The organism is Pseudomonas sp. GW823-FHT04A03, from assembly GCF_058796615.1.
In genome coordinates this window covers 1-114,212 of record NZ_JBXAIV010000004.1, presented here as the reverse complement: position 1 = coordinate 114,212, position 114,212 = coordinate 1, and the positions used below count along the sequence as shown (strand labels likewise).

General features: G+C 62.2%; 95 protein-coding genes and 1 pseudogene (1 of these 96 running past the window's edge). 33 read left to right on the top strand and 63 right to left on the bottom strand.

Annotated elements, in window-relative coordinates; translation table 11 throughout:
- The 13 genes from urtA to cbiE all read right to left on the bottom strand — a co-directional run.
- Positions 1-792, bottom strand: the 5' portion of a protein-coding gene (urtA, locus tag AC1Q9F_RS13185) for an urea ABC transporter substrate-binding protein (RefSeq protein WP_007950596.1). Its footprint begins 474 nt before the window's first position; only the first 792 of its 1,266 coding nucleotides appear in the window; the start codon lies at positions 790-792; its stop codon lies off the left edge, out of view.
- Between the two features lie 204 nt (positions 793-996).
- Entirely contained in the window at positions 997-2,007 is a 1,011-nt protein-coding gene (locus AC1Q9F_RS13180; RefSeq protein WP_085609224.1) for a FecCD family ABC transporter permease, read from the bottom strand.
- On the bottom strand, positions 2,004-2,951 hold the full coding sequence (locus AC1Q9F_RS13175; RefSeq protein ID WP_492620144.1) for an ABC transporter substrate-binding protein: 948 nt from the start codon (positions 2,949-2,951) through the stop codon (positions 2,004-2,006). Before AC1Q9F_RS13175 ends, AC1Q9F_RS13180 begins: the two co-directional genes overlap by 4 nt.
- On the bottom strand, positions 2,948-3,736 hold the full coding sequence (locus tag AC1Q9F_RS13170) for an ABC transporter ATP-binding protein (RefSeq protein ID WP_492620145.1): 789 nt from the start codon (positions 3,734-3,736) through the stop codon (positions 2,948-2,950). Before AC1Q9F_RS13170 ends, AC1Q9F_RS13175 begins: the two co-directional genes overlap by 4 nt.
- Before the next feature lie 114 nt (positions 3,737-3,850).
- Positions 3,851-5,977, bottom strand: a complete 2,127-nt coding sequence (locus tag AC1Q9F_RS13165) for a TonB-dependent receptor (protein WP_492620146.1) — start codon at positions 5,975-5,977, stop codon at positions 3,851-3,853.
- A 162-nt stretch (positions 5,978-6,139) separates the two neighbouring features.
- Positions 6,140-7,519 carry a PepSY-associated TM helix domain-containing protein gene (locus AC1Q9F_RS13160; protein ID WP_085609228.1) on the bottom strand — a complete coding sequence of 460 codons (1,380 nt, stop codon included), beginning with the start codon at positions 7,517-7,519 and terminating at the stop codon, positions 6,140-6,142.
- A gap of 79 nt (positions 7,520-7,598) precedes the next feature.
- Entirely contained in the window at positions 7,599-9,719 is a 2,121-nt protein-coding gene (locus AC1Q9F_RS13155) for a TonB-dependent copper receptor (RefSeq protein WP_492620147.1), read from the bottom strand.
- 84 nt (positions 9,720-9,803) lie between these two features.
- On the bottom strand, positions 9,804-10,250 hold the full coding sequence (locus AC1Q9F_RS13150; protein WP_492620148.1) for a DUF2946 domain-containing protein: 447 nt from the start codon (positions 10,248-10,250) through the stop codon (positions 9,804-9,806).
- A gap of 21 nt (positions 10,251-10,271) precedes the next feature.
- Positions 10,272-10,751 (bottom strand): copper chaperone PCu(A)C, encoded by a 480-nt coding sequence (locus AC1Q9F_RS13145; protein ID WP_492620149.1) that lies wholly within the window; start codon positions 10,749-10,751, stop codon positions 10,272-10,274.
- Between the two features lie 48 nt (positions 10,752-10,799).
- Positions 10,800-11,201: a DUF2946 domain-containing protein gene (locus AC1Q9F_RS13140; RefSeq protein ID WP_249482517.1), complete on the bottom strand. Its 402-nt coding sequence runs from the start codon at positions 11,199-11,201 to the stop codon at positions 10,800-10,802.
- Between the two features lie 187 nt (positions 11,202-11,388).
- A complete protein-coding gene (locus AC1Q9F_RS13135) occupies positions 11,389-12,108 on the bottom strand; it encodes a cobalt-precorrin-6A reductase (protein WP_492620150.1) in 720 nt (239 codons plus the stop codon).
- The gene (locus AC1Q9F_RS13130; protein ID WP_492620151.1) at positions 12,105-13,202 is read right to left on the bottom strand and encodes a cobalt-precorrin-5B (C(1))-methyltransferase; all 1,098 of its coding nucleotides are present in this window, start codon (positions 13,200-13,202) and stop codon (positions 12,105-12,107) included. The genes AC1Q9F_RS13135 and AC1Q9F_RS13130 overlap by 4 nt, the downstream gene beginning before the upstream one ends.
- A complete protein-coding gene (gene cbiE, locus AC1Q9F_RS13125) occupies positions 13,195-14,406 on the bottom strand; it encodes a precorrin-6y C5,15-methyltransferase (decarboxylating) subunit CbiE (protein ID WP_492620152.1) in 1,212 nt (403 codons plus the stop codon). Before cbiE ends, AC1Q9F_RS13130 begins: the two co-directional genes overlap by 8 nt.
- 144 nt (positions 14,407-14,550) lie before the next feature.
- Here cbiE and cobG point away from each other — a divergent pair, with 144 nt between their 5' ends.
- From cobG to AC1Q9F_RS13100, 5 genes are all read left to right on the top strand, one after another.
- On the top strand, positions 14,551-15,849 hold the full coding sequence (cobG, locus tag AC1Q9F_RS13120) for a precorrin-3B synthase (RefSeq protein ID WP_492620153.1): 1,299 nt from the start codon (positions 14,551-14,553) through the stop codon (positions 15,847-15,849).
- A complete protein-coding gene (locus tag AC1Q9F_RS13115) occupies positions 15,842-16,468 on the top strand; it encodes a precorrin-8X methylmutase (protein ID WP_011332253.1) in 627 nt (208 codons plus the stop codon). The genes cobG and AC1Q9F_RS13115 overlap by 8 nt, the downstream gene beginning before the upstream one ends.
- A complete protein-coding gene (locus tag AC1Q9F_RS13110) occupies positions 16,465-17,199 on the top strand; it encodes a precorrin-2 C(20)-methyltransferase (protein WP_492620154.1) in 735 nt (244 codons plus the stop codon). Before AC1Q9F_RS13115 ends, AC1Q9F_RS13110 begins: the two co-directional genes overlap by 4 nt.
- Positions 17,199-18,902: a precorrin-3B C(17)-methyltransferase gene (gene cobJ / locus AC1Q9F_RS13105; protein ID WP_492620155.1), complete on the top strand. Its 1,704-nt coding sequence runs from the start codon at positions 17,199-17,201 to the stop codon at positions 18,900-18,902. The genes AC1Q9F_RS13110 and cobJ overlap by 1 nt, the downstream gene beginning before the upstream one ends.
- 326 nt (positions 18,903-19,228) lie before the next feature.
- Complete coding sequence (locus AC1Q9F_RS13100; protein ID WP_492620156.1) at positions 19,229-26,368, top strand: TcdA/TcdB pore-forming domain-containing protein; 7,140 nt, start codon at positions 19,229-19,231, stop codon at positions 26,366-26,368.
- 66 nt (positions 26,369-26,434) lie between these two features.
- Here AC1Q9F_RS13100 and AC1Q9F_RS13095 read toward each other — a convergent pair whose 3' ends face one another.
- The 14 genes from AC1Q9F_RS13095 to gcbA form a co-directional block, all read right to left on the bottom strand.
- A complete protein-coding gene (locus AC1Q9F_RS13095; RefSeq protein WP_096819748.1) occupies positions 26,435-27,031 on the bottom strand; it encodes a MarC family protein in 597 nt (198 codons plus the stop codon).
- Between the two features lie 63 nt (positions 27,032-27,094).
- A complete protein-coding gene (locus AC1Q9F_RS13090; RefSeq protein WP_492620157.1) occupies positions 27,095-29,872 on the bottom strand; it encodes a hybrid sensor histidine kinase/response regulator in 2,778 nt (925 codons plus the stop codon).
- Between the two features lie 102 nt (positions 29,873-29,974).
- Positions 29,975-31,267, bottom strand: a complete 1,293-nt coding sequence (gene purD, locus AC1Q9F_RS13085; protein WP_007951030.1) for a phosphoribosylamine--glycine ligase — start codon at positions 31,265-31,267, stop codon at positions 29,975-29,977.
- 155 nt (positions 31,268-31,422) lie between these two features.
- Positions 31,423-33,030, bottom strand: a complete 1,608-nt coding sequence (gene purH, locus AC1Q9F_RS13080) for a bifunctional phosphoribosylaminoimidazolecarboxamide formyltransferase/IMP cyclohydrolase (RefSeq protein ID WP_039772035.1) — start codon at positions 33,028-33,030, stop codon at positions 31,423-31,425.
- Between the two features lie 82 nt (positions 33,031-33,112).
- Positions 33,113-33,433, bottom strand: coding sequence for a DNA-binding transcriptional regulator Fis (fis, locus tag AC1Q9F_RS13075; RefSeq protein WP_002555375.1), 321 nt, complete (start codon positions 33,431-33,433; stop codon positions 33,113-33,115).
- Positions 33,430-34,440, bottom strand: coding sequence for a tRNA dihydrouridine synthase DusB (gene dusB, locus AC1Q9F_RS13070; RefSeq protein WP_085611009.1), 1,011 nt, complete (start codon positions 34,438-34,440; stop codon positions 33,430-33,432). Before dusB ends, fis begins: the two co-directional genes overlap by 4 nt.
- Before the next feature lie 185 nt (positions 34,441-34,625).
- Complete coding sequence (locus AC1Q9F_RS13065) at positions 34,626-35,897, bottom strand: DUF3426 domain-containing protein (protein ID WP_492620158.1); 1,272 nt, start codon at positions 35,895-35,897, stop codon at positions 34,626-34,628.
- A gap of 30 nt (positions 35,898-35,927) precedes the next feature.
- Complete coding sequence (prmA, locus tag AC1Q9F_RS13060) at positions 35,928-36,806, bottom strand: 50S ribosomal protein L11 methyltransferase (protein WP_492620159.1); 879 nt, start codon at positions 36,804-36,806, stop codon at positions 35,928-35,930.
- Positions 36,807-36,972: 166 nt separating this feature from the next.
- Positions 36,973-38,331, bottom strand: coding sequence for an acetyl-CoA carboxylase biotin carboxylase subunit (accC, locus tag AC1Q9F_RS13055; protein ID WP_007951024.1), 1,359 nt, complete (start codon positions 38,329-38,331; stop codon positions 36,973-36,975).
- Positions 38,332-38,348: 17 nt separating this feature from the next.
- Positions 38,349-38,816 carry an acetyl-CoA carboxylase biotin carboxyl carrier protein gene (gene accB, locus AC1Q9F_RS13050; RefSeq protein ID WP_007951023.1) on the bottom strand — a complete coding sequence of 156 codons (468 nt, stop codon included), beginning with the start codon at positions 38,814-38,816 and terminating at the stop codon, positions 38,349-38,351.
- 24 nt (positions 38,817-38,840) lie between these two features.
- The gene (aroQ, locus tag AC1Q9F_RS13045; protein ID WP_007951022.1) at positions 38,841-39,296 is read right to left on the bottom strand and encodes a type II 3-dehydroquinate dehydratase; all 456 of its coding nucleotides are present in this window, start codon (positions 39,294-39,296) and stop codon (positions 38,841-38,843) included.
- A gap of 132 nt (positions 39,297-39,428) precedes the next feature.
- Positions 39,429-41,186, bottom strand: a complete 1,758-nt coding sequence (locus tag AC1Q9F_RS13040; protein ID WP_492620160.1) for a protein-disulfide reductase DsbD — start codon at positions 41,184-41,186, stop codon at positions 39,429-39,431.
- A gap of 58 nt (positions 41,187-41,244) precedes the next feature.
- A complete protein-coding gene (locus AC1Q9F_RS13035) occupies positions 41,245-42,288 on the bottom strand; it encodes a methyl-accepting chemotaxis protein (RefSeq protein WP_371857702.1) in 1,044 nt (347 codons plus the stop codon).
- Between the two features lie 953 nt (positions 42,289-43,241).
- A complete protein-coding gene (gene gcbA / locus AC1Q9F_RS13030; RefSeq protein ID WP_492620161.1) occupies positions 43,242-44,912 on the bottom strand; it encodes a diguanylate cyclase GcbA in 1,671 nt (556 codons plus the stop codon).
- Positions 44,913-45,340: 428 nt separating this feature from the next.
- On the opposite strand from gcbA, the gene AC1Q9F_RS13025 reads away from it, so the two are divergent.
- From AC1Q9F_RS13025 to AC1Q9F_RS13000, 6 genes are all read left to right on the top strand, one after another.
- Entirely contained in the window at positions 45,341-46,408 is a 1,068-nt protein-coding gene (locus tag AC1Q9F_RS13025; RefSeq protein WP_492620162.1) for a DUF2333 family protein, read from the top strand.
- 3 nt (positions 46,409-46,411) lie between these two features.
- Positions 46,412-46,969 (top strand): NUDIX hydrolase, encoded by a 558-nt coding sequence (locus tag AC1Q9F_RS13020; RefSeq protein ID WP_492620163.1) that lies wholly within the window; start codon positions 46,412-46,414, stop codon positions 46,967-46,969.
- A gap of 186 nt (positions 46,970-47,155) precedes the next feature.
- Positions 47,156-47,527 carry a translation initiation factor Sui1 gene (locus AC1Q9F_RS13015; protein ID WP_007951016.1) on the top strand — a complete coding sequence of 124 codons (372 nt, stop codon included), beginning with the start codon at positions 47,156-47,158 and terminating at the stop codon, positions 47,525-47,527.
- Positions 47,528-47,745: 218 nt separating this feature from the next.
- On the top strand, positions 47,746-49,659 hold the full coding sequence (gene speA, locus AC1Q9F_RS13010; protein ID WP_011332271.1) for an arginine decarboxylase: 1,914 nt from the start codon (positions 47,746-47,748) through the stop codon (positions 49,657-49,659).
- Between the two features lie 232 nt (positions 49,660-49,891).
- Complete coding sequence (locus AC1Q9F_RS13005; protein WP_492620164.1) at positions 49,892-51,241, top strand: type VI secretion system Vgr family protein; 1,350 nt, start codon at positions 49,892-49,894, stop codon at positions 51,239-51,241.
- Positions 51,238-52,032: a DUF4123 domain-containing protein gene (locus AC1Q9F_RS13000; RefSeq protein WP_492620165.1), complete on the top strand. Its 795-nt coding sequence runs from the start codon at positions 51,238-51,240 to the stop codon at positions 52,030-52,032. Before AC1Q9F_RS13005 ends, AC1Q9F_RS13000 begins: the two co-directional genes overlap by 4 nt.
- A gap of 9 nt (positions 52,033-52,041) precedes the next feature.
- On the opposite strand, the gene AC1Q9F_RS12995 is transcribed toward AC1Q9F_RS13000, so the two are convergent.
- Complete coding sequence (locus AC1Q9F_RS12995; protein ID WP_492620166.1) at positions 52,042-53,391, bottom strand: MATE family efflux transporter; 1,350 nt, start codon at positions 53,389-53,391, stop codon at positions 52,042-52,044.
- 37 nt (positions 53,392-53,428) lie between these two features.
- Positions 53,429-53,722 (bottom strand): hypothetical protein, encoded by a 294-nt coding sequence (locus tag AC1Q9F_RS12990; protein WP_007951010.1) that lies wholly within the window; start codon positions 53,720-53,722, stop codon positions 53,429-53,431.
- Positions 53,723-53,865: 143 nt separating this feature from the next.
- Between AC1Q9F_RS12990 and AC1Q9F_RS12985 the strand changes: the two genes are divergently transcribed.
- The 5 genes from AC1Q9F_RS12985 (at position 53,866) to AC1Q9F_RS12965 (ending at position 58,304) form a co-directional block, all read left to right on the top strand.
- Positions 53,866-54,168, top strand: a complete 303-nt coding sequence (locus AC1Q9F_RS12985) for a MazG-like family protein (protein ID WP_007951009.1) — start codon at positions 53,866-53,868, stop codon at positions 54,166-54,168.
- Positions 54,168-54,917, top strand: a complete 750-nt coding sequence (locus AC1Q9F_RS12980; RefSeq protein ID WP_262159174.1) for a methyltransferase — start codon at positions 54,168-54,170, stop codon at positions 54,915-54,917. Before AC1Q9F_RS12985 ends, AC1Q9F_RS12980 begins: the two co-directional genes overlap by 1 nt.
- A gap of 12 nt (positions 54,918-54,929) precedes the next feature.
- Complete coding sequence (locus AC1Q9F_RS12975) at positions 54,930-55,544, top strand: DUF4136 domain-containing protein (RefSeq protein ID WP_085748621.1); 615 nt, start codon at positions 54,930-54,932, stop codon at positions 55,542-55,544.
- A gap of 54 nt (positions 55,545-55,598) precedes the next feature.
- A complete protein-coding gene (locus tag AC1Q9F_RS12970) occupies positions 55,599-56,156 on the top strand; it encodes a DUF4136 domain-containing protein (RefSeq protein WP_207984912.1) in 558 nt (185 codons plus the stop codon).
- 150 nt (positions 56,157-56,306) lie between these two features.
- Positions 56,307-58,304: a pilus assembly protein TadG-related protein gene (locus tag AC1Q9F_RS12965; protein ID WP_492620167.1), complete on the top strand. Its 1,998-nt coding sequence runs from the start codon at positions 56,307-56,309 to the stop codon at positions 58,302-58,304.
- Here AC1Q9F_RS12965 and AC1Q9F_RS12960 read toward each other — a convergent pair.
- A complete protein-coding gene (locus tag AC1Q9F_RS12960; protein ID WP_492620168.1) occupies positions 58,301-61,048 on the bottom strand; it encodes a sensor histidine kinase in 2,748 nt (915 codons plus the stop codon). The genes AC1Q9F_RS12965 and AC1Q9F_RS12960 overlap by 4 nt on opposite strands.
- Positions 61,045-61,491 carry a TadE/TadG family type IV pilus assembly protein gene (locus AC1Q9F_RS12955; protein WP_492620169.1) on the bottom strand — a complete coding sequence of 149 codons (447 nt, stop codon included), beginning with the start codon at positions 61,489-61,491 and terminating at the stop codon, positions 61,045-61,047. Before AC1Q9F_RS12955 ends, AC1Q9F_RS12960 begins: the two co-directional genes overlap by 4 nt.
- A gap of 75 nt (positions 61,492-61,566) precedes the next feature.
- Between AC1Q9F_RS12955 and AC1Q9F_RS12950 the strand changes: the two genes are divergently transcribed.
- Together AC1Q9F_RS12950 and AC1Q9F_RS12945 are read left to right on the top strand one after the other, a co-directional pair.
- On the top strand, positions 61,567-62,037 hold the full coding sequence (locus AC1Q9F_RS12950; RefSeq protein WP_207984916.1) for a prepilin peptidase: 471 nt from the start codon (positions 61,567-61,569) through the stop codon (positions 62,035-62,037).
- Between the two features lie 125 nt (positions 62,038-62,162).
- On the top strand, positions 62,163-62,939 hold the full coding sequence (locus AC1Q9F_RS12945; protein WP_279382184.1) for a response regulator transcription factor: 777 nt from the start codon (positions 62,163-62,165) through the stop codon (positions 62,937-62,939).
- Positions 62,940-63,007: 68 nt separating this feature from the next.
- Here the strand turns inward: AC1Q9F_RS12945 and AC1Q9F_RS12940 are convergent, their stop codons facing one another.
- From AC1Q9F_RS12940 to cpaB, 8 genes are read right to left on the bottom strand one after another with little or no spacing between them, the layout of a single operon-like run.
- Complete coding sequence (locus AC1Q9F_RS12940; RefSeq protein WP_207984918.1) at positions 63,008-63,280, bottom strand: DUF3613 domain-containing protein; 273 nt, start codon at positions 63,278-63,280, stop codon at positions 63,008-63,010.
- A gap of 16 nt (positions 63,281-63,296) precedes the next feature.
- Positions 63,297-64,019, bottom strand: coding sequence for a tetratricopeptide repeat protein (locus AC1Q9F_RS12935; protein ID WP_492620170.1), 723 nt, complete (start codon positions 64,017-64,019; stop codon positions 63,297-63,299).
- 34 nt (positions 64,020-64,053) lie between these two features.
- The gene (locus AC1Q9F_RS12930; protein WP_492620171.1) at positions 64,054-64,938 is read right to left on the bottom strand and encodes a type II secretion system F family protein; all 885 of its coding nucleotides are present in this window, start codon (positions 64,936-64,938) and stop codon (positions 64,054-64,056) included.
- A 1-nt stretch (position 64,939) separates the two neighbouring features.
- The gene (locus AC1Q9F_RS12925; protein WP_492620172.1) at positions 64,940-65,824 is read right to left on the bottom strand and encodes a type II secretion system F family protein; all 885 of its coding nucleotides are present in this window, start codon (positions 65,822-65,824) and stop codon (positions 64,940-64,942) included.
- An 18-nt stretch (positions 65,825-65,842) separates the two neighbouring features.
- Positions 65,843-67,111, bottom strand: a complete 1,269-nt coding sequence (locus tag AC1Q9F_RS12920) for a TadA family conjugal transfer-associated ATPase (protein WP_007958456.1) — start codon at positions 67,109-67,111, stop codon at positions 65,843-65,845.
- Positions 67,108-68,298, bottom strand: a complete 1,191-nt coding sequence (locus tag AC1Q9F_RS12915; protein ID WP_492620173.1) for a CpaE/TadZ family protein — start codon at positions 68,296-68,298, stop codon at positions 67,108-67,110. The genes AC1Q9F_RS12920 and AC1Q9F_RS12915 overlap by 4 nt, the downstream gene beginning before the upstream one ends.
- Positions 68,295-69,518, bottom strand: coding sequence for a type II and III secretion system protein family protein (locus AC1Q9F_RS12910; protein WP_179692789.1), 1,224 nt, complete (start codon positions 69,516-69,518; stop codon positions 68,295-68,297). Before AC1Q9F_RS12910 ends, AC1Q9F_RS12915 begins: the two co-directional genes overlap by 4 nt.
- Positions 69,519-69,538: 20 nt before the next feature.
- Positions 69,539-70,480, bottom strand: coding sequence for a Flp pilus assembly protein CpaB (gene cpaB, locus AC1Q9F_RS12905; RefSeq protein WP_492620174.1), 942 nt, complete (start codon positions 70,478-70,480; stop codon positions 69,539-69,541).
- A 330-nt stretch (positions 70,481-70,810) separates the two neighbouring features.
- Between cpaB and AC1Q9F_RS12900 the strand changes: the two genes are divergently transcribed.
- The 3 genes from AC1Q9F_RS12900 to AC1Q9F_RS12890 all read left to right on the top strand — a co-directional run bounded on the left by AC1Q9F_RS12900 (position 70,811) and on the right by AC1Q9F_RS12890 (position 74,122).
- Complete coding sequence (locus tag AC1Q9F_RS12900) at positions 70,811-71,029, top strand: Flp family type IVb pilin (RefSeq protein ID WP_431768092.1); 219 nt, start codon at positions 70,811-70,813, stop codon at positions 71,027-71,029.
- Between the two features lie 77 nt (positions 71,030-71,106).
- A complete protein-coding gene (locus AC1Q9F_RS12895; protein ID WP_179692787.1) occupies positions 71,107-71,514 on the top strand; it encodes a response regulator in 408 nt (135 codons plus the stop codon).
- Positions 71,515-71,713: 199 nt separating this feature from the next.
- Complete coding sequence (locus AC1Q9F_RS12890) at positions 71,714-74,122, top strand: autotransporter family protein (RefSeq protein WP_492620175.1); 2,409 nt, start codon at positions 71,714-71,716, stop codon at positions 74,120-74,122.
- 17 nt (positions 74,123-74,139) lie between these two features.
- Here the strand turns inward: AC1Q9F_RS12890 and AC1Q9F_RS12885 are convergent, their stop codons facing one another.
- The 4 genes from AC1Q9F_RS12885 to AC1Q9F_RS12870 all read right to left on the bottom strand — a co-directional run bounded on the left by AC1Q9F_RS12885 (position 74,140) and on the right by AC1Q9F_RS12870 (position 80,222).
- Positions 74,140-75,810 carry a ShlB/FhaC/HecB family hemolysin secretion/activation protein gene (locus tag AC1Q9F_RS12885; protein ID WP_492620176.1) on the bottom strand — a complete coding sequence of 557 codons (1,671 nt, stop codon included), beginning with the start codon at positions 75,808-75,810 and terminating at the stop codon, positions 74,140-74,142.
- 134 nt (positions 75,811-75,944) lie between these two features.
- The gene (locus AC1Q9F_RS12880; RefSeq protein ID WP_492620177.1) at positions 75,945-77,684 is read right to left on the bottom strand and encodes a collagen-like triple helix repeat-containing protein; all 1,740 of its coding nucleotides are present in this window, start codon (positions 77,682-77,684) and stop codon (positions 75,945-75,947) included.
- Between the two features lie 328 nt (positions 77,685-78,012).
- Entirely contained in the window at positions 78,013-78,867 is an 855-nt protein-coding gene (locus AC1Q9F_RS12875; protein WP_492620178.1) for a MaoC family dehydratase, read from the bottom strand.
- A 2-nt stretch (positions 78,868-78,869) separates the two neighbouring features.
- The gene (locus AC1Q9F_RS12870; RefSeq protein ID WP_492620179.1) at positions 78,870-80,222 is read right to left on the bottom strand and encodes a 3-oxoacyl-ACP reductase; all 1,353 of its coding nucleotides are present in this window, start codon (positions 80,220-80,222) and stop codon (positions 78,870-78,872) included.
- Positions 80,223-80,399: 177 nt separating this feature from the next.
- Here AC1Q9F_RS12870 and AC1Q9F_RS12865 point away from each other — a divergent pair, with 177 nt between their 5' ends.
- On the top strand, positions 80,400-81,677 hold the full coding sequence (locus tag AC1Q9F_RS12865) for an acetyl-CoA C-acetyltransferase (protein WP_064379268.1): 1,278 nt from the start codon (positions 80,400-80,402) through the stop codon (positions 81,675-81,677).
- A 49-nt stretch (positions 81,678-81,726) separates the two neighbouring features.
- Here the strand turns inward: AC1Q9F_RS12865 and AC1Q9F_RS12860 are convergent, their stop codons facing one another.
- Positions 81,727-82,455 (bottom strand): methyl-accepting chemotaxis protein, encoded by a 729-nt coding sequence (locus AC1Q9F_RS12860; protein ID WP_492634782.1) that lies wholly within the window; start codon positions 82,453-82,455, stop codon positions 81,727-81,729.
- Between the two features lie 129 nt (positions 82,456-82,584).
- A pseudogene (locus AC1Q9F_RS12855) lies at positions 82,585-83,517 on the bottom strand (cache domain-containing protein); the annotation flags it as partial.
- A gap of 599 nt (positions 83,518-84,116) precedes the next feature.
- Between AC1Q9F_RS12855 and AC1Q9F_RS12850 the strand changes: the two are divergent.
- Positions 84,117-85,013 carry a PA4780 family RIO1-like protein kinase gene (locus tag AC1Q9F_RS12850; protein ID WP_011332300.1) on the top strand — a complete coding sequence of 299 codons (897 nt, stop codon included), beginning with the start codon at positions 84,117-84,119 and terminating at the stop codon, positions 85,011-85,013.
- A gap of 56 nt (positions 85,014-85,069) precedes the next feature.
- The gene (locus AC1Q9F_RS12845; RefSeq protein ID WP_492620180.1) at positions 85,070-86,287 is read left to right on the top strand and encodes an MFS transporter; all 1,218 of its coding nucleotides are present in this window, start codon (positions 85,070-85,072) and stop codon (positions 86,285-86,287) included.
- Here AC1Q9F_RS12845 and cueR read toward each other — a convergent pair.
- The 3 genes from cueR to AC1Q9F_RS12830 form a co-directional block, all read right to left on the bottom strand.
- Positions 86,241-86,654, bottom strand: coding sequence for a Cu(I)-responsive transcriptional regulator (gene cueR, locus AC1Q9F_RS12840; RefSeq protein ID WP_007958485.1), 414 nt, complete (start codon positions 86,652-86,654; stop codon positions 86,241-86,243). The two genes, AC1Q9F_RS12845 and cueR, sit on opposite strands and share 47 nt — an antisense overlap.
- The gene (locus AC1Q9F_RS12835) at positions 86,651-89,047 is read right to left on the bottom strand and encodes a heavy metal translocating P-type ATPase (protein WP_492620181.1); all 2,397 of its coding nucleotides are present in this window, start codon (positions 89,045-89,047) and stop codon (positions 86,651-86,653) included. Before AC1Q9F_RS12835 ends, cueR begins: the two co-directional genes overlap by 4 nt.
- Before the next feature lie 77 nt (positions 89,048-89,124).
- A complete protein-coding gene (locus AC1Q9F_RS12830; RefSeq protein ID WP_085609268.1) occupies positions 89,125-89,508 on the bottom strand; it encodes a hypothetical protein in 384 nt (127 codons plus the stop codon).
- Between the two features lie 148 nt (positions 89,509-89,656).
- Here AC1Q9F_RS12830 and AC1Q9F_RS12825 point away from each other — a divergent pair, with 148 nt between their 5' ends.
- Together AC1Q9F_RS12825 and AC1Q9F_RS12820 are read left to right on the top strand one after the other, a co-directional pair.
- On the top strand, positions 89,657-89,854 hold the full coding sequence (locus AC1Q9F_RS12825) for a heavy-metal-associated domain-containing protein (RefSeq protein WP_492620182.1): 198 nt from the start codon (positions 89,657-89,659) through the stop codon (positions 89,852-89,854).
- 117 nt (positions 89,855-89,971) lie between these two features.
- The gene (locus AC1Q9F_RS12820; RefSeq protein ID WP_492620183.1) at positions 89,972-91,174 is read left to right on the top strand and encodes a multidrug effflux MFS transporter; all 1,203 of its coding nucleotides are present in this window, start codon (positions 89,972-89,974) and stop codon (positions 91,172-91,174) included.
- 10 nt (positions 91,175-91,184) lie between these two features.
- Here the strand turns inward: AC1Q9F_RS12820 and AC1Q9F_RS12815 are convergent, their stop codons facing one another.
- From AC1Q9F_RS12815 to AC1Q9F_RS12805, 3 genes are all read right to left on the bottom strand, one after another.
- A complete protein-coding gene (locus AC1Q9F_RS12815; protein WP_170929593.1) occupies positions 91,185-91,358 on the bottom strand; it encodes a hypothetical protein in 174 nt (57 codons plus the stop codon).
- Between the two features lie 166 nt (positions 91,359-91,524).
- Positions 91,525-92,538: a zinc-binding alcohol dehydrogenase family protein gene (locus AC1Q9F_RS12810; protein ID WP_492620184.1), complete on the bottom strand. Its 1,014-nt coding sequence runs from the start codon at positions 92,536-92,538 to the stop codon at positions 91,525-91,527.
- Positions 92,539-92,569: 31 nt separating this feature from the next.
- On the bottom strand, positions 92,570-92,863 hold the full coding sequence (locus tag AC1Q9F_RS12805) for a putative quinol monooxygenase (RefSeq protein ID WP_492620185.1): 294 nt from the start codon (positions 92,861-92,863) through the stop codon (positions 92,570-92,572).
- A 117-nt stretch (positions 92,864-92,980) separates the two neighbouring features.
- Between AC1Q9F_RS12805 and vimR the strand changes: the two genes are divergently transcribed.
- The 3 genes from vimR (at position 92,981) to AC1Q9F_RS12790 (ending at position 96,459) form a co-directional block, all read left to right on the top strand.
- Positions 92,981-93,910 carry a transcription regulator VimR gene (gene vimR, locus AC1Q9F_RS12800; protein ID WP_492620186.1) on the top strand — a complete coding sequence of 310 codons (930 nt, stop codon included), beginning with the start codon at positions 92,981-92,983 and terminating at the stop codon, positions 93,908-93,910.
- A 305-nt stretch (positions 93,911-94,215) separates the two neighbouring features.
- Entirely contained in the window at positions 94,216-94,950 is a 735-nt protein-coding gene (locus tag AC1Q9F_RS12795; RefSeq protein ID WP_007958496.1) for an ArsR/SmtB family transcription factor, read from the top strand.
- A gap of 126 nt (positions 94,951-95,076) precedes the next feature.
- Positions 95,077-96,459 (top strand): MFS transporter, encoded by a 1,383-nt coding sequence (locus AC1Q9F_RS12790; RefSeq protein ID WP_492620187.1) that lies wholly within the window; start codon positions 95,077-95,079, stop codon positions 96,457-96,459.
- Between the two features lie 121 nt (positions 96,460-96,580).
- Here AC1Q9F_RS12790 and AC1Q9F_RS12785 read toward each other — a convergent pair whose 3' ends face one another.
- From AC1Q9F_RS12785 to AC1Q9F_RS12775, 3 genes are all read right to left on the bottom strand, one after another.
- A complete protein-coding gene (locus tag AC1Q9F_RS12785) occupies positions 96,581-97,534 on the bottom strand; it encodes an adenosine deaminase (RefSeq protein ID WP_007958502.1) in 954 nt (317 codons plus the stop codon).
- Positions 97,535-97,614: 80 nt separating this feature from the next.
- Positions 97,615-98,580 carry a 2-oxoglutarate and iron-dependent oxygenase domain-containing protein gene (locus AC1Q9F_RS12780; RefSeq protein ID WP_492620188.1) on the bottom strand — a complete coding sequence of 322 codons (966 nt, stop codon included), beginning with the start codon at positions 98,578-98,580 and terminating at the stop codon, positions 97,615-97,617.
- A gap of 153 nt (positions 98,581-98,733) precedes the next feature.
- Entirely contained in the window at positions 98,734-99,807 is a 1,074-nt protein-coding gene (locus AC1Q9F_RS12775; protein ID WP_262161739.1) for a BMP family ABC transporter substrate-binding protein, read from the bottom strand.
- A 287-nt stretch (positions 99,808-100,094) separates the two neighbouring features.
- On the opposite strand from AC1Q9F_RS12775, the gene AC1Q9F_RS12770 reads away from it, so the two are divergent.
- Positions 100,095-101,186, top strand: coding sequence for a calcium:cation antiporter (locus tag AC1Q9F_RS12770; protein ID WP_492620189.1), 1,092 nt, complete (start codon positions 100,095-100,097; stop codon positions 101,184-101,186).
- 151 nt (positions 101,187-101,337) lie between these two features.
- On the opposite strand, the gene AC1Q9F_RS12765 is transcribed toward AC1Q9F_RS12770, so the two are convergent.
- The 3 genes from AC1Q9F_RS12765 to AC1Q9F_RS12755 all read right to left on the bottom strand — a co-directional run bounded on the left by AC1Q9F_RS12765 (position 101,338) and on the right by AC1Q9F_RS12755 (position 103,953).
- Complete coding sequence (locus AC1Q9F_RS12765) at positions 101,338-102,696, bottom strand: 8-oxoguanine deaminase (protein ID WP_492620190.1); 1,359 nt, start codon at positions 102,694-102,696, stop codon at positions 101,338-101,340.
- A 183-nt stretch (positions 102,697-102,879) separates the two neighbouring features.
- Complete coding sequence (locus tag AC1Q9F_RS12760) at positions 102,880-103,566, bottom strand: SDR family oxidoreductase (protein WP_492620202.1); 687 nt, start codon at positions 103,564-103,566, stop codon at positions 102,880-102,882.
- A 36-nt stretch (positions 103,567-103,602) separates the two neighbouring features.
- On the bottom strand, positions 103,603-103,953 hold the full coding sequence (locus AC1Q9F_RS12755; RefSeq protein WP_492620191.1) for a MerR family DNA-binding transcriptional regulator: 351 nt from the start codon (positions 103,951-103,953) through the stop codon (positions 103,603-103,605).
- Positions 103,954-104,036: 83 nt separating this feature from the next.
- Here AC1Q9F_RS12755 and AC1Q9F_RS12750 point away from each other — a divergent pair, with 83 nt between their 5' ends.
- The gene (locus tag AC1Q9F_RS12750) at positions 104,037-104,453 is read left to right on the top strand and encodes a hypothetical protein (protein WP_492620192.1); all 417 of its coding nucleotides are present in this window, start codon (positions 104,037-104,039) and stop codon (positions 104,451-104,453) included.
- Here AC1Q9F_RS12750 and AC1Q9F_RS12745 read toward each other — a convergent pair.
- The 6 genes from AC1Q9F_RS12745 to AC1Q9F_RS12720 all read right to left on the bottom strand — a co-directional run bounded on the left by AC1Q9F_RS12745 (position 104,450) and on the right by AC1Q9F_RS12720 (position 110,839).
- Positions 104,450-105,376, bottom strand: coding sequence for an ABC transporter permease (locus AC1Q9F_RS12745; protein ID WP_085609257.1), 927 nt, complete (start codon positions 105,374-105,376; stop codon positions 104,450-104,452). The two genes, AC1Q9F_RS12750 and AC1Q9F_RS12745, sit on opposite strands and share 4 nt — an antisense overlap.
- Complete coding sequence (locus AC1Q9F_RS12740; protein WP_492620193.1) at positions 105,376-106,482, bottom strand: ABC transporter permease; 1,107 nt, start codon at positions 106,480-106,482, stop codon at positions 105,376-105,378. The genes AC1Q9F_RS12745 and AC1Q9F_RS12740 overlap by 1 nt, the downstream gene beginning before the upstream one ends.
- A 12-nt stretch (positions 106,483-106,494) precedes the next feature.
- Positions 106,495-108,045, bottom strand: a complete 1,551-nt coding sequence (locus tag AC1Q9F_RS12735; RefSeq protein WP_492620194.1) for an ABC transporter ATP-binding protein — start codon at positions 108,043-108,045, stop codon at positions 106,495-106,497.
- A 537-nt stretch (positions 108,046-108,582) separates the two neighbouring features.
- Positions 108,583-109,164: an IMPACT family protein gene (locus tag AC1Q9F_RS12730; protein ID WP_492620195.1), complete on the bottom strand. Its 582-nt coding sequence runs from the start codon at positions 109,162-109,164 to the stop codon at positions 108,583-108,585.
- An 8-nt stretch (positions 109,165-109,172) separates the two neighbouring features.
- On the bottom strand, positions 109,173-109,823 hold the full coding sequence (locus tag AC1Q9F_RS12725; protein WP_011332324.1) for a TetR/AcrR family transcriptional regulator: 651 nt from the start codon (positions 109,821-109,823) through the stop codon (positions 109,173-109,175).
- Positions 109,824-109,918: 95 nt separating this feature from the next.
- Positions 109,919-110,839, bottom strand: a complete 921-nt coding sequence (locus AC1Q9F_RS12720) for a LysR family transcriptional regulator (protein ID WP_492620196.1) — start codon at positions 110,837-110,839, stop codon at positions 109,919-109,921.
- A gap of 139 nt (positions 110,840-110,978) precedes the next feature.
- On the opposite strand from AC1Q9F_RS12720, the gene aptA reads away from it, so the two are divergent.
- Positions 110,979-112,328 carry an omega-aminotransferase AptA gene (aptA, locus tag AC1Q9F_RS12715; RefSeq protein ID WP_007958518.1) on the top strand — a complete coding sequence of 450 codons (1,350 nt, stop codon included), beginning with the start codon at positions 110,979-110,981 and terminating at the stop codon, positions 112,326-112,328.
- Between the two features lie 76 nt (positions 112,329-112,404).
- A complete protein-coding gene (locus tag AC1Q9F_RS12710; protein WP_127796839.1) occupies positions 112,405-113,898 on the top strand; it encodes a CoA-acylating methylmalonate-semialdehyde dehydrogenase in 1,494 nt (497 codons plus the stop codon).
- The last annotated feature ends 314 nt before the right edge of the window (positions 113,899-114,212 follow it).

The window sequence follows — 114,212 nt, the reverse complement described above, 5'->3', positions numbered from 1 at the left end:
ACCCACCGAGAACGCCACCACCGGGACATCGGTAGCCTTCAGGCCCTGGTTGGCCAGCTCTTTGTAGAACGGCACGTTGGAGTCGCCATTCACGGTCGAGATCACAGCGGTCTTGCCGCCGGCCGAGAACTTTTTGATGTTGGCGACGATGGTTTGATAGTCGCTATGACCGAACGGGGTGTAGACCTCTTCGATGTCTTTATCCGCGACGCCTTTGGAGTGCAGGAACGAACGCAGGATCTTGTTGGTGGTGCGCGGGTACACATAGTCGGTGCCGAGCAGGAAGTAACGCTTGGCGCTGCCGCCTTCTTCGCTCATCAGGTACTCAACCGCCGGGATCGCTTGCTGGTTTGGTGCGGCGCCGGTGTAGAACACGTTCGGCGACATCTCTTCACCTTCGTATTGCACCGGGTAGAACAGCAGGCCGTTGAGTTCTTCGAACACCGGCAGCACCGATTTGCGTGACACCGAGGTCCAGCAACCGAACACCACCGCGACCTTGTCCTGGGTCAGCAACTGCCGGCCCTTTTCCGCGAACAGCGGCCAGTTCGACGCCGGGTCGACCACCACCGGTTCGAGCATCTTGCCGTTCACCCCGCCCTTGGCGTTGATCTCGTCGATGGTCATCAACGCCATGTCCTTGAGCGACGTTTCGGAGATCGCCATGGTGCCGGACAACGAATGCAGAATCCCGACCTTGATGGTCTCGGCGGCCTGTACGGTCCAGGTCATGCCCATCGCGGCAATGGATGCCGTGAGTGTGAAAGCCTTGATCAAACTGCGACGCTTCATTGTGCGATCTCCATGAACGTTAAAGTTTTTTAGGTTGGCAGATGCGAACGACTGAAGGGTGTTTTGCAAGGGCTGTGCCCGGTCGGGTTCGGGCAGGGAAATGTCGGTTTAGAGCGGTTGCGCGCCGCGTCGGCGCACCACGAGGGGACGTGTTGCATGCAAAGGTGCAGCGGGGTGCGCCAGATTGGGGCGCACCCGGAGGATTCAGCGGCGGCGCATCAGGCCGATGAAGAACAGGCCGCCGAGGGCTGCGGTGGCGACGCCGATGGGCAGGTCTTCAGGGGCGATCAGTGTGCGTGCGGCGACATCCACCCAGACAAGGAAAACGCTGCCGAGCAACACGCACACCGGCAGCAAGCGCCGATGCTCGGCACCGATCAGGCGCCGGGCAATGTGCGGCACCATCAGCCCGACAAACCCGATGGAGCCGCTGATCGACACCAGCACCCCGGTCATCAGCGAGGCGATTACAAATACCCGCAGACGCACCGCCCGGGCATTCAGGCCGAGGGTGACGGCAGTCTGTTCGCCGGCCATCAAGGCGTTCAGCGGACGGGCCATGCCGATCAGCAGAATCAGTCCGAGCAACACGCTGAGCGCCGGCACCGCCAACAACTCCCAACGCGCCAGACCGAGGCCGCCGAGCATCCAGAACATCACCGCCGAACTGGCCCGGTGATCGCCCATGAACAGCAGCAGATTAGCGATCGCCATCATCACGAACGACACTGCCACGCCACACAGCAGCAGGCGATCACTGTCCAGCCGACCCTGGCGGTTGGCGATGCCCAGCACCAGAAACATGCTCAGCAATGCGCCGATGAACGCGGCAATCGGCAAGGTCAGCAGGCCGACGATTTCACCAACATGCAGCACCACGATCACTGCGCCGAGGGTCGCGCCGGAGGTGACGCCGAGCAGGTGCGGGTCGGCCAGAGGGTTGCGCGTCACCGCTTGCAGCACCGCACCGATCAACGCCAGTCCGGCCCCGACCAGCGCGCCGAGCAACATGCGCGGCACACGGATCAGCCAGACGATGTGTTCCTGGCCGGCGCTCCAGTCCGGCACGCCGAGGCCGAACAGTTTGTGCAGCAGAATCCGCCACACCACGTCCACCGGCACCCGCGCCGGGCCGAAACCGAGCGACACCACGCACGACACCAGCAGCACCGCGCCGAGGGCAATCAGCAGCCAGCCGTAACGACGATTGATCATTCGCCGTGGAAACCTTTGGCCAGGGTTTCAACCGCCAGCACGTTGTCGATCCCCGGCGTGGCCTGCACGTAAGGGATGACGATGAAGCGCTGGTTCTTGATCGCGTCCACCGATTGCAGCGCCTTGTTCTTCAGCAGGAATTCAATCTTCTGCTCGGCGGTGATTTCGCTGTAGTCGACGATCACGATCACCTGCGGATTGCGCTCGACCACGGTCTCCCAGTTGACCCGGGTCCAACTCGCTTCGACGTCATCGAGAACGTTGCGCCCGCCGGCGGCGTCGATCAGCGCTTGCGGCATGCCGAGGCGGCCGGAGGTCATGGCGCGGTCTTCGCCGCTGTCGTACAGGAACACCCGTGGTTTCTCGGCGGGCAGGTCTTTGCGGACTTCGGCGACCTGACTTTGCATGTCGGCGATCAGCGCGTTGGCGCGATCCTGCACGTCGAAGATCTTTCCGAGGTTGCGCAGGTCGTTGTAAGTGTCGTCCAGCGTGGCGGCCGGGCGCTTCATCACGAAGGCGCAGGATTCGGTCAGCTCATAGACGTTGATGCCCAGAGGTTGCAGGGTCTGCGGCGTGAGATCGCCACCGACGCGCATGCCGTAGTCCCAGCCGGCGAAGAAGAAATCGACGTTGGCGTTGAGCAGGGTTTCCACCGACGGGTACTTGGCCGCCAGTTCCGGCAGACCGTCGAGCAGGCTCTGCATTTCAGGCGTTACCGACTTCCAGCCACTGACGCCGCTGTAGCCGGCCATCTTCGACTTGAGGCCGAGGGCGAGCATCATCTGGGTCATGTTGATGTCGTGACTGACCGCGTGCTTCGGCGCTTCCTTGAAGGTGACTTCACGGTTGCAGCTCTGGATCGTCAGCGGGTACTTGGTGGCCTCGGCGAAGGCTTGGGTGGTGCCCAGCAACAGAGCGAGGCAAAGCAGGGAGCGCACAGTCATGGTCGGGTTATCCAGGTGATTCGCGGGTAGCCGTGGAGGGGGTGTGGATCGATCAATGCTTCGACGCCGAACACGTCGCGCAGCAGTTCAACAGTGAGCACTTGTTGCGGCGTGCCGCTGGCGACGATGCGACCGTGGTTGATCACATACAAACGGTCGCAGAACGCGGCGGCCAGGTTCAGGTCGTGGATGCTGGCCAGCGTGCCGATCTGCAAACGCTTGACCAGTTGCAGCAGTTCCAGCTGATAGCGCGGGTCGAGGTGGTTGGTCGGCTCGTCGAGGATCAGCAGTTGCGGTTGCTGGGTCAGGGCGCGGGCGAGGATCACTCGCTGTTTTTCACCGCCGGACAGGGTAGCGAACGCGTGGTCTTCGAAGCCGTCGAGGCCCACGGATTTGAGGGCCTGGGTGGCGAGATTGCGGTCTTCCAGCGTGTCGCCATCGAACAGGCCTTTGTGCGGCGTGCGGCCCATGGCGACCACTTCTTCGACGGTCAGGCCGAAGGCGTCGGGAAATTCCTGCAGCACCACGGCGATGCGTTGTGCGCACCAGCGTGAGGATTGCTTCCAGACGTTGTGGTGCTCGAGTCTGACCTCACCGTGTTCCGGCTGGCTGAAACGGTAGGCGCAGCGCAACAGGCTGGTCTTGCCGCTGCCATTGGGCCCGATCAGCCCGACGAACTCACCGGCGGCCACTTGCAACGAGGCGTCACGCAGCTGGAACTGGTGATGGCAGTGGCCGTGGCCCAAAGGGGACCATTTCAGGTTGGTGAGGGTCAGTGAAGTCATGCATCTCTCTTGAAAACTATGGTGCGGCGGATACCGCTTTCGCGAGCAAGCTCGCTCCCACAGGATCTGCACAATCCCTGTGGGAGCGAGCTTGCTCGCGAATGGGGCCTTGAATCAAAAGGTGTAGTCAGCGGTGACAAAGAACGAACGAGGCTCACCCAGAATCCACTGCTGGCCCTCATTGTATTGGCTTTGCGCGTACGTCCGGTCAAACAGATTGTTCACCTGCAACCCCAGCGTGGTGTTGCGCAGGGCTTGCCACGACAGCGTTGCATCGACCACGGTGTAACTCGGCAGCTCGTTGCGGTTGGCCATGTCGGCGTAGCGCGCATCGACGTAACGCACACCAGCGCCGGCCTTCAGGTCATCGGTCAGCGCCTTGCTCAGCCACAGATTGGCGGTGCGCCGCGGCACGTCCACCGGGCGATTGCCATTGCGTGACACCGGCACGCCGCCGACCACTTCTTCGAAATCGTCGTACTTGGCTTTGACGATCGCCGCGTTGGCTTGCAGTTGCCAGGCGTGTGGCAGTTGCAGATCGAGGCTGGCTTCCAGCCCGTTCGACGATTGCTGGCCGACCTGCTGCTTGAGCGTCGGGTTGCCCGGATCGTCGGTCAGCAACTTCTTCTTCACGATGCGATACGCCGCCAGCGTGAACTCGCCACGCTGATCCCAGAACAGTTGCTTCATGCCGATCTCGGTTTGCCGGGCGGTCGACAGGTCATATTGCTGCTGGCTCGGGCTCAGGGAAATCAGACCGCCGATGCCATCGGTGCTGGTGGCGACCTGGCCGTAGAACGAGGTGTCCTGCGTCAGCGCGAACACCAGCCCGGCCTTCCAGTTGTTGCCGGTCAGGGTCTTGTCGCTCTGGCTACCGTCGACCAGGTTGTTGCGATCCACATGTACGTAGTCGCGGCGCACACCGGTCACCAGCGACCAGCGCTCGCTCAGTTGCGTGCGGTTTTCGGCGAACACCGACATCTGTCTGGTGGTGCTGTCGAACTGATCGCGATACGGGTTGGCGCTCTCGAAATAACCGGTTTGTGGGTGATACAGATCCAGCGGCTGGCCGTTCGGCAATACGTCGTTGAATGGCGAGTTGCTGTCGAGCTGGAAGCGGATGCGGTTGTAATCGACGCCGGTTACGGTCTGGCTGTCGAGGCCGAACAGCGAGTGCTTGAAGGTAAAAGTCTGACGGTCGCCGACCTGTTCCTGTTTGTGCCCAATACCGAAGTAGCCGCTGCGGCTGAGTTGTTGGCTGTCGGCGTCGAAGTTGTAGTTCTCGGCGTTCTGCCAGCGGCGTTGGGCCTTGAGGTAGTACAGCTCGTTGCTGGCGCTGACCGCGTCGTTGATCTGCCAGTCCGTGGTCAGGCGCGTCCACTGATCGTTGTAGTGCTGCTTGTCGTCGCGCACGTTGTAGTTCTTGTTGCGCAGGCTGTCTTTCAACTGGCCGTTGATCAGTGGCGTGCCGAAATAGTTCTGCGGGCGCTGATCGCCGTAATCGTGGGCGAGTGTGAAGGTCAGATCGTCGGTGGGCTGCCAGCGCAGGGCGGCGCTGATGAAGTCGCTGGATGAATCGCCGCGATCGACCCAGCCGTTGCTGCGCAGACGGTTGAGGTTGAGGCGATAGCTCAGGGTGTCGGTCAGCGAACCGCCGCTGTCGAACGCCTGCTGCTGGCGGTCGAACGAGCCGTAACCGACCCGCACGTGGTTTTCGATTTCGCCTTCGAACGGCTTCTTCGGGATCACGTTGACCACCGCGCCGGTCGCGCCTTCGCCGTACAGCACCGAGGCCGGGCCGCGCAGCACGTCGACGCGCTCCACCGACCAGGTGTCGACCGGAAACGTCACGGTGCCCATGCCGGTGTACATGCGGTTGCCGTCATACAACTGCATCACCGAACTCTGCCCGGTAAAACCCCGGGCCTGTAATGAAGTGCCGCCATCGCCCGGCGTGCCGGTGCGGCTGATGCCGGTGCTGCGCGACACCGCGTCCTGCACGCTGCGATCGCCACGTGCGCGGACTTGCTCGCCGCTCAGGCTTTCGACGCTGGCCGGGGTTTCCATGGCCGTGAGGTTCAGACGCGAGCCGGCGCTGGTCGGCGTGGTCAGGCTGACGGTCGGGTCGTCATTGGCCGGGGCGGTGATGGTGCCGGTGGGCAGCGTCAGCGGGGCGTTGTCGGCGTGGGCGCTGTTGTTCAGGGCGAACAGACAGAGGCTGGACAAGAGGTACTTGTTCATCGGGGCGGTGAATCACTTCTTCAAAAGAAAAGCCCGCAGGCTCATGACGGTGCATGGCTGCGGGCAGAGCAGCAAATTTGCGTTATACAGTAACACTAAAAAATGCCGGAGTTTAAGCCCCGGCAGTTTAAAGATCTGTCTAGCTCGCGCATCTCGCCTGTTTCATGATGAAGTTGAGGCAGATTCAGCTTGTCGGCCCAGACGCGACAACAGCAGTCGATCCAGCAACCACACCACCACCAGCGAAGCCCCCACCAGCGGAAACACCACCGCCAGCACCAGCATGATCGCCACCCCGGTTTTCCACTTCGGCAGATCGTGACGCAGAGGCGGCACGCCGAACTTGCCCTGTGGTCGGCGCTTCCACCAGATCACCACGCCGCTGACGGCGCTGAGCAGGATCATCAGGCAGATCAACAACACAATGATCTGGTTGAAGGTGCCGAACATCTTGCCTTCGTGGAGCATCACGCCGATTTCGGTAGCCCGGGCAACAGCGCCGTATTGCTCGAAGCGCACATCGGCCAAAACTTTGCCGGTGTACTGATCGACGTGCAGGGTCGCGTCGTTACGTGGGTCGTCGGCGAATACGGCGATGGTGAACACGCCGGTCGCAGTAGTCGGCAGGGTGATGCTGTAGCCCGGCTCGACCTTGCGCTCAACGGCAATGTTCTGCACGTCCTGCAGGCGGATGGTCGGTGCAGCGGGGCCGTGTTGCATGCCGCCGTGGGCCATGTGTTCGGCGTGGTCGCCGGACATCGGCATTGGGGTGTTTTCCATCGCCCACGGTACGGTCTGGCGCGCGGCGTTGTTGAGGCTGCCGGCCTCGACGTCGGAGGTCGGCACGTTGTCCCACATCGCCGCCGGGAACACGTTCCACACCTGGGCATATTGCTTGCCCCAGAAGCCGGTCCAGGTCATGCCGCTGAGCAGCATCACCAGCAGCAATGCGGCGCCCCAGAAGCCGGTGACCGCATGCAAGTCACGCCACAGCACGCGGCCGCGACTGCTCAGGCGTGGCCACAGAATCCCCGCTGCCTGACCTCGCGGCCACCACAGGAAAACCCCGGACACCACCAGCACCACGCCCCAGCCGGCGGCCATTTCGATCAATCGGTCACCGACGGTGCCGATCATCAGTTCGCCGTGAATCGCCCGGGCGATGGCTTGCAGGTTCTGCTTGGCATCCTGCTCGCCGAGGATGTCGCCGTGGTAGGGATCGACGAACACGTTCAGCTCATGGCCGGCATTGGCCACGACAAACTGCGCGCTGCGCTCGGCATTCACCGGTGGCAGGTACTGAGTAACCTGGCCCTGTGGATAAGCGCTTTTGACCTTTTGCAGCAAGTCATCGGCCGGCACGGTGTGATGCCCGGCGGGGACGTTCAGCAGGCTGCTGTACATCAGCGAATCGAGCTGCGGCTTGAACAGGTAAATGATGCCGGTCAGGGCCAGCATCACCATGAATGGCGCGACGAACAATCCGGCATAAAAATGCCAACGCCAGGCCAGGTTGTAGAAATTCGGTTTGGGCTGTTTCATCACGTGTGCTCCGCTTGGCTTGGATCTTCTAGTTGTCTGTTGCCGCCCGCTCCCTGAAGGGAGCGAGCGCCCTTCAGGGTTAGAAACTCATGTCCACCTTGGTCCAGAGCGTGCGCCCCGGTTCATTGATCGCTTGCGGGTCGTTCGCCGGGTAGCCGAACCCGGCGTTGCCCGCCAGGTTCAGGTGTTCGGCGTAAGCCTTGCCGAACAGGTTGTCGACGCCGGTACTGACCTTCCAGTTTTTGTTGATCCGGTAGGCACCGTTGAGCGAGAACACGCCGAAGCCTGAACTCTTGTCGTAATCCTTGCCGACCACGTTGCCCTTGTTCTGGTCGATACGGTTTTGCGCGGCGACCACTCTCCACAGTGCGCCGGCGCTCCAGTTGTCTTCGGTATAGGTCAGGCCGAAGCGCGCATCCAGCGGCGGCATCTGCGGCAGAGCCTTGCCGTCGCTGCTGTTCTTGCCCCAGGCGTAGGCCAGGGTCGCATCGGCTTTCCAGTTGTCGGTGAGTTTGTAAGCGGCACCGAGTTCACCGCCCATGATCCGCGCGTCGATGTTCTCGGCGCGGGAAGTGCTCATGCCCATCATCCCCGGGGTGTAATCGAACAGGATGTAATCGCGCACCACGCCGATGTAGCCCGAGGCCCAGGCTTCGAGGTCGGCGTCCTTGTAGTTCACGCCGAAGTCGAGCTGAGTGGTTTTTTCCGGTTTGATCGAATCGAACGCATTGACCGAACCCGCCGGGCCGGACTTGGGCGAAAACAGCTCCCAGTAATCCGGAAAGCGCTGAGCGTGGCCGAGGCCGGCGTAGAGCGTGGTCGGGCTGTCGGCCAGATCATGCTCGTAACGGACGAAGCCGCTCGGCAGGGTGTCGGCACGGGTATCGCCGGCAGTCGGGTTTGGCCGGGACATCATTCCCGAGCCGGTGGTCTGGCGGAAATCCCTGGCCGAGGCGCGGTCGACCCGGGCACCGGTGATCAGCCGGTCGCGGTCGGCGGCGTACCAGGTCATTTCGCTGAACACCCCATAGTTATGGAAGTCGGCGTCCTTGGTGAACGGCTGATCCTTGTAGGTATCGATACCCATGCCGCTGCGCTGACGGTGTTCGTTGGTCTGCGCATCGAGGCCGGTGATCAGCTGGATATCGGCCCAGCGCCAGGTCGCCTTGATCCGCGCGCCGAGGGTGCGACGGTCGACGTTGGACGCCATGGGACCTGCCATCATCCCGGTGCCGGATGGCGTGCGCAGGGTGTAGTTGTCCATCACGTGGTCGGCGTAGTTGTAGTAGACCTGCGCTTCGAGCTTCTCTAGCACATCGGTGATGTTGGATTTCTCGACGCGCAGACCGAGGCTTTCGCGCAGGAATTGCGAGCCGTCCATGCCGCGTCCGGCGTAGCGTGCTTCGCCGTCGCCCTTGCCGGCGGTGAGTTCGATCAGCGTGTCGGCGTCCGGGGTCCAGCCCAGCGCCACGTCGCCGTTCCACTTGTCATAGCGCGAGGCAACGATGTCGTTGTTGCCGTCGCGGTAGTCGTCGGAGTGCGCGGTGTTGCCGATCACCCGCACGTAGCCCAGCGAGCCGCCGGCCGCCGCATCGACGACCTTGTCGAAGCGTCCGTGGGAGCCGGCCAGCACGCTGGCGTTTACCCGGGTGCCGAGCTCGCCGAAGCTTTCCGGCTCGCGGTCGAACAGGATCGTGCCGGCCGACGCGCCCGGTCCGTAGAGCACGGTTTGCGGGCCTTTGATCACGGTGAGTTTGTCGTAGGTCTCGGGCGAGATGTACGAGGTCGGCGCGTCCATCCGGCCGGGGCAGGCGCCGAGCATCATGCTGCCGTTGGTGAGGATGTTCAGGCGCGAACCGAACATGCCACGCAGCACCGGATCACCGTTGGTGCCGCCGTTGCGCACCAGGGCGAAGCCGGGAATGGTCTTCAAATAGTCGCCGCCGTCGCTGGCCGGCACCGGTTGGCGCGGGTCTTTCGGGTTGGTGACGATGGTCAGCGGCGAGCTCGGGGCGATGGCGGTGATCACCGTCGGGCTCAGTTCGTCAGTGTGGCCGGCGTGTTCGTCGGCGTGGACCAGCGGGGACAGCAGGACGCCGCAAAGGACGGCGGTAGCGTGCCTGAAACGAACGCGGGATTCGTTCAGGGCAAAGGACGCCGGGGCAGAAGCCGGGCGTGGGACAGCAGAAAACCTGGACATGACAATTTCCATCAAACAGTCGTAAACGACACGGCCGGCAGCCTGAGGCTGTCTTCTCAACCGTGTGCAATCAGAGGTGGGTGTTTACGCTGCGACGGGCGGGGCGCGGGTGCGGGCGCCGGGGAAGAAAGTCTGCCGGGCATGGCCCAGACGCGGGGAAGGTGGGGTGAAGGTGTTGACGAGCGGAATGCTGAAAGTGGCGAAGCTGCCGCCGCCGGTCAGCGCCGGGCAATTGAACAGCAGGCTGCAATAACCGCATTTTTCCCACAGCACATGGTGCGAGGATTGCGGCGGGCAGTGTTCGGTGGTGGGCTGCGCGGTGTGCCCGGAGTGATCCATCCCCGCCATGTCCATCGACATATCCATGCTCATCGGCATGGAGGTCGAGGCGTGCTGATCCATCGGCATCGACTGGGAAATCAGCGGGCCGATGAAGATCATCAACATGGCGAACAGGGCGATCCAGCTGCCGCGGGTCAGGTGTTCAGTCTGACGGCGTTGCAGGGAGGGCCTGGCGCTCAGGGGGCGCATGGGCGGAGTCTGCCGGAACGGTTACTGGGCGTGCGCGTGGGCTTGCGTGGCTTCCGGCGGCTTCTTCTGCACGGCGACTTCGACGGTCACGTCACCGGCCTTTTCGAAGTGCAGGGTCAGCGGGAAGCGCTTGCCGTCGGTCAGCAGACTGCGGTCAGTCGGATTCATCAGCATCACGTGATAGGCCATCGGCGCAAAGGTCACGTTTCCGCCAGCCGGGATGGCCACGTTCGGCACCTGTTGCATCTTCATCAGATCGCCCTGCATCACGTGCTCGTGCAGTTCCGCTGTCGGGGCGATGGGCGAGTCGACGCTGAGCAGGCGGTCAGCCGTCTTGCCACCGTTTTGAATGATGAAATACGCGGCAACGGTCGGCGCGTTCGGTGGCAGTTCCTGCGACCACGGGTGGGCGATTTCCAGCTCGCCGGCCTTGTATTCGTGGGCATGGGCGAAGCACGCAGGCAGCAACAGCGCAGCGATGACGATGAATTTGTTCAACATGGCAGTTCTCCAGAACGATTTGAAACGCAGGTCAAATGCGGGAACAAATCAAACCAGAGGAGAGGCGCGGGGATTGAGGCTCGGCCATTGCTGGCGAGGTGTCGGAGTCTGCAGCACGGCGGGCGCCACGCTGCGATTGCTTTCGTATCGGGCGAAATACAGCTGCGGCGAATGCCCCGGCAACGCCACCACCGGCGCCGATCCGGAACAGCACCAGCAATGCTGCATGGTCGAATGATTGTCACCGCTCTGCGGCGCTTTCTGATCGAGGCTGCCGATGTCGATCGCCACCATCTTCGTCCCGCTGCCGGTGCAGAAACTGCTCCACAGCAACTGCTCGGCCGGCGTTTGCGCCGCCTGCGCCATCGCTCCCGTCAACGGCATGGCGAGCATGTTGAACAGCACTGCAAAGCAGGCGATCCAGGCAAATGCGAGCCGGTGTCGGTTCATGGGACAGATCCGTAGGGTGGGCGATCAGGCGCGGCTATTTAGCCTGATCAGGGCCGATAAGTAAAAAAGCGTCGTGCGGTTTGGTGTCGCAGCGCTCTTTCAAGAGAGTGTAGCGGCTCGAATTTGCATTGCATGGGACTTGCATCAACAACTGAAGCTATCGCGAGAGGAAAAAGCTCCGTCCCGATCAAGGTTTTTCAAGAGCCGAGATGACGTCATCAACCGTCCAAAACTCCCGATCAACCCCCGCCAACTCCGGTCGATTCAACACCATCACCGGCACCCCAAGCTCCCGTGCCACTTCCAGTTTCGGCTCGGTTGCGGTGCTGCCGCTGTTCTTGCTGATCAGCACGTCGATCTGCCGGCGTTCGAACAGGGCCCGCTCATCTTCCAGCAGAAACGGCCCACGGGCGCCGATGACTTCGCAGCGTTCGTTGCCGGGGTAGACGTCGAGGGCGCGCAGGGTCCAGAACTGGTGCGCAGGGATTTCGTCGAGATGTTGCAGCGGTTCGCGGCCAAGGGTGAACAGGGGGCGGCGGAAGGGTTCGAGGGCGTTGATCAGTTCGGCCCAGTCGGCGACTTCGCGCCAGTCATCGCCCGGCTGTGGTTGCCACGCGGGGCGGCGCAGGGCCCAGCAGCGGATGCCGGTGAGTTGCGCAGCGGTGGCGGCGTTCTGGCTGATCTGTGCGGCGTAGGGATGGGTCGCGTCGAGCAGCAGATCGATGCCTTCGTCGCGAATGAACTGCGCCAGACCTTCGGCGCCACCGTAGCCGCCGACGCGCACCTGACACGTAAGATCGGTCGGCACCCGGCCGACGCCGGCCAGGCTGTAAATGTGTTCCGGTCCCAAAGTGCGCGCGATGGCCAGCGCTTCAGTCACGCCGCCGAGCAACAAGATCCGCTTCATACAAAGGCTCCCGCATGACCAACGATGCCGCCCTGACGATCAATCGCAAACACTTCGACCTGCACCTGAGCCGGCACCACGCTACGGGCGAATTCCAGAGCATGGCGGCAAACCTCATCACCGAGGGCAACACCCGCCGCACTGGCCATCGCCAACGCCTGCTGACTGGTGTTCGCTCCGCGAATGGCTTGCTGCAAGGTGTCGTCGGCGCCAATCGCCGTCGCCCATTCGGCCAGTTGCGGCAGGTCGATGCTCGAATGGCGCGAGTGCAGGTCCATGTGCCCGGCCGCCAGTTTGCTGATCTTGCCGAAGCCGCCGCACAGGCTGAGTTTATCCACAGGCACTTTGCGCAGATGCTTGAGCACGGCGCCGACGAAGTCGCCCATTTCGATCAGGGCGATTTCCGGCAGGTCGTAGACCCGGCGCATGGTGTCTTCGCTGGCGTTACCGGTGCAGGCGGCGATGTGCAGGTAGCCGTTGGTTTTCGCCACGTCGATGCCTTGATGGATCGAAGCGATATAGGCCGCGCAGGAAAACGGCCGGACGATGCCGCTGGTGCCGAGGATCGACAGCCCGCCGAGAATGCCCAGACGCGGGTTCATGGTTTTCAGCGCCAGGGCTTCGCCACCCTCGACATTGACCGTCACCTCGAAGCCGCCACGATAGCCGGTTTCTTCGGCGAGCAGCGTCAGGTGATCGCTGATCATCTTGCGCGGCACCGGATTGATCGCCGGCTCGCCGACGCCCAGCACCAGCCCTGGGCGAGTGACGGTGCCGACACCTTTACCGGCAATGAAGCGGATACCCGGCTCGGCCATCAGGTGCACGCGGGAGTAGAGCAGGGCGCCGTGAGTCACGTCCGGATCATCGCCCGCATCTTTGATCGTCCCGGCTTCAGCGCCGTCATCAGTCAGTCGGCAGAACTCCAGGCGCATCTGCACCTGCTTGCCCTTGGGCAAGACGATCTGCACGGCGTCCGCCACCACTCCGCCGAGCAGCAGGCGCGCGGCGGCAAGGCTGGTTGCCGTGGCGCAGCTGCCGGTGGTCAGGCCGCTGCGCAGGGGCGCGGGTTGTTCGGCGGTTTCGTCACGCATCGAGGGGTTTGACCAGATCGAGCAGAGTGATCGGCAGGGCCTGGCGCCAAGTGTCGAACTCGCCCAGCGGCTGGGCTTGAGCGATGTGGATGCGGGTCAGCTCACCGCCGTGGCGTTCGCGCCAGCTCATCAAGGTCATTTCGCTTTGCAGGGTCACGGCGTTGGCGACCAGTCGGCCGCCGGGTTTGAGTTGTTCCCAGCAGGTGTCGAGCACGCCTTCGCGGGTCACGCCGCCGCCGATGAAAATCGCATCCGGACGCTCCAGCCCGGCGAGCGCCTGCGGGGCACTGCCGCGAACCAGTTGCAGACCGGGAACGCCCAAGGCGTCGCGGTTGTGTTCGATCAACTGTTGCCGACCGTCATCGGCTTCGATAGCCAGTGCGCGACAGCTCGGGTGCGCGCGCATCCACTCGATGCCGATCGAGCCGCTGCCGGCGCCGACGTCCCACAGCAATTCGCCCGGTGTCGGGGCGAGGCGGGCGAGGGTGATCGCGCGCACGTCGCGCTTGGTCAGCTGGCCGTCATGCTGGAAGGCCGAGTCCGGCAGGCCGGCGAGACGCGACAGGCGCGGTGTCTGCGGATCGGCCAGGCACTCGATGGCGATCACGTTGAGGTCGGCAATGAGCGGGTCATTCCAGTCGTTGGCGATGCCGTCGATCCGGCGTTCAGCGTCGCCGCCCAGATGTTCCAGAACACTCAGGCGACTGGCGCCGAATCCACGCTCGCGCAGCAATGCCGCAACGGCGGCCGGGCTTTGTCCGTCATTGCTCAGCAACAACAGGCGCACGCCGCTAAACAGTTGTGCGTTGAGGGCCGCAAGCGGGCGAGCCATCAGCGACAACACACTGACATCCTGCAGCGGCCAGCCCAGTCGGGCCGCCGCCAGCGAGCACGAAGACGGCGCCGGCAAAACCAGCATCTCGGCCCCCGGCACCTGCCGCGCCAGACTCGCGCCAACGCCGTAGAACATCGGATCACCGCTGGCCAGCACGCACACGGCTTCACCGCGACGCTCGAGCACCGGAGCCAGGGAAAACGGGCTCGGCCACAGCTGGCGTTCGCCACGGATGCACACCGGCAACAGATCCAGCTGACGCTGACCGCCGATGATCCGTGAAGCGCCCATCAAGGCGCGCCGGGCATTCTTGCCCAGGCCCTTGAAGCCGTCTTCACCGATTCCTACTACTGTCAGCCAGGGTGACATCTGTAGCCCCTCAAAAAAGTGTCCGCAAACGCGCCGTTCCGACGGGCAGACTTTTCATGCCGTCGGACAAAGCAGGCATAATACCGCGCCTTCGCCCGCGAAGCGCCTTTCCCACAGAGCTGCCAGCCCTTGAACGAACGTCCGATGTCCAATGCCATACGCCCCTCGGCCTGTCCGGGGTTGCTGCGTATCGTCCAGGCGCTGGATGGCGGGATCTGCCGGATCAAGCTCGATGGCGGTTCGATCACGGCTGATCAGGCCGATGCGGTGGCCAACGCCGCCGAGCGGTTTGCCGGCGGGGCGATCGAGGCGACCAACCGGGGCAATCTGCAGATTCGCGGGATCGGCGAGCAGTCCGCCGCGCTGATCGACAGCCTGCTGGCTGCCGGTCTCGGGCCGCAAACCGCAGCGGGCGACGATGTGCGCAACCTGATGCTCAGCCCGGCCGCCGGCATCGACCCGCAGATGCGTTTCGATACTCGGCCACTGGCCGGGCAGATCCTCGAAACCCTGCAAAGCCATCCGCGCTTCCACGAGCTGAGCGCCAAGTTCGCCGTGCAATTGGATGGCGGTGAAGCGCTGACGATGCTCGAACATCCTCATGACCTGTGGTTGTCGGCATTCGAAGATCGCGGCGATACGCTGTTGGCATTCGGCCTGGCGGGTTGCCCGACGGATCGACCGCTGGCTGCCGTGGCGCTTGCGGGCGGACATGCGCTGGTGGTGGCGGTGCTGGAGTTGTTCCTCGAACTGGCCCGTCCGGAGCAGGCGCGGATGCGCCATCTGCTGGATGAATACCCGGCGCCGGTGTTTCTGGAAAAACTCGCTCAGCGAATCAACCTGAAAGCCGCCGCTGATTGGCAGCGCGAAGCCGGACCGCAAGGTTTGCACCTCGGCATCCACCCTCAGCAATCGTCCGGTCAGGTCTATGTCGGTGCCGCACCGACGCTCGGCCGCCTCGATCCGGACATGCTGCGTGGCGCCGCACAACTGGCCAGAACCTTCGGCGATGGCAGCCTGCGCTTCACCCCTTGGCAGAGTCTGTTGCTGCCCAATGTGCGTGAAACCGATGCGGTTCAATTGCTCGACGAATTGGGCAAGCTGAACTTGCTGACCCGCATCGAAGATCCTTTGGCGCACCTGATCGCCTGCACCGGCGCCAACGGTTGCGGCAAAGGCCTGGCCGACACGAAACACGATGCCCGCCTGCTGGCTACGCTGTTGCCACATGCCGTTGATGTGCACCTGTCCGGCTGCCCGCGTTCCTGCGCCGCCGCACATCGGGCTGCGGTGACTTTGCTGGCGGTCGGCCCCGGTCACTACGATCTCTATTTTCGCGATGCAGCGCTGCCGGGTTTCGGTGCGCTGCACGCTCACAACCTTACTATCGAAGCGGCCGCGACCCTGCTCGCCGCCCGCTCACGGAGCCCCCTTGATGCTTGATTACATCCGCGACGGTCAGGAGATCTATCGCAACTCCTTCGCGATCATTCGCAGCGAGGCCAACCTCGCGCGCATCCCGGCCGACCTGGAAAAACTCGCCGTGCGGGTGATCCATGCCTGCGGCATGGTCGAGGCCATCGACGGGCTGCAATTCTCCGAAGGCGCCGGCAAGGCCGGGCGCGATGCGCTGGCCGCCGGCGCGCCGATCCTGTGCGATGCGCGGATGGTTTCCGAGGGCGTGACCCGTGCGCGCCTGCCGGCCAACAACCAAGTGATCTGTACCCTGCGCGATGACAGCGTGCCGGAGCTGGCGCGCGAACTGGGCAACACTCGTTCGGCAGCGGCTCTGGAACTGTGGCGTCCGCATCTGGAAGGCAGCGTGGTGGTGATCGGCAACGCGCCGACCGCGCTGTTCTATCTGCTGGAAATGCTCGACGCCGGCGCCCCGAAACCGGCGCTGATCCTCGGCTTCCCGGTGGGCTTCGTCGGCGCTGCCGAATCCAAGGCCGAGTTGGCCGCCAACAGCCGTGGTGTGCCGTTCGTGATCATGCAGGGCCGCCTCGGCGGCAGCGCCATGGCCGCCGCTGCGGTCAATGCCCTCGCCACGGAGATCGAATGATGCAGGCTAAAGGACGTTTGATTGGCCTGGGCGTCGGCCCCGGTGATCCGGAACTGATTACCGTCAAGGCCCTGCGCCTGCTGCGCGAGTCGCCAGTGGTGGCGTATTTCGTGGCCAAGGGCAAGAAGGGCAACGCGTTCGGCATCATCGAAGCGCACCTGCAGGGCGCGCAGAACCTGCTGCCGCTGGTGTACCCGGTGACCACCGAAGTGTTGCCGGCGCCGCTGTCCTACGAACAGGTGATCAGCGATTTCTACGATGACGCGGCAGAGGAAGTGGCCGCGCATCTGGATGCCGGCCGCGACGTGGCGGTGATCTGCGAGGGTGATCCGTTCTTCTACGGCTCCTACATGTACCTGCATGATCGCCTCGCCAGCCGTTACGAAGCCGAAGTGGTCCCGGGCGTCTGCTCGATGCTCGGCGGCGCTTCGGTGCTGGGCGCGCCGCTGGTGTATCGCAATCAGAGCCTGTCGGTGCTGTCCGGTGTGCTGCCTCATGATGAACTCAAGCGCCGTCTGGCCGATGCCGACGCGGCGGTGATCATGAAGCTGGGGCGCAACTTCCCGAAAGTGCGCGACGTGTTGGCAGAGCTGGGTCTGGCCGAACGTGCGCTGTACGTCGAGCGCGCGACCATGGCCAACCAGAAGATCGTGCCGCTGGATGAGGTCGAGCCGATGTCATCGCCGTACTTCTCGCTGATCATTGTTCCCGGCGAACGGTGGCAAGGCTGATGACCCATTCCACACCGGCCATCGTCATTCTCGGCCAGGGCGCGCTGGCCACGGCCCGTCGCCTTCAGCAGGTCTATCCGGCCGCGCAGATACACGGCCTCTCCGGACGTGTCGAAGGGGCTGATCTGACTTACAGCGACTTTGGCGCGACCCTGCGCGAGCTGTATCAACAGGACACGCCGATCATTGCCTTGTGCGCGGCCGGCATTGTCATTCGCACGCTGGCGCCGCTGTTGCTGGAGAAAGGCGTCGAGCCCCCGGTGCTCGCCGTGGCTGAAGACGGCAGCGCCGTGGTGCCGCTGCTCGGCGGCCTCGGCGGGGTGAACGTCATGGCCCGCGAGATCGCAGCAGCACTTGAAGTCGCAGCGGCGATCACCACCAGCGGCGAGTTGCGCTTCGGCACCTGCCTGCTCAACCCGCCCGGCGGTTATGCCCTCGGCGATCTCGAACAGGGCAAGCGCTTCGTGTCCGATCTGCTCGCCGGCCACAGCGTGCGCATCGACGGCGCTGCGCCGTGGCTTGAGCAAGCGCAACTGCCAGAAGATCCACAGGCACAGCGCTCGATTCATGTGGGCAGCGATGCCCGCGCGGCGAGCGCCAGTGAGTTGCTGATTTATCCGCGTAGCGTGGCGGCGGCGGTCGGTGCCGATGTGGCCGACTTGCCGGATGCGATTCGCGATGCGTTGCAGCAGGCCGGTGTGGCGATTCAATCGCTGGCCTGTCTGGTGGCGGCTGACGTTCAGATGGCCAGCCCGGCATTGCGGGAAGCCGCTCTTGAACTGGCAGTGCCGCTTCGCTTTGTCGCGCCAGCGGGTGACATCGGTGAGCTGGCTCGCGATGCAGTCCCCGGTGCCCGGATCATCACAACATCCCACGACATTTCCATCGCCGTGGCCGAACAGCCGCTGGATGTTTCGCAGATCGGTCGTCCGCGCGGACGTCTGGCCGTCATCGGCCTCGGTCCGGGCGCGGCAGAACTGATGGTGCCGGCGGTGAAAGCCGAACTGGCCCGGGCCACTGACGTGCTGGGTTACGAAACCTATGTGCGCATGGCCGGCCCGTTCCGCGACGATCAGGTGCAGCATTGCACCGACAACCGCGAAGAAATGCAGCGTGCCCGTCACGCCTTCCGGTTGGCCGCTGAGGGTCGTTCGGTGATCGTGGTTTCGTCCGGCGATCCGGGCGTGTTCGCCATGGCGGCGGCAGTACTCGAAGCGTTGCACGAGTCGACGGATCCGGCGTGGCACAGCGTCGATCTGGCAATCCTGCCGGGTGTGTCTGCCTCGCTCGCCACCGCCGCTCAGGCCGGTGCACCGCTGGGCCACGACTTCTGCGTGATGTCGCTGTCGGACAACCTCAAGCCGTGGTCGATCATCGAAAAACGTCTGGATCTGGCCGCCGAGGCGGATCTGGCATTGGCCTTCTACAACCCGATCTCCCGCGCCCGTCCGTGGCAACTGGGGCGAGCGCTGGAAATCGTCGCGCAGCACCGCACATCGCAAACGCCGGTGGTGCTGGGCCGAGATATCGGCCGGCCGGGTCAGACTTTGCGTGTGACGACGTTGGGTGCGCTGACCCCGGATCAGGTCGACATGCGCACGATGGTGCTGATCGGTTCTTCCACCACCTGCACTTTCCCTCGCACGCAAGGTGGGGAGTGGGTGTATACGCCGCGTTGGTATGGAGAAAAACCGATCAGTTGATCACGATGTAATTCCCATTTTTGCAACCACTTATTAATCAAGGCCGCGAACGGAAGTTTGCGGCCTTTTTTACTTGTAAGTTCTACGGATTGTATTTGATTGAGGTAAGAAAAGTTGAGTTGATGTTCTCGGATGTTTCGATTGAAATTGTTTGAATGGCTTCGCTTTTGTCTTTGTGAATGCGTTGTACTAGTTTGCTTGGAAGTTTTTATCTCTCGATTTTTCCACTGTTTCGGTTTGCCGGGAAAGCGTTGCTTTTTCGGCTGGGTGCATCTGTGCGCACATTGTTGTGCGTATGTCATCGAGTGTTTCAAGGAAGGTGATTTATGCAAGATATGAAGACAAAAGCGGTTGATGGGAAACATTTTAATTTTGTCAATCTGTTTAAGTTGGCGGAACTGGAGCAGGCACTCCTGCCTTACAAAAATACTCGTCAATATGACGCGGTTATCCGTTATTACTTTGCCTGCATCGGTTTGCTCGACTCCCCCCGGTTGCAGCACCCGCTGGCGCTGTTCAGGCAGGCACTGGGGGAGTTGGAGCAACGTCGTGTACGCCGCAATGTGGAGCAGAGTCCTGCGTCGAGCCCCGATAAAGAGGCGGCGCCCGGTCTGGCGAAAATCCTTGGAAGAGTGGATGACTTCGACGCGCGACTGCAATACGGCGTCGAGCTGATGAAAGTATCCGCGACGCAGGTGCCGAAGATACTGCACTTCGTCTGGCTCGGAGGTGGCATCGGAGATATACGACGTGATTACATCAATATATGGAAGCAGGTGCTGGCTGGACACGATTACACAATCAATCTCTGGTACGACAGCGATGCGTTACTGGCCCATCAAACCAATCGTTTGATTGTCGAAGCCGCCAAAGCGGATGCAATGTTGCAGGGGGGAGCCGACAGTGCGTCCGAGAGGGTATTGGGCGAATCGTATGTGGCCCGCGCCATTGTTCTGAAACAGCAGATGTACGACTACATCAATAATGCAACCACGCGAGGCGAATCGGCCGATGACGCGAGAATTCAGTTACTGGCTCGTGCTTACGGGGAAAGTCCGGGGGATCTACGAGAGCTGAAAAACCGAAATCGTGAAAGCGTAATCTCCATGCTTGATGGTGCCCTGCGAGTGCGCGACCTGGCGAGCACGGAAACACCTTTGCAGTTGCGAGATATCTACGAACGCGAAATGCGTCTGCGTGGCAACTTCGCCGCAGCGTCGGACATCGTCAGAGTGGAAGCGTTGTATCCGGAAGGCGGTAGTTATTCCGATGTCGATAACTTGCCGCCGTTACGGCAAGAGATTGGTGGTGTCGACATCAACGGCTTCGACAGCGGCGCGCGACTGGGCGTGTTGCAGTTGCTGCTGAATCAAAATCCCCACTGGATGCCTGGCCGTGAAGCGCTGCGCAGTCGATATACCGATCACACAGTACGAATTCCTGAACAGCATCGTTCAGCATTGCAAGCGTTCGCCGATAGCCAGCCAAGCCTCACGCAAGTGTTCCAGCCTCCCCAGGATCTTCTCGCCCGGCCTTACTCCCTGAGGGCCGTGGCAGAAGGCTCCACGATCAGTAATGCCTTCATGTTGGCCCATCCCGGTTCGACGGTCATAGCGTCCGTGCTTGATCGGTTCCGGTTCAATTACCGGTTGGTGGAAGACACCGCCCGGCTGGCTACCCTTAGAGGTGTCAGACTTGAAGACTCAGAGGCGATGTCTTCACTGGCGAACGAGGTTCTGGAAAAAGCCTATGGACCCCTCATTGACCTGCCAGGGGAGGAGTCGATTTTCGCTGCCTATCTTGCAGACGCTGCCGCCAATTACTACAACGACGGCATTCGCCCGCAAGGTGAGGGAACGATCTATCTGACCGGCCCGGTTGGCATCAAGGACGGAACGAGTGATTTCGAAAAGGCTCGGTTAACGTCTCGCGGCGCAGAAGCCTCCCGTGCGGAGATGGCAATAAATCCCCTGGCAACAGTCAATCGCACAACCGAAGAAGAACAGGACCACTCCTGGAAAGACAACGAAACCGACTTTGGCAAGTGGGTGGAAACCGAGAAACGGAACTGGCATGACGGCCAATACAAAACCCGCTACGCCGGCAACATCGATGAACTGCTAAAGCACTCGACCGTCGAGTTCGAACTCGGCTGGCCATTGATCGAGGGGCGTCATGTTCTGAATATCGAGCTGTTGCAGCGTATGGCCGATCATCTTGGGGAACCGTTTACCAAGGCGATGATGAATGGCTACGACGGACCGGTCGTGTTCGCCGAAAGGTTGCCACTGAGCTTCGATGATCGTCAGGCCATCCGCAATCAGGACCCTCGCCTGCGATCACCGGCATTCCCGAAAAATCCGGTCGCCCAGAGCATCGCGCTGGATGAACTGCTGATCGGGCTGGGCACCGGTTCCTGGCAACTCGCGCAGCTTACCCCGTTGCAGCGTTTGAAGATCGGAGCATTGCTGGGCACAGATTCACTGGATGCCCAGAGCTTTGCCGCCCAGAACGGGGCGCTGGAGAATCTGATCAACAGCGTCAGTGAGCGCGGGACGTCCGGGCGTTACGCGGTGATTGAGCAGCATCTCTACCAGCGCCGGGCGCCTGAGTTCATGGCAGGCATGTCCAGTGTGGCTGATGAATTGCCCGCGCATCCGGCCACCGCACTTAGCCTGAAAAAGAACGCCTTGGCCAACACTGCGACCCTGTTTGACTGGGGGCGTCAGGTGGCACAGATCCAGCGGCTCGCCACTCAGGAACACCGCGAACAGGTTCAGGAGCGGCTGGAACAGGTGCTCAGTCAGTTCGAGGCCGGCACTGTCAAAATGGTGCCTCAGGATTTGTTGATGCACGGGCCGGGTGACACGGCGGCCGGCCGCTGTTTTCCGCTGGCGCTGGCAATGGGGGCCGCCCTCACACAGGGTGAGGGAGCGACCCGGCAATTGCGCGAGCGATTCTTTCTGGCGGTGCTTGAGCCGGAGCACCCGGATTCGAAGGTGTTTCTAGCTGCGCTGGAGGAGATGCGCGGCGTGAACGCAGCCGATGTGGGCACGGCGCTGGGGCGGGGCGATCTGGACAGGATGGTCGCGACCCTCGAGGAATCTGTGGGGCCGCGAACCCTGATGCTCAACTCGGATAACCACTCGATGCTGGTGGCTCGGACTGTACACGGGAGTACGGTCGTTTATCACTTCTACGATCCGAACTTCGGCCTGTTCCAGTTCGACAGCCCGGTAACCTTCAGAATGGCCCTTGGGCAATTTTTCAAGCAGCCACGGATCGCCCGTCATTACGCCGTGTACGGCAAACCTGGCCGGCCACAGTTCGATCTGATCGATGTGCATGGGGAAAAAGTCGCTGATCTGAACCTGTCGAACGGCAGCAAGGTAAGTCAATTGCTCAGGGACGACCCGCTGCCGGACAGACCGTTCAGGTCGGTTCGCCAGAGGATGAACAGTGCCCACGGACGAACGCTGATGGAGAACTCGCGGCTGGGCAGTGCACTGTTGTCTTCAGACAATGACTGGTGGGGCGAGGAGATTGCCGACATGACCGCGCGGTTGCAGGAGGGCCATGACTCGGTGACGCCTCTTGTGCCGTTGTTCGACTCGCTGCAAGTGACGCCCGAGGGCAGTTATCGGGTGGGCATGATCGATCCACAGACCGGCGAGTTGGTCGCCACGGTCGTCAGCCGGGATGATCGCCTGCTGCGAATCAAAAACTACCTGACTGAGCTGTTCTCGAGCCTGGGGCGCAAGCGTCCGGTCGGTGATGCTGTGGATCCGGCCGAGGCCGCGGCGGTGCATACGCTCAATGCCGGTTTCGCGGTGCAGGCCTTGATGAATGCGTTGCGTGGGCGTGAAGGCGAAGACCGCACACTGACAACGGCGGTGCAGTGGCATGCCTACGTCAATTACGCACAACTGGTGCATGGCAATGTGGTCGATGTGGCGGGACTGATCGGTCTGGTGCAGGCCGCGCTGCGCGATGAAAAACTGATCGCCCGCACCACTGCGAAGGTGGTCGGCGAAGCGCTCGAGCCGTTGACCGGCAGATCCCTCGGCACTGTGGCCGGGCATTTGGGCAACGAAGGCGTCGGCGCGGTATTGGGTCTGGCCAATGTCGGTTTCGATATCTATCAGTTGGCGACAGCACGTAATGATGTGGAGATCGCCACCTACGCCACTCAGCTGACCTTCGATGCCAGCAGTCTGGCCCTCACCGGGGCGGGACTTGGCGCAGCGTTTGCCGGTGCGGGTACGGCAGCAGCGGTGCTGGGAGGCGCCGGGGTGATTCTGGGTGGCCTTGCGGTTGGCGTAACTGCGCTGGCGCAGAGCTTTGCCACCATCGCTGAAGAAGCGAAGGCGGTCGGGCTGTTTTTTGCGGAACTGGAGCAGGCGCATCACGGGGATGGATTTCACTACAGCGGCGAGCAAGGTGCCTGGTTGCCACGACCGTCGCTGATCATCAACGGTCTTGACCTGAGCACCGGCAAACTGCTGCTCGACAGCTCCCGTCTTTACCCGCTGCACGATCATTTCGGCGTGCCGGAGTTCGAGGTCGATTATCCGCGAGCGATCCACCTCAGCAAAGAACTGGGCTATCCAGCCGAGATGAAGTTCTCACCCTCCGCCGAGCAGGCCATTGTCCTGCCGTGCACGCCGCTTACCTGCTATCGCTACGAGTACCAGATCCTGCCGTTCGCATCACAGCGCCACGACAAGGGTTTCGACATCGCCCGGCGTCTGGAGAAGAAAAAAGCGGACGGTCAGTGGCTGTTCCTGTTTTCGTTCTACTCGTTCCCCAGCCATTACATTGTCCATCGGATGTACCCCGATTATCGCCCGACCGAGATCCGCGTCACGCTGGATGCGCAGGCGCGCAAACTGGTTGTGCCGGTGATCCCCGAGCCTTGGCGCGAGCAGATCAGCTATCGGATTCAGGGTGGTGGAGGTACATGCACACTCGTGCTCAACCGCGGTGTCAATGTCGGACTGACGTCGGTGGGCAAACAGAAGGACCGCTGGATCATTGTCGCGCCGTGGGCTATCGAGAAGGACATCGTGTTCGGCAAGGACGGGCAGTTCAGTGTCAAAGGCTGCGAATTCAAGGTGACGGCGGACGTTGCTCCGCAGATTTCCCTGCTGATCGAAAATGGCCGGCTCTTTCAGATTGCCGGCGACAAACGGCATGAGCTGAACCTGCTGCAGGAGCAGGCGCCCAAAGGGCTGGACGACCAGGTGCTGCAAGACCATCTGCAAGCGCTGGCACGGGCTCATCGATTGGTCCTGCGTTATACGCCGATCCACGACTACCTGATTCCATTCGAGAACACCAAGGCGCCGCGTTACACCAATGGCTGGTATGACGCCGTGGAGGACCGGATCCTCTACATCCGCAACGACGAGGTGTTCGACGATGAAGGGCTGCTATCGGTTGTGGTCGGCGGCTCGGCGTTTTTCCATGAACCGAGTGGCTACGATATCTGCCAGGTCGACGCCGGCACGGGGCTGCTCAGCTATCGCTTTCGTTTGATGTTCCGACGCACCGGTGTCAGCACGATTCGCAGCGTTGAAGCCGATGGGCAGGGTGTCGTTCATGTGGTGCAGGAATACGCGTATGAGGACGGTACGCTTGAGCGCCTCAACTACCTGATTCATGAAGGTGAACTGTGGTTGAGCTCGGTTACCCGTGGACTTGAGCCGGGTTTCCAGGCGTTGCTCGATGACGGCACGCCGTTGCCGGCCTGGACATCGGTACTGGGCGATTGGGTATCGCTCAAACCGGTCGATGCGGACAAAGGCTACGCCACCGTCGACTGGCAGTTCGCTGCTTACGTTTCGATCTGCTGGAAGATCGAAGAGAACGCCCGGGACATGGCCTGGGTTCGTACCCGTGACAACCTGATCGTGCGCCCGGTACCGCGCCGCCATCATGCCCGCGCCTGGCCCGACTCGATCCAGAACCTGAGCGAGCTGATGCTGCTGACGCCCGGTGATGACGGCGACGTGTTTGTCATTTACGACCGGCAGTTCCAGAGCCTGTGCCGGGTGCAGCGCACCGTGACGCTGGGACAGATTCAGTGGTCGCACCGCTGGGTGCAGCCCGAGCATCTGACACAGGTGACGGTTGAGCACGATGACTATCAGGCCCGGACCGAGGATGGATTGGCATTCGGGATCGGCTCCGATGGTGAAGTGCGCTTTGCGGGGCTGACCGAGGCCTGGCTCAAGGGGCGCAAACAATGGTGGCTGGCGCTCGACGCCATCGCTCGGCAATACGCAGTCGAGCAATTCCCGATTGTCGGCATCGCCAATGCTGCCGGGGATGCGCGCTTGCACGCCTGGTACGTGGACAACCGCTTGTTGTTGTGTGACGCGCAACCAACGCAGCTGCGGTTGCTTGGCATGACACCGGACAATCAGTCGGCGTGGCTGTTCGAACCCGAGAGCGGTGAGATCTGGCGCCAGACGTTAATCGATCCGCAACAACTTGAATCAGCATTCGGAGAAGGCACGCAGTTGTTGCAGACCCGAGTGCTGACCAGACCGGAACGACTTTGGACGGCGTGGCGCTTTACCGATGTGCGGATCGACGGTGCCGGTCTTGTGGGCACGACGGGCGAAGGTGTGGTGCTGCAACTGGAGCATCAGGAGCAACCGCAGATCATCGGTGTGCAGCACGATTGGCTGGCGACCCATGGCGAGCATCTGATTGGTGACTTGCAGGCTTTGCTGGCAAATGCAGCACATCGTCCATTCATTTCTATCGCTTCTCACGACGCCAGTGTGCAGTGGTACATCGCTGACAGCGCGCGGTTGATCCAGATTCCCGCAGTCGACCTGCCGGAGGATTACGAGCTACTTGGAACCCGAAAGTACGCTGACGTCTTGTTGCATGAACCGCGGGAACGGGTCGTTCAGGGTTATCCGAGCATGCGCCAGATCAAGCCGCTGGATTACGTCCAGCGCACGGGTGATGTACTGGTGCTCGAGGGACGGGTGGATGCCTACGATCTTCTGCCGGTGATCCCGGACGATGTGCGCACGCTGGTTCTGCGGGTAGGGCGCGGTTGGATGAAGTGGCACCTGTCCGAGGCGCTGATGCGCAAGCTCGATTCGTTGGTGGTTGACTGTCGTTATCCGCTGGGGGCGCGCCCGCTGGTCATGAGCCGTTTGATCCTGACGCTGAGCGATCCGCAAAAACTCGAGATAGGAATGGTCGACGATCACCTGGTGGTGATCGATCCTGACAGTGAGCACTGTGTGCTGGTACGCAATGCGGATGCATCAGATCCCTCGCTGCGGGGCGATGCGATGCTTGAGGTCAATGGCCTGCGTCCGTGCCAGGTGTCGACGCTGGTGCGCTGGCTGAAGGCGCGCAAGGAAGGCGCCGAGGGCGTGACGCTCAAAGCGTTGATCGATCAGGCGGATGCGAAGAAAACCGTCGAGTCTGCGGGTTGACGGTCCGCGGTCACTGACGAAAAAAGACCGCCGACGTTACCGTCGGCGGTCTTTTTGTTTCAGGGCTCAAGGCACCAGATAACCTTTGACCCCGGTAAAGATGATCTGCGCTGCCAGCGCACATACGAACAGCCCCATCAGGCGGCTGACGATCTGCAAACCCTGATCGCCCAGAATCCGCTCGATGCGGTTCGACAGGTACAACACCACGCCAACCGTGAAGCTGGCGAGGGCAATACTCATGATCGCGATCAGCTTGTCATCCCAGTGCGGCTGGCTGACGCCCATCACCAGCAAAGCACCGATGGTGCCGGGGCCGACGGTCAGCGGAATGGTCAGCGGAACGATCGTCACATCCTGCTGCACGTTGTCGGTCTGCACGGCCGACTTGCCCTGCGCCATGCCCAGCGCCGAAATGAACAGCACGCTGCCGGCACCGATGCGGAAGGCATCCACCGTGATGCCGAACACATCGAAAATCACCCGCCCGAACAAATAGAGCAACACACTCGAGACCAGGGTGGCGATCGCCACTTTCCAGGCCAGGCGGCGTTGCTCCTTGCGCGAATAACCGCGGGTTAGGCTGATGAAGCAGGACAACACGAAGAACGGGCTGTAGAGCACCAGCATCTTCAGGTAAACACTGAATAACACGTGGAGCATGGCGCGGGCTCGCTGGCGGGGAAAGTCGGGGGGAGTCTAACAGGCGCTATCGTGTCTGTCGGCTCACGACGGTTGCGTCGTCGCACGGTTCTGCTGATCACGCTGGGCCACCCAGTGCTCGATCAGCTCACGCAGTTGCGACAGCTCCACCGGTTTGGCCATGTGCCCGTCCATCCCGGCCTGGCGCGCGCGCTCCTTGTGCTCGGCGAGGATGTGCGCGGTCAGTGCCACGATCGGCGTGCGGATGCGCTGATTGCCGACTTCCCACGCCCGCAGTTGCTGGGTGGCGGAGAAGCCGTCGAGGATCGGCATTTCGCAGTCCATCAGCACCAGGTCGTAGCGCTGGGCTTTCATCGCCTGCAACGCTTCTTCGCCGTTGCTGGCGGTGTCCGGCTGCAAGTTGAGCTTGCCGAGCATGCCCCGAATCACCTTGGTGGAAATCGTGTTGTCTTCGGCCACCAGAATGCGGAAATCGCTCGGCACCTTGACCGGCGCAGCGGGGCTCGCGACCTGTGGCTGGAACACCACCTGGCCACGGTTGCGCTGGTTCAGTTCGTCAGCCAGCGTGGTCTTGAGGGTGTAGCCGGCCACCGGTTTGGCCAGGATCCGCTTGATCCCCGAGTTGCGCGCGATGATCTTGCTCGGCGCATTGCTGATGCCGGTGAGCATGATCAGCAGGATGTCGTGGTTCAGGCTCGGGTCTTCCTTGATCTTGGCCGCCAGTTGCATGCCGGTCATGCCGGGCATGTTCTGGTCCAGCAGGACCACGTCGAAGTAATCACGCAAATGCGCCTTGGTGCGCAGCAGCGCCAGCGCTTCCTTGCCCGATGGCACGGCGCTGACGTTCAGGCCCCAGGCGCTGCATTGCTGCACCAGCACCTTGCGGCAGGTGTCGTTGTCGTCGACCACCAGCACGCGTGCGCCTTGCAGCGGGCTGTCGAGGTCCGAGGTCGGATGCTCCAGGCGATCAGGGTCCAGGGGCAGAGTCAGCCACAGCGTGCTGCCCTGGCTGGCGCCGCTCTTGATGCCGAACTCGCCCTGCATCAAACGGATCAATTGCCGGGCGATCACCAGCCCGAGGTTGCCGCCCAGACGGTTGGCCGACAGGAAGTGTTTGCTGTGCAACTCGGCGTGCATCAGCGCGTCGCGCTCTTCCTGATCCATCGGCTGGCCGCTGTCCTGCACGGCAATGCGCAGGCGTGGCCCGGTGCTGCGTTCGTCGAGGGCGACGACTACCAGCACTTCGCCTTCTTCGGTTTTCTTCAGGGCGTTTTCCAGCAGGCTCAGCAACGTCTGGCGCAGGCGCGTCGGGTCGCCACTGATGACCCGTGGCACTTGCGGCTGGATAAAGCTGATCAGCTCGACGTTCTGCTGTTCGGCCTTGGCGCGATAGATACTCAGACAATCGTCGATCAGCGCGTTGAGGTCGAACTGCACGTCGTCCAGTTCGATCTGCCCGGACTCGAGCCGCGAGATGTCGAGGATCTCGTTGATCAGGGTCAGCAGTTCGTTGCCGGCGCTGTGGATGGTTTGCACGTAATCGCGTTGCTTGACCGACAGTGGCGTGCCGAGCAGCAGTTCGGTCATGCCCAGTACGCCGTTCATCGGCGTGCGGATCTCGTGGCTGATCTTGGCCAGGAACTCGGCCTTGGCGTTGATCTCGGCATTGCTCGCAGCGAGGTCGCGACTGATGCTGAAACGGCTTTCGGTGATGCTGCGCTGACGCTCGCCCAAGGCGATGCTCATCAGCAGGCCACTGATACAGATGAACCCCATCAGGGTCATGATCAGGCCTTGCGGCGCGACCAGGGTCAGCCCCAGCAGGGCCGGGAGGATGATCAGCGTGCCGATGTTGAACACCACCATCGCGGCAACGAACAGCCGGGCAGGGCGGTAGCCTTTCTGCCAGTGATAGAAGCCCACCAGCAACATGCTCAGCCCGGCGAGGGCCACCAGCGCGTAGGTGATGATGTTCAGCGGCAGGGTGTTGACGAACAACAGCAGCAGGCTGCAGATCACGATGAACAGGATGTCGCCGATCAGCAGCTTGTTCAGCGGATGCGGGCCGAGCGGAGCGAAGAAGCGGTAAGCGAACATCAGGCCGGCCGGTGCAGTCAGCAGCAGGGCCAGATAGGCGCCCGGGGTCTGGATCGCATGCCAGTTCGGCAGCCACGGACCGGCGAGGTTGAGCAACAGCAACAGGCTCAGGCTCAACAGGCCTTCACACACCGCGAGCCACAGGCTGCTGCGTGAGCGGGTGTAGGCGTAGCGGATCAGGTTGTGCAGGATCAGCATCGCCAGACAGCCGAACAGCAGGCCGTAGATCAGCGTCTGGTTGTGATTGGCCGCGGCCATCACCGCCGATTGCAGGGTGATGTACGGGCGCAACTGGTGATCGGAGACCAGTCGCAGGTAAACGTCGAGGGGCTTGTCACTCTGCGGCAACGGCAGCATGAAGTCGCTGCTGGGCAGCGGTCGTTCCACCTGGGGCTGGGTGGTGCCGGTGTCGCGTTGTTCGATCAGGCGATCGCCGTCGAGGACATACAGATTGAGGTGCGACAGGTCGGGGGCGAAGATCCGCAGCACTTGTTCGTGCGTGCCTGGCGCCAGCCTGAAGCGCAGCCACAAGGCACCATCGGGTTCGGCCGCGGTGAGGCGGTCAAGCTCGATAGGGCTGAATTGATTGGTGTAGCGGGCGGAGCGGATGTCGCTCAGCTGGAGGTTGCCCTGATCGTCAAGCAATACCGACCAGCCACTGCCTTGCGCGGCCTGGGCCGGGAGCATGCAGAGCAAGGTCAACAGCGTGACGGTGAAGCCTATGGCAATCCTGAGCCAGCGCACGGCGAAATCCCTTCGTAGGTTGATGCCAGAATATAACGATGCGCAGCGTCGGAACAGTCCGGCAAGGGCGATGAGCCCCTGCCGGAAACACAGCGTAGCTTATTACTGAGACTCACCGCGTTCACGGGCAATGGCGCGGTAGCCAATGTCGGTGCGGTAGAAGCAGCCTTCCCAGTCGATGGCCTTGGCCAGTTTGTAGGCCTGCTCCTGGGCGGCGCCGACGCTGGCGCCCATGGCGGTGGCGCACAGCACCCGACCACCGGCCGTCACGACGTTGCCGTCCTTGAGCGCAGTACCGGCGTGGAAGACCTTGCCTTCCAGTGCGGCGGCTGCGTCCAGACCGTTGATCGGCGCGCCCTTGGCGTAGTCGCCCGGGTAACCGCCGGCGGCCAGCACGATACCGACGCTCGGACGTGGATCCCACTGTGCTTCAACCTTGTCCAGCGCCTGAGCCAGAGCGGCTTCGACCAGCAGTACCAGGCTCGATTGCAGACGCAGCATCACCGGTTGGGTTTCCGGGTCGCCGAAGCGGCAGTTGAACTCGATGACCTTCGGATTGCCGGCTTTGTCGATCATCAGACCGGCGTACAGGAAACCGGTGTAGACGTTGCCTTCGTCGGCCATGCCGCGCACGGTCGGCCAGATCACCTGGTCCATCACGCGCTGGTGCACGTCGGCGGTGACAACCGGAGCGGGGGAGTAAGCACCCATGCCGCCAGTGTTCGGGCCGCTGTCGCCGTCGCCGACGCGTTTGTGGTCCTGGCTGGTGGCCATCGGCAGAACGTTCTTGCCGTCGACCATGACGATGAAGCTGGCTTCTTCGCCATCGAGGAATTCTTCGATGACAACGCGCGAACCGGCGTCGCCAAAGGAATTGCCGGCGAGCATGTCGCGCACGGCGTCTTCGGCTTCGGCCAGGGTCATGGCGACGATCACGCCTTTACCGGCGGCCAGGCCATCGGCCTTGATCACGATCGGTGCGCCTTTTTCACGCAGATAAGCCAGGGCCGGCTCGATCTCGGTGAAGTTCTGGTAGTCGGCAGTCGGGATCTTGTGGCGTGCCAGAAAATCCTTGGTGAAGGCTTTCGAGCCTTCCAGCTGCGCGGCGCCGGCGGTCGGACCGAAACAATCCAGGCCACGGGAGCGGAACAGGTCGACCACGCCGGCCACCAATGGCACTTCCGGACCGACGATGGTCAGGGAAACGTTTTTCTCGGCGAAATCAGCGAGCTGCTCGAGGGCCAGCACGTCGATGGCGACGTTTTCGCACTTGGCTTCAATCGCGGTGCCGGCGTTGCCCGGTGCGACGAAAACCTTCTGCACACGCGGATCCTGAGCCACTTTCCAGGCCAGGGCGTGTTCGCGGCCACCGCTGCCAATGATCAAAACATTCATTTCAAAAACCTCGGATGACGCTAATTCTGTTGAGCGCCGCAGGGGCGCTTTTCTGTGGGAGCGAGCTTGCTCGCGAAAGCGGATTTTCAGTCACATCTGAATTGAATGTGCCGCCGTCTTCGCGAGCAAGCTCGCTCCCACAGTGGATCGTGTACTTAGTGGCGGAAATGACGCATACCGGTGAACACCATCGCGATGCCGGCTTCGTCGGCAGCAGCAATCACTTCAGCATCACGCATCGAGCCACCTGGCTGGATCACCGCCGTGATACCGACCTTGGCCGCATTGTCCAGACCGTCGCGGAACGGGAAGAACGCGTCCGACGCCATCACCGAACCAGCCACTTGCAGACCGGCGTGCTCAGCCTTGATCGCAGCGATACGCGCCGAGTTCACACGGCTCATCTGGCCGGCGCCGACACCGATGGTCTGACGGTTCTTGGCGTAGACGATGGCGTTGGATTTGACGAACTTGGCCACTTTCCAGGCGAAGATCAGGTCGTGGACTTCCTGTTCGGTCGGGGCGCGCTTGGTCACCACTTTCAGGTCGTCGGCACCGATCATGCCGATATCGCGGCTCTGTACCAGCAGGCCGCCGTTGACACGCTTGTAGTCCCAGGCCGGAACGCGATCTGCCGACCACTCGCCGCAGGCCAGCAGGCGCACATTGGCCTTGGCTGCAACGATGGCGCGGGCTTCTTCGCTGACGCTTGGGGCGATGATCACTTCAACGAACTGACGCTCGACGATCGCCTTGGCGGTCTCGGCATCCAGTTCACGGTTGAAGGCGATGATGCCGCCGAACGCGGATTCGGTGTCAGTGGCGTAGGCCAGTTCGTAGGCCTGACGGATGCCGCCTTCGGCGTCCGGGCTCACGGCCACGCCGCACGGGTTGGCGTGCTTGACGATCACGCAGGCCGGTTTGACGAAGCTCTTCACGCATTCCAGCGCGGCGTCGGTGTCGGCCACGTTGTTGTACGACAGTTCCTTGCCTTGCAGCTGGGTGGCGGTGGCGATGCCGACTTCGGCAGGCTTGGCTTCAACGTAGAATGCCGCGCTCTGGTGCGGGTTCTCGCCGTAGCGCATTTCCTGGGCCTTGATGAACTGGCTGTTGAAGGTGCGCGGGAATTCGCTGCGGCCTTCGGTGCTCAGGGTTTCGGCAGCCTGGTTCACGGTGCCCATGTAGTTGGCGATCATGCCGTCGTAGGCGGCGGTGTGTTCGAACGCCTTGAGCATCAGGTCGAAACGCTGAGCGTAGGTCAGGCCGCCGGCCTTGAGGTTTTCCAGGACGTTGGCGTAATCGCTGGCATTCACCACGATGGCCACGTCTTTATGGTTTTTCGCGGCCGAACGGACCATGGTCGGGCCGCCGATGTCGATGTTCTCGATGGCGGTCGGCAGGTCGCAGCCTGGCTTGCTGATGGTGGCTTCAAACGGATACAGGTTGACGGCTACCAGGTCGATCGGCTTGATGCCGTGCTCGTTCATGATCGCGTCATCGATACCGCGACGACCGAGGATCCCACCGTGGATTTTCGGGTGCAGGGTTTTCACCCGACCGTCCATCATCTCTGCGAAACCGGTGTAATCCGCGACTTCCACTGCGGCCACGCCGTTGTCCTGCAGCAGTTTGAAGGTCCCGCCGGTGGAAAGGATTTCCACGCCCAGGGCTTCCAGCTCCCTGGCGAATTCGAGGATCCCGGTCTTGTCGGAAACACTGATCAAGGCGCGGCGGATCGGCAGGCGGGTAGTCTGGTCGGTCATCTCAATTTCCATCAAAAGCAAGGGAAGTCAGCAAAAAAGGCGACCGGTTTTACGCGGGCGCCTTTCTGGTTTGATTGAATGCTTACAGCAGATCGTACTGCTTGAGTTTCTTGCGCAGCGTGCCGCGGTTCAGTCCGAGCAGCTCGCTGGCCTTGGTCTGGTTGCCCTTGACGTAGTTCATCACGCTTTCGAGCAGGGGAGCCTCGACTTCGGAGAGCACCAGGTTGTACACGTCCGTGACGGACGCGCCCTCAAGGTGGGCGAAATAATTGTGCAGCGCCTTCTCGACACTCCCGCGAAGGGTCTGGCCTTCTTCGCTCGGGGTATTGAGGTGCTGTTTCAAATTCACGTTGTCGCTCACGGGTGTTGTTCCACTCACTAAAGTCTCGGTCATCATCGTCATGCGGCCACCCCTTCTCCGTCCCCTGTCAGGCTCTTGTAACGTTCGGCGAAGAACTCCCGAACGTTGGCGCATTGTGTTTCCGTACCATCCAAACGATTGAAGTGGGCGCGAAATTCCTTGGCGCCCGGCAAGGTTGCGAGATACCAGCCCACATGCTTGCGGGCAATTCGCACACCCATCACGTCCCCATAGAAGGCGTGAAGGGCGGCCAGATGCTCAAGCAGAATGCGTTCCACCTCGATCAGCTCCGGCGCCGGCAGCTTTTCGCCGGTACGCAGGAAGTGTTCGATCTCGCGAAAAATCCATGGCCGCCCCTGGGCAGCCCGGCCGATCAACAGGCCATCGGCACCGGTCGCGTCAAGCACGTAGCGGGCCTTTTCCGGCGATACGATGTCGCCGTTGGCAAAGACCGGAATCGACACCGCCTGCTTGATCGCGGCAATGGTGTCGTACTCGGCTTCACCGGTGTACAGGTCGGCGCGGGTGCGGCCATGCACCGCCAGCGCCGTGATCCCGGCCTGCTCGGCGATCTTCGCCACGGTCAGGCCGTTCTTGTTGTCGCGATCCCATCCGGTGCGGATCTTCAGGGTCACCGGCACATCAACTGCCGCCACGACGGCATGCAGGATCTCGGTAACCAGTGCCTCATCCTTCAACAACGCGGAGCCGGCGGCCTTGTTGCAGACCTTCTTTGCCGGGCAACCCATGTTGATATCAATAATCTGTGCGCCCAGTTCGACGTTGGCCCGGGCCGCATCCGCCAGCATCTGCGCATCGCCACCGGCAATCTGCACCGAGCGTGGCTCGGGATCGCCTTCGTGGATCATGCGCATGCGCGACTTGCGGGTGTTCCACAGGCTCATGTCACTGGTGACCATTTCCGAGACTACAAGCCCTGCGCCCAAACGCTTGCACAGCTGACGAAAGGGCTGGTCGGTGACGCCCGCCATCGGGGCGAGGATCAAGCCGTTCTGCAATGTATATGGGCCGATGCGTACCGCCGACATAGGACTTCCCTGAAGTGGGGCCGGATCATGAGAGTTCGAAAAAGGGTTGGCATGATACCCGCTCTCGATGACTGGATAAAGGCTGAATTGAACAAAATCTGAACAGTTATTCTGTTATTACCGCCGGTTTGGTCGTGCGCTGCGCAGTCAGAAAACTGCCGTCAATCCGGGAGCGGTGAAGCGTTTCACTCGGGCGAGTGGAAACTCAGGCTGTAGTTCACGGCTTTCGGGCCTGGATCGAGGATGTCCAGGGCGATGTGGATCGGCGTCTGCGGCGGCATTTCCGCCATGCCTTCGAGGTCGCCGTTGAGGTATTCGCCGGGTTTGAAGCGACGACTGGCGATCAAGTGACCGTTAAGGTCGGCGAAGCGCAGCTCCAGCAGCGGAAACGGCTGCGAGAACGGCGCGCGGTTATAGATGATCGCGTCCACCACCAGCGCACCGCTGAATTCCGGGTGGCTGCGCACCACCAGGTTGCTGCTTTTGATCTTGGCGATGTCCACCTTGGACGGCACTGTGCAGCCGACTTGCGGGCACAGTTGCTGGAACCACGGCCGGTATTGATCCTGGCGCGCCAGTTCATCGAAGTGATAGGCGATGTACTGTCCGCCCAGACCGGCAGCGGCCAGCACGATCAGCATCAGCCAGAGCAGGCGACGGCCCCAGGGCGAGCGGCGTTTCTGCCAGTCCAGTTGCAGCGGATCGTCGGTCAGATCCTGCAACGCTTCGGCGCGAACACTGGATTCGACCCGTTCGCGTTTTTTGCGCGGTGCTTCGATCAGTGGCAGTTCGTCATCGACGTCTTCGCTGGCCGACAGGCGTTCGCGGCGGGCATTCGGGTCGATCGGATCGTGCAGGCGCAGTTGCGGGATCGGCGGTTCGTCATCGAGATCCACCGGCTCCAGCGACAGCGAAGGCTCGGTGCGCTCCGGTCGAATCGGCTCGGGCTCGGGCTCGACGGCGTCGGGTTCGTCTTCGACTTCGGGTGCGCGCTCATCCGCCGGTTCGCTGAACAGGCTGTCCGGCCATGTCGTGTCTTCCGGTTCGTGGCTGTCGCGGCGAGCGCTCAAGGCGTCTTCGCGTGGGCGGCCGAACTCGGTGGTTGGCTGGATTTCCCGCTGTTCAAGGCGGGCCAGTTCTTCGTCCAGGTCCAGACTGTCCAGATCCAGCTCGGCGGCGCTCCATTGCTTTTGGCTGATGGCGCGCGGTTCGGGCTTTTCGACGATGGCCGGTGGCTCGACAGGCGCAGTCTCGCTGATCGGCGGCTCGCTGATTAACGGTGCCACCGGCGTGACCGCTTCCTTGCCTGCGTGTTGCTCCAGCAATTGCTTGGCGGCATTGAACACTTGCAGGCAGGAGCCGCAACGAACCACCCCGCGGGCCACACTCAACTGAGCGTGACTGACGCGGAAACTGGTTTGGCAATGCGGGCACTGGGTGACGAAGCTGTCGGTCATGCGGCGATCCGGATTGAGCAGGCGGTCATTTTAGCGCCGACGGCCGGTGATGCGCACCCAGCCATCACGATTGGCGATCGGGTCGAGATCGAAGTCCTGCGCGTAGGCGGCAGCGACTTCGTCACCTTGTTCGGCAAGAATCCCGGACAGCGCCAGACGCCCGCCGGACTTCACCAGGCCGGACAGTTGCGGCGCCAGGGAAACCAGCGGGCCGGCCAGAATGTTGGCCACCAGCACGTCGGCTTTGACCTGCGGCAGGTCTTCCGGCAGGTACAGCGGGAACAATTCGTCAGCGATGTTGTTGCGCCCGGCGTTGTCACGCGAAGCTTCGAGTGCTTGCACGTCGATGTCGGTGCCCACGGCTTCTTTCGCACCGAGCAGCAGGGCGGCAATCGCCAGAATCCCCGAGCCGCAGCCGAAATCCAGCACGTTGCAGCCTTTCAGGTCCTGGCCGTCCAGCCATTCCAGGCACAGGGCGGTGGTCGGGTGAGTGCCGGTGCCGAACGCCAGGCCCGGGTCCAGCAGCAGGTTGACCGCGTCCGGCTCCGGTGCGGCGTGCCAGCTCGGCACGATCCACAGGCGCTGACCGAAACGCATCGGCTGGAAACCGTCCATCCAGCTGCGTTCCCAGTCCTTGTCTTCGATCACTTCGCTGTGGTGCTCGGGCAGCGGGCTGCCGGTCAGCAGTTCCAGGTGGGCCAGTACCGGGGCAGCTTCGGTGCCGCCCTCGAACAGGGCCAGCAGGTGGGTGTGCGCCCACAGCGGGGTGGTATTGAGTTCCGGTTCGAAGATCGGCTGATCTTCGGCGTCCATGAAGGTCACCGAAACGGCGCCCACTTCAAGGAAAGCGTCTTCGTAGGTTTCGGCTTGTTCCGGGCTGATGGCGAGTCTTACTTGCAGCCAAGGCATGGCGGGCACCTGTGAAAAAGATTGATTGCAGCCTAGCGGCCTGCGAGAAGCGCGCAAGTTTACGCGAGCGCGACGGTTTTGTGGGAGCGGGGAATGTGTGAGCAGATGAAACCTTCGGAAACAACAAAGCCGCCCGAAGGCGGCTTTGTCAGGTGCGGGCTGAAGCTTAGTGCTTCTCGCCAGCCAGCTTGTGCTCGAGGTAGTGAATGTTCACGCCCCCTTTGCAGAAGCCTTCGTCGCGGGTCAGATCACGGTGCAGCGGGATGTTGGTCTTGATCCCGTCGACCACGATTTCGTCCAGGGCATTGCGCATGCGGGCCATGGCTTCGTCGCGGGTCGCGCCGTAAGTGATCAGCTTGCCGATCAGCGAGTCGTAGTTCGGCGGAACGGCATAACCGCTGTACAGGTGCGAATCGACGCGAACGCCGTTGCCGCCTGGCGCGTGGAAATGCTTGACCGTACCCGGGCTCGGCATGAAGGTTTTCGGGTCTTCGGCGTTGATCCGGCATTCCAGCGAGTGACCGCGGATGACCACATCATCCTGGGTATACGACAGCTTGTTGCCAGCGGCGATGCTGAGCATCTCCTTGACGATGTCGATGCCGGTGACCATTTCCGAAACCGGGTGCTCCACCTGAACACGGGTGTTCATTTCGATGAAGTAGAAACGACCGTTCTCGTACAGGAACTCGAAGGTGCCGGCGCCACGGTAGCCGATGTCGATGCACGCCTTGACGCAGCGAGCCAGGACTTCCTTGCGCGCGTTCTCGTCGATGCCCGGTGCCGGCGCTTCTTCGAGAACCTTCTGGTGACGGCGTTGCAGCGAGCAATCGCGGTCACCCAGATGGATGGCGTTGCCCTGGCCGTCGGACAGAACCTGCACTTCGACGTGACGCGGGTTGGTCAGGAATTTTTCCAGATAGACCATCGGGTTGCCGAACGCCGCGCCAGCTTCGGAGCGGGTCAGTTTCGCCGAGGCGATCAGGTCTTCTTCCTTGTGCACCACACGCATGCCGCGACCACCACCGCCGCCGGCGGCCTTGATGATCACCGGGTAGCCGACTTCGCGACCGATGCGCAGTGCCGTTTCCTCGTCTTCCGGCAGCGGGCCGTCGGAACCTGGAACGGTTGGCACGCCCGCTTCGATCATCGCGTGCTTGGCCGATACCTTGTCGCCCATCAGGCGAATGGTGTCGGCTTTCGGGCCGATGAAAGCGAAGCCGGAGTTCTCGACCTGCTCGGCGAAATCAGCGTTTTCCGCGAGGAAACCGTAGCCTGGGTGAATGGCGGTAGCGCCAGTCACTTCAGCAGCAGCGATGATGGCCGGGATGTGCAGGTAGGACTGAGCGGCAGAAGCGGGGCCGATGCAGACGGATTCGTCTGCCAGACCCAGGTGCATCAGCTCTTTGTCGGCCTTGGAGTAAACGGCGACGGTCTTGATGCCCATCTCTTTGCAGGCACGCAGAATCCGCAGGGCGATCTCACCGCGGTTAGCGATCAGAACTTTTTCCAACTTCGCAGTCATCAAAGGCTCTCCGCAGTTCAAACGATGGTGAACAGCGGTTGGTCGTACTCAACCGGCTGGCCGTCTTCGACGAGGATGGACTCGATCACACCGCTGGTTTCAGCTTCGATGTGGTTCATCATCTTCATGGCTTCGACGATGCACAGGGTGTCGCCTTTCTTCACGGTCTGGCCGACTTCAACGAAGGACGGCGAGGTTGGCGAAGATTTGCGATAGAAGGTGCCGACCATCGGCGAACGGGCAACGGTGCCGTTCAGCGCTGGAGCAGCAGCGGCAGCTGGAGCAGCGGCTGCAGCAACCGGAGCGGCAGCGGCAGCAGGTGCAGCGGCCGGAGCCTGCATCGGAGCCGGAGCGTAGTACTGCTGCGCCGGGGTCTTGCTGTGACGGCTGATGCGTACGGACTCTTCGCCTTCCTTGATCTCGAGCTCGTCGATGCCGGACTCTTCCAGCAATTCGATCAGTTTCTTAACTTTACGGATATCCATGAATCATCAACTCCCAAGGGTCGGTCAGGGGCGTATAGCTTGTTGTTCAAGCTGCTCTAGTGCAGCCTCCAGGGCCAGTCGATAACCGCTGGCGCCAAGGCCGCAGATCACTCCTACCGCTACGTCGGAGAAGTAAGAGTGATGGCGGAAAGGTTCGCGTTTGTGCACGTTGGACAAATGCACTTCGATGAATGGGATGCTCACTCCCAGCAGCGCGTCACGTAATGCGACACTTGTGTGTGTAAATGCTGCCGGGTTGATCAGAATGAAGTCCACGCCCTCGCCGCGTGCGGCGTGGATGCGGTCGATCAATTCGTACTCGGCGTTGCTTTGCAGATACAGCAGATGATGGCCGGCTTCACGGGCGCGGCGTTCCAGATCCTGATTGATCTGCGCCAGGGTGGTCGACCCGTAGGTCCCGGGTTCCCGGGTGCCGAGCAGGTTCAGGTTGGGGCCGTGCAGCACCAGTAGCGTTGCCATCTGCGTGTTCCTTGTTATGGGTGAGCCTTCGTCAGAACCCGGCGACTATGCCGCAAAGACTTTGTGACTGTCCAGTTCTCTGCAATAGCCAGCACGATGACCGATGTTTGCGCAAAATATGTGACTGACTGATTAAATCCGGTCATTCGCTTTGGCGACACGTTCGGCGAAGTCGCTGGCGTTGATCTCGCCGATCACCCGCACATCGCGACGTTCCACCCCGTCCTTGCCGAAGAACATCAGCGCCGGTGGGCCAAACAGGCTGTAGCGGTCGAGCAGGGTGCGCTGTTCGGCATTGCTTGCGGTGATATCGAAGCGGATCAGCCGATAGCCCTTGAGCCGATCCACGACCGTGGCGTCATTGAGTACTTCGTGTTCGATGACTTTGCAGCTGATGCACCAGTCGGCGTACCAGTCGAGCAGCAGCGGGGTGCCGGCGGTTTTCGCTTCGAGCAGCACCCGATCCAGTTCCGCCGGGGTGCTGACGGTCTGCCACGAACCGCTGTTTTGTGCGGGCGAGCCGCTGTCGGCGAGGCGTGCCGGGGCTATCGGATTCAACGGGTCGGTCTGCCCGCTGAACGCGCCGTACCAGCAGGCCAGCGCATAAAACAGCAGGAACATCCCGAGCAACTGGCCGAGGCGTTTGCGCGGCGGTTTGTAGACGAATTCCAGAGCGCCGAGGAACAGGCCGACGCCTCCGGCCAGCAAGCCGATCAGCAGCAGCGTGATCTGCCCCGGCAATACCCGGCTGAGCAAACCGATCGCCAGTCCGAGCAGCAACACGCCGATGCCGTTTTTCACGTACATCATCCACGGCCCGCTTTTCGGCAGCCACGCCGCGCCGCCTGTGGCGACCAGCAACAGCGGCGCGCCCATGCCCAGCCCGAGCATGAACAGTTTCAGACCGCCGCCCAGCGCATCGCCGCTGGCACTTATATAAAGCAGCGCGCCGGCCAGCGGTGCGGAAACGCACGGCGATACCAGCAAACTCGACACCACGCCCAACACCGCCGCGCCCCACAACGAGCCGCCTTCGGTGCGCCCGGCAATCCGGTCGAGGCGGCTGCTGATGAAGTGCGGCAGTTTCAGCTCGAACACGCCGAACATCGCCAGCGCGAACACCGCAAAAAACATCGCGAACGGCACCAGCACCCACGCCGATTGCAGCCGTGCCTGCAAATTCAGTTGCGCGCCGAACAGCCCCATCAAAGCCCCGAGCAGCGCAAAGCACGCAGCCATCGGCAACACATAAGCCAGCGACAGGTTGAAGCCGCGCAATCCACCGACCTGCCCGCGCAACACCACGCCGGACAGGATCGGCAGCATCGGCAACACACAAGGCGTGAAGGTCAGGCCCAGGCCCGCCAGGAAGAACAACGCCAGATCACGCCAGTCCCAACCCGTCACCGGAGCGGACGCGCCACTTGCCGCTGCGTTGCCCTCAATGCTCAGGCGTTCGGTTTCCGGTGGATAGCACAAACCCTTGTCGGCACAGCCCTGATAGGTGACGGCCAGCGTGAACGCCCGGGAATCATTGCGCGGCAGTTCTACATCGAGAATGCCGTGGTAGACCTCGACGTCGCCGAAATACTCGTCGTGTTTCTGTTCGCCTTGGGGCAGTTGTGCGGCGCCAAGTTTTACCTCGGCAGGCTCGGCACGAAACTGGAAGCGATGGCGGTAGAGGTAATAGCCTTCGGTGGCGACGAAGCGCAGTTTGACCGATTGCGGCGTGCTCTCGACCAGGCTCAGTTGAAAGGCTTCGCGCACCGGCAGGAAATCGGCGCTGTTGTTGACCGAGCCCAGCGTGGCGCTGGGTTTGCTGTCGAACAGACCGGCGGCGCCGGCCGGCAGGGCGAAGACGAAAAACAGCAGGCAGAGCAGACGGCGCATGACAATCTCGCGAATCAAAGGTGCGGGAATGATAGCGGACTTGGCCCTGCGCTGTGTGTCACACGCGGAACGCCTGCACGGCGGTGTGCAGCTGGCCGCCCAGCAACAGCAGGTTCTCGCCTTGCTCGCGGCCCTGACCGATGCGCAGCAGATTGTCCCCGCCCAACTGGTGAATCCGTTCGCTGTGATCGCGAATCTCGCTGACCGCGCCGCTCTGTTGTGCGGTGATGTCGGCGATGCGGATCGCGGTGTCGGAGATGGTCTGGATTGCGCCGACAATCTTGTCCAGCGCCCCGTCCGCCGATTGCGCCTGATTGGCCGTGGCCTCGGCGTGTTCGACCTGGGCGCGCATGCCCTCGACCGATTGCCTTGCGGCGGTTTGCAGGCCGGCGATCAGGGTCTGGATCTCGGCGGTGGCGCCGGCGGTGCGCTGCGCCAGTGAGCGCACTTCTTCGGCCACCACGGCAAAACCACGGCCCATTTCCCCGGCGCGGGCGGCTTCGATCGCCGCGTTGAGCGCCAGCAGGTTGGTCTGGTCGGCAATCGAGCGGATCACCGTCAGCACGCCGCCGATGGTGGCGGACTCCTCGGCCAGGTGTTCGATCATTTGCGCATTGCCTTGCACTTCGCCGACCAGCGCGTGCAGGCCGGTGAGGCTCTGGCCGATCACCTGTTGCCCGTGTTCGACGGCCAGCCCGGCATGGCGACTGGCGTCGGCGGCCTGGCGCGCATCGCCGGCCACTTGTTGAATGGTCGCTTCCAGTTCGCCGAGGGAATCACGGATCAGCGCGGTGTCACCGGCCTGATGTTCGGCGCCGCTGTGCAAGTCATTGCTCAGTTCGGCGAGGGTGCGACTGCTGCCGGCCACTTGCTCGGCATTGCCGCGAATGGTCCCGACCAGATCCACCAGATAGGCGCGCAGGCGATTGAGCGAGGCTTCGATGTCGTGGAGTTCGCGGTTGGTCTTGCCCAGATGAATGTCGCGGCTGAAGTCGCCTTCGGCCCAGGTCGACAGCGCCGGCGCGAGGTTGGTCAGGGTGCGGGCGAGGCGTCGCTGCAGGGTGTCGATCAGCAGCGCGATCAGCAGAATCAGGCCGATCATCACGCCTTGCATCAGCCGTACTTCGCCCTGGATCTGCCCGTGCTGGGCGCGCACCACCGGTTCGAGGCCGGCGATGGCTTGCTGCACGGCGGCGATTTTCTGGTGGGTCGCGGTGCTGAGGTCGGTGCGTTTCTGGATCTGATCGCGAGTACGCGCCAGCTCCGCCGGGTAACGACCGAGCAAGCTGTTGAGTTCGCGTTTGAGGCCGACGCCGGCATCTTCGGCGGCAGCTTTTTCTGTACTCTCGATGCCCATCATCGCGGCGAAATCATCGCTGCCGGATTCACTGCTGGCGACCACGCCGAGCAAGGGCAGGGCGTCGATCGCCTGGGCCTGGGCGCGAATGTTGCTGACTTCGCGTTCGACATCGGCGGCCAGTTCACTGCGGCCGCTGCTGACCAGTTTGTCCCGGGCCAGCGACAGTTTGCCCAGATGTTGAGAGGCGACCAGCAGAGGCGTCAGGTAAGTCGCGTTGCCGCCGGCGTAGGTGCTGAGCTGATCAAGGCTGGCGCTCAACTCACGTTCGGCCTGCAACAGCAGGGCCTGCGGATCACCGGCCAGTTTGCCGGCGGCCAGCAAGTCAGTCTTGCTGAATTCATCGAGGCCGGTGAGGCTCGGGCGCAAGGTGTCGGCCAGCGCCGGCGGTAGCTCGCCAAGTTCTTTCTGCAACTGATCGATGGCCTGGCTGGCGCTGCTCAGGCGCAGGGCGTCGCCGCTGGCGAGGTAATCCTCGACGTTGCGTGCCACGTCATTCTGAAATTGCTGCGACAGCCCCAGGTAACGCTCCATCAACAGATACGGGCGTTCCAGGGCTTTCTGCGACCACCACAGCGTGGCGCCGAGGGCCACGCAGACGGCGACCAGCAACAGAGTATTGAGATTGGTGAGCAACTTCAGGCGCATGACGGCTACCAACGGCAGAATGGTAAGCGCCTGAATTTATTGCGGTTCTGTTACAGGGTTATGACCGAATCAGTGGATTGCGATGAAAAAGTGGCACTTTGCTTTGAGTCGCGCGCGGTCTGCACCCGATTGCGTCCTTCGCCCTTGGCGCGGTACAGCGCCTCGTCGGCCTGGCTGGCCATCATCAGGCTGTCGGAGTCGTCGTGCATCTCCACCACGCCGGCGCTGAAGGTGCACCACAGATCCTGCGGCTGGGCCGGATAGTGGATCTCGGCAAAGCGCTGGCGGATTTCGTCGAGCACTTTGTGCGCCGCTTCTATATCGGTGTCGGGCATGACGATGGCGAATTCTTCGCCGCCGTAACGGCCGATGAAGTCGGTCTTGCGCAGACGCTGCTTGAGAAACAGCGCCAGGCTCTTGATCACCCGGTCGCCCATGGGGTGGCCGTGGCTGTCGTTGACCCGTTTGAAGTGGTCGATGTCGAGCATGGCAAAGCTCAGCGGCTTGTTCTCGCGGCGGGCGCGGAACGAGCAGTCTTCGAGCAATTGCAGAATGTGCGTGTGGTTGTACAGACCGGTGAGGCTGTCGCGGACCATTCGTGCCTTTAAGTTGCGCGCGCGGGCGGCGCGGTTGCGCACGGTGGTGATCAGGTGGCGCGGCTTGATCGGCTTGGTCAGGAAGTCGTCGCCACCTTCGCTCATGGCGTCGAGTTGCTTGTCCAGATCGTCCTCGGCCGACAGGTAAATGATCGGCACGCTGACGTAACGGTCGTTGTGGCGGATAACCTTGGCCAGCTCGGTGCCGGTGCAGGCCGGCATGTACATGTCGAGGATGATCAGGTCCGGCTGGAAGTCCGCCAGCTCGGCCATCGCCTGGATCGGTTCGATCAGGGTGCGAGTGACGATCCCGGCGCTGTTGAGCAGGCGTTCGGTGTGCAGGGCCTGGGCGCGGGAGTCGTCGATGATCAGCACTTTATAGGGTTCGTACTGGGCGACGCAGGTCAGGACTTCGATCTTCTCCAGCAGGCTCGAGGCTTCGAGGGTGCCGGTGAGGAATTCCTGGCCACCGGCGCGCACTGCCGCGAGGCGGGTCGGAGTGTCGGTTTCGTGCAGGCTGAAGAACAGCAGCGGCAGCGGTTCTTCCAGACCTTGCTGGGCTTCGGCGGCGAGTTTCAGGCCGACGCCGGCGCCGCTGAAATCCACGTCCATGACGATCGCGGCCGGCAGGCGCTCGACCATCGACGAGCGAAACGCCGACACGCTGTCCAGCGCCTGGGCGCTCAGACCGAAAAACTCCAGCTGCTTGGCCAGCCGCTCGGCACGGTCGTGATCCTGCAGCATCACGTAGATCGGTTTGCGCAGGGGCGGCAGGAAGGTCTGATCGAGCTGATCGCCATGGCGCAGGCCGGTGCGCGACAAGCGCTGCATCAAACGGTTGAGATCGGTGATCAGGCCGCTGCTCAGGCGTCCGCGATTGGCGTCCACCGCTTCCAGCGACTGGCTGATGTGGCGGGCCAGCTGCGTGTGTTCGGGCTGTTCGAAACGCTCGGCAAAACGCAGCAGGCGCAGATTGGCCTCGCTCAGTTCGGCGAGATCGGCAGTGGACCACTCACTGCGTTGCAGGCGCTGCCATATCTCAAGAATCTGACGTGCCTGATGAATTACCCGCTGGGCAAAGTGGTGCTTGAGGCGCTCACGGCTGGGGTCTTCTGGCTCGGTCATATCCTGACTACTAGTTAGGGTGCATGCTGAGATCGACTGGTGGCTCTATGCTAGCACCTCTTTTCCCTTACATGAGTGTCGTACGTCAATAATCTGCGGTACGACATCATTCAGTTTCTGACTGCCGGGTTTCAATTTGAACCTGATCGTCGGGGAAGTCCCCATCTACCGGGCATTTGCCGATCTGAATGCCGGTGAATTTATCGGAGGATGAGAAAGGTGGTGCAGGGTGTTTGTGCTGTCCTGTTGCGGGTATCAGCGGCGAAATGGCGATGAATCCGCTATCGGGGAATCCCTTAGGGCGGTCTGCACTGGCCTCGTGTCGGGGCCCGAGGCAGCGCCTGTCAATATTGACGGGTGCCGGGTCGAGGCACGTTGTTGTATGGTTGTGGTCGAACCGTTGAACCCAAGATTGAAAGGATATCGCCATGCTGGACTGGAAGAACCGCGCGGGCAGCGCGCCTGAACGTGCCGCCGAGCCCAAGTCGGCCACCCGCAGCTATGTCGGCGGGCTGTTGTTCAGCCGGGCGCTGGCCACGCTGGTCGCCATTTACCTGTTGGTGACCATCGGCCTGGGCTGGTACTGGAGTCAGGAGCCGGCGCTGTTTCCCGTGGCGCAGAACGCTCAGGTTGCCGCCGAGAAGGAAGGCAAGCAGATGGTGGTCGGCTACACCACCGTCGAAACCCTGAAAACCGTTGCCGGCACGTTGCTCGACAAGCCGGGCGGCTATATTTCCAACGACCGTTTCCCGCCGGGCCTGTGGATGGATAACATGCCGAGCTGGGAATACGGCGTGCTGGTGCAGGTCCGCGACCTGACTCGTGCCTTGCGCAAGGATTTCGCCCGCTCGCAGTCGCAATCGGCTGAAGACGCCGACTTGGCCAAGGCCGAGCCGCGCTTCAACTTCGACAACAAGAGCTGGATCCTGCCGTCGAGCGAGTCGGAATATCAGGAAGGCATCAACTCCTTGAGCCGTTATCAGGCGCGCCTGTCCGACCCGACCCAGAAAAACGCACTGTTCTACGCCCGCGCCGACAACCTGAACAACTGGCTGGGCGATGTCGGCACCCGTCTCGGTTCGCTGTCGCAACGCCTGTCGGCCAGTGTCGGTCGGGTCAAACTCAACACCGCGCTGAAAACCGAAGTGCCGGCGGTGGGTGAAGTGCCGCAGGTCGACGAGGAAGTCGTCGAGACTCCGTGGATGCAGATCGACAACGTGTTCTACGAAGCCCGCGGTCAGGCCTGGGCGCTGTCGCACCTGCTGCGCGCGATCGAGGTCGATTTCGCCGACGTCCTGGCGAAGAAGAACGCGACCGTCAGCGTGCGTCAGATCATTCGTGAGCTGGAGGCGTCTCAGGAGCCGGTCTGGAGCCCGATGATCCTCAATGGCAGCGGCTTCGGTGTGCTGGCCAACCACTCGCTGGTCATGGCCAACTACATTTCCCGGGCCAACGCTGCCGTGATCGATTTGCGTCAACTGCTCAATCAGGGCTGAGTCATGGACGAGAGCGCCAAAGAGGCGGCCCATCGCGCCGCCTCGGATGCCGAACAGATTGCCTGGGTCGACGAGCAGGACAACCTGCTCGGTTCCCTGGTACGCGCCGACCTGCGCGAGCGTGGTCTGATCGGCCGTGGCACCTACATCATGCTGTTTAACTCCGCCGGTGAACTCTGCGTGCATCGGCGTACGTTGAGCAAAGCCATCTATCCCGGTTACTGGGACGTGGCGGCGGGCGGCATGGTGCAGGCGAACGAGACCTACGCCGAGTCGGCGGCCCGTGAACTGGAAGAAGAATTAGGAGTGAGCGGCGTCGAGCTGACGGCCCACGACCATTTCTACTTCGAGGACACCGGCAATCGCCTCTGGTGTTCGGCGTTTTCGGCGGTGTGGGACGGGCCGCTGATCCTGCAGCCTGAAGAGGTGCTCGAAGCGCGCTTCATTCCGGTCGAACAGGTCATGCTGGAAATCCAGCAAAAGCCTTATTGCCCGGACTCTCTGGCCGCGTTAAAACGCTATCTGAAGGCTCAGCAAAGCGACGTCGCAAAGAACACATAAATTGGCGCCGATTGGCACTTAGCAATCGGCGTTTTTGCCGTTACACTGCGCGACCTTTTCAAGCTGTGCCGGCCCGCTTTCAGGAGCTCATGGCACAGTAGCGCTGCCCCTGCCTGAGTGGGGCTTCGCGGTCGATAGCCTTGCCCAAGGCTGCGATCAGTCTTTGTCCTCCCGAGAGGATTGCCGGTGGCCAAAAAAGCCGCATCCTTCGCCGCCCTGGGCGGCCTGGTATTTTCCACCGACGCAGGTCGTCATTGCCCGGAATGCAGCAAGCCGGTGGACGCCTGTATCTGCAAACAAACCGTGATCCCGGCCGGCGACGGCATTGCCCGCGTGCGCCGCGAGAGCAAGGGCCGTGGCGGCAAGACGGTGACCACCATCACCGGCGTGCCCCTGGCCGAAGACGCACTCAAGGAGCTGGCGACAACGTTGAAGAAGCGTTGCGGCACCGGCGGTGCGTTGAAAGACGGGATCATCGAGATCCAGGGCGACCATGTCGAGCTGCTCCTGGCCGAGTTGGTCAAGCACGGTTTCAAGGCGAAGAAGTCCGGCGGCTAGCAGCCTCTGTGAAACCCACCGGCGGCTTGATTCAGCTCCAGAGTCCCTGGTTCTGACGTCGTTTCCATGGTTTTCACAGAGCCTGTTCATGACCGGTTTCTAAACTCAACGCTGTCAGCGCGGTCTACCGCCCCGCTGACGAACCGTCATTTTCATTCTTTAGACTGCGCCGGCCTGAGATCAGGCGACGCACTATGACTTCTTTATAGGGGACTTCGATGTCCGTACGACGCACACGCAAAGACGATGGCAGCCAATGGACAGTTGCGGACAGCCGCAGTGTTTACGGGATTCGCCATTGGGGGGCCGGGTATTTCGCGATCAATGACGCCGGTCGCGTCGAAGTTCGTCCGAACGGCCCGAGCAGCTCGCCTATCGATCTGTTCGAACAAGTCGACCAGTTGCGCAAGAGTGGCCTGTCCCTGCCGCTGCTGGTGCGTTTTCCCGACATCCTGCAAGACCGCGTCCGTCAGCTGACCGGCGCTTTCGATGCGAACATCGAGCGTCTGGAATACCAGAGCAAATACACCGCGCTGTACCCGATCAAGGTCAACCAGCAGGAAGCGGTGATCGAGAACATCATCGCCACCCAGAACGTTTCCATCGGTCTGGAAGCCGGTTCCAAGCCTGAGCTGCTGGCGGTGCTGGCACTGGCGCCGAAGGGCGGCACCATCGTCTGCAACGGTTACAAGGACCGCGAGTTCATCCGTCTGGCGCTGATGGGGCAGAAGCTCGGTCACAACGTGTTCATCGTGATCGAGAAAGAGTCCGAAGTCGGTCTGGTGATCGAAGAAGCCGCCTCGCTGAAGGTCAAGCCGCAGGTCGGCCTGCGCGTGCGTCTGTCGTCGCTGGCGTCGTCGAAGTGGGCGGACACCGGTGGCGAGAAATCCAAGTTCGGTCTGTCGGCAGCGCAACTGCTATCGGTGGTCGAGCGCTTCCGCGCCGCCGGTCTGGATCAGGGCATCCGCCTGCTGCACTTCCACATGGGTTCGCAGATCGCCAACCTCGCTGACTACCAGCACGGCTTCAAGGAAGCGATCCGTTACTACGGCGAGCTGCGCAACCTCGGTCTGCCGGTCGATCACATCGACGTCGGTGGCGGTCTGGGTGTGGACTACGACGGTACTCACTCGCGCAACGCCAGCTCGATCAACTACGACATGGATGACTACGCCGGTGTCGTGGTCGGCATGCTCAAAGAGTTCTGCGACGCGCAGGCCCTGCCGCATCCGCACATCTTCTCCGAAAGCGGTCGTTCGCTGACCGCGCACCACGCCATGCTGGTGGTGCAGGTGACCGACGTCGAGAAACACAACGACGACGTGCCGCAGATCGAGAACAAGGAAGCGCTGCCGGAAACCGTGCAGTGGCTGGTTGACCTGCTCGGCCCGACCGACATCGAAATGGTCACCGAAACCTACTGGCGCGCCACCCACTACATGAGCGACGTGGCTGCCCAGTACGCCGACGGCAAACTGACCCTGGCCGAGAAAGCCCTGGCCGAGCAGTGCTACTTCGCCGTGTGCCGTCGCCTGCACAACTCGCTGAAAGCGCGTCAGCGTTCGCACCGTCAGGTGCTGGACGAACTCAACGACAAGCTGGCCGACAAGTACATCTGCAACTTCTCGGTATTCCAGAGCCTGCCGGACACCTGGGCGATCGATCAGGTGCTGCCGATCATCCCGCTGCACCGTCTTGACGAAGAGCCGCTGCGTCGTGCCGTTCTGCAAGACCTGACCTGCGACTCCGACGGCAAGATCAACCAGTACGTCGACGAGCAGAGCATCGAAACCAGCCTGCCGGTGCACGCGCTGAACGAAGGTGAAGACTACCTGCTGGGCGTGTTCCTGGTCGGCGCCTACCAGGAAATCCTCGGCGACATGCACAACCTGTTCGGTGACACCGACTCGGTGAACATCTATCAGAACGCCGATGGCAGCGTGTACCACGCCGGGATTGAAACCCACGACACCATCGAAGACATGCTGCGCTATGTGCACCTGTCGCCGGAAGAGTTGATGACTCACTACCGTGACAAGTGCGCCAGTGCCCGCATCAGCGCCAGCGAGCGCACCCAGTTCCTCGATGCATTGCGCCTGGGTCTGACCCGCTCCTCCTACCTGTCTTCCTGAGGCCAGGTTCCGCTTTCATCGGGTTGTCTGAAATTGTTCCGCTCACCGCGGACGTTTCAGACAACCAGGTGAGACGCTTCTTTTTCTCTTCGCGAAACGGCTTGCTTCCAGGCGAGCAAAGTGACGTCGTCTGCTTTTCGCGTAGGTCATTTCCGAATTTGTAGTTCGGCCCTCTACTCGGCCATGGGTCTCGGCGAGAATCCCCGCCCGCCCCCCTGTAGAGAATTCCCCCATGTTCGATCCAGCCGACGAGCCGTCGTTTCGTCTCGATGTAGCGGGCCTGTCCGACTCGCTTGAAGTCCTGGCATTCACGGGTTGCGAAGCCATCAGCGAGCCTTTTTCATTCGAGATCGACGTACTGGTCGATGATCCGCACCTGGACCTTGCCGGCCTGATGTACCGTTCGGCGCGCCTGTGTTTCGGGCCTTGCGGCAATGGTGTTCACGGGCAGTTGCACAGTCTTGTCCAGCATGAACAGGGGCGCGGTGCCCGGTTGTTCCGGGCGCGGCTCGGGCCTCGGCTGAGCTGCCTGGGCATGCGTTACAGCCAGCGCATCTTCAGTGATCTTTCGATACCGCAGATACTTGATCAGGTGCTCAGGGAGCACGGCATCAGTGGCAACGGGCGCCGGTTTGATTTGCAGGACGCCTATCCGCCCCGCACGTTCTGCACCCAGTACGGCGAGTCGGATCTGCAACTGGTGCAGCGGTTGTGCGGGCAGGCACGCATTCACTATCACTTCGAACATCGGGTCAGGGGGCATTGTCTGGTATTCGGCGATGATCCGGCCCGACTGCCACGCGCCGAAAACCTGCGATGCGAGGGCGAGGATGGGGAGTCGCCGCCGACAGTGAGCCGCTGGCAACTGGGCGAGCATGCCCGCCTGCACGCAGTAGGCTCGCGGCGGACACGCACGGCGCAGGGGCATTCCAATTCGCCAACCCTGCGCAGTGGTCACTGGCTGACGATTTCCGGCCAGCCCTTGGCAGACGCGAATGCGCACTGGCTGGTGAGCCGAATCGAACATCGGGCCGATCAGTCCCTCGAGCCGCCCTACAGCAACCGGATTTTTGCCGCTGACCAGTTGCCGATGCCCCGATCATCCGTTGAATACCGCGGGGCGCGCATGTGCAGTCCGCAACGTGCGTGGGTGGTCTCGGTCGAGGAGGCGCAACCGGATGCCGTGCGGCCGGTGGCCGTTCAGTTCGACTGGCTCTATCAGGGCGAAGGGGCCCGCCCCAGCCACTGCTGGCTGCCGCTGGCTCCGGCGTTGGCCGATACGCCGATGGCATCATTGAAGGACGGAGTGGAGGTGGTGGTGAGCTTTCTGGAAGGTGACCCCGAGCAGCCCGTGATCAGCGGCGTCTTGCAGGTCCCGGCACTCACCGAAGCCATCGAGGATGATGCACCGTCACCATTTCCCGAGCGTCTGGCGAGCGCGGGCCTGGCTCAATGGCTGAAAGCGGCCGAGCCGTTATTGTTGTTGTGTCTGATACCGGGCGGTGGCAGTTATCGCCATTGCGCGGCGTCACTATGCAGCTGTCGATTGGTCGCCGGGCTCAAGACGAGCGACGGAAGATGAGCGTCGCGCCCCCCGGACAACGCGCTCAATGGTTGTTGCTGGACATCGCACAGGCGCCGCAGGCCGTGAAGACGTTACGCCAGGGATTTGCCGGTTTGCAAAGCCTGAAGCTGTTTGACGGTACGGAATTCCAGCCGGTCAGTGAACAAGGCCCGTGGCTGATCGACCTGCGTGACAGCCCGGCATTGTCGGCGCTCTGCCACGCCGATCCGCTGACCTGGCAAGGGCTGCTGCTGGGCAGCGAGGCCTCGGCGCAGGTACTGCGCGAACACTTGCAGCGGATGCTGACCGTGACCATCGGCCTGAATCACCGAGCGCTGCTCAACTTCTACAATCGCCAGACCGCCAGCTACTTTTTCGATGCCTGTGATGCCCGGCAATTGAGCTGCTGGCTCGGGCCGATCGGGTGGCTGCGCTGGTTCGGCGGGACCTGGGCCGATCTGGCCGGCGGCAGTCAGGGCTGGCAGCAATTGCGCAATCCGGGGCTGGCCGTGGAGCCGCTGCGGATCGAGCAAAGCCTGACCCGTCAGCAGCGCGAACGCCTGCACCGCTGCCTGCTGGATCAGCATGTCTGGCGCTGGAGTCAGGCGACAGGTAACGACTATCGGCTGATGTCTTCCTTTCAGGAGCAAGGCCTGGAACTGGGGTTCAGTGAGCAGGCGTTGCTGGACGACTGGTTGTGGCTGCGTTTGCAGCATCCGCGTGCCGAACTGACGCCGCTGCCGCAAGGATTGACCCCACGGGAACGGCTTGAGCTGTTGCGTCGGCGTTGGCTGGACGACCCGTCGTGACGCGCCGCTTCAGTGAGCAGCACCGTTGAACCAGCCATCGGTGCGCCGCAGCCACCACGCCAGTCCGCCGAGCGTCAGGCTGCGCAGTACCATGAACAGCAGGAATGAAATCCACAGGCCGTGATTGCCCAGACCTTGCAGCGCCCAGGCGACCGGCAGCAGCAGGATCACGGTCGCCAGCATGCCGTTGCGCATTTCCCGGGCGCGGGTGGCACCGATGAACAGGCCGTCGAGCAAGTAGCTCCAGACCGCGATCAATGGCAGGACGGCCAGGTAGGGCAGGTAGATGAACGCGGTCTCGCGCACGCTTTGAATGTCGGTCTGCATTTCGATGAACAAGTGGCCGGCCAACAGAAACAGTGCCGCAAAGCCCAGGCTGGCCAGCAACGACCAGCCACCGGCAACCACCAGCGAACGGCGCAGGGCCAGACGATCACGGGCGCCGATGGCGTGGCCGCACAGGGCTTCGACGGCATGGGCCAGACCGTCCAGCGCGTGGGCGGTCAGCAGCAGACCGTTGAGCAGCAGCGCGTTGGCCGCGACCGTGGCATCACCGAGTCGCGCGCCCTGCACAGTGATCAGGAAAAACACCGATTGCAGGGCCAGGCTGCGAATGAAAATGTCGCGATTGACCGCCAGCAGCGGGCGCCAGCTCTGCCAGACTTTCAGGGCGGCCCAGGCGATGTGCCCGGGATAGGCGCGCAGTGCCTTGCGAGTCATCCACAGGCCGAGCAGGGCACCGCTCCATTCGGCGATCACCGATGCGCGCGCCGAACCGACCACGCCCCAGTCCAGACCAATCACGAACCACAGGTTGAGCACGATGTTGATCAGGTTGGTGCTCAACAGAATGGCCAGCGGTGCGCGAGCGTTCTGAGTGCCGAGGAACCAGCCGACCAGCGCATAACTGGCCAGCGCCGCCGGCAGCCCGAACAGTCGGGTATGGAAGAAGTCACGGGTGAGTTGATCCAGTTCCGCCGACGGTTGCATGAAGTGCAGCGCGACCCCGCTCAGCGGTACGCCCAGGGTTCCGAGCAGCAGCGCCAGCCCCATCGCCAACAACAGGCCTTGAAGCAGAATCTGCCGCAAGGCCGCACCGTCGCTGCGACCGGCCGCCTGTGCGGCGAAGCCGGTGGTGCCCATGCGCAGAAAACCCATGGCCCAGGCCAGAAAGGTGTACAGGCTGGCGCCTACCGCCACCGCGCCCAGTTGATGGGCGTGGGGCAGGTGACCGATGACGGTGCTGTCGACCAGCGCCACCAGCGGCACGGAAATATTGGAGAGGATCATGGGGGCGGCGAGGGCCCAGACCCGGCGATGGGTCGGGCGGTCGCGCCAGTCGGTGATCAGGTTGGACATGCGGGCTCCTTGGGGAGCGGCATTGTAGCGGGAGGTGTCAGTGAATGATCCAGCTCAGCAGCCACAATCCCAGCAGCAACCAGATAATCCCGGCAATGATCGAGGCATTCATGAACGCGCGGATCGCCGACCACAACAGCATCAGGCCGACGATCAGCGCGATGATGCTGATGATCGACGTGTCCATGCCCAGCGCCTTCGACAGCCCGTCGACAAAATTGCCGCCGGCATTGCCCAGCAGATTGAACAGGCCGCTGAGGCCGTCGACGATGAAACGGATGATCGAGCCGAGCGCCTGGCCCAGCCATTCGAAAAAGCTTTCTACCTGCATGTCTGTTTCCTGATGAAAGAGCTGAGCCTTGGGCCGCAGCGGGTGCGGTCGAGTTCCCTGCAAGCATAGAGGGTTTTAACGGGCGACTGGCGCTTGCCTTCGCTCGGCATCCCCCCGAAGCTATACGCCTTCAGGAGAGCCCGATGAACCTTGTTGAACTGACCGAACGCCTGCACGCCATTCGCGACCGTAATGACTGGCGGCAATTTCACAGCCCGAAAAACCTGGCCATGGCCGCCAGCGTGGAAATGTCCGAACTGGTGGAAATCTTCCAGTGGCTGACCGAAGACCAGTCCCGCCAATTGCCGGCGGACAAACTCGCCCACGCCGGGCAGGAAGTCGGCGACATCGTTCTCTATCTGTTGCTGCTGTGCAGTGAACTGGGGCTGGACATGAATGAAGTGGTGCGCAGCAAACTCGCCGACAGCGAACGGCGGTTCAGCTGATGAGCGACCGTCATTTCGATCAGTTGGCGACCCGTTTCGCCGAAAAAATCTACGGCGGTGCCAAAGGCGCGATCCGCCTGGCGGTGCTGCAGGCCGACCTCGCCGAAGCTCTGCCGGATCGTCCGCTGCGGGTGCTGGACATCGGTGGCGGCCTGGGCCACATGTCGCTGTGGCTGGCCGAGCGCGGTCACGAGGTGACCTTCACCGAGCCGGCCGAGCCGATGCTCGAAGGCGCACGCCAGCGCTTTGCCGATGCCGGGCAAACCGCGACGTTCATTCAGGCGCCCTGGCAGGAACTGCTCGGCCAGCTCACCGAGCCCTACGATCTGGTGCTGTGCCATGCGGTGCTGGAGTGGCTGGCCGAACCCCACGCGATCCTGCCGGTGCTGCATCAGTTGACCAAGCCCGGCGGCTGGTTGTCGCTGGCGTTCTACAACCGCGATGCGCTGATTTACCGGAACCTGCTCAAAGGCCATTTCAAGAAAATGCGCAAGAACGACATGGCCGGCGAGAAGCAGAGCCTGACGCCTCAGCAGCCACTCGATCCACGGGAACTGGCAACGCAACTCGCCGGGTTGTGGCAGGTCGAAACCCAGAGCGGGGTGCGGGTTTTCCACGATTACATGCCGGTGGAATTCCAGGCCCGCGCCGAATTGATTGATTTGCTCGAGATGGAGCTCGCCCACCGTCGTCACCCAAGCTTCGCCGGGCTTGGGCGCTACTTGCACTGGATCTGCCGGCCGATCTGATCGGAGCGAGATATGAAAGGTCATTCAGGGTTACTGCTGATCTGTCTGGGGTTGGCCGCCTGCCAGGGCAGCAACCCTTACGTGGCGCAGTCGCGACCGTTGCCGCCGGCGCCACCGCAAGCGGCAACCACCTTCGACCGCAGCGCTTATCCCGCGCCCCCTCGTGACTACGGGCGCTATCGCAGTTGGGCGTGGCTCAACGGTCAGTTGCCGCCGGGCACGGCCTGGGCTGACTCGGCACAAGTGGCCGAGGCCGTCAGCAGTGCGCTGGATCAGCGCGGCTTGCGCCCGCTGCATGACAATCGCCCGGCCGATCTGCTGGTCAGTGCCAACCTGAGCCTGGAAACCCGCCTGCGTCAGGTGCAGGACGATTACGGCTACTACGGCGGCGGATACGGCGGTTATGACCGTTACGGCCGCGGTTACGGGATGTACAACACGGTGCCGATCGTTCGTACCTATCAGGAGCAGGTCGTGGTGGTGCGGGTCGATCTGTTCGACGCCGGCAGTGGTCAGCCGGTCTGGAGCGCCAGCGCCGAAACCGGCACCCAGGGCAAGCAAAGTGATCGCACCGATGCGATTCGGGAGGCTGTCGAAAAGGCCATGTCGGCGTATCCTCCCAGTTAGCTTCCTGCAATTGAGAAGCTCCCTCAGGTTCATGTCTTCCACCGGAGAAAAACCATGTTCCGCCGTCTCGCTTTACTGGCCGTGGCCGCACTGCTCAGTGCCTGCGCCGCCAACCAGGTCAATCATGACTTCGATGCCAGCCGCGACTTTGCCGCGTACCGCAGCTGGAGCTGGAAAGACCCCGCCCTGCAATACCGCCCAGACGATCCACGGATCAAGAGCGACCTGACCGAACAACGCATCCGTCAGGCCGTCGCCGACCAACTGGATCAGCGCGGCCTGCGCCCGGCCGCCCCGGGCGCCCGAGGTGATCTGAATGTGCAGACTTACCTGATCGTCGAGGACCGGCAGCAACAGGTGACCACCAACTACGGCGGCGGTTGGGGTGGCCCGTGGAACGGTTACTGGGGCGCACCGATGTACAACGAAACCCGCAACATCACGTACAAGGTGGCGACCATTCAGGTCGATCTGCTCGACGGCAAGGACGGCAAACTGGTGTGGCGCGGCAGCGACGAGCAAATGCTCAGCCGCACGCCGAACCCGGCGGATCGCAGCAATGCCATCCGCGAGACCGTGGCGCGGATCCTGTCCAACTATCCACCGCGTTGAGTTTGTTTGAAAAAAGACGGGAGCCCATGGCTCCCGTTTTTTATGGGCGGGTGAAACTGGCGTCTTGCCAGCAGTGTCAGTGCAGCGCGTCTACACTCAGATCCACCAATGGAGGTTGCGCCCGGCAGTGCGCCGGCAAAGGAGTGCGCCATGTCGCGTCATCCGCAGTGCGGCGGGCCAGCCCGGCAGCGGGGGGCCATCGGCCTGATGGCGGCCGCCACCCTCAGCCTGGCGCTGGTGTTGATGCTGCTGGTCGTGGACAGCGGCCGCCTGTACATGGAACAACGCAAACTGCAGCGTCTGGTGGACACCGCCGCTCTCGAAGCCGTCAGCCGTGGCGGCAATTGCCTGCCGGGCCTCACCGCCGCCAGTTACGCGGGGCAAAGCGCGACGCGCAACGGGTTTGTCGCCGATGCCACCAACGTCCTTGTGATCGATTGCGGAAAGTTGGCGACAGCCGCTACCGGCCTGCGCACGTTCACGGTGGACGCGACGCAATCGGAGGCGGTCAAGGTCGCGGCCAACCGTACCGTTACCACCAGTTTTGCCGGCGGTGTGCAGGCGCTGTTCAGCGGTACACCGGTTCGTCTCAACACCGTGCTTTATGCTGCGGCGGTAGCGGCCAAACCCAAGCCGACCGTCGCTCAATTGAACATCCGCAGTAACCTGGCCAGCATCAACACCGCGCAATCGAACATCCTCAATCCGCTGTTTTCCGGGCTGCTTGGCGGTAACGTCAATCTGACGGCCGTGGGCTGGAATGGTTTGCTCAACACCGATATCAACCTGCTCAGCTACCTGAACCAACTGGCGATCAACCTCAACGTCGCCGCCGGCAATTACACCCAGCTGCTCAATACCCAGGCCACGGTGACCCAACTGATTCAGGCCGCGATCACGGCGGTCCAGCTCAACGGCGCCACCGCTGAAGTGATTACCGCGCTGGGCCAGCTGCAAGTGGCGGCGATCAATGCCGCGCCGGTAAAACTCGGTGACATCCTGCAATTGCAGACCGGCACCACGGCCGCCGGGCTGGATGCCAATCTGCAGTTGCTGCAACTGGTCCAGGGCGTGATTCAGCTGGCCAACAGCAAGAGTGCAGTGGCCGCGACCCTGCCGATCAGCGTACTGGGGCTGGCGAATGTCACGGTGCGGGTCAAGGTCATCGAGCCGCCGCAATTCTCTGCGATCGGCGATCCGGCGCTGGCCAGGGCGAACCCGACCGGGCCGAACCGGATTTATGTGCGCACTGCGCAGATTCGCACGCTGCTTTCGGTGAATCTGCCGGTGCTGTCCGGGGTGACCGGGTTGGCCAATGCGGTACTTGGGCTGGTTGGCACGCTGACACCAACGCTCAATGCGCTGTTGAGCCTCAATCTGGTCGCCACACTGAATTCGGTCGGCTGCCTGCTCGGTGCCGGTTGTGAACAACTGGACCCCAAGCTGCTGCCCTCGCCGCAGATCGACATCAGCCTGGATGCCGGCGGCGCCATCAGTTATGTCACCGATTACAGTTGCCCGACTGACAACACCGGCACCAAAAGTCTCACGGCCCGCACGATAACCTCGGTTGCCGATCTCAAGCTGGGCAAGATCGACCCGACCAACGCCTTTTCATCTGCCGCCGAACCCACCGTCACGCCATTGCCGCTGGTGGATCTGGGCACGGTGACCTGCCACAAGATTCTGGGGATCGGCAGCTGTGACCCGAGCACTCACGTGCCATACGGCGCCGGCGGCATCGCGATCATGGTCAACACCAGCGTGGCGCAGAACACCCAGAATCTGGTGTTTTCCAGCGGCAATCCGTTCGCCACACCACCCAACCTGAAACTGCCGCCGAGCGTGATTGCCGCCGCGCCCTCAAGCAACATCGTCAACAGCCTGGCGAGCACCCTCGCCGGGATCAATCTGATCGTCTACAAACCCCAGGGCAGCAACCCGCTGGGGGCGATCGTCACCGGCGTCGCCAGCCTGATCAGCGATGTCACGACGATCCTGCAACCGGTCATCACCAACCTGGTGAGCCCGCTGCTGGATCCGCTGCTGAACAATTTGCTCAAAGGGCTGGGGATCAATCTGATGGATGTCGACGTCGGCGCCAACATGACCTGCGGCCAGACCGGCAAGGCCTATCTGGTGATCTAGTCGTCGGGAGCGATCGGCAGTTCGATGCAGAACCGTGCGCCGTCCGCCGAGTTGCGCACGCTCAAGTGACCGCCCATGTTCTCGATGATCCCGTAACTCACCGACAACCCCAGACCGGTGCCGACGCCTATCGGTTTGGTGGTGAAGAACGGTTCGAAAATCCGCTCCAGCAGACGCGGGTCGATACCGCCGCCGTTGTCCTCGACCCACAGCCGCACCTTCTGCTCGTCGCGCTCGGCGTAGATCGATATCCACGGCTTGAACGCCGAGTCGGACTCGCGTTTGCCCAGCAGCGCATCCCGGGCGTTGACCATCAGGTTGATCAACACCTGTTCAAGCTGATCGACGTACCCGCGCACCTGAACCTCGAAAGCGGTTTCACTGATGCGCAAATCCACGCCTTTGCCGCGCATGCCTTCGGCCAGCAGCGACAGCGTGCCTTCGATGGCGCTGGCCGGGTTGAACAACTGCTGCTCGATCTCGGAGCGGCGACCGAACACCCGCATGTGGTCCACCACTTTCGCGGCACGCTGCACCTGTGCGTCGATGCGATTGAGTTTGTCCGTCAGGTAATCGATCTGCACATCGCCGTTGCTCAGGCGCTTCTGCACGTTGACGATGGCCATGCGCATGACGTTCAGCGGCTGATTGATTTCGTGGGCCAGGCCGGTGGCCATTTCGCCGAGGGTGGCCATTTTTGCGCTTTGCGTGAGTTGCTGTTGGGAGCGGCGCACTTCGGTGTTGTCGCGGCCAACGGCTTGGACTTCGATCAGTGTCCCGTGCTCATCGAACACGCCGCGATCCGACCACACCCACCACGCATGTTCGCGCCCCGGCAATTGCAGGTTGATTTCGGCGGTGCTGACGGGGGATTGCGGGGTCAACTGCGCCAGGCGCTCAACGAAGGCCGCGCGCTGAACGTCGGACATCCAGCTGCCCAGATCGACCCCGGCCAGGGCTTCGGGGGCGCATTCCAGATAGGTCGCCAGCGGCCGGTTGCCGAACGTCAGGATCAGGTCCGGACGATAGCGGCAGATCATCGCCGGCGAGTCCTCCACCAGAATCCGGTAGCGCTCCTCACTCTGTCTGACCTGCTCGGCGGCCAGCGTCGCTTCGGTGACGTCCAGCCACAAACCGACGGCCTCCACCGGCAGGCCGAGGTCATTGCGCAGCAGCCGGGCTTCGTCGAGCAGCCAGTGGTAATCGCCGCGATTGTCGCGCATGCGATAGCGGGCGCGCACCGAGCCTTCGCGCAGCAGTTGCCGGGTGCGTTCGAAATACAGGGCACGGTCATCCGGGTGAATCCGCTCCGCCAGCGCACTGGCATCGCAATCCTCCAGGCTCCAGCCCAGCAGCGGTTGCAGGCTGGCGCTGAAAAACGCCGGCAGCAAGGCACCTTCGACGTAGTGCTGGACGTAAATCACCGCCGGTGAACTGGCGATCAGGTTGTCCAGCCGCGCATGGGCGGCGGCGGCCAGTTGCTGCTGGTTCTTGATGTCGCTGATGTCGAGCATGAAACCCACCAGCCGCCGATGCTCGCCGGTGCCTGTGACCTGCCCCTTAAGGCGATACCACGCCGGCGTCTGGCTGGCATCGCGAGGATGCAGTCGCACGCACAGGTCGAGAATTTCCCAGTGCAGTTGCAAGGCTTGCAGGCGACTGCGGACTTCTTCGCGATCGGCGGGATGGATCAGCGTCAACCAGGCATCGAGCGTCAGTGTCGAGCTGTCCTGTTGCAGCGTGGCGGCCAGCGTCGGGGCCAGTTGAATCTGCTCGCTGGTGCTGATTTCCCACCAGCCTGTGCCGAGCAGCGTCTGCAACGACTCCAGCCGTTCCAGTTGCAGTTGATGCTGTTGTTCGCGCAAGCGACCGAGCAGAGGCCCGGCCAGTGCGCCCGCCAGCATCAGCCAGTCGCGGTCGGTCAGATACGGCGCAGTCTTGTCCACCGCGTAAAAACCGCAGAGCAGCCACGCCATCACGCCACGATCATCGCTGTAAGGCACGGCGAAACCTTCGGCATTGCCGAACAGGCCCTGGACCCGCGAGTGTTCGTACTGGCCGTAATGCTCACCCAGGCGCTGCGGGCCGGTGCCATTGAGACTGTCGAGCGGCGTGCCCAGACGCTGGCCGTCGTGCCACAGCGCTGGTGCGTCATGGGCGTGGAATTGTTGATGGATCTGCCAGCCCTGTTCCTGTTCATCGAGCAGGGCGAGTGCCAGGCACGGGATCTGCCAGCGCTGGGCGATCACCTGCAATTGTTCGCTGACGAGCATCGGCAGTCGTCCCAGGCTGCAGCTGCGCAACTGTTTGCTGATCTGCTCGGCGATCATGTGGCACGCCTCGCGCTGATGCGCTTGCTGGCGTTCGGAAAGCAGGTCGGCGATGTCGATCAGTTGCAGCAGCCAGCCGTTGCCCAGCGGCTGGACCCAGCCGCGCAGGTGCAAGGTCTGCTCGCCGAGGCCGGGGAAGTCCAGGTCCAGCAGTTGGCCTTGCCAATCCTGCGGCCGGCCCTCGATGGCCAGCGTGCTGTGCGCCAGTAGGTAGTCGTGCAACGGCAACGGTTTATCACGAGGCGTCTGTTGCGCCAGCAGCAGGCGCAGCGGGCCGGCCATTTGCAACACGCCGCCTTCGCTGTCGAGGTGAATGTGCAGACCGGTCAGCGGGGTGCCGAGCACGTCCGGCAAATCGCTGGCGACCATGCTCCGCTTGAGCAGGCGGCCGAGCAGGTTGTCACCCGGGGTCAAAATTTCAGGCTCGAAATGGCGGTCAGATTGGTGGGCAGGCTGGGAACAGCGCCGATGCCCGGCAACACCAGAAACGGGATGACCCGATTGAGTTTGCTCACCGGGTAATTGACGCTGACGGTGAGGGTGCCCTGGGTCGGGTCATAGACCGTGGACGTATCGGTGCCAACGACCAGGTTCAGTGACGAGGGCATCAGTAAAAATTGCTGGCTCAACGCGGCGTTGGCGGTGCTGACCAGCACCGTCGGATAGTTGGGAATCGTGGGGTCGACCGCTACGGCACGGCGTATGGCTTCAGCGGTCACCTGATTGAACGTCTGCATCAGCACGAACGGAAGGCTGTAGCTGACCAGGCCATAAAACACCGCGAAAAAGATCACGAACACCAGGGCGAACTCGATCGCCACCGCACCTTTTTGCGCCTTCCGAGAGCCGGTTTTCATCCGTGCGTCTACCCTGACAGTCAATGCGTAGTATCAGCATAGAATCATTCAGCAAAAACGGACGGTTTTTACTGCATGCAAAGCCTTGTCCTTCTGATCTGGTTGACGGCCTGCGCGGCCCAGGATGCCCGGCAACGAAGGATTGCCAACGTCCTGACGCTGGGTGCCGCCGCTCTCGCGCTGGTCTACCTGTTGTCTTTCGGCACCACCTGGATGGGCGCCGAAGCCGGGCAGGGCGGGTGGGCCTGTGTCATGGCGCTGGCGTTCACGCTGCCGGGGTATCTGATGGGCCGGATGGGCGCCGGCGATGTGAAATTAATGACAGCTCTTGGGCTTTCGACGGACGGCTTGTCGCTGTTGTGGATATTCATCGGGGCCGGTGCGGCAAGCCTGGTCTGGATTCTGCTCGCGCCAAGAATCTGGCTGCATATGAGTCAAGGGCTTAGGCATCGCCTTCGATATATGGCGCCATCCATGTCAAAAAAGCTGCCATTTGCGCCGTTCGTGCTGATTGGGTTCTTGGTTGCGCTACCTTGGATCCATTAGTCGCCAAGCGCCACTAGTCTTATGTACATAGTCGGAAAGTGGGTCTACTTTCAAGGTAACTGGTTATACAGCCAAGCGCTGAAAGTACAGGAATGGTCAGTTTTGGCCGGGGCATGGAGTGGCATGTGAACAAGCTTACATCTGCGATAAAAGTCCTCGTTGTCGATGATCAGGCACTGATCGTCGAAGAGCTGTGTGAATTTCTCGAGAGCAGCGGCTACCGCTGTGTTCCGTGCGAGTCCAGCAAGGAGGCGATCGAGCGTTTTGCCGGTGACACCGCGATCGGGCTGGTGCTGTGCGATCTGCACATGCCGGACATGGACGGCATTCAACTGGTACAGGAACTGCAACGGCTGGCCGGCAAACACCGGGCGTTCGAAGCCATCATGCTCACCGGTCGGGCGGACAAGCAGGACGTGATCAAGGCCCTGCGCGCGGGGATTGCCGACTACTACCAGAAACCGGTCAATCTGGATGAACTGCTCGAAGGCCTGCAACGCCAGGAAGCGGTGCTGCAGGAACGGCAGAAAACCCTGCAACTTGGCCATCTGAATCAAAAGCTTCAGGACCTGTCGTCGTCCATCGATGATCTCTATCAGGATCTGGACAAGGTGCGTCGCGGTCCGGCGCCCGTCAGTGACGAAGCCACCCGTGAGGCCGGTGAACTGGAGATACCGGCAATCTTCCATCAGCTGTCGCCACGACAACTGGACGTGGCGCGCCTGGTGGGCAAGGGGCAGACCAATTATCAGATTGCCTGTGAGCTGGGCATTACCGAAAACACCGTGAAGCTTTACGTTTCGCAGGTATTGCGCCTGACTCACATGCACAACCGTACCCAACTGGCGCTGGCCTTGTCGCCGAGCGCGGCGGTCTTGCGGCAGCGGGTTACGTCGCACTGATGGTTGTCCCCGGCGGCCCATGGGCCGACCGGGACAGTCGCGATGGCACCCGCTGCACCACGCTCGAATCAGTTACCCGTTTCGATCTTGCCCCCGGCATCCGGATCGTAGAGGTCGGGGATTTCATATTTGTACTTCTTCAGCCAGCGCTGCATCGCCAGCTCTCGCTCGGTGGCCGTGGCCGCCTGCGGGTCGGGGGACGCGGCCTTGTTGCGGCTTTGCAGCAACAGCCAGCCTTCGGTTTCCTGCTGTTGGGCCGAGGCCGGGCCGGCGTCGATGGCCAGCGCAGCGAGCGGCAGACTCAGCAGGCTCAGGCAGCACAGCGTCTTGAACGTGTTCATGGCACCTCCTTGAGGCTCACTTGATCGTCGCCGGTTGCGCATCAACCGCCACTGCAACCTGATTGCCAGCGACGGGTCTGGCCTTGACCGGCGACTTGAGTTTCTCCGCGCGTTCCTGGGCATCGGTGAACTGTTCCGGGGTCAGGTGCGCGCGGCTGACCACTTCCGCGGCTTGCTGCCAGTTGTTCTGATAGAGCAGCAGGGTGACCAGATTCAGCGTCGCCAACTGATTGTTCTGCTTCAACTCGATGGCCGTCAGAAACTCGAAGCGAGCGTCTTCGAGCCGCAGCTGATTGAGGTACACCACGCCCAGATCATTGCGGATGTTTTCATTGGTCGGCGCCAGCCGCGCCGCCCGTTGCAGGTGGGCCTGCGCCTGACCGTTGTCGCCACGGGCGGCGTACAACTGGCCAAGGCCATGTTCGGCGTCGGCGTTCAGGCACGAGCCCAACAGACTGCGATACAACGGCTCGGCCTCGCTGCGACCCAGCAGGCGATAGACCTTGGCCTTGCGCAGCCGCACCTCGACCAGGTTGTCGGGCAGACCTTGCAGGTTGGCCAGGCTGGCGTGCAGCTTGCCGTCGTTGACGAGGTCATCGGCCAGATTCAGCGACAGTTCCTGTTCGGAACTCAACTTGCTGCAACTGGCCGGCGCCAGCATCGTCGTCCACGGCGCCTGACCGTCCGTTGCGCAACCGCTGAGCAGCAACAGACTTGCCACAACCATCAGTGCTTTCATCCATCGCTCTCCATCGCCATAGTCATTTTCATTGTCAGGACGCAAACGCCCGGGTGATTGCCGTAAAACCGGGGCCCGCCAAAACGATCAGCAAGGCCGGAAAAAGCAGCAGCATCATGACCACCGACATCTTCGCCGACATCTTCGAGATGTATTCCTGCAAGCGTGTCAGGCGTCGGTCATCCAGCAGCTGCTTGAGCGTCAGCAGCGATTTCATCGCGCCGCCACCCTGTTGAATCAGTTGCTGCAGGATCACGCAGGTGTCAGTGAACTCATCCACCGCCAGCATCGCGGCCGCCTTGTTCAGCTCCTGTCCGAGCTCCAGGCCCGAGTCGACGCGGGCCAGAATCAGGCGCAGTTCGCTGGTCAGCTCCGGCAGCAGTTTCTGCCCTTCGATGCTGAGCACACGCAGCGCCTGCTCGACGGCCATGCCGGACTCGAACAGGATCCGCAGCAGCGGAATGAACGTCGACACTTCCACCGCAATGATTTTCTGCCGCCGGGCAGCCGCATACGCCAGCAGGCGTTTGGGCAGCAGATAGCCAACGCCTGTGGCGATCATCGGCACCAGCCAGCCATTGGGGGCGAGGGGGAAAAACACTTCTTTGAGAAACAGGCCCAGCCCGAGTGTCAGCAGCGGCGTGCCGATCTGGCAGGCGGCAAACAGCGAGCGCTCGCTGGCCCGACGCCAGCCGAGGCGGCTGAGCAGAGTCTGGGTTTCACTGTCGATGCTCACCGAACGCTGGCCGAACCGGCTGCTGCCCAGTGCCCGCAACCAGCTGCCGAAACGGTTCTCGCGCACCAGCTGCCCCTGCAGACGCTGGTTGACCTGACGCACCCGGCGCCGCTCGGTCAGCAGGTGATTGCCGACCAGCAACAGCGCCCCGAGCAACAGCATGAGACTGGCCAGCATCAGCATGTCAGACACTCCTCAACATGCGCCAAAGCGCCAGGCAACCGGAGACCTGCAACACCACCGCGATAATCAGCATGGTCCGACCGCCCGGGTCGTTCCACATGCCGAGCATGTAGCCGGGGTTGGTCAGCATGAAGTAGCTGACCAGGATCACCGGCAGCGACCCGAGTACCCACGCGGTCATCCGGGTTTCGCCGGTCAGCGCGCGCAGTTGCCGGGCACCCTGGTCGCGCTCGCGAATCAGTTTGATCAGGTTCTCCAGCAACTCGCTGGCGTTGCCGCCGTAGCGGTGGTTGACCTTCAGGCCCAGGGCGAACATGCGCAGTTCGTCCTGCTCGTAGAGTTCGGCGAAATCGCTGACCGCGTCCGGCAGGTTCACCCCCAGCTGCACGTTGCGCTGCACCCGACCCATCGCGGTTTTCAACGGATCCTCACTGGTTTCGATGCCGCCCATCACCGCATCGGTCAGGGTCCGGCCGGACTTGAGGCTGCGCACGGTGTGATCGAGCAACTGCGGCAGTTGTTCGATCATCCGATTGAGCCGGCGCCGATAAAGCCAGGCGATGTACAACCGCAAAATCAGCGGCGGCGCCAGTATCAGCACCAACAGACCGATCCAGTCGGCCAGCAGATAACCCAGCATCATGGCCACGACCCACAACGACAGCCAAAGCCCGAAGTGCTCGCTGGGCCGACCGAGGCCGGCCCGCAGAAACATCCGCTCCAGCCCGGCCCACGAGGATTTTTCTGCTACTGCTTGCTGTTGCCCGGCGGCGAGGCGAGAAAGCACCCGCTCGTTGGCGGTCTTGCGCACGCCCTGCAGGAACAGGCGAATCGACAGCCCCAGCAACAGCAGGCAGAGGACGATCAGGATCACCGGTCCGATCATGACGAAGGCTCCATGCGCTCAGCCCAGACTCGACTCGTGCCGCAACTTGTCGCCGGCCGGGTTGACCGCTTCGCGCAGAAAGCCGAAACCGGTGCGTCGATCCAGACGAAACAAGGTGTTGGTGACGTACACGTCTTCACGGACGCCGACCACCTCCACCACTTCACTGACACAACGGCGGCCGTCGGGCATGCGGGTCAACTGAATGATCACGTCGAGTGCCGCGCAGATCATCTGCCGCAGGGTGCGTTCGGCCACCGTGCGCCCGGTCAGGCCGACCAGGGTTTCCAGACGCAGCAACGCATCCTGGGCATTGTTGGCGTGGACCGTGCTCATCGAGCCGTCGTGACCGGTGTTCATCGCCGTGAGCACATCGAGCACTTCGACGCCCCGGATTTCGCCGAGAATGATCCGGTCCGGACGCATCCGCAGTGCGTTGCGGATCAGGTCGCTGGCCTTGACCTCGCCATGGCCCTCGGCATTCGGCGGCCGGGTTTCCAGGCGCACCACGTGAGGGTGGCCGAGTTGCAGTTCGGCGACGTCTTCGATGGTCACCAGTCGTTCGTGGGGGTTAATCAATTGGCTGAGGATGTTCAGCAGTGTGGTCTTGCCGGTGCCCGTGCCGCCGCTGATCAGGATGTTGCAGCGCTTGCCCACGGCCTCCTGGAAGCACTCGAAAATCGGCAGGTCGATGGTCTGCATCGCGATCAGGTCGCTGCTCTTGAGCATGTCCTTGCGGAATTTTCGAATCGACAGACAGGGGCCGTCGAGGGCGATCGGCGGGATGATCGCGTTGACCCGGCTGCCGTCCGGCAGGCGTGCATCGACCATCGGCGAAGACTCGTCCAGCCGTCGTCCGAGCGGCGCAAGAATGCGCTGCATGACTCGTTCGACGTGGTGCGCATCGATAAAACGCAGGTCACTCTGATGCAGTACACCGTCGCGCTCGACGAACACCCGATGCGGTCCGTTGACCAGAATTTCGGTCACGGCGGTGTCTCGCAGCAACACTTCCAGCGGACCGAATCCGGTCAGCTCATCGACGATTTCTTCCGCCAGCCGCTCCATCTCGTAACGTGAAATCGCCAGGTGCAAACGGGCGATGTATTCGGCGACCTTGTCGGTGACAAATTGCGCCAGCAACTGCCGCGAACCTTCCAGCAGGTTTTTCCCGGACTCCTCGATGGCATCGATGATGTACCGATGCAGGACCAGTTTCAGGCCTTCGTGGTCGGTGTTGCCCGACTGGCCCCGCGCCGGTGCGCCGAAGAGTTTTTCCGGGCTCATGAGGTGCCTCGCAACCGATCGAACCAGGTGACCTTGGGTTTGGCCAGGCCTTCTGAGCGTTTGGCCAGCCGTTCGCCGAGCGCCCGCAGGCTCTGGGTGAGTTTCTCCCGGGGGGCCAGTTCAAACAGGCTGACACCCTGATTCTTGGCGTTCATCCGCAGCTCCGGACTCAAGGCCAGCACGGCGATCACTTCCAGGTTGAAGGTCTTGCCGAGGGTGTCCGCATCCGGCGCGACGTTGCTCAGATAGCGGTCGACCAGCAGCCGCCCGTGATCGAGCTTCATGCCTTTTTCCCGCCACAGATTGAACACCGCCAGGTTGCGCCGGCAATCGAGAACATTCTGGTCGGTGTACCAGATCAGCTTGTCGCAATGGCTGACAAAGGTGCGCAGGGCTTCGCTGTCGGGCTGGCCGGTGAGGTTCACGACAATGTGCTGGAAGTGTTGGCGCAAGGCGCTGAGCAACATGAACAGCTCCGCTGCACTGGTGCTCTCCAGCGGTTCGTCATTATCGGCGTATGCCAGAATCCGCAGCCCCGCTTCGGTGCTGGTAAATGCACTGTCGATCAGCGTCGCGTCGAGCCTGCGCAGGTGGCGCAGGGCATCGCCGAAGTGGAACGAACTCTCCAGCCCCAGCAACGCCAGGCTATCGCCGCGAGGCAGACCGAGGTCCAGCAGCAGTGTCTGCTGCCCGCTCTTTTGCACCACCAGCGCCATATGGTTGGCCAGCAACGCGCCGTCGGAGCTGCTCTGCACACCGTACAAAACCGTCAGGCCACCCAGTTGCGTGTTGTGGGGCACTGGCGGCAGACGCTTGCTCAAGCGACGCACCAGCCCGGCCACTTCGCTGGAGCGCGATCCATAAGCAACGAAATCCCGTGCCCCGGCGCGCATCGCATTCAGTACAAGCTGATTGTCCATGCCGTCGCCGAGGGCGACGATTGCCAGCATCGGCTTGGCCTCCAGCGCGCCTTCGATCAGCGCGCTCTGGGCCACCACGTGCTCACGGTCGAGGCCGACGAACACCAGGCTGGCGAAGGTGACATCCACCAGCGCGAGCAATTCGTCGAGGCTACCGCCACCGGCACTGACCACCTGGCCCAGCGGTGCAAGCGCGCTTTGCAGCCACTCCAGATCGGTGCTGTTGCGGGTGATGGCGAGAAAGGTCTGACTCAGGCTCTGGCTCATTGGGACAACCCGCTGCGCTTGTCGAAGTTGCCGTTTTCCAGGAAGAACATGCGGTAGAAATTCGGGTCGTAGTTGCGCAGTTTTTCACCCGGCAACGACGGCAGTTGCGCCTCCGCCGAAAGCGGACGCACCAGGTGCGGGGTGACGATCATCAGCAGCTCACGCTCTTCGCGCTTGATCTGCGAGCTTTTGAAAAAAGCCCCGAGCACCGGGATATCGCCCAGCCCCGGAAACTTGTCGACCTGGGAGCTGTTGGAGGTACTGATCAGACCGCTGATGACAAAACTCTCGCCATCGGCGAGGGAAATGCTGGTGTCGGTGCGGCGGATGGTCAGGGCCGGCACCGTGGTGCCGGCGATGTTCACCGAGTTGCTGAAATCCAGTTCGCTGACTTCCGGTGCCACCTTCAGGGCGATGCGATCCTGGCTGACGATGGTGGGCGTCAGCGTCAGGCGGATGCCGAATTCCTTGTATTCGATCGACACGTTGTCGCTGCCGGAGCTGGGCACCGGAATCGGAATCTGCCCGCCCGCAAGGAAGCTTGCGCTCTGTCCGTTGAGGGCCACCAGACTTGGCCGCGCCAGGGTGTAGGCGAAGCCGCTGCCCTCGAGGGCATTGATAATCGCCATGGTCTTGCCGCCGATCCACGAGAAGTTGAACAGCGAGTTGTCCACCGGCAGTCGCGGTTGCGGTACGCCGTCGATGGGCGGCAGGGTTCCGGGAGAGCCGAACAGGAAATTGCCGCGGGTGCCGATCAACTTGGCCGACGCCTGCTTGAGCTTGGTGCGGCTGACTTCGACGAAGCGAATGTCGGTCTGTACCTGCGAGGGCAACAGCGCATCATCCGACGGCAGCGCACTGGTGTTGGTGAGGGCCGAGGTGGCGGCGCCCTTGACGAACACCATGCTCTGGCGCGGCTCGCTGGAGCAGCCGGTCCAGACCATGAGACTGGTAGCGCCCGGCGCCACGGCGGTGAGCAGGAATGACGAATTGCCATTGGCATGCACGTCGGCGATTTTCGGATCGCCGATGGCCAGGCGTGTGATCGCCACCGGTGACTGCATGTCCTGCTGCCAGCCTTCGTTGATTTCGATCACCGGCGGCAAGCGGCCGAGGGCCGCGCAGTTGCCGGTGGCCGCTTGCGCGGCATTGATTGACAGTCCCATCAGCAGCAAGGCCCGGAGCACGGGATTGAAGGTCGGCCAGGAACGACTCTGCATGCACTTGGATCCTTGCTCAGTCATGGTTTTTGTTGGCTGGTCTGATTGCCGCGAATCACTTCCACTGCGGGCCGTGCCGCAACAGCCTGGTCGCCGCTCGACGACGCTTTCGGCGCCGTTCCCAGCGCCAGCTGAGTGAACTGGAAAAGCTGGCTGTTGGCGGCAACCAGTTTGTCCGGTGCCTGACTTTCGCCGGCCCAATACTTGGCCAGGCGCTGTTCTTCACTGCTGCGCACGGCCAGGCGCAACGTCCCGACCTGGGTGGCGAGCATCATTCGACTCAACAATTGTTCAGGCACCGCCAACACCACGGTGCGCGCGGTGAGCCGACGCTGGTCCTGTTTGATCTTGTCGTCGGCGCTCATGGCGGGAGCGGACGGCTGGCCGTCGTTGGTCAGGCCGTACTGTTCGCCGACACCGAGCACGCGCATGGCCGGCACCACAATCTGTGCCGACTGTTGCGGGTTGCTGGCGTCCTGACGCAGGAACAACAGCACGTCGACATAATCCCCGGGGATCAACTGCCCGGCCGCACCGATCACTTCATCGACCGACACGGCCAGCGCGCGCTCATCTTTGTGGATCATGCGCGCCAGTGTGCCGCCGGCCTCGAAGCTCTCTTCGTTGAGCCAGGTTCCGGCGCTCAGATGGCGCCACGGTGTGCGACCCACGGCCTGTTCGATTGTGCCGAGGCTGCCGGCCGGGGCGCTGAGCAGTTTTTCAACGGCCAGGTCGGCGGCAGTGAGAGGGGTGAATGGCGGGACGTCACGCACCAGCACCACGACGGGCTGGCGGGTCTGGTCTTCGGCGGCCGCGACGGTCTTTTCGACAGTGATCACCGCAGGCGCGGGAGCCTCGGCAACCGGCGCGGGTTGCCGGCTGAGCACCAGGCCCCAATATCCGACAACGATGGCCCCCAGTAAAAGCACCGCTGCAAGGCCCATGGTCACACGACTGTTCATGACGGCTCTCCCTTTCCTGCTGCACTACCAGCCCGCACTTCCTACCAAGGGAACATCGCAATCAGGCAGCTATGAACATCCAACTATTTCGCTATTTCCACGCTAGCTGAAACAAGCCAAAACGCCATTAGTGCGGGCAAATAACCTGTGAAAGTACGGGTGTTGGCCAATTAGCAGTCGAAATGTCGGGAATGACCAAGCCATTAATTCTTTGTGATTAATCCGTTCTTACAGTTGTTGGGAGGGGCTTTGTTGACAATGCTCAAATGGCACGGCGAACGCTTTGCCGCTGCTGTGACATCGGCGCCAGGAGCGCAAAGGAGTGGGCATATGTTTCGAATGATCGTTGATTATTTAATGGCCAGAGCCCTGCTGTTCTACAAACATGAAGACGGTGCTTCGGCAATCGAATACGCCATCGTCGTGGCCATGGTTGCCGTGGTGGTCGTGACCTTTGTCACTCCGCTGGGTGATCGTATGCTGGCGATCTTCAACAACATTCTGGTGTCGCTGGGCGGCGCTACGCAGGCCCGGCCAACAGTTCCGTAATCGACAGCACGGTTCCGCCAGCACCTTGCTGATGTCGGGCTACACTCGATCTTCCATTCAGCTTTCAGGTACTGCCCATGAACGTGTCTTCTTCTCCACGCCAACAGTTGCTTCTGGTTGACGACGAAGAGGACGCGTTGCTGGAGCTGGCGGAATTGCTGGAAGGCGAAGGCTTCGTCTGTCATACCGCGACTTCAGTGAAGCTCGCCCTGCATCACCTGACCCGCCATCCCGATATCGCCCTGGTGATCACCGATCTGCGCATGCCGGAGGAAAGCGGCATGTCGCTGATCAAGCGCCTGCGCGAACACACCTCGCGCCAGCATCTGCCGGTGATCGTGACGTCGGGGCATGCGGACATGGAGGACGTGAGCGACATGCTGCGGTTGCAGGTGCTGGACCTGTTTCGCAAGCCGATCTATCACGTGCGGCTGCTGGAGACGCTGGACAATCTGTTTCCCAAACCCAAGGTCAATGTCTCCTGAATGCCCGGACAGGCTCGATTTCGAATACGCAGCATTGAAAATTGACGCCATCTCTTTGACTTTTTGATGGTGTCGAAATGATGGCTCGTGTACATTCGCCGCGCCCAAACCGGACGACCCGGAGGGGTCGGTAGGGATGCCTGATTGAATTTGATGACCCTGCTGAAACTGTTTTTCATGTTTTGGAAGGGAATCTCGTTTGAAAACCGCTCGCTTGCGCCACTCGCTCCTGGCGCTTTCTGTTGTTGCCGCCATCACTCATATGCCTCTCGGTCATGCCGACACGCTCGATTACGATCTGAGCAGCGGGCCGTTGATCAGTGTCGATCGGTACTATGACTTCCTGAATTTCGTCGGCACGGCCAACGTGGTACAGACGTCGCCGTCGGCTGTGACCAGCGCTGTACAGATCACCCGGCCATTGGCCAATCACGATGTGTCGAACAAGGCGCAGATCACCATCAACGGCGCCACCCACGGGGTCGGCATTGGCCTGTATCCCGGTGGTGTGTCCTGGTCAAAGATCAATTACAACCTGTTCAACCGTGGCACGATCGACGTCAACGGTCTGGCCGACAGCGGCGACTCGACCGGTTTCCTCGTAGACGGCGTGCAGATCGGGGGCAACTTCAGTAACGAGCGCGGCGCCCGGATCAACGTCAGCGGCAATCGGGCCACAGGGGTTTCACTCACCGGCGTGAAACTGACCTACGGCGTGACCAACTATGGTTCGATCACGGCCAGTGGTAGCGGCGCTCGTGGCATCTATCTGGAAAACACCACGCAGTCCATGCCGGTCTACAACGAAGGCACCATCAAGGCTACCGGCAGCGGAGCCGAGGGCTTGACCCTGAACGGGGCGAGCGTTGTTCCCAGGCCGGGCGTCAATACCAACAGCGTCGTCAACTCGGGCACCCTGTCGGGTGAAAGCATCGGCGTGCACGTGAGCAATCAGCCGGTCGGCGGCGCGATGTTCAGCATCCGGCAATTCGGGGGTGTGATCGAAGGTGGAAAAGCCGCCATTCAGGTCGATGACGGCCAGGCTTATTTCCACTGGGGAAGCGGCGACATCAAAGGCGATCTGCTGGGCCTGTCCGGGGTAACGATTGACGGTGAAGCGGCTTTTTCCGGTTCGACGATCAAGTCCGGTTACGTCACCGTGCAAGAGGGTGCGTTGACCCTCCTGCAACCTCACACCACGATCATCGGTGATCTGGACATGGAGGAAGCGGATTCGGTGATCGCGATGTCGGTCGGCAACGACACCGATATCAACCGTCCAGTCCTCACCGTCACCGGCACGACCGAAATCGAACCGGGCGGCCATTTGCAGCTGCAGGCTCGCTCGAGCGATTTCCGCACGGCTGCCGGTGGCAACCGTTACACCCTGATCAGCTCCGGCACATTGATCGGTGGCCAGAATCTGGCGGTGGAGTCGACCTCGGCATTGCTGGAGGTGAAAAGCTACGGGGTCGAAGGCAATGATGTGAAGGCGTTGGTCAGCACCAAGTCGGACGAGGTGGTGGTCGAGAATACGCTGGATGCCGGTGGTTCGAGCAACGGAGCAAAAGCCGTGGGTCGTCTCTCCAGTGGGCTGATGTCCCGGCTCGACGAAACTGACCCGGTGTTCCAGGCATTCGCCAACGCCAGCACCGATGCGCAACTGGCGAGGTTGTCCGAAAGCCTCAGCCCGGATGTCAGCCGTGGGGTGATCCACGCCGCCACCAACAGTCAGACGCTGGTGTCGGGTGTCATCAATGATCGCTCCAGCCGCGCCCGTACCGCTGGCATAGCCACGGACAAAGGTGTCTGGTTGCAAGCCTTGAGCAGCGATGCCAACCAGGATGAGCGCCGTGGTGTGAGTGGTTACGATGCCGACAGCCACGGTATCGCCGTAGGCGCCGATGGTCAGCTGAATGCCGATCTGGCGGTCGGTCTGGCGTACAGCTACCTCGACACCGATGTGAAATCCGGTCGCGGCAACAAGACCCAGGTCACCGGGCACGCATTGACCCTGTACGGCAACTGGACCCATGACAACTGGTTCGTCGATTCGTCGCTGATGTATGGCTGGAACGACAACGAGTCCAAGCGCTATATCGCCGGCACGCGGGCCAAGGGTGATTACGACAGCAACGTGTTCGGTGTCAGTGCGCTGGCCGGTTATACCGTGCGCCTGATGCCGGATGTGGTGCTTGAGCCGCAGGTCGGGGCGCGTTACGCCAACGTGGGCATGGACAGCTATCGCGAGAAGGGCAGTTCGGCCTCGCTGAATGTCGGCAGCCAGCGTTATGAAGTGGGCGAAATGGGTGTCGGCGCGCGTCTGGCGGCGGCATTCGATGTGGGCACCGGCAGCCTCGAACCTGAGGCGAAGTTGATGGCCTGGCATGACGTCATTGGCGACAAGACCGGCACCACATCCTCGTTCGTGCTGGGTGGCGATTCGTTCACCAGCCGTGGTACCACCCCGGTGCGTGACAGTTATGAACTGGGTCTGGGCGCCAACTACCGGATGGGCGCGTGGAGTGTCGGCGGGTCGTACAACTACGTGACCGCCAGCGGTTTTGACGCTGACGGATTCACGGCGAAAGTGCGTTACGCCTTCTGAGTCTGTGGTCGGTCGTGCTACAGCTGATAGCTGAAACTGATGCTGTAGCGCGGCCGGCGATTGAAGGTATCGAACGCTTCATCGGACATCGCCTTGGCGGCTTCCAGGGCAATGTTGTAATACTTCGCATCGCCAAACCTCAGGCCGAAGGCCGCCGATGACAGGTTGTTGGCCTGCACCGGCAACTCATTGAACCAGCTGCGCGAGCGGTCGAGCACGAAGTACGGTTGCAGGATGCGCACCCAGTTGCCGTCTCGGTTGAAGCTGTAGTTGATCTCGTAAGCCACGCCCCAGCCCTTGTCGCCGGACGCCTGATCGTCGGGATAACCGCGACCGAAGTTCTGGCCGCCGAACACCGCGCGCTCGCTGTCGGGCAGGGTATCACTGCTCCAGTACAACGCAGCCGACAGCACCCCTTGCCAGTTGTCGAAAAACTTGTCGCTCTGCACCCCCGACAGACGCACCCGAAAAAAGTCGAGGTCGATGGCACTGTTGTTGGTATGCGCGCCCAGACTGTCGAAGCCTTGATACACGCCGCCACTGAGGATGCGCAGTTGCCGGGCATCGGCCTTGCGCCAGTCGCTTTCGAAGGCGAGGGCACGGATGTCGGTGCGTTCTTCGACACTCAGCGGGTACCCGATCACGTTGTAGCGGGTCTTGTCGTTGACCGCGTACAGGCGCGATCCGGCGGTCAGCAGTTCATCCGAGGCGGCAATCAGCGGCAGTGTGAAACCGAGCGAATAACGATCGTTTTCGCGGTGCGGCTTGAGCTCCAGCCCGTTGCTCAACTGCACGTTGGTGCCGGGGTCGGCCCGGTAGCGTGAGGCCGACAGGCTCAGTTGCGCACCTTCGTCGTTGATGAACTGGTTGTAGTCCAGCCGGTAGTAATGTTCGTGATCGTCCCCCGGTGGAAACAGCCCGCTGAGGCTCAGCTGTTCGCCCATCGACGTTTGTGAATTGCTGCTCACACCGAGCAAGGCCTGTGTGCCGTTGCGGTTGTCTTCAGTGGTACTCAACGTGCTGGTGAACGGTTTGCGGCTGGCCTGGGCAACCAGTGTCGTTGCACCGTCGGTTGTGCCGGGCGGCGGTACCTGGGCCTGGATCGTCACGCCGGGAATACGGGTCATCAGCGTGGTGTAGCGCTCGAACGTCTTGCGCGTCAGCGGGCGTTCAGCCTGGAGCTTGGCGGCCAATCGGTCGAGCAGGCCTTTGACCCGTCCGACGTCACCCGCGATCTGCACGTCGCGGACGTAGCCTTCCACCAGCACCACGCGTGCCACGCCGTCGTCAAAGGTCTGCTGCGGCAGGAACGCGTAGGACAGCAGATAACCGTCCTGTTGATAACGACGGGTGATCGTGCGGGTGGCTTCGATCAGGTCGGCGAGGCTGCTTTCGCGGCCGATCAGGGGTTTGTAGATTTCGGCCAGTTCGTTCAGCGGGTAGAGCGTGCCGCCCTCGATCTGCACGGTCCTGAGGTTGATCCTGGTACTCATCAGCAACGGCTGGGCGGCGGTGGCGCCGGGATCCGGCACTTGCAGCGGCGCGGCGTTCGGTCGGTAGGCGTCGGCGGGCAGGTTCGGCACCGGCAGGTTGCGGATGGTTTCGTTGCTGTTGAGAAAGCTGGGCAGGGTGTCGGCGAGGGCAGTGGAACTGAGACTGAGGAACAGCAGGGATGCCATGACGCGCATAGGACACTCCATGTTCAAACCGCAGCACAGGGCAGGGTTTCTCCTAAGAAAAAAGCGGAAGACTCATGGGAATCTTCCGCCCTCAACCAAGCGTAGGCGCTGTAGGTTAGGCCGTCGAATCGGCCAGGTGCAATTCAGCGTTTGTTGCCGCCCAAGGCGCCGGTCAGTCCACCGAGAACGCCGCCCAGACCTGCGCCGCTACCACCCGTGGTGGCGCCACCGAGTGCTCCGCCGACGGCATTGACGGTGTTGCTGACGACGGTAGTGACCGTGTTGGTGACGGGGTTGGCGGCCGGGGTGCCGGCGCCGCCGTTGAGCAGGCCACCAACGGCGGTTACTGTGCTGCCCACCGTGCCGACGGTGCCACCGACTGCCGCGACCACCGGATTGGTCGTGCTGCCAGCGAGGGTGCCACCCAGACTGTTGACGGCGCCACCCACTTGCGCCGTGAGGCCCGCAACCGGCCCGCCGAGCCCGGTGGAGTTGCCGACGTTTTGCGTGAGGCTGGTCACTGCACTGGTCACAGGGCTCAGGCCGGTGCCGACGACATTGCCGACACTGGCCAGCGCCGTGGTGGGGGCCGTGATTGTTGTACCAGGGCCACCCACGACGGTGTTGAGCGAAGCCACGGTGTTGCCCGTCGACACCAGCACATTGCCAGGTGCGCTCAGCGTACTGTTGCCGGCCCCCAGACCTGTACCGACATTGGCCACCGCGCCGCCGACGGTCTGCAGCAGACCTGTGCTACCCAGGCCGCCACCTACACCGCCCGAATCCCCGCCTGTACCGTTGGCCACCAGCCCACCGGTCTTGCCGACCGTGGTGCCGACGTTGCTCAGCGCACCGCCGAGGGTGTTGGTCAGGGCATTGCCCTTGCCCGCCGCCGTTACGTTGTCGCCGAGGCCGTCCACGGTACCGCCGACTTTCTGCAGAACGCCGTTGAGGGGAGCGCCGAGACCGGTGACGCTCCCGAGTCTGTCGGTGGTGCTTTCAACCATCGCAATGACCGGCACCAGTTTCTGACTGACCTGCGTGGTAACCCCGCCGAGGGGGCCGGTGGTGGTAGCGGTACTCAGGGTGTCGCCAAGCATGGTGACTTTCTCGCCGACGCCGCCGAGGACTGGCGCCACTCTGGTCACCACTCCGCCGACCACCGGAATGCTGCCGGTGGCAGTCGCCAGCTTGCCGCTGACATCCGACACACCGTTGCCGACATCCTGCACCACTCCGCCGACCGCCGAGGCGGTCACACCCACGCCATTCGGGGTGCTGGCCAGTTTGCCGATGCCGTTGGACACACCATCACCCAGCGTGCTGACGACATTGCCGGCGGTTTTGGCGACGCTCTGCACCACCCCTCCAACCACCGGGACGGTGCCGAGGGAGTCACCCACCTGGCCTACACCATCGCCCACGCCACTGACGGTATTGCCGACATCCTGTACCAGCGTGGTCGTCACCAGCGTAGGGGTTGTGGGGTTGGTCGGGTTCGTTGGATCAGTCGGGTTAGTCGGGTTGGTTGGATCTGTCGGGTTGGTCGGATTGGTGGGGTTGGTGCCACCGGTTCCTCCTGTTCCACCAGTCCCGCCGGTCCCGCCAGTGCCAGCCGTACCATCGGTTCCGCCCGTACCGCCCGTACCGCCGGTGCTGCCTGTGCCGCCAGTCCCTGCCGTCCCGCCGGTGCCGCCGGTCCCGGCCGTATCACCGGTGCCGCCGGTTGCGCCCGTACCACCAGTCCCCGCCGCGGCACTCTCGTCAGAAGAGCTGCCGGACGAGCTGTGATGACCGCCACCGCCGCTGCTGCACCCGGCCAGGCCAAGCGAGAGGATCAATGCCAGTGCTGTTGCCGATTTGCACCACACTTGAGTTTTCATGATGGGTATTCCTTGCACCTGTCACAACGTTCGTTGACTTCGATAGCTCGCCGATTCTGTTGCCGGCAATGCCTTCGTCCGTTGTGTTCATATCAATCGCAAGGCTGGATCCACGCCATTCTCGAGTTGGTATTAACGCCTTTATATAAATCGGTGAACGTGCTGCTTAACGACTAATGCCGAGGATATAAACGCGCAAAAAAAAGCCTTGAGAATCAAGGCTCGATATTTGGCTTGGGGGCGGGTGGCTGGCGCAGAAACTTAAGTTATATACACACAATTGATCATGTTCCGCAGGTGGGGATCGCGCCCGGATCTGTTGATCGCTTCAGGCAACCGGCTGCCAGTTTCCGACCATGTGTTCCAGATCCCCGGCGCCGATCAGGCGCAATTCACCGCTGGACCCCGCCGCGCTGGCGAACAGCGAAACGTCACTTGGCAGGCGCACCGGTTTGCGAAAATGCACGGCGATTTCCAGGTTGGCTTTCGGCAGATGATCTGCCAGTGCCGCCAGCGTCCGGGCCTTGTTCCACAAACCGTGGGCAATAGCGGTTGGGAAACCGAACAACTTGGCGCTGGCCGCACTCAAGTGAATCGGGTTGTAGTCGCCGGAGACTTTCGCGTACTGCCGGCCGATGTCCGCCGGCGCCTTCCATTGCGCCACTTGTGCGAGGGGCAGCGTCGGCTCCCAGGTCTGCTCGACCGGTTCGCCTTCGAGCTTCACGCCGCGACAGAGCATCCGGCTTTCGGCTTCCCACAACGGGCCGAGTTGATCGTCGAGGGTGGTCAGCAGATCGAAGGTCGCGCCTTTCGGATGCGGTTGCAGGTTATGCACCCGGACGCTGACTTGCGCGCGACTGATCCCGCCCATCGGCCGCAATACGCGGATGCGGTTGCTCAGATGAATCAGCCCCAGCAGCGGGAACGGAAAGTCTTTGGCGGTCAGCAATTGCATCTGCAGGGCAAACGCCAGGATATGCGGATAGGTCGGCGGCAGCAGGCCGTCATCGGCGAAACCGCAGACCTTGCGATACGCCGCCAACCGTTTGCCATCCACCTCGACGGCGCAACGCAACCCGCTGTCGGGCAGGGTGGTGCCGGTGATTTTGCGTCGGGTCGCCGCCCGGGCATACAGCCCCGGCAGGCTCGGCTCGTGGTGCAGGGTTTGCCATTCGATGGTCATGTTCAGGCCCCCAGAACGCTTTGGCCGCACACCCGCAACGCTTGCCCGGTGAACGCGCCGGTGCCCGGTTGTGCCAGCCAGGCCACGGCTTCGGCGACGTCTTGCGGCAGGCCGCCCTGGCCCAGCGAACTCATGCGCCGCCCGGCTTCACGCAGGCCAAACGGGATGTGCGCGGTCATCTGGGTCTCGATGAACCCCGGCGCCACGGCGTTGATGCTGATGCCGCGTTCCAGCAGCGTCGGCGCCCAGGCCTGGGCCAATCCGATCAGCCCGGCCTTGCTCGCCGCGTAATTGGTCTGCCCGCGATTGCCGGCGATGCCACTGATCGAGGCCAGCAGAATCACCCGGGCGTTATCGCGTAAGGTGCCGCTGTCGAGCAGGGCCTTGGTCAACACTTGCGGTGCGTTGAGATTGACCGCCAGCACCGCGTCCCAGAACTCGGGCGTCATGTTGGCCAGGGTCTTGTCGCGGGTGATGCCGGCGTTGTGCACCAGAATATCGAGGCCGTCCGGCAACTGTTCGATCAGTTGCGCAGCGGCATCTTCGGCGCAGATGTCGAGGGTGATGGCGCGACCGCCGAGGCGAGCGGCCAGCGCTTCCAGATCGTTTTTTGCTGGCGGCACGTCGAGCAGGATCACCTCGGCGCCGTCACGGGCCAGGGTTTCGGCGATGGAGGCGCCGATGCCGCGCGCCGCGCCGGTGACCAGCGCCTTGCGCCCGGCCAATGGGCGCGTCCAGTCGGTAACTTGAGTGGCGCAGGCCGTCAGACGGATCACTTGCCCGGAGACGAACGCGCTTTTCGGCGAGAGGAAAAACCGCAGCGGTCCTTCCAGTTGATCCTCGGCGCCTTCGCCGACGTAGATCAGTTGCAGCGTGCCGCCGCTGCGCAGCTCCTTGGCCAGCGAACGGGAGAAACCTTCGAGCGCGCGCTGCGCACTGGCGGCGAATGGTTCACGCAGGGTTTCCGGGGCGCGACCGAGGATCACCAGATGCGCGCTGCTGTCGAGGTTCTTCATCAGCGGCTGGAAGAATTCGCGCAGCTGTTTGAGCTGATCGGTGTGCTGCAAATCGCTGGCGTCGAACACTACGGCCTTGAGTTTCGGGCCGTGGCCGGGAATCCATTGGGTGGCGGTCGCCGGCTGGTCGCCGTAACGGTAGATCGCGTCGGTCAGGCGATTGGCGAAGGTGCTGATCCGCTCGGCCAGGGGCCCGCCGCCGATCAGCAGCGCACCGTCCACCGGCCGCAGGCGCCCGGCCTGCCAGCGTTCCAGCCGCACCGGCGACGGCAGGCCCAGGGCCCCGACCAGACGGTGGCCGATGGACGAGTTGGCGAAGTCGATATAGCGGTCAGACATGGAACGCTCTCCAGAAGATGGGGTTCAAAGTGTGGACTGCGAAGGGCAATCAATCGTTCGATCCACGCAATAAGGCCTACGCTAGAACAGCAGAGTAGTTTGCCCTCGGCGCTTTTGTGGCCCGACCGGGTTTTCAGCGCTCGATTTTCAGACCGGATATTTCACAAGGAGCATTTCATGAGTCAGCTGCGCCGCGTCGCGATCATTGGTGGCAACCGCATTCCGTTCGCCCGTTCCAACGGGCCGTATGCCACCGCGAGCAATCAGGTGATGCTCACCGCCGCCCTCGAAGGCCTTATCGAACGCTACAACCTGCACGGCCAGCGCATCGGCGAAGTGGTCGCGGGGGCGGTGCTGAAATTGTCACGGGATATGAACCTGACCCGCGAATGCGTGCTCGGCTCGCGCCTGTCACCGGCCACCCCGGCCTATGACATTCAGCAGGCGTGCGGCACTGGTCTGGAGGCCGCGTTGCTGGTGGCGAACAAGATCGCCCTCGGCCAGATCGATTGCGGCATTGCCGGCGGCGTCGACACCACGTCGGACGCGCCGATCAGCGTCAGCGAAGGCCTGCGCAAGATCCTCCTGCAAGCCAACCGCGCCAAGACCACCGGCGACAAGCTCAAGACCTTTCTGCAATTGCGCCCGAAACACCTGATCCCCGAATTCCCGCGCAACGGCGAACCGCGCACCGGCCTGTCGATGGGCGAGCACTGCGAATTGATGGCGCAGACCTGGAACATCCCCCGCGAGGAACAGGATCAACTGGCCTTCGAAAGCCACCACAAACTGGCGGCGTCCTACAGCGAAGGCTGGCACAACGACCTGATGACCCCGTTCCTCGGCCTGACCCGCGACAACAACCTGCGCCCGGACCTGACTCTGGAAAAACTCGCGACCCTAAAACCGGCCTTCGAGAAAAGCGCCAAGGGCACCCTGACCGCCGGCAACTCCACCCCACTGACCGATGGCGCCTCGGTGGTGCTGTTGGGAAGTGAGGAGTGGGCGAAGGAACGTGGTCTTCCGATCCTCGCGTATCTGCGCGACGGCGAAGCGGCGGCGGTGGATTTCGTCAACGGTGCCGAAGGGCTTTTGATGGCGCCGGTGTACGCGGTGCCGCGCTTGCTGGCGCGCAATGGTTTGACCTTGCAGGACTTCGACTACTACGAAATCCACGAAGCATTTGCCGCGCAAGTGTTGTGCACGTTGAAGGCCTGGGAAGATCCGGAGTACTGCAAGACCCGGCTCGGGCTCGACGCGCCACTGGGCTCGATTGATCGCAGCCGCTTGAACGTCAAGGGCAGCTCGCTGGCGGCGGGGCATCCGTTTGCCGCGACGGGCGGGCGGATCGTGGCGAACCTGGCGAAGTTGCTGGACGCGGCGGGGCAGGGGCGGGGGTTGATTTCGATTTGTGCGGCTGGCGGACAAGGGGTGACGGCGATCATCGAGCGCTGAAAGAACAAGAATCCCCTCTCCCAAAGGGAGAGGGGATTCCAAAGGTTACTCAGGTGCGGAACCTGCGCACCAACCCATCCAGCTCATTCGACAACCCCGCCAGACTCTGCGAATCCAGCCGCGCCGAATTGGCCAGTTCCGCCACCAGTTGCGCATCACCATGAATCTGGCTGATATGCCGATTGATGTCCTCAGCCACCTGATGCTGCTCTTCAGCCGCCGTCGCAATCTGCGTGTTCATGTCGCAAATCACATCCACCGACTCACGAATCTGCCCAAAGCTTTCCCGCGCCTCACCAATCCGTGCCACCGATTGCTGCGACACATCGAGGCTGGCGCGCATCTGCTGGGTCACTGCGCTGGTGCGCTTGGCGAGGTTGCCCAGCAGCCCGTCGATTTCCGCCGTCGAGTCCGCCGTGCGTTTGGCCAGTGCGCGAACCTCATCGGCCACCACCGCAAAACCACGACCTTGCTCACCGGCTCGCGCTGCTTCGATGGCCGCGTTGAGCGCCAGCAAGTTGGTCTGTTCGGCGATGGAACGAATGGTGCCGAGGATCGACTGGATATCGTTGCTGTCGCGCTCCAGTTGTTGCATCGACTGCGCCGATTGCTCCAGTTCCTGGCTCAGTTGATCGACGCTGTGCACCGCCGCATCGATCTGCTGCTGACCTTCGCGGGCCTGGCGCTGGCCGCTGTCGGCCGACTCGGCGGCCTGGCTGCACGAGCGGGCGACTTCGTTGGCGGTGGCGACCATTTCGTGAAACGCGGTCGAGACCATGTCCACCGCTTCGCGCTGGCGCCCGGCGGCTTCGGCCATGTCGCCGGAGACCCGGGTCGAACTCTGCGAAGTGGCGAGGATTTTCCCGGCCGCGCCGCCGATGTGCTGGATCAGGCTGCGGATCGCGGTGAGGAACTGGTTGAACCAGTTGGCCAGTTGCGCGGTTTCGTCGCTGCCACGGATGTCGAGGTTCTTGGTCAGGTCGCCTTCGCCCTGGGCGATGCCTTCCAGACCGCTGGCCACGCTGCGGATCGGCCGCACGATGAGGCTGGCGAAACTGGCGCCGACCACCGCGAAGATCACCGCCAGCACGGCAGCGATGATTGCGATCAGCCAGGTGAGTTTAGTGGCCGAGCTCATCACGTCGTTCTGTTTGATCAGGCCGATGAAGGTCCAGCCCAGTTGCTCCGACGGCCAGACGTTGGCCATGTAGCGCTCGCCGTTGAGCTCGACTTCCACCAGTCCTTTGCCGGCCTTGGCCAGTTGCGCGTAGCCCTCGCCGAGGCTGTCGAGCGGCTTGAAGTTGTGCTCCGGCTGCTTGGGATCGACCAGCACCGTGCCGCTGTTTTCCAGCAGCATCAGGTAACCGCTTTCGCCGAGTTTGATCTGTTTGACGATCTCGGTGAGCTGCTTGAGCGTCACGTCGATACTGACCACGCCGCCGTTGCTGCCGAGCTTGTTGTCGATGGTGCGCACGGTGCTGACGTAGGTCGCATCGTCCTGCGCCCAGTAATAGGCGGCAGTGCGGAACGGCTTGCCGGGTTTGGCCTGTGCGGCCTTGTACCACGGGCGCTGACGCGGGTCGTAGTTGCTCAGCTTGGGATCGTCGGGCCAGGACACGTAGCCGCCGGCAGCGGTGCCGACGATTGCGTAGGCGTAAGCCGGGTGACTGTTGCCCAGATCCTGCAGGAAGGCGAAGACCTTCTTGTCCATCTCGCCCTGCGGAATGCTTTCGGCGTTGGCGCTCATGTAGGTCTTGAGGCTGTCGTCGGTGTTCTTGATCAGCGGTTGCGTCGCCAGGTAATCGACGTTCTGGCTGATGCCGTCAAAGAAAAGCTGCATGGCGTTGCTGACCTGACGGATCTCGCGCCCGCTGCTGTCGACAAAATCGTCCCGGGCATCGCTGCGCAGGTTGAGTACCACCAGCGTGGCGACCAGCACCACGGGCAAGCAGGCGATGATTGCAAACGCCCAGGTCAACTTCTGTTTGATGTTCATCCGCGCTCCAGATTTTCTTGTAGGCCCACGCAGTGCAGATGACTCGCGGTTATTGGCAGCCGAAAAACGTTGTTTTCCACCCGTTTCCTTGAGTGCGACATCGAAGATTTTTTTTGGAACGATTGTCGGACAAATTCCTCTGTCTCTGAGGAATTCGGCTGCCGGAGGGGGAAATTGAGGCCGGAAGAGAAAATTCTTACGAGCTGCGTGCAGCGGGATGTCAGATTCTGTCGCAAATGCCCTCAAGTGCTGTCGCCAACAACTTCGACAGCCTCGGCTATGATTCGCAGCGGCCGATAAAGAGGCGGATCGGCCCGGTTTATCCGGCACAGTGTGTGCATCCACAGGTTCACAGGTCGGCAACCCCTCCCCGTGATGCGAGGATTGCCGTATAACGAATGACATTCGCGTGTTTGGTAATAAAGGACCCACAATAAAAGCTGATGAAGACTCCAAAACGCATTGAACCCCTGATCGAGGACGGTCTGGTCGACGAAGTGCTGCGTCCACTCATGAGTGGCAAAGAAGCAGCTGTTTATGTGGTGCGCTGCGGCAATCAGTTACGTTGCGCAAAGGTCTACAAGGAGGCGAACAAACGCAGTTTCCGCCAGGCGGCCGAGTATCAGGAAGGCCGCAAGGTTCGTAACAGCCGACAGGCCCGAGCGATGGCCAAGGGGTCCAAGTTCGGGCGCAAGGAAGCCGAAGATGCCTGGCAGAACGCCGAAGTCGCGGCGCTGTTCCGCCTGGCCAACGCCGGGGTGCGGGTGCCCAAGCCGTACGACTTCCTCGAAGGCGTGCTGCTGATGGAACTGGTGGCCGACGAATACGGTGATGCCGCGCCGCGTCTCAACGATGTGGTGCTGGAGCCGGATCAGGCCCGCGAGTATCACGCGTTCCTGATCTCGCAGATCGTGCTGATGTTGTGTACCGGTCTGGTGCACGGTGACCTCTCGGAGTTCAACGTGCTGCTGACGCCGACCGGCCCGGTCATCATCGACCTGCCGCAAGCGGTGGACGCCGCCGGCAACAACCACGCGTTCAGCATGCTCGAACGTGACGTCGGCAACATGGCTTCGTACTTCGGTCGCTTTGCCCCGGAGTTGAAGAAGACCAAATACGCCAAGGAAATGTGGGCGTTGTACGAAGCGGGTACGTTGCACCCGGCCAGCGTGCTGACCGGCGAGTTCGACGATCCCGAGGACCTGGCCGATGTCGGCGGGGTACTGCGCGAGATCGAAGCGGCGCGTCTGGATGAGGAGCGCAAGCAAGCCATCCGCGCGGCGGACGACGAGCCCAAGGGCAAGTCTGACGAGCCGCCTCCGCCACCGTGGATGCAGTGAGCATCTGAAAAAGAAAACCCGGCTTCGGCCGGGTTTTACACATTCAAGGATTGATTGTGACCACCACCTCCCGCAATGCCCGGCTGATCATCACGGCCCGGCTGATTTCCGATTTCGGCGCTTTCCTGAACATGGTTGCGCTGGCCACTTATGTCTACCTGCTGAGCAACAGCGCGATGAGCGTGGGGATTTTTCTCGCCAGTCGGGTGGGCGGCGGGATTTTCGCCAGCCTGATCGGTACCGCGTTTTATCGTCGATGCAGTGGCCGCTTGCCGTTGATTGCCTTCGATCTATTGCGCGCCACAGTGCTCGGTTTGTTGCTGATCGTGCCGGTCAGTCAGCAGGCGTTGTTGCTGCCGCTGATCGCGTTCGGTCTGGGCTTCGGCAATTCGATGTTTGCCATCGGCCTCAACAGCCAGTTGCCGCGATTGATCGAGCCGGCGCAGTTGCTCAAGACCAATGCGTGGATCACCTCCGCCTCTTCGATGGCGATGGTCGGCGGCAGTCTGGTGTCCGGGTTGCTGGTCGCGGGGTTTGGTTTTGAAACGGTGTTCGCGCTGAATGCGCTGACCTATCTGTTGGCGGCAGTGTTGATTGCGCCGCTGCGGTTCAGTGCACCGGAGCCGGTGGCCGAATCCGGCGCTAAACAGGGGGAATGGTCGGCGTTGCTGCAAGGCCTGCGCAGTGCTCCAGTGGTGGCGGCGATGCTGGCTGTCACGATGGCCGACACCCTTGGCAGCGCTGCGCACAACGTCGGCTTCCCGATCATTTCCAGACTGCTGACGCCGGATTCGGCCAGCACCACGCTGGGCCTGATGCTCGCGGTGTGGGCCGCCGGCAAACTGCTCGGCGCACGGATCGCCAGTCGCCTGAACGGCTCGGAAAACGTCCATCTGGAGCGCCGCTATTTCGGTGGCGTGCTGCTGATGTCCTGCGGATTCATCCTGATGTTCCAGCAGCACAGCGTCGTTGGTCTGTTGCTGTTTTCGCTGCCGGCCGGACTGGGCGACGGGTTCTCGGAAGTTGGCCTGATGTCACGGTTGCAACGGGAGCCGGAGCCCCTGCGCCTGCCGATCTTCAGTTTTCTGACGCTGTTGCAGATGACCGGGTTCGGCGTCGGCATGCTGATCGCCGCACCGTTCTATGAGTGGTGGGCGCCGGGTGCCGTGGTGTTGCTGTTCCACGGCATTCCCCTCGCCACAGTGCTGTCGATGAAAATCCTGCTGCTCAGGCGCGAGCGGGTTGCGCGCAGCAGCCCGACGCCAGTTCCTTGAGGATCGGGCAGTCCGGACGATGGTCGCCGTGGCAGTGCTCGACCAGATCCTGCAGGGTGTCGCGCAGTTCGCCGAGTTCGCGGATCTTCTGATTCAGCTCGTCGATGTGCTGGCGGGCCAGGGCCTTCACATCGGCGCTGGCGCGCTGGCGATCCTGCCAGAGGGTCAGCAGCTTTCCGACTTCCTCCAGCGAAAAGCCCAGGTCCCGCGAGCGCTTGATGAACGCCAGCGTGTGCAGGTCATCGTCGCCGTAGACGCGATAGCCGCTGTCGGTGCGATGGGCCGCCTTGAGCAGACCGATCGACTCGTAATAACGGATCATCTTCGCGCTCAGGCCACTGTGGCGGGCCGCTTGGCCGATGTTCATCGGTTGTCCTCCAGATCCTCGGGTTTCCAGGTTTTCAACAGTAGCGCATTGCTCACCACGCTGACGCTCGACAGGGCCATCGCCGCACCGGCCAGCACCGGATTGAGGAAGCCGAACGCTGCCAGCGGAATGCCGATCAGGTTGTAGACGAAGGCCCAGAACAGGTTCTGGCGGATCTTCGCGTAGGTCTTGCGGCTGATCTCCAGCGCGGCCGGCACCAGCCGTGGATCACCGCGCATGAGGGTGATGCCGGCGGCGTGCATGGCCACGTCGGTGCCGCCGCCCATGGCGATGCCGATGTCGGCGGCGGCCAGTGCCGGGGCGTCGTTGATGCCGTCGCCGACCATGGCCACGACGCCGGTCTTTTTCAGCTCGGCGACAGTGGCGGCTTTTTCCGCCGGCAGCACTTCGGCATGGACGTTTTCGATGCCCAGCGCTTCGGCGACCACCCGGGCGCTGCCGCGGTTGTCGCCGGTCAGCAGGTGGCTGTGGATGTGCTGGGCGGCCAGTTGTTGCACCGCGTGCAGCGCGCCGGGCTTGAGGGTGTCGCCGAAGGCGAACAGACCGAGTACGCGGGGCTCCGGACTTTGCTCGATCAACCACGACAGCGTGCGACCTTCGGTTTCCCAGGCCTTGGCGGATTCGCTCAGGTTTCCGGCGTTCAGACCGCTTTCTTCCAGCAAGCGCCGGTTGCCCAGCGCCAGGCGCCGACCGTCGAGGCTGCCGGCGATGCCGCGCCCGGTCAGGGACTGGCTGTCGCTGACATCCGGTACGTTCAGACTGCGTTCGGCACAGGCATCCAGCACCGCTTTGGCCAGTGGATGTTCGCTGCCGCGTTGCAGCGCGCCGGCAGCTGTCAGCAGGGTGTTTTCGTCGCCGTCGATCGCGCTTAAAAAATGCGCAATGCGCGGCGTGCCGGAAGTCAGCGTGCCGGTCTTGTCGAACACCACGGCGCTGACTTCATGGGCACGTTCCAGTGCTTCGGCGTCCTTGATCAAAATCCCGTGACGGGCGGCGACGCCGGTGCCGGCCATGATCGCGGTCGGTGTCGCCAGACCGAGGGCACACGGGCAGGCGATCACCAGCACCGCGACGGCGTTGATCAACGCGGTTTCCAGCGGCGCGCCGTACAGCCACCAGCCGATCAGCGTGGCCAGGGCCAGCAGTAGAACCGTCGGCACAAACACCTGGCTGACTTTATCCACCAGTTTCTGGATCGGCGCTTTCGCCGCCTGCGCGTCCTCCACCAGACGGATGATCCGTGCCAGCACGCTTTCCGCGCCGAGCGCCGTGGTGCTCACCAGCAAGCGGCCTTCGCCGTTGATCGCACCGCCGGTGACTTTGTCGCCCGGTTGTTTGGGTACCGGCAGGCTTTCGCCGCTGATCAATGCTTCGTCGGCATGGCTCTGGCCTTCCAGCACTTCGCCGTCCACCGGGAAACGTTCACCGGGTTTGACCAATACCTGATCGCCAAGGCGCAGGGCGCTGATGGCGACGTCCTGTTCGCGGCCATCGATGACTTGAATTGCCCGCTCCGGGCGCAGCGCTTCCAGTGCGCGGATGGCGCTGGCGGTCTGGCGTTTGGCACGGCTTTCCAGGTATTTGCCAAGCAGCACCAAAGCGATGACCACCGCCGAGGCTTCGAAATACAGATGCGGCATGCGCCCGGCAGCGGTCGCCCATTCATAGAGACTCAAGCCATAACCGGCGCTGGTGCCCAGCGCTACCAGCAAGTCCATGTTGCCGGCGCCGGCGCGCACGGCTTTCCACGCGGCCACATAAAACCGCGCGCCGAAGATGAATTGCACCGGAGTGGCGAGGGCGAATTGCGCCCAGGCCGGCAGCATCCAGTGAATGCCGAACGGTTGCAGCAACATCGGCAGCACCAGCGGCAAGGCGAGGGCGATGGCGCAGATCAGCGCCCAGCGTTCATGGTTCAGGCGTTGCTGGCGATTGTCGGATTGTGGATGTTCGAGTTCGAAGAGGCTGGCCGAATAACCGGCCTTGCTCACGGCGGCGATCAGGGTTTGCGGGTCGACCGCGCCGAGCAATTCGAGGTGGGCGCGTTCATTGGCGAGGTTGACGCTGACGCTCTTCACCCCCGGTACTTTGTTCAGGGCGCGTTCGACGCGACCGACGCAGGAGGCGCAGGTCATGCCGTCGATGTTCAATTCCACGGTGTGCTGCGGCACGCTGTAACCGGCGCGTTCGACCGCTTCCATCAGCGCTGGCAGGCTGTCGCCGGGGGCCTGCACCCGGGCCTGTTCGGTGGCGAGGTTGACGCTGACGGCACGGGCGCCGCTGACTTTGCTCAACGCCCGCTCGACACGGCCGGCGCAACTGGCGCAGGTCATGCCGCTGATGGGCAGATCGAACGTGATGGAATCGGACATCGGTCGTACTCCCTGTAGTAGATGCCTACAGGATCAACCTTGCCATGCTGGCAAGGTCAAGCGCCAATCCGAAAGCGTCAGTAACCGAGGCCGGTCGGCTTGAGGTACATGCCTTCCTGGTTCATCGCGATGCGGAATTTCAGGATGTCGCCGGCATGCAGTCTGATCTCCTGCGAACCCGGCGCAAGCATGCCCGGGTTGCAACCCGGCATTTGTCCCGGCAGCAGTTTCAGGCGCAGCGAGACATTGCCCGGCGGCAGGTTGAACGACGTGCTTTGCTCCTGGAACAGGCGCGCCGACAGTTGGTCCTGGATGTACACGCCGATTTCGCACGAGGTCGCGACTTCCAGGCGCTCGCGGGAAATGATCAGCACCCCGTAATCTTCCCCGGCGGCATGCACCGAAGGGATCGCGGCAAAGAGGCTGAGAAAGCCAAACAGGCTGAAAGCTGACCAGCGCATGGCTGAATCTCCTGAATTCATGTCATTGATGCATGCAGCTTGGCCGAGCGCGGCGACGATTGCCAGCCCGGCAGTTTTTTGCAGAACTTGACCTTGCCATCGTGGCAAGCCCGAAACTGCCGGCAACCTCACTCAAAGGAGTCTTTCCATGCAAGTGTTCACTGTTGAAGGCATGTCCTGCGGTCACTGTGTCAAAGCCGTCACCCAGGCGGTGCAGAGCAAGGATCCGGCCGCCAGCGTGCGGGTCGATCTGGCGGCGAAGGAAGTCGGCGTCGAAAGTGCGCTGAGCGCCGAGCAGGTGATCGAAGCGATCAGCGAGGAAGGTTACGGGATCAAACTCGCCTGATCTTTTTAATAGTTAGCGAGCTACCGGAATGTTCAAGGCGTCCTCGCGCGGCTAGACTGTCGGGCTGCACTCTCTACTAAAGTGCCCGCCCAACTGCCTGTCGAACGTGGACGCCTGATGAACTTCCGTACCCTTCTGATTCTCGGTGCCCTGACCGCTTTCGGTCCGCTGGCGATCGACTTTTATCTGCCCGCGTTTCCCACCATGGCGCTGGCGTTCGGCACCGACGAGAAACACGTCCAGCTGACGCTGTCGGCTTACTTCTTCGGCCTGGCCATCGGTCAACTGGCTTATGGGCCGGTGGCGGATCGCTTCGGCCGGCGGATTCCGCTGCTCATTGGTCTGACGCTGTTCACGCTGGCGTCAGTAGCCTGCGCCTATGCGCCGAATCTGGAATGGCTGATCGGCGCGCGGCTCGTGCAGGCGCTGGGCGGTTGTGCGGGGATGGTGATTGCCCGGGCGGTGGTCAGCGACAAATGCGACGCGGTGGGTTCGGCGAAAGTCTTCTCGCAGTTGATGCTGGTGATGGGGCTGGCCCCGATTCTGGCGCCGATGCTCGGCGGTCTGCTGGTCAACACGTCGGGATGGCAGTCGATCTTCCTGGTGCTGACCGGATTCAGTGCCTTGGCCGGACTGGCGGTGGCCCTCGGTCTGCCGGAAAGTCTGCCGGCGCATGTTCCGCGTCAGCCGTTGTCCGGCGCTTTGCGCCAGTACGGTCGGTTGCTGGCGGACCCGGTCTACATGGGCCATGCCCTGACCGGCGGCATCGCCATCGCCGGGATGTTTGCCTACATCGCTGGGTCGCCGTTCATTTTCATCAAGTTGTACGGCGTACCGGCCGAGCACTTCGGCTGGCTGTTCGGCACCAACGCGGCCGGGTTCATTCTGGTGGCGCAGGTCAATGCGCGACTGTTGGCCAAACGTGGTCCGGCCTTCCTGCTGTCGCGGGCGGTCTGGGTTTACCTGTGTGCCGGGCTGACGCTGCTCGCGGTCAGCGCCTTGCACACCGAGGCCCTGTGGCCACTGCTGATTCCATTGTTCATCTGCGTGGCCAGCCTCGGCTGCATCAGCCCCAATGCGGCAGCGTGTGCGATGAACGGGCAGGGCGGTCGCGCCGGCAGTGCTTCAGCGTTGCTCGGCAGCATGCAGTTCAGCGTCGCCGCCGGGGCTTCGGCGCTGGTGGGGATCCTGCACGATGGCACCGCCGTGCCGATGGCCATCGTCATCAGCCTGTGTGGTTTGCTGGTGGTGTGCGCAGCAATGCTTACCCGGCGCATCCAGAATGCCCGGGCGCTGGCAAAGGCGCAGGCCGAAGTCTGAACGGAATAACTCAGCCGACAGCGCGTTGCTGGCCGAGGTCGGGAATCTGATGGGGCGCGTAGATACGCGCTTCGAGGGTGCGAGTGAAGGCGCGAGCTTCGGCCTCACTGCGGAAGGTCACGGCGTGCTGGTCGAGACGAACTTGCCACTGGGACTTTGCCACTTCTTTTATCAGGATCTTCATTGCTGACCTCCCGTACGTAAAAGATTGCATCGCAGAGGACTCGATTGTAGTCCTGAATACGATCGCAATTGTGACAAGGGTCAAGCATCTGACTGACGGCAAAAAAACACCGCAGCCCCCGAGCCAGCCACATCGGAGGCTGGAGAAGGCTGCGGTCCTGCAAGTTTTAGAAACCTTCTAAAACAATTTTCCCCTTGGCCTTGCCGCTTTCCAGCAGTTCATGGGCGCGGCGCAGGTTGCTCGCGTTGATCGTGCCGAAGTGCTCGCCCACCGTGGTTTTCAAGGTGCCGCTGTCGATCAGCCCGGCCACCCGGTTGAGCAGTTTGTGCTGCTCGATCATGTCCGGCGTTTCGAACAGCGAGCGGGTGTACATGAACTCCCAGTGCAGCGACAGGCTCTTGCGCTTGAGCTTGGTCACGTCAAGGGTCTTCGGATCGTCGATCAGCGCCAGCTTGCCTTGCGGCGCCAGGGCTTCGACCAGTTGGTCCAGGTGCTGGTCGGTCTGGGTCAGGCTGGCAACGTGGGTCACGTGGGTGACACCGGCGCGTTTCAGTTCTTCGCTCAACGGCTGGCTGTGATCGATCACCAGATCAGCGCCCAGTTCGGTCACCCAGTCGCGGGTTTCCGGGCGGGAGGCGGTGCCAATCACCTTGAGGCCGGTCAACTGGCTGGCCAGTTGGGTGAGGATCGAACCGACGCCGCCGGCCGCGCCTACGATCAGCAGGCTCTGGCCTTCATCGGTGTTGCCTTCGCGAATCTGCAGGCGTTCGAACAGCAATTCCCAAGCGGTAATGGCGGTCAGCGGCAGGGCAGCGGCTTCGGCGAAACCGAGGGTTTTCGGCATATGGCCGACGATCCGCTCATCCACCACGTGCAGTTCGCTGTTGCCACCGGCCCGGGCGATGGAGCCGGCGTAGAACACCTTGTCGCCGGCCTTGAACAAGGTCACTTCACTGCCGACCGACTTGACCACACCCGCCACGTCCCAGCCCAGCACCTTGGCGGCGCCGCCTTCCGGCGCGACGTTCTGGCGAACCTTGGTGTCGACCGGGTTGACCGAAATCGCTTTGACTTCCACCAGCAGGTCGCGCGGGCCGGCTACCGGCTCCGGCAGTTCGATGTCTTGCAGGGATTTTTCGTCGCTGATCGGGAGCGAGGCGTAATAGGCGATGGCTTTCATGGAGAACTCCGAAAGTGAATAAAGGAAAGCTTCAGGCGATGACGCGCAGGCGCTTGAGTTCAAAGTGTTCGAGGAACGCCTCGGCCTGACTGCGGAAATGCTGGACATGGGCGCTGGCATCGTGGGCTTGCAGGGCTTCGTCGCTGGCCCACTGTTCGATCATGTAGAAGGCCAGCGGGTTGGCCAGATCCTGGTGCAGTTCGTACTGACCGCAACCGGCTTCGGCGTGGGTCGGTTCGATCAGGGCGCGCAGGTGCTGTTCGAGAGCGTCCTGCTGGCCAGGTCGGGCGATCAGGGTGGCGATGGCGGTGAAAGGCTGGGACATGTTCGACTCCGGGACGGGATGAATTCGATGGATGGCATGATTGGCTATTTCTGCCGGAGATAAAACCGGCTAAAAGAGCAGTCTCTTTCAATATTTTTTTGATAATCGGGGCTGACGATGCTGCGTTTCGATGACTTGCAGTTGTTTGTCCGGGCGGCGGATCTGGGCAGTCTGTCGGCGGCGGCGCGGGTGATGGATATGTCCGCCGCCGTGGCCAGTGCCGCGCTCAAACGGATCGAGCAGCAACTGGGCGCGCGGTTGTTGGCGCGCTCCACTCGCAGCCTGCGGCTGACGGCCGAAGGTGAAGGGTTTCTTGAGTACGCCCGGGCGGCGCTGAGCAACCTCGATGAGGGCCGTCGTCTGCTGGCCAGCGGGCAGGATCAGGTCAGCGGGATTCTGCAGCTGTCGGCGCCTTCGGACTTCGGGCGCAACCTGCTGCTGCCCTGGCTTGATGATTTTCAGCGCGAACACCCGAAACTGACGGTGCGCCTGCTGCTGGGTGACCGCATCGCCGACCTGTTTCGCCAGCCAGTAGACATAGCCTTGCGCTATGGCGAGCCGGAAGATTCGAGTCTGGTGGCGTTGCCGATTGCTCCGCACAACCGACGGGTGCTGTGCGCATCGCCCGCCTACCTGGCCCGGCACGGTGAACCGCTGCATCTGGAACAGCTTGCCCAGCACAACTGCCTGCTTTATATGCTCGGCGGCCGGGTGCACGAGCATTGGAGTTTTCATGACGGCAAGCGCGAGGTCGGCCTGACCGTCAGTGGCGACCGCTTCAGTGACGACGCCGATGTGGTGCGTCTTTGGGCTGTGGCGGGAGCCGGCATCGCTTACAAGTCCTGGCTCGATGTGGCCGGTGATGTGCTGGCGGGGCGGCTGAAAGTGCTGTTGCCGGAGCTGCTCTGCGAACGCGCTCCGCTGAATCTGCTGTGCGCCCATCGCGCACAATTGAGTAAGCCGGTGAACCTTCTGAGGGAGATGCTCGCCAGCCGTTGCGCCGAATTGAGTAGCCGTTTTCCCGTTTTCCAGAAGTCTGACCATTAGTCGCAGGTAAATAGCGAAATTTCTCTCAGGAACAATCACCAACCACGGCCGCTCCGGCGCAGGACGCCGCGAGCAACCCGCTTATACTAGCGACCGCCTGATGCCCGCACCAAAAGGCCGATGCGAGAACGATCAGACCGCAACCGGCCGGGTAGGGACGAGGGTCGCGACAGTGCTGCGGTTTCCTTGCTGCGGCGCGCTGCCTCGCTTGGGCTCAAGGTATTTTGCGCGCCTTGGCCGACGACTGATTACTGGTCAAGATGTCTATGAGCTGTAGACGATACGATTCAACAGGGAGTGAATAGATGGAACATGCACCTTGCATCAGCCAGATCGCCACGTTGCTGGCCGATCCCAAACGCAGCGCAATGATGTGGGCGCTCATGGATGGCTCGGCGCGGCAGACCGAGGAACTGGCGTTGCTGGCGGGGCTTTCGCCGTCATCGGCCAGTGCGCATCTGGGGCGCTTGTCCGCTGGCGGTCTGTTGAAGGTCGAGGCGCGCGGTCGCAAACGCTTCTTCCGCCTGGCGGCTCCCGAAATCGGCGCGGCCATCGAAGCGCTGGCCAGCGCCACGTTGGCCAGCGCTCCGCGAGAAATTCCCGACGTGTTCAAGCGTGCCTCGCCGGTCGTCAGACCCCAGGCCGCGCCTTCGTCACTGTTGCGCGCGCGGTTTTGCGACGACCATCTGGGTGGAACGCTGGCCGCCGACCTGTATCAGCGGCTGCTCGATGCCGGCTGGATCGAGCAGCTTGAGCATAGAGTGGTGGTCACGCATAAAGGCTCGACACAACTGGCCGGGCGCGGGGTGTACATCCAGGCGCTGGCCCACCGTAACGCCCAGGTGGCCTGCGCCTGTCCGGACTGGAGCGAGCGTCGCCCGCACATGGGAGGCTCGTTGGGGGCGGCGTTGCTGCAGCTGTTCATGCAGTCGGGCTGGCTGGTGCTGCCCAACGATTCCCGCGCCCTGCAACTGACGGCGGCGGGCCAGCGGGAAATTCATCGTTTCGCCTGTGAAACCGAGCTGGAAATGGCGTTGTAGAGCGCTTTCTTCCACCGGTTAGCGACTGAACGTCGCCAACGGTTGCGAACACGTCGCATCTGGCACAGGCGCGCAACCGCTATCGCGCACACTCGATCCGGGGACTTTTCGGATTGAGGAGGTGGCATGGACACGGGAAACTTCAGCGCGGCAGATCGACTGGAGCGCCTGCCAGTCAGCGGTTATCACCGGATCATCTTCATCATCATCGCCCTGGCGTTTTTTTTCGACTCCATGGATCTGGCGATGATGACCTTCCTGCTCGGCTCGATCAAAGCCGAGTTCGGCCTGAGCAGTGCGCAGGCTGGTCTACTGGCCAGTTCGAGTTTTTTCGGCATGGTGCTGGGGGCGTCGCTGTCCGGATTGCTGGCGGATCGGTTCGGTCGCAAACCGGTGTTCCAGTGGAGCATCGTCCTGTGGGGGCTGGCCAGTTACCTGTGCTCCACGGCGCAGACGGTCGAGAGCCTGACGCTGTTTCGCATCCTGCTGGGAATCGGCATGGGCATGGAGTTTCCGATTGCCCAGTCGATGCTGTCGGAGTTGATACCCGCGCAGCGTCGGGGTCGTTATATCGCGTTGATGGACGGTTTCTGGCCGCTGGGTTTCGTGGCTGCCGGGGTGCTGTCGTATTTCCTGCTGCCATTGATTGGCTGGCGCGACATCTTTCTGGTGTTGGCGGTGCCGGCGGTGTTCGTGCTGGCGATCCGCTTTTTCATTCCCGAGTCGCCGCGCTGGCTGGAACAGGCCGGCAAGCATGATGCGGCGGACAAGGTTTTGTGCGGGATCGAGGCGCGGGTACAGGCCTCACTCGGCGGTGCTGCATTGCCGGAGCCGGTTCGTCTGCCACGCAGCGTGACCCCGCCGGGTCATTTCCTTTCGGCGCTTAAACAGATCTGGTCACCGCTGTATCGCCAGCGCACGACGATGATCTGGAGCCTGTGGTTCTTCGCGCTGCTCGGTTTCTACGGCCTGACCTCGTGGCTCAGTGCACTGTTGCAACAGTCGGGTTTCGCCGTAACTCAGTCGGTGTATTACACGGTGCTGATTTCCCTCGGCGGGATTCCCGGCTTCCTGATGGCGGCCTGGCTGGTGGAGCGTTGGGGACGCAAGCCGGTGTGCATCGTCACGTTGCTTGGCGGCGGGGTGATGGCGTTTCTGTACGGACAAAGCGCAGTGTTTGGCGGCAACGTGGCGCTGCTGATCGGTACGGGGCTGTTGATGCAGTTTTTCCTGTTCGGCATGTGGGCGGTGCTCTACACCTATACGCCGGAACTGTATCCGACCTCGGCGCGGGCGACGGGCTCGGGGTTCGCCTCGGCCATCGGGCGCGTGGGGTCGTTGCTCGGTCCGTTGGTCACTGGGCTGGTGTTCCCGATCACCGGGCAGGGCGGGGTGTTTGCGCTGGGGGCGCTGTGCTTTGCGATTGCGGCGGGGGTGGTGTGGCTGTTCGGGATGGAGACCCGGGGTAAAACCTTGGAGGAATTGACCGAAGCAGAAGTGATTGGCTGAACCCTGAACCAACTGTGGGAGCGAGCTTGCTCGCGAAAGTGGTGTATCAAACAACATCTTCGTTGAATGACAGACTCTATTCGCGAGCAAGCTCGCTCCCACATTGGTTATGCGCTGCTGCTTATGGTTTTACCAACCGCGCATCCAGGCTGTTCTGCGCCAGGCGTTTGGCCTGATCCTGGGTCATGCCCAGGTGAGTGTGCAGCGCGTGGAAGTTCTCGGTCACGTAACCACCGAAGTACGCCGGGTCATCGGAATTCACCGTGACCTTCACGCCACGCTCGAGCATGTCGAGGATGTTGTGCTGCGACATGTGATCGAACACGCAGAGCTTGGTGTTGGACAGCGGGCATACCGTCAGCGGGATCTGCTCATCGATGATCCGCTGCATCAGGCGCTCGTCTTCGATGGCGCGAACACCATGGTCGATACGCTGGATTTTCAGCAGGTCTATGGCTTCCCAGATGTATTCCGGCGGGCCTTCTTCGCCAGCATGGGCGACGGTCAGGAAGCCTTCGTGACGGGCACGATCGAACACACGCTGGAACTTGCTCGGCGGGTGACCCATCTCGGAACTGTCCAGACCCACCGCGACGAATGCATCACGGAACGGCAGCGCCTGGTCGAGGGTTTTCTGCGCTTCGTCTTCGCTCAGGTGGCGCAGGAAGCTCAGGATCAGACCGCTGGTGATGCCCAGTTGCTGCTCGCCATCCTTCAGCGCGGCAGCGATGCCGTTGAGCACCACTTCGAACGGAATGCCACGGTCGGTGTGGGTCTGCGGATCGAAGAACGGTTCGGTGTGGATTACGTTCTGTTCTTTGCAGCGCAGTAGGTAGGCCCAGGTCAGGTCGTAGAAATCCTGGGAGGTGCGCAGCACGTCGGCGCCCTGGTAATACAGGTCGAGGAATTCCTGCAGGTTGTTGAAGGCGTAAGCCTTGCGCAGGGTTTCGACGTCGCTCCACGGCAGGGCGATCTTGTTGCGTTCGGCCAGGGCGAACAGCAGCTCGGGCTCCAGCGAGCCTTCGAGGTGCAGGTGCAGTTCGGCCTTGGGCAGGGCGTTGAGCCAGTCGTACATATTCTTTTCTCATCAGGTGCAATGACGGCATTCTACAGATGCCCGCCGAAACAATTGGCAAAACCTGACCAACCGATCCATCACACCGCTTCCTGCTCCCGTCGATAGGCGTAGGTATCGGCGAAGCGTGACAGCAGGAATTCGGCGCAGGTGGTGGTCGGATATTTCGCCGGATGCTGTGCGTCCTGGCAACCGGGCAGGCACTCGATGCGCGTGTCCGGGTGCGGTTCGGCGAAGAACGGCATCGAGTAGCGATCCACGCCGAGCGGGCTGATGACCCGGTGCGGGGTCGAGCGATAACGGTCGTTGCTCCAGCGCGCCATCATGTCGCCGAGGTTGACCACGAAGGTGCCGTCGATGGGTGGTGCGTCGATCCACTGGCCTTTGACGTTTTTCACCTGCAAGCCGCCGGCCGCGTCCTGATACAGCAGCGTGATGCAGCCGTAATCGGTGTGCGCGCCGGCACCTTGCTGCTCGGCAGAACTGGCGGTGTGGCGCGGCGGGTAATGGATCATCCGCAGCACGCTGACCGGCTCGTTGAAGCGTGTGTCGAAGAAGTCGCGCTCGATGCCCAGCGCCAGAGTCATTGCCCGCAGCAGGGTTTGCGCGAGCGCCTGCATGTCGAGGTAATGCTGCTCCATCAGCGCTTCCCAGCCGGGAATGGCCGGATGACGGTTGGGGCCACGCAAGGGTTTTTCCGCCAGCACCTCGGGGTGATCGGCCGGCAGGTGCAGGCCCATGTCGAAGGTTTCCTTGAGGTCGCTGGGTTTGTCCGGGTCGAGCTGTTCGGTGGCGATGGCGCCGTAGCCGCGATGATGGACGGTCTGGGTGATGTCGATCTTGAGTTTTTCTTCTGTCGGTTGCGCAAAGAAGCGCTGGGCGTGATCGAGCAGGGATTCGATGCGCTGCGCAGAAATCGGGTGGCCCTTGATGTAGAAAAAGCCCCATTCGCGGCAGGCGTGGTCGATCTGTTCGGCGACGGCGAGCCAGGCGTTCTGGTCGTCGGAGTAGAGCGGCGAGATGTCGATGATCGGAAGTTGGTTCATTTCGAATGCTCTTTAATGATCGTTCCCACGCTCCGCGTGGGAATGCAGCCCGGGACGCTCCGCGTCCCTTCCGAAAGAGGACGCAGAGCGTCCATTGAGGCGTTCCCACGCAGAGCGTGGGAACGATCAGGACAGGTTTGTGGCTGGAGGTGATTACTTCGGCATCTCGGCCTTCATGCCTTCGACGTAGTAATTCATCGACGCCAGTTCGGCGTTGGTGGCGCTCACCCCCGCCGGGATTTTCTCGACGCCGGCCTGATCCTTGATCGGCCCGGTGAACGGTTGCAGGGCGCCGCTCTTGATGTCCGCAATGATCTGCTCGGCTTCGGCCTTCACCGGTGCCGGCACCAGATCGCTGATCGGCAGTTCGACTGTGCCTTCCTTCAGCCCGCCCCAGTAGTCCTGGGATTTCCAGTTGTGGTCGATCACGCTCTGGGTCGCCTGAATGTAGTGCGGCGCCCAGTCGTTGACGATCGAGGTCAGCACCGCTTTCGGCCCGAAGTGCGCCATGTCCGAAGCGTAGCCCACGGCATACACACCACGCCGCTCGGCAGCCTGAATCGGCGCCGGGCTGTCGGTGTGCTGGAACACCACGTCCACGCCCTGATCGATCAGCGCGTTGGCGGCGTCAGCCTCTTTGCCCGGGTCGAACCACGAGTTGACCCACACCACTTTGATCTCGGTGCCGGGGTTGTACTTGTTCAGGGCCAGCTGGATGGCGTTGATATCGCGGATTACTTCGGGGATCGGGAACGAGGCGACGTAGCCGATCTTTTTGGTTTTGGTCATCTTCGCCGCGAGGAAACCGCCGACGTAACGACCCTCGTAGGTGCGTGCGAGATAGGTGCCGAGGTTCTTGTCCTGCTTGTAGCCGGTGGCGTGTTCGAAGGTCACCTTGGGAAACTGTTTGGCGACTTTCACCGTCGGGTTCATGTAGCCGAAAGAGGTGGTGAAGATCAGGTCGTAGTTGTCCTTGGCCATGTTGCGGATCACCCGCTCGGCGTCGGCACCTTCGGCGACGTTTTCCACGTAGTTGGTGGTGATCTGCGAACCGAGTTTTTCCGCCAGCGCCTTGCGCCCCTGTTCATGCTGATACGTCCAGCCGTGGTCGCCGATGGGGCCGATGTAGACGAAGCCGACTTTCAGTGGATCGGCGGCACTGGCGCTCAGGCTGAGGCCAAGGCCCATGGCGATGCACAGCAGTGTTTGCAGTGGACGTTTTTGCATGAACGCGAACTCCCTTTTGTTGTGTGTGGGGAGGGCAATGCAAAAGGCTGACCAAGCGGACAACAAATCGAGTCGAAATCGCGGCGAGGCCTTCGCGAGCAAGCTCGCTCCCACAAAAGCACCGCGATCCCTGTGGGAGCGAGCCTGCTCGCGATGAGGCCGGCCGGGCCGAAAAAAGTGCATGCCCGTACACCGACGCCATCCACTGGTGCGCTAAGGTGTAACGAACCATTAGCGCCGCCCCGCAGTCAGTAGCTCATTCGAACCCCTGCGCCAAAAGGCCCGCCATGCTCACGATCCTCAAGCAAGAAAGCTTTCTGCTGCTGGCCCTGATCGCCGCTCTTGTCGCATATCCGCTGGAGCACTGGTTGTTGCACAGCGGCCAGATCGTAGCGCTGACGGCCGGGCTAGTGCTGATCGCCTTCATCGTCGCCGCCTCGATGCGGGTCGCCCATCAGGCCGAACTGCTCGCGGAAAAAGTCGGCGACCCGTACGGCACGATGATCCTGACCCTCGCCGCGGTGCTGGTGGAAGTGGTGATCCTGGCGATCATGATGAGCAACGAAGCCTCGCCGACACTGGTACGCGACACGATCTATTCGGCGGTGATGCTCGACATCAACGGCATCCTCGGCCTCGCCGCGCTGATGGGCGGGATCAAGCATGGCGAGCAGTCCTACAACGACGATTCGGCCCGCAGTTACAGCGTGATGATCCTCACCGCCATGGGCGTGTCGATGGTGGTGCCGGAGTTCATTCCCGAGGCCAACTGGAAAATCTATTCGGCGTTCACCATCGGCGCGATGGTGGTGCTTTATACGTTGTTCCTGCGCATGCAGGTCGGGCCGCACAGCTATTTTTTCAGCTACAGCTACCCGGACAAACGCCGCAAGAAAGAGCCCGTGGAAGAAGAGCCGAAACCGGTCAGCCTGGCGCTGTCGATCGGCATTCTGGTGTTCGGTGTGGTGGTGATCGGTGCACTGGCCGAGGTGATGTCCAAGACCCTCGATCTGGGCCTGGAAGGGACGGGCGCACCGCCGGTGATCACGGCGATTCTGGTGGCAGCGATTTCGGCAGCGCCGGAGATTCTGACCGCGTTGCGTGCGGCGTTGGCCAACCGGATGCAGTCGGTGGTCAACATTGCGATGGGCGCTTCGTTATCGACGGTAATTTTGACGGTGCCGGTGATGGAGGCGATGGCGCTCTATACGGGGCAGCCGTTTCAGATGGCGATGACGCCGGTGCAGACGGTGATGATCTTCATCACGCTGATTGTCAGCGCGATCAACCTCAATGACGGGGAGACCAATGCGATTGAGGGCATGACCCATTTTGTGCTGTTTGCGACGTTCATCATGTTGTCGCTGCTGGGCCTCTGAGAGCGACCAGCACCGACAGATCGTTCCCACGTCGAGGCGTCTAACCGTCTGCGTGGGAATGCCGCAAAAGACGCTCCGCGTCCTACGCTGGGACGCAGAGCGTCCCGGTATGCATTCCCACGCGGAGCGTGGGAACGATCAGGGGGGGAGATCAGGTGCCGGCGATCAACTGCCGAGCCGCCTGGCTGTGATCGGCAATCAGGCCTTTGAGATCCAGCCCTTCAACCTGCCCGTCAACCACACGCCACTTGCCGCCGACCATCACCCGATCCGCGCGATCCGCGCCGCACAACAGCAACGCCGAGATCGGGTCATGGCTGCCTGAGAAGCGCAGCTCATCGAGCTTGAACAACGCCAGATCCGCCTGCTTGCCCACCGCCAGTTCACCGATATCGGTGCGGCCCAACAGGCTCGCCGAGCCCTTGGTCGCCCAGCCCAGCACGCGTTCCGGGGTGATCTTCTCGGCGCCATAACGCAAGCGCTGGATGTACAGAGCCTGACGCGCTTCGAGGATCATGTTCGAGGCATCGTTGGACGCCGAACCATCCACACCGAGACCGAACAATGCGCCGGCATCAGTCAGGTCGATGCTCGGGCAGATGCCGGACGCCAGACGCATGTTCGAGCTCGGGCAATGGCAGATGCCGGTGCCGGCCGCGCCGAGGCGGGCAATCTCGTCGGGGTTGAAATGGATGCCGTGGGCCAGCCACGTACGCGGGCCGAGCCAGCCGACGCTGTCCAGATAATCCACAGTGCGCAGGCCGAAGCGTTGCAGGCAGAAATCTTCTTCGTCGAGGGTTTCGGCGAGGTGAGTGTGCAGACGCACATCGAGTTTGTTCGCCAGTTCGGCGCTGGCGGACATGATTTCCGGGGTCACCGAGAACGGCGAGCACGGCGCCAGAGCGATCTGGATTTGTGCGCCGTCACCACGTTCGTGGTACTCGTGAATCAGCCGCTGGCTGTCGTCGAGAATCACCTGGCCTTCCTGCACGGTCTGCTGCGGAGGCAGGCCGCCGTCCTTCTCGCCGAGGCTCATCGAGCCGCGGGTGAGCATGGCGCGCATGCCCAGTTCGCGCACGGTTTCGACTTGCACGTCGATGGCGTTTTCCAGACCGTCCGGGAACAGGTAATGGTGGTCGGCAGCGGTGGTGCAACCCGACAACAGCAACTCGGCCAGCGCGACTTTGGTGGCGAGGGCGAGTTTTTCAGGCGTCAGGCGCGCCCAGACCGGGTACAGGGTTTTCAGCCACGGGAACAACGGCTGGTTGACCACCGGCGCCCAGGCGCGGGTCAGGGTCTGATAGAAGTGGTGATGGGTGTTGATCAGACCCGGCAGGATCACGTGCTCACGGGCGTCGAACACTTCATTGCATGGGGCGGAAGGTTGCTGGCCGGCGCCGAGCACTTCGGTGATTACACCGTCTTGCAGCACCAGACCACCACGGGCATCGAGACCGTTGGCCGTGAAAATGGCGAGGGGATTTTTTAACCAGATACGGGTCGCAGGCATTGTGGCCGGCTCCTCTGAAAGTTGGGTTCAGGGTTGCCAGCTCAGTGTTGCCCTGTCTGCTGATCCAGGGTCGCCGCGAAGGACGAGGTGCGGAGTTTCGAACAAAATGTTGCGACGGGCAAGCCCAACCCGACCAGACACCGGGATAACCCTGTGGGAGTAAGCCCCCACAGGGTCCAGCGATCACCAGGGAATGGTTTCACCCTTGTAGTTCACGAAGTGATGGCCGCCCTTGCCGGCAAACGCATCGACCTGATCCACCAGGCCACGGGTGCTGGTCTCCACGTCGATGTCGGCACCTTCGCCGCCCATGTCGGTTTTCACCCAGCCCGGATGCAGCGACAGCACGGTGAGTTTCTGCTCGCCCAGCTGCGTGACGAAGCTGTTGGTCATCGAGTTCAGCGCCGCCTTGCTGGCCTTGTACAGCGCCAGTTCCGGCGCGTCGGGCATGGTCACGCTGCCGAGCACCGAGCTCATGAACGCCAGTACGCCGCTGCCGTCGCGGATCTGCCCGACGAAACGTTGGGCCAGATTGATCGGCGCCACCGCGTTGGTGAAGAACAGTTGGCCGACTTCCGCCAGCGTCGCGCCGCCCGGCGTCTGCACTTCAGGGCCTTTGACCCCGGCGTTGACGAACAACAGGTCGAAGGTCTCGCCCTTGAGCTGCTGGCTCAAGGCGATTACCGCTTGCTGGTCGTCCATGTCGAGCTTTTCGACTTGCACGTTGCCCAGTGCTTTCAGCGCCTCGGCGTTCGACGGGTTGCGAACCGTGGCGGTGACTCGCCAGCCGTCGGCCAGCAGGGTTTTCACCAGACCCAGGCCCAGGCCCCGGGAGGCGCCGATGATCAGTGCGTGCTTGGCAGGATTCAGTGCGGACATGATTGGCTTTCCTTGAAAGTTGAAAGATCACGGGTTCAATGGACAGCGTTGACCGAGCCGTTGCTGCAATTCGTGGCGCAGCTCGCCGAGTTCGGCCATGCGGGTTTCGATCAGTTTGAGTTTGTCTTGCAGCAATTGCGTGACGGCTGAGTCGGGGTTGGGCGATTGCCACAACGCGCCCACGCTGCTGCCAATCTCGCCGAGGGTAAAACCCAGACGCTGCGCAGTCTTGATGTAGAGCACCAGTTGCGCCATCTCCGGTGGATAGTCGCGATAACCGTTGGCGCTGCGTTGCGCCGCGATCAATCCGCGTTCCTCGTAGAAACGCAGCGTGTCACGGCTGACATCGCAGGCTTGGGCCAACTCACCAATGCGCATTCCGGAGATCTCGAAAGTGTTTGACCCTGGAGCATACTCCAGGCTTTACCGTGGTTGCTCCCTGAATTTTCGGAGCAAGGATGATGTGGACTTCAACACAGTATCGGCGGTTGGTGCGCGGCAGCGCCTGGTATGACTTGATCGTGACGGCAGCGTTTGTCACGCCGTGGAGCTTTGCCGCGTTGCATGGTTTGTTGACGGCGTTGAGTCAGGCGCTGGATCTGCCCGGTGAGCTGCCGGCGTTCGAACCAGTGCACATGTTGATGGCGAATCTGTTGGGTTCGGTGGTTTGTGTTTGGGCCGTGCTGCGGATTCGTGATCCGCAGCCGGTTTATGGGCGCTATGACGCGGTGGCGCGGTTTCTGTTCGCCGCGTGGCAGGCGTATGCCCTGGCCCACGGCGCCAGTTCGTTGCTGATGGGGTTTCTGGTCTTCGAACTGGCGTGGGGCATTGCTCAGGTGTTGCCGGTTCGGCCGCTGTCGCGAGCCGTCACGGCTTAGTGTCCGGCCTGCCACGGCTGTCCCAGTGATACCGGTGCATACAACCGCGTACGCACAGCATCCCGCGACAACAACACCAGCACCAGAATCGTCGCGACATACGGCAGCATCGCCAGCAGACTCGAAGGAATCGCCAGCCCCAACCCCTGCGCCACCAGGTGCAGGATGCTGGCGAGTCCGAACAGATACGCGCCGAGCAACAACCGCCACACCCGCCAACTGGCGAACACCACCAGCGCCAGCGCGATCCAGCCGCGTCCGGCGGTCATGTTCTCGGCCCACATCGGCGTGTACGCCAGCGACAGATAAGCCCCGGCCAGTCCGGCCATCGCGCCGCCGAACAACACCGCCAGGGTGCGCACGGTCAGCACCGGCAAGCCCATGGCACTGGCCGCATCAGGATTCTCGCCGACTGCTTGAATGATCAGCCCGACACGGCTTTTGACGATCACCCACGCCACCAGCGCAAACAGCGCGAACGACAGGTACACCAGCAGATCCTGGGCAAACAGCATGCGGCCGATCAGCGGGATTTCGCTCAAGTAAGGAATCGCCAGCGGCTCGAATCCCGCCAGCGGTTTGCCAACCCACGCCGCGCCGACAAAGGTCGACAGGCCCACGCCAAAAATCGTCAGCGCCAGCCCGGTCGCCACCTGATTGGCGTTGAACACCAGCGCCACCAGGGCAAACAGCGACGACAACAGCATCCCGGCGAGCATCGCCAATACCACGCCCAACCAAAGGTTGCCGCTGTTGAACGCGACGATGAAACCGATCACCGCACCGAACAGCATCATGCCTTCCTGACCGAGGTTGAGTACGCCGCTCTTCTCGCAGATCAATTCACCCAACGCCACCAGCAGCAGGGGCGTACCGCAACGCACCATGGCGTAGAAAATATTGCTCAGCAGATCGATATCCATCACAGCGCTCCGGCGGTTACGGCGGTGGTAGAAGTGCGCCGCACCCAGCGCAGGTTCAGGCGTGGCCGATAGAGGATCAGCACGTCACAGGCCAGCAGGAAAAACAGCATCATTCCCTGGAACAATTGGGTGATCGCCTGCGGCAGATTCAACGTCATCTGCGCGCTCTCGCCACCGATGTACAGCAGCGCCATCAACAGGCTGGAAAACAGAATCCCGATCGGATTCAGCCGCCCGAGAAACGCCACGGTGATCGCCGCATAGCCGTAGCCCGGCGAGACCTGCGGCACCAGTTGGCCGATCGGCCCGGTGACTTCGCAGACACCGGCGAGCCCGGCCAATCCACCACTGATCAGCAGTGCGAGCCAGATCAGACGCTTCTCGCGAAACCCGACGAATCCTGCCGCACGCTTGTCCAGCCCCAGCACCTTGATCTGGAAACCGACGAAGCTTTTCTGCAGCAACACCCACACCGCGACCAGCGCGAGCAAGGCGAAATACACGCCTATGTGCGCCCGACCATCCTCCATCAACAGCGGCAGGCGGCTGGCATCACTGAACATCGCCGACTCGGGAAAATTGAATCCGGCCGGATCTTTCAGCGGCCCGTGTACGCAAAACAGCAACAGGTTCAGGGCGATGTAATTGAGCATGATGCTGGTGAGGATTTCGTTGGCATTGAAGCGTGTGCGCAACCAGGCGGTGAGCCCGGCCCACGCAGCGCCGGCGAGGGTGCCGGTGAGCAGGATCAGCACCAGCGCCCAGCGGCTCTGCATATCGATGATGTTCACCGCCAGCGCACTACCGGCCAATGCACCGAGCAGCAACTGGCCTTCGGCGCCGATGTTCCAGATCCGCGCCTGATAGGCCACTGCCAGGCCCAGCGCACACAACAGGATCGGCAGGGTTTTGACCAGCAGTTCGGAGACGCCGTACAGGTCGCTGACAGGGGCGATCAACAACGTGTGCAAAGTCTTCAGCGGATCGTGGCCAAGGGCGATGAACAGCAAAGATCCGCACACCAGCGTCAGCGTCGCCGCCAGCACCGGCGAGCACCACAGCATCAGGCGCGATTGCCGGCCACGGGGTTCGAGAGAAAGCAACATGGGGAAACTCCGTTAAATCGTGGCCGGTTGTGATTGAGGGGTGTCGAACTGGCCGGCCATCCAGCCGCCGACGTCGCTGAGGCGGGTTTGCGCCGTGTCCTGCAACGCCGACAGGCGCCCGCCGCACAGCGCGCCGAGGCGGTCGCTGATCTGGAACAGTTCGTCGAGGTCTTCAGAGATCACCAGAATCGCCGCCCCGGCATCGCGCAGGGCAATCAGCGCGCGGTGGATGGTGGTCGCCGCGCCGACATCCACGCCCCAGGTCGGGTGCGCGGCGATCAGCAGTTTCGGTTGCTGGAGGATTTCCCGGCCGAGGATGAATTTCTGCAGGTTGCCGCCGGACAGGGTGCGGGCGGCGGTCTGAGTGTCCGGGGTTTTCACGCCGAAGCGCTGGATGATCGTTTGAGCGAGGGTTTCGACCTTGCCGCGCTCGATCAAGCCGTGGCTGACCAGGCCTTGTTGAAAGGCGGTGAGCAGGGCGTTGTCCGCCAGGCTCATGTCCGGCACCGCGCCATGCCCGAGGCGTTCGGCGGGGACGAACGCCAGGCCGAGTTTGCGTCGCGCATCCGGGTGCTGATCGGAGACGGCGTGTTCTCCGAAACGGATGGTTGTCGCTGATTCGCGCGGCAGTGTCTGCTCGCCGCTGAGCAAGGCCAGTAACTCATCCTGACCGTTGCCCGCCACGCCGGCGATACCGACGATTTCACCGCTGCGCACCTGCAGATCGATGTCGCTCAGGGAGCAGCCGAAGGGATCCGGGTTGTACCAGTTCAATCCACTGACCTGCAGGAACGCCGCGCCACCGGTGACCTTCTTGAACTCGCCGATCAATGTCGCGGCGTCGCCCACCATCAATTGCGCCAGTTGCCGGTCGGTGCAGTCGGCCGGTAAGCAATGTCCGGCCACTCGACCACCACGCAATACCGTGGCGCTGTGACACAAGGCGCGCACCTCACCAAGTTTGTGGCTGATGAACAGAATGCTGCAGCCCTCGGCCGCGAGCCGGCGCAGGGTGATGAACAACTCGTCGGCTTCCTGCGGCGTGAGCACCGAGGTCGGCTCATCGAGAATCAGCAGGCGAATGTCCTGCATCAGGCAGCGAACGATCTCGACCCGTTGCCGCTCGCCGATCGACAGGCTGTGGACAAGTCGCTGGGGCTCCAGCGCCATGCCATATCGGCGCGACACTTCACGGATTTTCGCCTCCAGTTGTTTCGGCGAACCGGCCGCTGCACCCATCGCCAATGCAATGTTCTGCGCCACGCTCAGGGTCTCGAACAGCGAGAAATGCTGGAACACCATGCCTATGCCCAATTGCCGCGCCTGGGCCGGGTTACGCATGCTCACCGGTTGACCCTGCCACAGCATCTCCCCCGAATCGGCCTGGGTGACGCCGTAGATGATCTTCATCAATGTGCTTTTACCTGCACCGTTTTCACCGAGCAGCGCGTGGATTTCACCGGGGGCGATGCTCAGGTCGATGGCGTCATTGGCGAGGCAACCGGGATAACGTTTGCTGATGTGGCGCAGTTGCAGGCGCGGTGTGGACGTGGGGTTTGGCATGACAGGCTCGGGTCGCTTGGAGTTGTGCCTGTGGATAAAGCAATTTCCTGGCCATTGAGTCAGGAACCTGTGCGACCGCTGTTTGCCAGCCTGTGGCGTAGAGCCTGTGGAATGAATTCGACGTCTTGCGCAGCACCACTTGAGGGCAAAGCCTTTGATCAGGCTCCAGTTTTGCCCGCACCTGACTGATCAAAAAACGAGCAACCCCGCCGAAGCCATGCAGAACCTGCGACTGCGCCAGCCATGAACGGCTTATCCACAGGTTGCTCCACAGTATTTGTGCGCAAGACAGAATCCCGGGCATAAGCACTGCCGGGCTTTCTTCTAAAGGCGATAAACAACGCTAAGCGATTGTTTTTACGTGAAATTGTTCGTTGTGATGGGCGATTGGACGAAAAGTGAGCAAATCCCGCAAAGCCACGTGACAGAAGGGTTACAGCATCCTGTGCTCAGGTTATCCACAGCCGGGTGCACAGCGGATGTGGGCAAGTCTCGGGCATAAGCAAACGGGCTGGTGCCCCAAAAAATGGCGGGGCTTCAACGTTGCAGCAGGATTCGTCCACGGCTCAGATCGGCCAACTGATTCTGCAACAGCTCGATGTGCGCTTCGCCTACGGCCAGTTGCAATTCGACGCCGTTGGCGGTGAAGTTTTCCTCGACCACCAATCCGCCCAGATCCGCGACCCGCAGCTTCACCAGCGCCAGTTCACCAAAGGCGCAGGCGCAACGCACGGGCACGCGACTGATCAACTCGATCTTCTGCGCTGCTTGCAGGCATTTGTTGGCGCCGCCGCCATAGGCCCGGGCCAGACCTCCGGTGCCCAGTTGAACGCCGCCGTACCAGCGGATCACCAGCACCGCGACCTGATCGCAGTCCTGCGCTTCGATGGCCGCGAGAATCGGCCGACCGGCAGTGCCGCCGGGTTCGCCGTCGTCGTTGCTGCGGTATTGATCGCCGAGCTTCCACGCCCAGCAATTGTGCGAAGCGTTCAAGTCGCTGTGCTGCTCGATGAAGGCTTGCGCCTCAGCGGCGCTGCCGATCGGCGCGGCGAAGGTGATGAAGCGGCTTTTGCGAATCTCTTCGCGGAATTCGCAAAAGTCGCTGAGGGTGAATGGCATAAAACGACTTATATAGAAGAAGTGAGGCCGCAGCCCTTGAGGATGATGCGGATCAGATTGTTGCCGGCGTCTTCCATGTCCTGTTTGGTCAACTTGCTGCGACCGGTCACCCGGCAGATCTGGGTGGCGAAGTCGGCGTAATGTTGAGTGCTGCCCCACAACAGGAAGATCAGGTGCACCGGGTCGACCGGGTCCATTTTGCCCGCGTCGATCCAGGCCTGGAACACGCCGGCGCGGCCCTGGAACCAGGCGCGGTAATCCTGGTTGAAATATTCGGTCAGGCATTCGCCGCCGCTGATCACTTCCATCGCAAAGATTCGCGATGCTTGCGGCTGGCGACGGGAGAATTCCATTTTCGCGCGGATGTAGCGGGTCAGCGCTTCGGCCGGATCGTCTTCGGCCGTCAGGGTGTTGAAGGTGCTGTCCCACAATTGAAGGATGTTGCTCAGCACCGCCACGTACAGACCCAGTTTGTTCGTGAAGTAGTAATGCAGGTTCGCCTTGGGCAGTCCGGCCTTGGTGGCGATGGTGTTCATGCTCGTGCCTTTGTACCCGTGACGGGCGAACTCGTCTTCGGCGGCTTTGATGATGGTCTCTTCGTTCTTCTGACGAATGCGGCTGGCAGGTTTGCCGCCGTGAGCGGGGACTTCAAAGGTCATAGGCACTTCCGGGTTTGTCTGTGGGGTGCAACCAGTTGCGTTGATAGCGCAACCACCGGCGCGGGACAAGCCCCGGGCGAATAAAACCCCGGTCGTCAGCGGGTGGCGGCGAGGCTTTCGAGAAAGCTTTCCAGTACCAGATGAGGGCGGCGGCCCTTGCGGGTGACCGAGGCCAGGCTCAAATCATAGAAGCGGGTACTGGCCTTGAGTGCGCGCAAGCGACCTTGCTGTACCCAGAGACTGGCGTAGTGATCCGGCAGGTAGCCGATGTAGCGCCCGGTCAGAATCAGGAACGCCATGCCCTCACGGTCGGAAGCGCTGGCGGTGCAATTGAGGGCTTGATAGTGCGCCTGAATCTCTGCCGGCAAACGGAAGGTCGGGGCGATGGCGTCCTGACTGTTGAGGCGTTGGTCATCCAGCTGTTTATCGTCGACGTAAAACAACGGATGACCAACTGCGCAGTAGAGCAGCGAACGTTCGCTGTACAGCGGTTGGTATTCCAGCCCCGACAACGCGCTGGCCTGCGGCACTACGCCGACATGCAAGCGTCCGTCGAGTACGCCTTGTTCGACTTCGTTGGGGGCGATCATGCGGATCTGGATCTGCACGTCCGGCCCGCGTTCCTTCAATTGCGCGAGCGCGTGGGTGATGCGCATGTGGGGCAGGGTGACGAGGTTATCGGTCAGGCCAATGATCAATTCGCCGCGCAGGTGCTGGTGCAGGCCGTTGACCTCGGTGCGGAAACTTTCCAGTGCACTTAAAAGCTGCAACGCCGATTGATAGACCTCGCGGCCTTCTTCGGTCAGGGAGAAACCGGCGCGCCCGCGTTGGCACAGGCGCAGACCGAGGCGTTGTTCGAGATCGCTCATCTGTTGGCTGATCGCCGAGCGACCGATGCCGAGCACGGTTTCCGCCGCCGAGAAGCCGCCGCACTCCACCACGCTGCGAAAAATTCGCAGCAGGCGAATATCAAAGTCACTGACCTGGGCCAGTGGATCGGGGCGACGGCTGCTCATGCTGTTGTTCTCATTGTTTAGCAGAGTTCTAACTGAAGGTTAGAAGAGTTGAATTTCACCGACTTTATCCGCGTGGCAATTTAGCTGCAACAACGCTTTCTATCTCTCTGAAGCTTATTGCCCTGTGAGGTTTTGCCCGATGAACATGCCTGAAAACGCGTCGTCGCCACTGGCCAGCCAACTGAAGCTGGACGCGCACTGGATGCCGTACACCGCCAACCGCAACTTCCAGCGCGACCCGCGCCTGATCGTCGGCGCCGAAGGCAGCTGGCTGATCGACGACAAGGGCCGCAAGGTGTACGACTCGCTGTCCGGTCTGTGGACCTGCGGCGCCGGGCATACCCGCAAGGAAATCCAGGAAGCAGTGGCCAAGCAGTTGGGCACTCTCGATTACTCGCCGGGCTTCCAGTACGGCCATCCGCTGTCGTTCCAGCTGGCGGAGAAAATCACCGACCTGACGCCGGGCAACCTTAACCACGTGTTCTTCACGGACTCCGGTTCCGAGTGCGCCGATACCGCAGTGAAAATGGTCCGCGCTTACTGGCGCCTGAAAGGCCAGTCGACCAAGACCAAAATGATCGGCCGCGCCCGTGGCTATCACGGCGTGAACATCGCCGGCACCAGCCTCGGCGGCGTCAACGGCAACCGCAAGCTGTTCGGTCAGGCGATGATGGATGTTGATCACCTGCCGCACACTCTGCTGGCGAGCAATGCGTTCTCCCGTGGCATGCCGGAGCAGGGCGGTATCGCACTGGCCGATGAGCTGCTGAAGCTGATCGAACTGCACGACGCTTCGAATATCGCTGCGGTGTTCGTTGAGCCTCTGGCCGGTTCCGCTGGCGTACTGGTTCCGCCACAGGGGTACCTGAAGCGTCTGCGTGAAATCTGCGATCAGCACAACATCCTGCTGGTGTTCGACGAAGTGATCACCGGCTTCGGCCGTACCGGCACCATGTTCGGCGCCACCACCTTCGGCGTGACCCCGGACCTGATGTGCATCGCCAAGCAAGTCACCAACGGCGCGATCCCGATGGGCGCGGTGATTGCCAGCTCCGAGATTTATCAGACCTTCATGAACCAGCCGACCCCGGAATACGCCGTGGAATTCCCGCACGGCTACACCTATTCCGCGCATCCGGTGGCTTGCGCCGCGGGCCTGGCGGCACTCGATCTGCTGCAAAAGGAAAACCTGGTGCAGAGCGTGGCTGAAGTCGCACCGCATTTCGAAAATGCCCTGCATGGCCTGAAAGGCGCGAAGAACGTCATCGACATTCGTAACTACGGTCTGGCCGGTGCGATCCAGATCGCGGGCCGTGACGGCGACGCCATCGTGCGTCCGTTCGAAGCCGGTATGGCGTTGTGGAAAGCCGGGTTCTACGTGCGCTTCGGCGGCGACACCCTGCAGTTCGGCCCAACCTTCAACAGCAAGCCGCAAGACCTTGATCGTCTGTTCGACGCGGTCGGCGAAGTGCTGAACAAGCTCGACTGATTTTTCCTTCTATATAGATACGCCAATAGCAGGCGTCCTTGCGGGCGTCTGCGCACAAGAATTCAGGAGTTCCCCGATGAGCGTTATCCCGCATTTGATCAATGGCGAACTGGTGACCGAGAACGGTCGCGCGGTCGATGTGTTCAACCCGTCCACCGGTCAGGCTATCCACAAGCTGCCGCTGGCCAGCCGCGAAACCATCCAGCACGCCATCGATGCCGCCAAGGCTGCGTTCCCGGCCTGGCGCAACACGCCACCGGCCAAACGTGCCCAGGTGATGTTCCGTTTCAAGCAACTGCTGGAGCAGAACGAAGCGCGCATCTCGCAATTGATCAGCGAAGAACACGGCAAGACCCTGGAAGACGCCGCCGGTGAACTGAAGCGCGGTATCGAGAACGTCGAGTTCGCCTGCGCAGCGCCGGAAATCCTCAAGGGCGAGTACAGCCGCAACGTCGGCCCGAACATCGATGCGTGGTCGGACTTCCAGCCGCTGGGCGTGGTGGCCGGCATCACCCCGTTCAACTTCCCGGCGATGGTGCCGCTGTGGATGTATCCGCTGGCGATCGTCTGCGGCAACTGCTTCATCCTCAAGCCGTCCGAGCGTGATCCGAGCTCGACCCTGCTGATCGCGCAACTGCTGCTGGAAGCCGGCCTGCCGAAAGGCGTGCTGAGCGTGGTGCACGGTGACAAGACTGCGGTGGACGCTCTGATCGAAGCGCCGGAAGTCAAAGCGCTGAGCTTCGTGGGTTCGACGCCGATTGCCGAATACATCTATTCCGAAGGCACCAAGCGCGGTAAACGCGTGCAGGCACTGGGCGGCGCGAAGAACCACGCGGTGCTGATGCCGGATGCGGATCTGGACAATGCGGTCAGCGCACTGATGGGCGCGGCTTACGGTTCCTGCGGCGAACGCTGCATGGCGATTTCGGTGGCCGTGTGTGTGGGTGATCAGGTGGCCGACGCATTGGTGGCCAAACTGGTTCCACAGATCAAGGCGCTGAAAATCGGTGCCGGTACTTCTTGCGGTCTGGACATGGGGCCGCTGGTAACCGGTCAGGCGCGCGACAAGGTCAGCGGCTATGTCGAAGACGGCGTGGCGGCGGGCGCGACCCTGGTGGTCGACGGTCGTGGTCTGAGCGTTGCCGGTCACGAAGAAGGCTTCTTCCTGGGTGGCTGCCTGTTCGACAACGTCACTCCTGAGATGCGCATCTATAAAGAAGAGATCTTCGGGCCGGTACTGTGCGTCGTCCGGGTGAACAGCCTGGAAGAGGCGATGCAGCTGATCAACGATCACGAATACGGCAACGGCACCTGCATCTTCACCCGTGACGGTGAAGCGGCGCGTCTGTTCTGCGACGAGATCGAAGTCGGCATGGTCGGCGTCAACGTTCCATTGCCGGTGCCAGTGGCTTACCACAGCTTCGGTGGCTGGAAGCGTTCGTTGTTCGGCGACTTGCATGCCTATGGTCCGGATGGTGTGCGCTTCTATACCCGTCGCAAGGCGATCACCCAGCGCTGGCCGCAGCGTGCGAGCCATGAGGCTTCGCAATTCGCTTTCCCTAGCTTGTAAGTAGAAGGGCAGTGCAAAGAAGGCCGACCTTTTAAGGTCGGCCTTCGCGTTTCGGGGCTTTTTTGACCGATATGACAGTTTTATGAAAATAAGGGTTGACGGCAGATTCTGAGTCTCTATAATTCGCCCCACTTCCGGCGCAGTCGAAACGGAAAACTCCTTGAGATTCAATGAGTTAAGTAGGTTTCGAAGGCGGGTCGCTTCAGTTCATCGAGGCCTGGAAGGAGTTGGAAATGCCGGTTTACTTGGCGCTTTCAACGGTTCGATCTTCTCGGTCGAAAGCGGAGAAAAAGAGGTGTTGACAGCAGCGTGTA

Excerpts from the sequence above, each read along its gene's own strand:
- aptA (WP_007958518.1), top strand. The coding sequence starts at position 110,979 with ATGAACATGCCTGAAAACGCGTCGTCGCCACTGGCCAGCCAACTGAAG.
- AC1Q9F_RS13115 (WP_011332253.1), top strand. The coding sequence starts at position 15,842 with ATGCTTGATTACATCCGCGACGGTCAGGAGATCTATCGCAACTCCTTC.
- AC1Q9F_RS13025 (WP_492620162.1), top strand. The coding sequence starts at position 45,341 with ATGCTGGACTGGAAGAACCGCGCGGGCAGCGCGCCTGAACGTGCCGCC.
- AC1Q9F_RS12710 (WP_127796839.1), top strand. The coding sequence starts at position 112,405 with ATGAGCGTTATCCCGCATTTGATCAATGGCGAACTGGTGACCGAGAAC.
- AC1Q9F_RS12910 (WP_179692789.1), bottom strand. The coding sequence starts at position 69,518 with ATGCAGAGTCGTTCCTGGCCGACCTTCAATCCCGTGCTCCGGGCCTTG.
- AC1Q9F_RS13145 (WP_492620149.1), bottom strand. The coding sequence starts at position 10,751 with ATGTTGAACAAATTCATCGTCATCGCTGCGCTGTTGCTGCCTGCGTGC.
- AC1Q9F_RS12750 (WP_492620192.1), top strand. The coding sequence starts at position 104,037 with ATGTGGACTTCAACACAGTATCGGCGGTTGGTGCGCGGCAGCGCCTGG.
- AC1Q9F_RS12980 (WP_262159174.1), top strand. The coding sequence starts at position 54,168 with ATGAGCGACCGTCATTTCGATCAGTTGGCGACCCGTTTCGCCGAAAAA.
- AC1Q9F_RS13130 (WP_492620151.1), bottom strand. The coding sequence starts at position 13,202 with ATGCGTGACGAAACCGCCGAACAACCCGCGCCCCTGCGCAGCGGCCTG.
- AC1Q9F_RS12805 (WP_492620185.1), bottom strand. The coding sequence starts at position 92,863 with ATGTCCCAGCCTTTCACCGCCATCGCCACCCTGATCGCCCGACCTGGC.
- AC1Q9F_RS12965 (WP_492620167.1), top strand. The coding sequence starts at position 56,307 with ATGTCGCGTCATCCGCAGTGCGGCGGGCCAGCCCGGCAGCGGGGGGCC.
- dusB (WP_085611009.1), bottom strand. The coding sequence starts at position 34,440 with ATGTCGGCGGTACGCATCGGCCCATATACATTGCAGAACGGCTTGATC.
- AC1Q9F_RS13160 (WP_085609228.1), bottom strand. The coding sequence starts at position 7,519 with ATGAAACAGCCCAAACCGAATTTCTACAACCTGGCCTGGCGTTGGCAT.
- AC1Q9F_RS12815 (WP_170929593.1), bottom strand. The coding sequence starts at position 91,358 with ATGAAGATCCTGATAAAAGAAGTGGCAAAGTCCCAGTGGCAAGTTCGT.
- accC (WP_007951024.1), bottom strand. The coding sequence starts at position 38,331 with ATGACTGCGAAGTTGGAAAAAGTTCTGATCGCTAACCGCGGTGAGATC.
- gcbA (WP_492620161.1), bottom strand. The coding sequence starts at position 44,912 with ATGACCGAGCCAGAAGACCCCAGCCGTGAGCGCCTCAAGCACCACTTT.
- AC1Q9F_RS12725 (WP_011332324.1), bottom strand. The coding sequence starts at position 109,823 with ATGACCTTTGAAGTCCCCGCTCACGGCGGCAAACCTGCCAGCCGCATT.
- AC1Q9F_RS12895 (WP_179692787.1), top strand. The coding sequence starts at position 71,107 with ATGAACGTGTCTTCTTCTCCACGCCAACAGTTGCTTCTGGTTGACGAC.
- AC1Q9F_RS12820 (WP_492620183.1), top strand. The coding sequence starts at position 89,972 with ATGAACTTCCGTACCCTTCTGATTCTCGGTGCCCTGACCGCTTTCGGT.
- cueR (WP_007958485.1), bottom strand. The coding sequence starts at position 86,654 with ATGAACATCGGCCAAGCGGCCCGCCACAGTGGCCTGAGCGCGAAGATG.
- AC1Q9F_RS13005 (WP_492620164.1), top strand. The coding sequence starts at position 49,892 with ATGTTCGATCCAGCCGACGAGCCGTCGTTTCGTCTCGATGTAGCGGGC.
- AC1Q9F_RS12865 (WP_064379268.1), top strand. The coding sequence starts at position 80,400 with ATGAGTCAGCTGCGCCGCGTCGCGATCATTGGTGGCAACCGCATTCCG.
- AC1Q9F_RS12920 (WP_007958456.1), bottom strand. The coding sequence starts at position 67,111 with ATGAGCCCGGAAAAACTCTTCGGCGCACCGGCGCGGGGCCAGTCGGGC.
- AC1Q9F_RS12785 (WP_007958502.1), bottom strand. The coding sequence starts at position 97,534 with ATGTACGACTGGCTCAACGCCCTGCCCAAGGCCGAACTGCACCTGCAC.
- AC1Q9F_RS12875 (WP_492620178.1), bottom strand. The coding sequence starts at position 78,867 with ATGACCATCGAATGGCAAACCCTGCACCACGAGCCGAGCCTGCCGGGG.
- AC1Q9F_RS12990 (WP_007951010.1), bottom strand. The coding sequence starts at position 53,722 with ATGCAGGTAGAAAGCTTTTTCGAATGGCTGGGCCAGGCGCTCGGCTCG.
- AC1Q9F_RS13100 (WP_492620156.1), top strand. The coding sequence starts at position 19,229 with ATGCAAGATATGAAGACAAAAGCGGTTGATGGGAAACATTTTAATTTT.
- AC1Q9F_RS12835 (WP_492620181.1), bottom strand. The coding sequence starts at position 89,047 with ATGTCCGATTCCATCACGTTCGATCTGCCCATCAGCGGCATGACCTGC.
- AC1Q9F_RS12735 (WP_492620194.1), bottom strand. The coding sequence starts at position 108,045 with ATGCCAAACCCCACGTCCACACCGCGCCTGCAACTGCGCCACATCAGC.
- fis (WP_002555375.1), bottom strand. The coding sequence starts at position 33,433 with ATGACGATGATGACCGAGACTTTAGTGAGTGGAACAACACCCGTGAGC.
- AC1Q9F_RS13165 (WP_492620146.1), bottom strand. The coding sequence starts at position 5,977 with ATGAACAAGTACCTCTTGTCCAGCCTCTGTCTGTTCGCCCTGAACAAC.
- cpaB (WP_492620174.1), bottom strand. The coding sequence starts at position 70,480 with ATGAACAGTCGTGTGACCATGGGCCTTGCAGCGGTGCTTTTACTGGGG.
- AC1Q9F_RS12950 (WP_207984916.1), top strand. The coding sequence starts at position 61,567 with ATGCAAAGCCTTGTCCTTCTGATCTGGTTGACGGCCTGCGCGGCCCAG.
- purD (WP_007951030.1), bottom strand. The coding sequence starts at position 31,267 with ATGAATGTTTTGATCATTGGCAGCGGTGGCCGCGAACACGCCCTGGCC.
- AC1Q9F_RS12925 (WP_492620172.1), bottom strand. The coding sequence starts at position 65,824 with ATGATCGGACCGGTGATCCTGATCGTCCTCTGCCTGCTGTTGCTGGGG.
- vimR (WP_492620186.1), top strand. The coding sequence starts at position 92,981 with ATGCTGCGTTTCGATGACTTGCAGTTGTTTGTCCGGGCGGCGGATCTG.
- AC1Q9F_RS12975 (WP_085748621.1), top strand. The coding sequence starts at position 54,930 with ATGAAAGGTCATTCAGGGTTACTGCTGATCTGTCTGGGGTTGGCCGCC.
- AC1Q9F_RS13135 (WP_492620150.1), bottom strand. The coding sequence starts at position 12,108 with ATGAAGCGGATCTTGTTGCTCGGCGGCGTGACTGAAGCGCTGGCCATC.
- AC1Q9F_RS12860 (WP_492634782.1), bottom strand. The coding sequence starts at position 82,455 with ATGGTCTCGACCGCGTTTCACGAAATGGTCGCCACCGCCAACGAAGTC.
- prmA (WP_492620159.1), bottom strand. The coding sequence starts at position 36,806 with ATGCCTTGGCTGCAAGTAAGACTCGCCATCAGCCCGGAACAAGCCGAA.
- AC1Q9F_RS12825 (WP_492620182.1), top strand. The coding sequence starts at position 89,657 with ATGCAAGTGTTCACTGTTGAAGGCATGTCCTGCGGTCACTGTGTCAAA.
- AC1Q9F_RS12935 (WP_492620170.1), bottom strand. The coding sequence starts at position 64,019 with ATGAAAGCACTGATGGTTGTGGCAAGTCTGTTGCTGCTCAGCGGTTGC.
- AC1Q9F_RS13170 (WP_492620145.1), bottom strand. The coding sequence starts at position 3,736 with ATGACTTCACTGACCCTCACCAACCTGAAATGGTCCCCTTTGGGCCAC.
- AC1Q9F_RS12930 (WP_492620171.1), bottom strand. The coding sequence starts at position 64,938 with ATGCTGATGCTGGCCAGTCTCATGCTGTTGCTCGGGGCGCTGTTGCTG.
- AC1Q9F_RS12970 (WP_207984912.1), top strand. The coding sequence starts at position 55,599 with ATGTTCCGCCGTCTCGCTTTACTGGCCGTGGCCGCACTGCTCAGTGCC.
- AC1Q9F_RS13065 (WP_492620158.1), bottom strand. The coding sequence starts at position 35,897 with ATGACCGACAGCTTCGTCACCCAGTGCCCGCATTGCCAAACCAGTTTC.
- AC1Q9F_RS12780 (WP_492620188.1), bottom strand. The coding sequence starts at position 98,580 with ATGAACCAACTTCCGATCATCGACATCTCGCCGCTCTACTCCGACGAC.
- AC1Q9F_RS12915 (WP_492620173.1), bottom strand. The coding sequence starts at position 68,298 with ATGAGCCAGAGCCTGAGTCAGACCTTTCTCGCCATCACCCGCAACAGC.
- AC1Q9F_RS12775 (WP_262161739.1), bottom strand. The coding sequence starts at position 99,807 with ATGCAAAAACGTCCACTGCAAACACTGCTGTGCATCGCCATGGGCCTT.
- AC1Q9F_RS12940 (WP_207984918.1), bottom strand. The coding sequence starts at position 63,280 with ATGAACACGTTCAAGACGCTGTGCTGCCTGAGCCTGCTGAGTCTGCCG.
- AC1Q9F_RS13155 (WP_492620147.1), bottom strand. The coding sequence starts at position 9,719 with ATGTCCAGGTTTTCTGCTGTCCCACGCCCGGCTTCTGCCCCGGCGTCC.
- speA (WP_011332271.1), top strand. The coding sequence starts at position 47,746 with ATGTCCGTACGACGCACACGCAAAGACGATGGCAGCCAATGGACAGTT.
- AC1Q9F_RS12810 (WP_492620184.1), bottom strand. The coding sequence starts at position 92,538 with ATGAAAGCCATCGCCTATTACGCCTCGCTCCCGATCAGCGACGAAAAA.
- AC1Q9F_RS13175 (WP_492620144.1), bottom strand. The coding sequence starts at position 2,951 with ATGACTGTGCGCTCCCTGCTTTGCCTCGCTCTGTTGCTGGGCACCACC.
- AC1Q9F_RS12770 (WP_492620189.1), top strand. The coding sequence starts at position 100,095 with ATGCTCACGATCCTCAAGCAAGAAAGCTTTCTGCTGCTGGCCCTGATC.
- AC1Q9F_RS12790 (WP_492620187.1), top strand. The coding sequence starts at position 95,077 with ATGGACACGGGAAACTTCAGCGCGGCAGATCGACTGGAGCGCCTGCCA.
- AC1Q9F_RS13140 (WP_249482517.1), bottom strand. The coding sequence starts at position 11,201 with ATGAACCGACACCGGCTCGCATTTGCCTGGATCGCCTGCTTTGCAGTG.
- cbiE (WP_492620152.1), bottom strand. The coding sequence starts at position 14,406 with ATGTCACCCTGGCTGACAGTAGTAGGAATCGGTGAAGACGGCTTCAAG.
- AC1Q9F_RS13180 (WP_085609224.1), bottom strand. The coding sequence starts at position 2,007 with ATGATCAATCGTCGTTACGGCTGGCTGCTGATTGCCCTCGGCGCGGTG.
- AC1Q9F_RS12885 (WP_492620176.1), bottom strand. The coding sequence starts at position 75,810 with ATGCGCGTCATGGCATCCCTGCTGTTCCTCAGTCTCAGTTCCACTGCC.
- AC1Q9F_RS12870 (WP_492620179.1), bottom strand. The coding sequence starts at position 80,222 with ATGTCTGACCGCTATATCGACTTCGCCAACTCGTCCATCGGCCACCGT.
- AC1Q9F_RS13020 (WP_492620163.1), top strand. The coding sequence starts at position 46,412 with ATGGACGAGAGCGCCAAAGAGGCGGCCCATCGCGCCGCCTCGGATGCC.
- AC1Q9F_RS13000 (WP_492620165.1), top strand. The coding sequence starts at position 51,238 with ATGAGCGTCGCGCCCCCCGGACAACGCGCTCAATGGTTGTTGCTGGAC.
- accB (WP_007951023.1), bottom strand. The coding sequence starts at position 38,816 with ATGGATATCCGTAAAGTTAAGAAACTGATCGAATTGCTGGAAGAGTCC.
- AC1Q9F_RS12985 (WP_007951009.1), top strand. The coding sequence starts at position 53,866 with ATGAACCTTGTTGAACTGACCGAACGCCTGCACGCCATTCGCGACCGT.
- AC1Q9F_RS12995 (WP_492620166.1), bottom strand. The coding sequence starts at position 53,391 with ATGTCCAACCTGATCACCGACTGGCGCGACCGCCCGACCCATCGCCGG.
- AC1Q9F_RS12830 (WP_085609268.1), bottom strand. The coding sequence starts at position 89,508 with ATGCGCTGGTCAGCTTTCAGCCTGTTTGGCTTTCTCAGCCTCTTTGCC.
- AC1Q9F_RS12795 (WP_007958496.1), top strand. The coding sequence starts at position 94,216 with ATGGAACATGCACCTTGCATCAGCCAGATCGCCACGTTGCTGGCCGAT.
- AC1Q9F_RS13110 (WP_492620154.1), top strand. The coding sequence starts at position 16,465 with ATGATGCAGGCTAAAGGACGTTTGATTGGCCTGGGCGTCGGCCCCGGT.
- AC1Q9F_RS13150 (WP_492620148.1), bottom strand. The coding sequence starts at position 10,250 with ATGCGCCCCCTGAGCGCCAGGCCCTCCCTGCAACGCCGTCAGACTGAA.
- AC1Q9F_RS12765 (WP_492620190.1), bottom strand. The coding sequence starts at position 102,696 with ATGCCTGCGACCCGTATCTGGTTAAAAAATCCCCTCGCCATTTTCACG.
- AC1Q9F_RS12880 (WP_492620177.1), bottom strand. The coding sequence starts at position 77,684 with ATGAAAACTCAAGTGTGGTGCAAATCGGCAACAGCACTGGCATTGATC.
- AC1Q9F_RS13095 (WP_096819748.1), bottom strand. The coding sequence starts at position 27,031 with ATGCTCCACGTGTTATTCAGTGTTTACCTGAAGATGCTGGTGCTCTAC.
- AC1Q9F_RS12755 (WP_492620191.1), bottom strand. The coding sequence starts at position 103,953 with ATGCGCATTGGTGAGTTGGCCCAAGCCTGCGATGTCAGCCGTGACACG.
- aroQ (WP_007951022.1), bottom strand. The coding sequence starts at position 39,296 with ATGGCAACGCTACTGGTGCTGCACGGCCCCAACCTGAACCTGCTCGGC.
- cobJ (WP_492620155.1), top strand. The coding sequence starts at position 17,199 with ATGACCCATTCCACACCGGCCATCGTCATTCTCGGCCAGGGCGCGCTG.
- AC1Q9F_RS12740 (WP_492620193.1), bottom strand. The coding sequence starts at position 106,482 with ATGTTGCTTTCTCTCGAACCCCGTGGCCGGCAATCGCGCCTGATGCTG.
- AC1Q9F_RS12900 (WP_431768092.1), top strand. The coding sequence starts at position 70,811 with ATGTTTCGAATGATCGTTGATTATTTAATGGCCAGAGCCCTGCTGTTC.
- AC1Q9F_RS12850 (WP_011332300.1), top strand. The coding sequence starts at position 84,117 with ATGAAGACTCCAAAACGCATTGAACCCCTGATCGAGGACGGTCTGGTC.
- AC1Q9F_RS13035 (WP_371857702.1), bottom strand. The coding sequence starts at position 42,288 with ATGATCGGCCTGATTCTGCTGATCGCGCTGCTGATCGACACCCTGCAG.
- AC1Q9F_RS12730 (WP_492620195.1), bottom strand. The coding sequence starts at position 109,164 with ATGCCATTCACCCTCAGCGACTTTTGCGAATTCCGCGAAGAGATTCGC.
- AC1Q9F_RS12955 (WP_492620169.1), bottom strand. The coding sequence starts at position 61,491 with ATGAAAACCGGCTCTCGGAAGGCGCAAAAAGGTGCGGTGGCGATCGAG.
- AC1Q9F_RS12745 (WP_085609257.1), bottom strand. The coding sequence starts at position 105,376 with ATGGATATCGATCTGCTGAGCAATATTTTCTACGCCATGGTGCGTTGC.
- cobG (WP_492620153.1), top strand. The coding sequence starts at position 14,551 with ATGTCCAATGCCATACGCCCCTCGGCCTGTCCGGGGTTGCTGCGTATC.
- purH (WP_039772035.1), bottom strand. The coding sequence starts at position 33,030 with ATGACCGACCAGACTACCCGCCTGCCGATCCGCCGCGCCTTGATCAGT.
- AC1Q9F_RS12720 (WP_492620196.1), bottom strand. The coding sequence starts at position 110,839 with ATGAGCAGCCGTCGCCCCGATCCACTGGCCCAGGTCAGTGACTTTGAT.
- AC1Q9F_RS13040 (WP_492620160.1), bottom strand. The coding sequence starts at position 41,186 with ATGCGCCGTCTGCTCTGCCTGCTGTTTTTCGTCTTCGCCCTGCCGGCC.